Annotated in this window: 111 protein-coding genes (2 of these 111 only partly in view); 93 read left to right on the plus strand and 18 right to left on the minus strand. The window is 67.1% G+C overall.

Going from position 1 to position 113516, the window contains the following annotated elements:
* Nucleotides 1-758, plus strand: partial view of a cation acetate symporter gene (locus tag NNX35_RS14225; protein ID WP_255863564.1) — the end only. 799 nt of this gene lie to the left of the window's left edge; 758 of the gene's 1557 nt are visible here — the last part of the coding sequence; the start codon falls outside the window, past its left edge; it ends in the stop codon at nucleotides 756-758.
* 33 nt (nucleotides 759-791) lie between these two features.
* On the opposite strand, the gene NNX35_RS14230 is transcribed toward NNX35_RS14225, so the two are convergent.
* Entirely contained in the window at nucleotides 792-1331 is a 540-nt protein-coding gene (locus NNX35_RS14230) for an Lrp/AsnC family transcriptional regulator (protein WP_255863377.1), read from the minus strand.
* A 166-nt stretch (nucleotides 1332-1497) separates the two neighbouring features.
* On the opposite strand from NNX35_RS14230, the gene pdhA reads away from it, so the two are divergent.
* The 3 genes from pdhA to NNX35_RS14245 are packed head-to-tail and all read left to right on the plus strand — an operon-like array spanning nucleotide 1498 to nucleotide 5011.
* Nucleotides 1498-2640: a pyruvate dehydrogenase (acetyl-transferring) E1 component subunit alpha gene (pdhA, locus tag NNX35_RS14235; RefSeq protein ID WP_370647077.1), complete on the plus strand. Its 1143-nt coding sequence runs from the start codon at nucleotides 1498-1500 to the stop codon at nucleotides 2638-2640.
* On the plus strand, nucleotides 2640-3659 hold the full coding sequence (locus NNX35_RS14240) for an alpha-ketoacid dehydrogenase subunit beta (RefSeq protein WP_255767153.1): 1020 nt from the start codon (nucleotides 2640-2642) through the stop codon (nucleotides 3657-3659). Before pdhA ends, NNX35_RS14240 begins: the two co-directional genes overlap by 1 nt.
* Nucleotides 3659-5011, plus strand: a complete 1353-nt coding sequence (locus NNX35_RS14245; protein ID WP_255767154.1) for a dihydrolipoamide acetyltransferase family protein — start codon at nucleotides 3659-3661, stop codon at nucleotides 5009-5011. Before NNX35_RS14240 ends, NNX35_RS14245 begins: the two co-directional genes overlap by 1 nt.
* 295 nt (nucleotides 5012-5306) lie before the next feature.
* Here the strand turns inward: NNX35_RS14245 and NNX35_RS14250 are convergent, their stop codons facing one another.
* Both NNX35_RS14250 and NNX35_RS14255 read right to left on the minus strand, forming a co-directional pair.
* Nucleotides 5307-5774, minus strand: coding sequence for a GNAT family N-acetyltransferase (locus NNX35_RS14250; RefSeq protein ID WP_255868097.1), 468 nt, complete (start codon nucleotides 5772-5774; stop codon nucleotides 5307-5309).
* Between the two features lie 62 nt (nucleotides 5775-5836).
* Nucleotides 5837-6463, minus strand: a complete 627-nt coding sequence (locus NNX35_RS14255; RefSeq protein ID WP_255767155.1) for a TetR/AcrR family transcriptional regulator — start codon at nucleotides 6461-6463, stop codon at nucleotides 5837-5839.
* A 142-nt stretch (nucleotides 6464-6605) separates the two neighbouring features.
* Here NNX35_RS14255 and NNX35_RS14260 point away from each other — a divergent pair, with 142 nt between their 5' ends.
* The 21 genes from NNX35_RS14260 (at nucleotide 6606) to NNX35_RS14360 (ending at nucleotide 27888) form a co-directional block, all read left to right on the plus strand.
* A complete protein-coding gene (locus NNX35_RS14260) occupies nucleotides 6606-8210 on the plus strand; it encodes a carboxyl transferase domain-containing protein (RefSeq protein WP_255868098.1) in 1605 nt (534 codons plus the stop codon).
* A 6-nt stretch (nucleotides 8211-8216) separates the two neighbouring features.
* On the plus strand, nucleotides 8217-10379 hold the full coding sequence (locus NNX35_RS14265) for a biotin carboxylase N-terminal domain-containing protein (protein WP_255868099.1): 2163 nt from the start codon (nucleotides 8217-8219) through the stop codon (nucleotides 10377-10379).
* A complete protein-coding gene (locus NNX35_RS14270) occupies nucleotides 10366-11529 on the plus strand; it encodes an acyl-CoA dehydrogenase family protein (protein WP_229953186.1) in 1164 nt (387 codons plus the stop codon). Before NNX35_RS14265 ends, NNX35_RS14270 begins: the two co-directional genes overlap by 14 nt.
* A gap of 44 nt (nucleotides 11530-11573) precedes the next feature.
* Nucleotides 11574-12356 (plus strand): CoA transferase subunit A, encoded by a 783-nt coding sequence (locus tag NNX35_RS14275; protein ID WP_255767158.1) that lies wholly within the window; start codon nucleotides 11574-11576, stop codon nucleotides 12354-12356.
* A gap of 1 nt (nucleotide 12357) precedes the next feature.
* Complete coding sequence (locus NNX35_RS14280; RefSeq protein WP_255868101.1) at nucleotides 12358-12999, plus strand: CoA transferase subunit B; 642 nt, start codon at nucleotides 12358-12360, stop codon at nucleotides 12997-12999.
* A gap of 31 nt (nucleotides 13000-13030) precedes the next feature.
* The gene (locus NNX35_RS14285; protein ID WP_229953275.1) at nucleotides 13031-13537 is read left to right on the plus strand and encodes a MaoC family dehydratase; all 507 of its coding nucleotides are present in this window, start codon (nucleotides 13031-13033) and stop codon (nucleotides 13535-13537) included.
* Nucleotides 13538-13580: 43 nt separating this feature from the next.
* The gene (locus tag NNX35_RS14290) at nucleotides 13581-14393 is read left to right on the plus strand and encodes a CoA ester lyase (RefSeq protein ID WP_255863374.1); all 813 of its coding nucleotides are present in this window, start codon (nucleotides 13581-13583) and stop codon (nucleotides 14391-14393) included.
* A gap of 31 nt (nucleotides 14394-14424) precedes the next feature.
* A complete protein-coding gene (locus NNX35_RS14295) occupies nucleotides 14425-15102 on the plus strand; it encodes an NAD(P)-binding oxidoreductase (protein ID WP_255767161.1) in 678 nt (225 codons plus the stop codon).
* A gap of 96 nt (nucleotides 15103-15198) precedes the next feature.
* On the plus strand, nucleotides 15199-16443 hold the full coding sequence (dxr, locus tag NNX35_RS14300) for a 1-deoxy-D-xylulose-5-phosphate reductoisomerase (RefSeq protein ID WP_255767162.1): 1245 nt from the start codon (nucleotides 15199-15201) through the stop codon (nucleotides 16441-16443).
* 31 nt (nucleotides 16444-16474) lie between these two features.
* Complete coding sequence (locus NNX35_RS14305; protein ID WP_255868102.1) at nucleotides 16475-17818, plus strand: RIP metalloprotease; 1344 nt, start codon at nucleotides 16475-16477, stop codon at nucleotides 17816-17818.
* Between the two features lie 394 nt (nucleotides 17819-18212).
* Nucleotides 18213-18680: a hypothetical protein gene (locus NNX35_RS14310; protein WP_255868103.1), complete on the plus strand. Its 468-nt coding sequence runs from the start codon at nucleotides 18213-18215 to the stop codon at nucleotides 18678-18680.
* Between the two features lie 261 nt (nucleotides 18681-18941).
* Entirely contained in the window at nucleotides 18942-19571 is a 630-nt protein-coding gene (locus NNX35_RS14315; protein ID WP_255767165.1) for a helix-turn-helix domain-containing protein, read from the plus strand.
* Nucleotides 19568-19921 (plus strand): hypothetical protein, encoded by a 354-nt coding sequence (locus tag NNX35_RS14320; RefSeq protein ID WP_255767166.1) that lies wholly within the window; start codon nucleotides 19568-19570, stop codon nucleotides 19919-19921. The genes NNX35_RS14315 and NNX35_RS14320 overlap by 4 nt, the downstream gene beginning before the upstream one ends.
* Nucleotides 19922-19980: 59 nt before the next feature.
* Entirely contained in the window at nucleotides 19981-20271 is a 291-nt protein-coding gene (locus tag NNX35_RS14325) for a YciI family protein (RefSeq protein ID WP_227924459.1), read from the plus strand.
* Nucleotides 20272-20411: 140 nt separating this feature from the next.
* A complete protein-coding gene (gene ispG, locus NNX35_RS14330) occupies nucleotides 20412-21578 on the plus strand; it encodes a flavodoxin-dependent (E)-4-hydroxy-3-methylbut-2-enyl-diphosphate synthase (RefSeq protein ID WP_230026182.1) in 1167 nt (388 codons plus the stop codon).
* Nucleotides 21553-22437: a GNAT family N-acetyltransferase gene (locus NNX35_RS14335; RefSeq protein ID WP_308219741.1), complete on the plus strand. Its 885-nt coding sequence runs from the start codon at nucleotides 21553-21555 to the stop codon at nucleotides 22435-22437. The genes ispG and NNX35_RS14335 overlap by 26 nt, the downstream gene beginning before the upstream one ends.
* Before the next feature lie 197 nt (nucleotides 22438-22634).
* The gene (locus NNX35_RS14340; protein WP_255868104.1) at nucleotides 22635-23480 is read left to right on the plus strand and encodes a hypothetical protein; all 846 of its coding nucleotides are present in this window, start codon (nucleotides 22635-22637) and stop codon (nucleotides 23478-23480) included.
* A 139-nt stretch (nucleotides 23481-23619) separates the two neighbouring features.
* Nucleotides 23620-24327: a hypothetical protein gene (locus NNX35_RS14345; protein ID WP_255767168.1), complete on the plus strand. Its 708-nt coding sequence runs from the start codon at nucleotides 23620-23622 to the stop codon at nucleotides 24325-24327.
* Between the two features lie 70 nt (nucleotides 24328-24397).
* On the plus strand, nucleotides 24398-25114 hold the full coding sequence (locus NNX35_RS14350) for a hypothetical protein (RefSeq protein ID WP_255868105.1): 717 nt from the start codon (nucleotides 24398-24400) through the stop codon (nucleotides 25112-25114).
* 170 nt (nucleotides 25115-25284) lie between these two features.
* Complete coding sequence (locus tag NNX35_RS14355) at nucleotides 25285-27084, plus strand: proline--tRNA ligase (RefSeq protein ID WP_255868167.1); 1800 nt, start codon at nucleotides 25285-25287, stop codon at nucleotides 27082-27084.
* Nucleotides 27085-27090: 6 nt separating this feature from the next.
* Nucleotides 27091-27888, plus strand: coding sequence for a TSUP family transporter (locus NNX35_RS14360; protein ID WP_227924473.1), 798 nt, complete (start codon nucleotides 27091-27093; stop codon nucleotides 27886-27888).
* On the opposite strand, the gene NNX35_RS14365 is transcribed toward NNX35_RS14360, so the two are convergent.
* Nucleotides 27885-28871 (minus strand): aminoglycoside phosphotransferase family protein, encoded by a 987-nt coding sequence (locus tag NNX35_RS14365; RefSeq protein ID WP_255868106.1) that lies wholly within the window; start codon nucleotides 28869-28871, stop codon nucleotides 27885-27887. The genes NNX35_RS14360 and NNX35_RS14365 overlap by 4 nt on opposite strands.
* Before the next feature lie 78 nt (nucleotides 28872-28949).
* Nucleotides 28950-30170: a DUF4439 domain-containing protein gene (locus NNX35_RS16235; protein ID WP_255868107.1), complete on the minus strand. Its 1221-nt coding sequence runs from the start codon at nucleotides 30168-30170 to the stop codon at nucleotides 28950-28952.
* Nucleotides 30171-30256: 86 nt separating this feature from the next.
* Here NNX35_RS16235 and rimP point away from each other — a divergent pair, with 86 nt between their 5' ends.
* The 5 genes from rimP to rbfA all read left to right on the plus strand — a co-directional run bounded on the left by rimP (nucleotide 30257) and on the right by rbfA (nucleotide 35887).
* Nucleotides 30257-30883 carry a ribosome maturation factor RimP gene (gene rimP, locus NNX35_RS14375; protein WP_370647078.1) on the plus strand — a complete coding sequence of 209 codons (627 nt, stop codon included), beginning with the start codon at nucleotides 30257-30259 and terminating at the stop codon, nucleotides 30881-30883.
* Nucleotides 30884-31855 (plus strand): transcription termination factor NusA, encoded by a 972-nt coding sequence (gene nusA / locus NNX35_RS14380; protein ID WP_227924477.1) that lies wholly within the window; start codon nucleotides 30884-30886, stop codon nucleotides 31853-31855.
* Between the two features lie 48 nt (nucleotides 31856-31903).
* On the plus strand, nucleotides 31904-32299 hold the full coding sequence (locus NNX35_RS14385; RefSeq protein WP_227924581.1) for a YlxR family protein: 396 nt from the start codon (nucleotides 31904-31906) through the stop codon (nucleotides 32297-32299).
* A 132-nt stretch (nucleotides 32300-32431) separates the two neighbouring features.
* Nucleotides 32432-35341 carry a translation initiation factor IF-2 gene (gene infB, locus NNX35_RS14390; RefSeq protein WP_255868108.1) on the plus strand — a complete coding sequence of 970 codons (2910 nt, stop codon included), beginning with the start codon at nucleotides 32432-32434 and terminating at the stop codon, nucleotides 35339-35341.
* 72 nt (nucleotides 35342-35413) lie between these two features.
* Nucleotides 35414-35887 (plus strand): 30S ribosome-binding factor RbfA, encoded by a 474-nt coding sequence (rbfA, locus tag NNX35_RS14395; protein ID WP_255767174.1) that lies wholly within the window; start codon nucleotides 35414-35416, stop codon nucleotides 35885-35887.
* Between the two features lie 79 nt (nucleotides 35888-35966).
* Here the strand turns inward: rbfA and NNX35_RS14400 are convergent, their stop codons facing one another.
* Nucleotides 35967-37112: a pyridoxal phosphate-dependent aminotransferase gene (locus tag NNX35_RS14400; protein ID WP_255868109.1), complete on the minus strand. Its 1146-nt coding sequence runs from the start codon at nucleotides 37110-37112 to the stop codon at nucleotides 35967-35969.
* 76 nt (nucleotides 37113-37188) lie between these two features.
* Between NNX35_RS14400 and truB the strand changes: the two genes are divergently transcribed.
* The 8 genes from truB (at nucleotide 37189) to NNX35_RS14440 (ending at nucleotide 45129) form a co-directional block, all read left to right on the plus strand.
* On the plus strand, nucleotides 37189-38097 hold the full coding sequence (gene truB / locus NNX35_RS14405) for a tRNA pseudouridine(55) synthase TruB (RefSeq protein ID WP_255863361.1): 909 nt from the start codon (nucleotides 37189-37191) through the stop codon (nucleotides 38095-38097).
* Nucleotides 38098-38466 carry a hypothetical protein gene (locus NNX35_RS14410; protein ID WP_227924482.1) on the plus strand — a complete coding sequence of 123 codons (369 nt, stop codon included), beginning with the start codon at nucleotides 38098-38100 and terminating at the stop codon, nucleotides 38464-38466.
* Nucleotides 38463-38912 (plus strand): hypothetical protein, encoded by a 450-nt coding sequence (locus NNX35_RS14415; protein WP_255868110.1) that lies wholly within the window; start codon nucleotides 38463-38465, stop codon nucleotides 38910-38912. The genes NNX35_RS14410 and NNX35_RS14415 overlap by 4 nt, the downstream gene beginning before the upstream one ends.
* 83 nt (nucleotides 38913-38995) lie before the next feature.
* Entirely contained in the window at nucleotides 38996-39673 is a 678-nt protein-coding gene (locus tag NNX35_RS14420) for a DUF4345 domain-containing protein (RefSeq protein WP_255868111.1), read from the plus strand.
* Between the two features lie 106 nt (nucleotides 39674-39779).
* Nucleotides 39780-40763, plus strand: coding sequence for a bifunctional riboflavin kinase/FAD synthetase (locus NNX35_RS14425; RefSeq protein WP_255863359.1), 984 nt, complete (start codon nucleotides 39780-39782; stop codon nucleotides 40761-40763).
* Nucleotides 40764-40895: 132 nt separating this feature from the next.
* The gene (gene rpsO, locus NNX35_RS14430) at nucleotides 40896-41165 is read left to right on the plus strand and encodes a 30S ribosomal protein S15 (protein WP_146363312.1); all 270 of its coding nucleotides are present in this window, start codon (nucleotides 40896-40898) and stop codon (nucleotides 41163-41165) included.
* A gap of 337 nt (nucleotides 41166-41502) precedes the next feature.
* Entirely contained in the window at nucleotides 41503-43728 is a 2226-nt protein-coding gene (locus NNX35_RS14435; protein ID WP_227924486.1) for a polyribonucleotide nucleotidyltransferase, read from the plus strand.
* Entirely contained in the window at nucleotides 43729-45129 is a 1401-nt protein-coding gene (locus NNX35_RS14440; protein ID WP_370647079.1) for a M16 family metallopeptidase, read from the plus strand. It begins immediately after the preceding gene.
* A gap of 80 nt (nucleotides 45130-45209) precedes the next feature.
* On the opposite strand, the gene NNX35_RS14445 is transcribed toward NNX35_RS14440, so the two are convergent.
* Nucleotides 45210-45470 (minus strand): MoaD/ThiS family protein, encoded by a 261-nt coding sequence (locus tag NNX35_RS14445; RefSeq protein ID WP_227924487.1) that lies wholly within the window; start codon nucleotides 45468-45470, stop codon nucleotides 45210-45212.
* On the minus strand, nucleotides 45471-46643 hold the full coding sequence (gene moaA / locus NNX35_RS14450; RefSeq protein ID WP_370647081.1) for a GTP 3',8-cyclase MoaA: 1173 nt from the start codon (nucleotides 46641-46643) through the stop codon (nucleotides 45471-45473).
* 38 nt (nucleotides 46644-46681) lie between these two features.
* On the opposite strand from moaA, the gene modA reads away from it, so the two are divergent.
* Genes modA through NNX35_RS14495 form a run of 9 tightly spaced genes read left to right on the plus strand, consistent with a single transcriptional unit; the run spans nucleotide 46682 to nucleotide 53971 of the window.
* Complete coding sequence (gene modA, locus NNX35_RS14455) at nucleotides 46682-47473, plus strand: molybdate ABC transporter substrate-binding protein (RefSeq protein WP_255767184.1); 792 nt, start codon at nucleotides 46682-46684, stop codon at nucleotides 47471-47473.
* Entirely contained in the window at nucleotides 47463-48314 is an 852-nt protein-coding gene (gene modB / locus NNX35_RS14460; protein WP_255863355.1) for a molybdate ABC transporter permease subunit, read from the plus strand. The genes modA and modB overlap by 11 nt, the downstream gene beginning before the upstream one ends.
* Nucleotides 48311-49882 carry a molybdopterin-dependent oxidoreductase gene (locus NNX35_RS14465; protein ID WP_255868112.1) on the plus strand — a complete coding sequence of 524 codons (1572 nt, stop codon included), beginning with the start codon at nucleotides 48311-48313 and terminating at the stop codon, nucleotides 49880-49882. The genes modB and NNX35_RS14465 overlap by 4 nt, the downstream gene beginning before the upstream one ends.
* Nucleotides 49883-49931: 49 nt before the next feature.
* Nucleotides 49932-51245, plus strand: coding sequence for a gephyrin-like molybdotransferase Glp (gene glp, locus NNX35_RS14470; RefSeq protein ID WP_255868113.1), 1314 nt, complete (start codon nucleotides 49932-49934; stop codon nucleotides 51243-51245).
* 46 nt (nucleotides 51246-51291) lie between these two features.
* Entirely contained in the window at nucleotides 51292-51786 is a 495-nt protein-coding gene (moaC, locus tag NNX35_RS14475) for a cyclic pyranopterin monophosphate synthase MoaC (protein WP_255868114.1), read from the plus strand.
* On the plus strand, nucleotides 51783-52274 hold the full coding sequence (locus NNX35_RS14480) for a MogA/MoaB family molybdenum cofactor biosynthesis protein (protein WP_255868116.1): 492 nt from the start codon (nucleotides 51783-51785) through the stop codon (nucleotides 52272-52274). The genes moaC and NNX35_RS14480 overlap by 4 nt, the downstream gene beginning before the upstream one ends.
* Entirely contained in the window at nucleotides 52264-52701 is a 438-nt protein-coding gene (locus tag NNX35_RS14485) for a molybdenum cofactor biosynthesis protein MoaE (protein ID WP_255767189.1), read from the plus strand. The genes NNX35_RS14480 and NNX35_RS14485 overlap by 11 nt, the downstream gene beginning before the upstream one ends.
* A 17-nt stretch (nucleotides 52702-52718) precedes the next feature.
* Nucleotides 52719-53477 carry a 4-hydroxy-tetrahydrodipicolinate reductase gene (gene dapB / locus NNX35_RS14490; protein WP_255868117.1) on the plus strand — a complete coding sequence of 253 codons (759 nt, stop codon included), beginning with the start codon at nucleotides 52719-52721 and terminating at the stop codon, nucleotides 53475-53477.
* A gap of 8 nt (nucleotides 53478-53485) precedes the next feature.
* On the plus strand, nucleotides 53486-53971 hold the full coding sequence (locus tag NNX35_RS14495; RefSeq protein ID WP_255767191.1) for a hypothetical protein: 486 nt from the start codon (nucleotides 53486-53488) through the stop codon (nucleotides 53969-53971).
* On the opposite strand, the gene NNX35_RS14500 is transcribed toward NNX35_RS14495, so the two are convergent.
* Entirely contained in the window at nucleotides 53968-55155 is a 1188-nt protein-coding gene (locus NNX35_RS14500) for a heparan-alpha-glucosaminide N-acetyltransferase domain-containing protein (RefSeq protein WP_255868118.1), read from the minus strand. The two genes, NNX35_RS14495 and NNX35_RS14500, sit on opposite strands and share 4 nt — an antisense overlap.
* Nucleotides 55156-55244: 89 nt before the next feature.
* Between NNX35_RS14500 and dapA the strand changes: the two genes are divergently transcribed.
* From dapA to NNX35_RS14530, 6 genes are all read left to right on the plus strand, one after another.
* Nucleotides 55245-56162, plus strand: a complete 918-nt coding sequence (gene dapA, locus NNX35_RS14505; RefSeq protein WP_255868119.1) for a 4-hydroxy-tetrahydrodipicolinate synthase — start codon at nucleotides 55245-55247, stop codon at nucleotides 56160-56162.
* Between the two features lie 6 nt (nucleotides 56163-56168).
* Nucleotides 56169-57878 (plus strand): ribonuclease J, encoded by a 1710-nt coding sequence (locus NNX35_RS14510; RefSeq protein ID WP_255868120.1) that lies wholly within the window; start codon nucleotides 56169-56171, stop codon nucleotides 57876-57878.
* A gap of 96 nt (nucleotides 57879-57974) precedes the next feature.
* Nucleotides 57975-60866: a DNA translocase FtsK gene (locus tag NNX35_RS14515; protein WP_255868121.1), complete on the plus strand. Its 2892-nt coding sequence runs from the start codon at nucleotides 57975-57977 to the stop codon at nucleotides 60864-60866.
* A gap of 20 nt (nucleotides 60867-60886) precedes the next feature.
* The gene (pgsA, locus tag NNX35_RS14520; protein WP_227934579.1) at nucleotides 60887-61477 is read left to right on the plus strand and encodes a CDP-diacylglycerol--glycerol-3-phosphate 3-phosphatidyltransferase; all 591 of its coding nucleotides are present in this window, start codon (nucleotides 60887-60889) and stop codon (nucleotides 61475-61477) included.
* Complete coding sequence (locus NNX35_RS14525; protein WP_255767197.1) at nucleotides 61474-61962, plus strand: CinA family protein; 489 nt, start codon at nucleotides 61474-61476, stop codon at nucleotides 61960-61962. Before pgsA ends, NNX35_RS14525 begins: the two co-directional genes overlap by 4 nt.
* 152 nt (nucleotides 61963-62114) lie before the next feature.
* Nucleotides 62115-62540 (plus strand): helix-turn-helix domain-containing protein, encoded by a 426-nt coding sequence (locus tag NNX35_RS14530; RefSeq protein WP_269436632.1) that lies wholly within the window; start codon nucleotides 62115-62117, stop codon nucleotides 62538-62540.
* 178 nt (nucleotides 62541-62718) lie between these two features.
* Here the strand turns inward: NNX35_RS14530 and NNX35_RS14535 are convergent, their stop codons facing one another.
* Nucleotides 62719-63261: a MarR family winged helix-turn-helix transcriptional regulator gene (locus NNX35_RS14535; RefSeq protein ID WP_255767198.1), complete on the minus strand. Its 543-nt coding sequence runs from the start codon at nucleotides 63259-63261 to the stop codon at nucleotides 62719-62721.
* 105 nt (nucleotides 63262-63366) lie between these two features.
* On the opposite strand from NNX35_RS14535, the gene NNX35_RS14540 reads away from it, so the two are divergent.
* The 8 genes from NNX35_RS14540 to dapF all read left to right on the plus strand — a co-directional run bounded on the left by NNX35_RS14540 (nucleotide 63367) and on the right by dapF (nucleotide 71838).
* Nucleotides 63367-63591 (plus strand): DUF3046 domain-containing protein, encoded by a 225-nt coding sequence (locus NNX35_RS14540; RefSeq protein WP_227924506.1) that lies wholly within the window; start codon nucleotides 63367-63369, stop codon nucleotides 63589-63591.
* 234 nt (nucleotides 63592-63825) lie between these two features.
* A complete protein-coding gene (gene recA / locus NNX35_RS14545) occupies nucleotides 63826-64878 on the plus strand; it encodes a recombinase RecA (protein WP_227924507.1) in 1053 nt (350 codons plus the stop codon).
* A gap of 203 nt (nucleotides 64879-65081) precedes the next feature.
* The gene (locus tag NNX35_RS16240) at nucleotides 65082-65966 is read left to right on the plus strand and encodes a regulatory protein RecX (protein ID WP_370647082.1); all 885 of its coding nucleotides are present in this window, start codon (nucleotides 65082-65084) and stop codon (nucleotides 65964-65966) included.
* Nucleotides 65967-66131: 165 nt separating this feature from the next.
* Nucleotides 66132-67412, plus strand: coding sequence for a lytic transglycosylase domain-containing protein (locus tag NNX35_RS14555; protein WP_255868122.1), 1281 nt, complete (start codon nucleotides 66132-66134; stop codon nucleotides 67410-67412).
* A 100-nt stretch (nucleotides 67413-67512) separates the two neighbouring features.
* Nucleotides 67513-68289, plus strand: a complete 777-nt coding sequence (locus NNX35_RS14560) for a hypothetical protein (RefSeq protein ID WP_255868123.1) — start codon at nucleotides 67513-67515, stop codon at nucleotides 68287-68289.
* 58 nt (nucleotides 68290-68347) lie between these two features.
* The gene (gene miaB, locus NNX35_RS14565; protein ID WP_255868124.1) at nucleotides 68348-69868 is read left to right on the plus strand and encodes a tRNA (N6-isopentenyl adenosine(37)-C2)-methylthiotransferase MiaB; all 1521 of its coding nucleotides are present in this window, start codon (nucleotides 68348-68350) and stop codon (nucleotides 69866-69868) included.
* A 63-nt stretch (nucleotides 69869-69931) separates the two neighbouring features.
* Nucleotides 69932-70882 carry a tRNA (adenosine(37)-N6)-dimethylallyltransferase MiaA gene (gene miaA, locus NNX35_RS14570; protein WP_370647090.1) on the plus strand — a complete coding sequence of 317 codons (951 nt, stop codon included), beginning with the start codon at nucleotides 69932-69934 and terminating at the stop codon, nucleotides 70880-70882.
* Nucleotides 70879-71838, plus strand: coding sequence for a diaminopimelate epimerase (gene dapF / locus NNX35_RS14575; RefSeq protein WP_255868125.1), 960 nt, complete (start codon nucleotides 70879-70881; stop codon nucleotides 71836-71838). Before miaA ends, dapF begins: the two co-directional genes overlap by 4 nt.
* Here the strand turns inward: dapF and NNX35_RS14580 are convergent.
* The gene (locus tag NNX35_RS14580) at nucleotides 71835-72446 is read right to left on the minus strand and encodes a class I SAM-dependent methyltransferase (RefSeq protein ID WP_255868126.1); all 612 of its coding nucleotides are present in this window, start codon (nucleotides 72444-72446) and stop codon (nucleotides 71835-71837) included. The genes dapF and NNX35_RS14580 overlap by 4 nt on opposite strands.
* Before the next feature lie 168 nt (nucleotides 72447-72614).
* On the opposite strand from NNX35_RS14580, the gene hflX reads away from it, so the two are divergent.
* Both hflX and NNX35_RS14590 read left to right on the plus strand, forming a co-directional pair.
* Nucleotides 72615-74192 carry a GTPase HflX gene (hflX, locus tag NNX35_RS14585; protein WP_255868127.1) on the plus strand — a complete coding sequence of 526 codons (1578 nt, stop codon included), beginning with the start codon at nucleotides 72615-72617 and terminating at the stop codon, nucleotides 74190-74192.
* The gene (locus NNX35_RS14590; protein ID WP_255767208.1) at nucleotides 74185-76230 is read left to right on the plus strand and encodes an ATP-dependent DNA helicase; all 2046 of its coding nucleotides are present in this window, start codon (nucleotides 74185-74187) and stop codon (nucleotides 76228-76230) included. The genes hflX and NNX35_RS14590 overlap by 8 nt, the downstream gene beginning before the upstream one ends.
* A 109-nt stretch (nucleotides 76231-76339) precedes the next feature.
* Here the strand turns inward: NNX35_RS14590 and lexA are convergent, their stop codons facing one another.
* Nucleotides 76340-77146, minus strand: coding sequence for a transcriptional repressor LexA (lexA, locus tag NNX35_RS14595; RefSeq protein WP_255863337.1), 807 nt, complete (start codon nucleotides 77144-77146; stop codon nucleotides 76340-76342).
* Nucleotides 77147-77599: 453 nt separating this feature from the next.
* On the opposite strand from lexA, the gene NNX35_RS14600 reads away from it, so the two are divergent.
* The 8 genes from NNX35_RS14600 to NNX35_RS14635 all read left to right on the plus strand — a co-directional run bounded on the left by NNX35_RS14600 (nucleotide 77600) and on the right by NNX35_RS14635 (nucleotide 83761).
* Complete coding sequence (locus tag NNX35_RS14600; protein WP_255868128.1) at nucleotides 77600-78046, plus strand: LysM peptidoglycan-binding domain-containing protein; 447 nt, start codon at nucleotides 77600-77602, stop codon at nucleotides 78044-78046.
* A gap of 107 nt (nucleotides 78047-78153) precedes the next feature.
* Complete coding sequence (locus NNX35_RS14605; RefSeq protein ID WP_255868129.1) at nucleotides 78154-79254, plus strand: histidinol-phosphate transaminase; 1101 nt, start codon at nucleotides 78154-78156, stop codon at nucleotides 79252-79254.
* Between the two features lie 120 nt (nucleotides 79255-79374).
* Complete coding sequence (gene hisB, locus NNX35_RS14610) at nucleotides 79375-79992, plus strand: imidazoleglycerol-phosphate dehydratase HisB (RefSeq protein WP_227924520.1); 618 nt, start codon at nucleotides 79375-79377, stop codon at nucleotides 79990-79992.
* The gene (gene hisH, locus NNX35_RS14615; protein ID WP_255767213.1) at nucleotides 79989-80627 is read left to right on the plus strand and encodes an imidazole glycerol phosphate synthase subunit HisH; all 639 of its coding nucleotides are present in this window, start codon (nucleotides 79989-79991) and stop codon (nucleotides 80625-80627) included. The genes hisB and hisH overlap by 4 nt, the downstream gene beginning before the upstream one ends.
* A gap of 8 nt (nucleotides 80628-80635) precedes the next feature.
* Entirely contained in the window at nucleotides 80636-80794 is a 159-nt protein-coding gene (locus tag NNX35_RS14620; protein WP_227924525.1) for a hypothetical protein, read from the plus strand.
* Between the two features lie 22 nt (nucleotides 80795-80816).
* Nucleotides 80817-81566: a bifunctional 1-(5-phosphoribosyl)-5-((5-phosphoribosylamino)methylideneamino)imidazole-4-carboxamide isomerase/phosphoribosylanthranilate isomerase PriA gene (gene priA / locus NNX35_RS14625; RefSeq protein WP_227924528.1), complete on the plus strand. Its 750-nt coding sequence runs from the start codon at nucleotides 80817-80819 to the stop codon at nucleotides 81564-81566.
* Between the two features lie 2 nt (nucleotides 81567-81568).
* Nucleotides 81569-82417, plus strand: a complete 849-nt coding sequence (locus NNX35_RS14630) for an SseB family protein (protein ID WP_255767214.1) — start codon at nucleotides 81569-81571, stop codon at nucleotides 82415-82417.
* A 33-nt stretch (nucleotides 82418-82450) separates the two neighbouring features.
* The gene (locus NNX35_RS14635) at nucleotides 82451-83761 is read left to right on the plus strand and encodes an MFS transporter (protein ID WP_255868130.1); all 1311 of its coding nucleotides are present in this window, start codon (nucleotides 82451-82453) and stop codon (nucleotides 83759-83761) included.
* 108 nt (nucleotides 83762-83869) lie between these two features.
* On the opposite strand, the gene NNX35_RS14640 is transcribed toward NNX35_RS14635, so the two are convergent.
* Nucleotides 83870-84298 carry a DUF1844 domain-containing protein gene (locus NNX35_RS14640; protein WP_255767216.1) on the minus strand — a complete coding sequence of 143 codons (429 nt, stop codon included), beginning with the start codon at nucleotides 84296-84298 and terminating at the stop codon, nucleotides 83870-83872.
* 390 nt (nucleotides 84299-84688) lie between these two features.
* On the opposite strand from NNX35_RS14640, the gene infC reads away from it, so the two are divergent.
* The 4 genes from infC to NNX35_RS14660 all read left to right on the plus strand — a co-directional run bounded on the left by infC (nucleotide 84689) and on the right by NNX35_RS14660 (nucleotide 87742).
* Nucleotides 84689-85711 (plus strand): translation initiation factor IF-3, encoded by a 1023-nt coding sequence (gene infC / locus NNX35_RS14645; protein WP_370647083.1) that lies wholly within the window; start codon nucleotides 84689-84691, stop codon nucleotides 85709-85711.
* A 109-nt stretch (nucleotides 85712-85820) separates the two neighbouring features.
* The gene (gene rpmI, locus NNX35_RS14650) at nucleotides 85821-86015 is read left to right on the plus strand and encodes a 50S ribosomal protein L35 (RefSeq protein WP_146363238.1); all 195 of its coding nucleotides are present in this window, start codon (nucleotides 85821-85823) and stop codon (nucleotides 86013-86015) included.
* Between the two features lie 119 nt (nucleotides 86016-86134).
* Entirely contained in the window at nucleotides 86135-86788 is a 654-nt protein-coding gene (gene rplT, locus NNX35_RS14655) for a 50S ribosomal protein L20 (RefSeq protein ID WP_255767217.1), read from the plus strand.
* A gap of 18 nt (nucleotides 86789-86806) precedes the next feature.
* Nucleotides 86807-87742: an RNA methyltransferase gene (locus tag NNX35_RS14660; protein ID WP_255868131.1), complete on the plus strand. Its 936-nt coding sequence runs from the start codon at nucleotides 86807-86809 to the stop codon at nucleotides 87740-87742.
* 109 nt (nucleotides 87743-87851) lie between these two features.
* Here NNX35_RS14660 and NNX35_RS14670 read toward each other — a convergent pair whose 3' ends face one another.
* A complete protein-coding gene (locus tag NNX35_RS14670) occupies nucleotides 87852-89105 on the minus strand; it encodes an MFS transporter (RefSeq protein WP_255868132.1) in 1254 nt (417 codons plus the stop codon).
* Between the two features lie 209 nt (nucleotides 89106-89314).
* On the opposite strand from NNX35_RS14670, the gene NNX35_RS14675 reads away from it, so the two are divergent.
* On the plus strand, nucleotides 89315-89758 hold the full coding sequence (locus NNX35_RS14675; protein ID WP_370647084.1) for a (deoxy)nucleoside triphosphate pyrophosphohydrolase: 444 nt from the start codon (nucleotides 89315-89317) through the stop codon (nucleotides 89756-89758).
* A 36-nt stretch (nucleotides 89759-89794) separates the two neighbouring features.
* On the opposite strand, the gene NNX35_RS14680 is transcribed toward NNX35_RS14675, so the two are convergent.
* A complete protein-coding gene (locus NNX35_RS14680) occupies nucleotides 89795-90952 on the minus strand; it encodes an Rv2578c family radical SAM protein (RefSeq protein ID WP_370647085.1) in 1158 nt (385 codons plus the stop codon).
* Nucleotides 90953-90977: 25 nt separating this feature from the next.
* Entirely contained in the window at nucleotides 90978-91487 is a 510-nt protein-coding gene (locus NNX35_RS14685; RefSeq protein ID WP_255868134.1) for a hypothetical protein, read from the minus strand.
* Nucleotides 91488-91591: 104 nt separating this feature from the next.
* Between NNX35_RS14685 and pheS the strand changes: the two genes are divergently transcribed.
* The 3 genes from pheS to NNX35_RS14700 all read left to right on the plus strand — a co-directional run bounded on the left by pheS (nucleotide 91592) and on the right by NNX35_RS14700 (nucleotide 95979).
* Nucleotides 91592-92689, plus strand: a complete 1098-nt coding sequence (pheS, locus tag NNX35_RS14690; RefSeq protein WP_255868135.1) for a phenylalanine--tRNA ligase subunit alpha — start codon at nucleotides 91592-91594, stop codon at nucleotides 92687-92689.
* A complete protein-coding gene (gene pheT, locus NNX35_RS14695) occupies nucleotides 92690-95230 on the plus strand; it encodes a phenylalanine--tRNA ligase subunit beta (RefSeq protein WP_255868136.1) in 2541 nt (846 codons plus the stop codon).
* A gap of 137 nt (nucleotides 95231-95367) precedes the next feature.
* Complete coding sequence (locus NNX35_RS14700) at nucleotides 95368-95979, plus strand: HAD family phosphatase (RefSeq protein ID WP_255868137.1); 612 nt, start codon at nucleotides 95368-95370, stop codon at nucleotides 95977-95979.
* A 65-nt stretch (nucleotides 95980-96044) separates the two neighbouring features.
* On the opposite strand, the gene NNX35_RS14705 is transcribed toward NNX35_RS14700, so the two are convergent.
* Nucleotides 96045-97007 (minus strand): quinone oxidoreductase, encoded by a 963-nt coding sequence (locus NNX35_RS14705; protein ID WP_255868138.1) that lies wholly within the window; start codon nucleotides 97005-97007, stop codon nucleotides 96045-96047.
* A gap of 107 nt (nucleotides 97008-97114) precedes the next feature.
* Between NNX35_RS14705 and argC the strand changes: the two genes are divergently transcribed.
* The 11 genes from argC (at nucleotide 97115) to NNX35_RS14760 (ending at nucleotide 108202) form a co-directional block, all read left to right on the plus strand.
* On the plus strand, nucleotides 97115-98146 hold the full coding sequence (gene argC / locus NNX35_RS14710; protein WP_255868139.1) for an N-acetyl-gamma-glutamyl-phosphate reductase: 1032 nt from the start codon (nucleotides 97115-97117) through the stop codon (nucleotides 98144-98146).
* On the plus strand, nucleotides 98146-99357 hold the full coding sequence (gene argJ, locus NNX35_RS14715) for a bifunctional glutamate N-acetyltransferase/amino-acid acetyltransferase ArgJ (RefSeq protein WP_255868141.1): 1212 nt from the start codon (nucleotides 98146-98148) through the stop codon (nucleotides 99355-99357). The genes argC and argJ overlap by 1 nt, the downstream gene beginning before the upstream one ends.
* A gap of 13 nt (nucleotides 99358-99370) precedes the next feature.
* A complete protein-coding gene (gene argB / locus NNX35_RS14720; RefSeq protein ID WP_255767227.1) occupies nucleotides 99371-100297 on the plus strand; it encodes an acetylglutamate kinase in 927 nt (308 codons plus the stop codon).
* Nucleotides 100298-100325: 28 nt separating this feature from the next.
* Nucleotides 100326-101627 carry an acetylornithine transaminase gene (locus NNX35_RS14725; RefSeq protein ID WP_255868142.1) on the plus strand — a complete coding sequence of 434 codons (1302 nt, stop codon included), beginning with the start codon at nucleotides 100326-100328 and terminating at the stop codon, nucleotides 101625-101627.
* Complete coding sequence (argF, locus tag NNX35_RS14730) at nucleotides 101624-102589, plus strand: ornithine carbamoyltransferase (RefSeq protein ID WP_255868143.1); 966 nt, start codon at nucleotides 101624-101626, stop codon at nucleotides 102587-102589. The genes NNX35_RS14725 and argF overlap by 4 nt, the downstream gene beginning before the upstream one ends.
* Nucleotides 102586-103122, plus strand: coding sequence for an arginine repressor (locus NNX35_RS14735; RefSeq protein ID WP_227924562.1), 537 nt, complete (start codon nucleotides 102586-102588; stop codon nucleotides 103120-103122). Before argF ends, NNX35_RS14735 begins: the two co-directional genes overlap by 4 nt.
* Before the next feature lie 97 nt (nucleotides 103123-103219).
* On the plus strand, nucleotides 103220-104428 hold the full coding sequence (locus tag NNX35_RS14740) for an argininosuccinate synthase (protein ID WP_255767230.1): 1209 nt from the start codon (nucleotides 103220-103222) through the stop codon (nucleotides 104426-104428).
* 4 nt (nucleotides 104429-104432) lie between these two features.
* Nucleotides 104433-105890 carry an argininosuccinate lyase gene (gene argH, locus NNX35_RS14745; RefSeq protein WP_255868144.1) on the plus strand — a complete coding sequence of 486 codons (1458 nt, stop codon included), beginning with the start codon at nucleotides 104433-104435 and terminating at the stop codon, nucleotides 105888-105890.
* Nucleotides 105891-105999: 109 nt separating this feature from the next.
* Nucleotides 106000-106521 (plus strand): pyridoxal 5'-phosphate synthase, encoded by a 522-nt coding sequence (locus NNX35_RS14750; protein WP_255868146.1) that lies wholly within the window; start codon nucleotides 106000-106002, stop codon nucleotides 106519-106521.
* 122 nt (nucleotides 106522-106643) lie between these two features.
* A complete protein-coding gene (locus tag NNX35_RS14755) occupies nucleotides 106644-107501 on the plus strand; it encodes an SRPBCC domain-containing protein (protein WP_255868147.1) in 858 nt (285 codons plus the stop codon).
* Between the two features lie 47 nt (nucleotides 107502-107548).
* Entirely contained in the window at nucleotides 107549-108202 is a 654-nt protein-coding gene (locus NNX35_RS14760) for a DNA-3-methyladenine glycosylase (protein WP_255767234.1), read from the plus strand.
* Nucleotides 108203-108260: 58 nt separating this feature from the next.
* Here NNX35_RS14760 and NNX35_RS14765 read toward each other — a convergent pair whose 3' ends face one another.
* The gene (locus NNX35_RS14765) at nucleotides 108261-109253 is read right to left on the minus strand and encodes an aldo/keto reductase (protein WP_255868148.1); all 993 of its coding nucleotides are present in this window, start codon (nucleotides 109251-109253) and stop codon (nucleotides 108261-108263) included.
* Between the two features lie 194 nt (nucleotides 109254-109447).
* On the opposite strand from NNX35_RS14765, the gene NNX35_RS14770 reads away from it, so the two are divergent.
* The 3 genes from NNX35_RS14770 to tyrS form a co-directional block, all read left to right on the plus strand.
* Nucleotides 109448-110002, plus strand: coding sequence for an adenine phosphoribosyltransferase (locus NNX35_RS14770; RefSeq protein WP_255863318.1), 555 nt, complete (start codon nucleotides 109448-109450; stop codon nucleotides 110000-110002).
* 148 nt (nucleotides 110003-110150) lie between these two features.
* On the plus strand, nucleotides 110151-112412 hold the full coding sequence (locus tag NNX35_RS14775) for a UvrD-helicase domain-containing protein (RefSeq protein ID WP_255767236.1): 2262 nt from the start codon (nucleotides 110151-110153) through the stop codon (nucleotides 112410-112412).
* Between the two features lie 13 nt (nucleotides 112413-112425).
* Nucleotides 112426-113516, plus strand: partial view of a tyrosine--tRNA ligase gene (tyrS, locus tag NNX35_RS14780; RefSeq protein ID WP_255863317.1) — the 5' portion only. Its footprint extends 235 nt past the window's final position; the window shows 1091 of its 1326 coding nt (coding positions 1-1091); the start codon lies at nucleotides 112426-112428; its stop codon lies off the right edge, out of view.

Consider the following 113516-nt stretch of genomic DNA (forward strand, 5'->3'; position numbering starts at 1 on the left):
GCCGGTCCGTTGTCTGGGCCATCTGGCTGATCGGCATCTTCTACCTCTTCACCCTGGTCCTGGGCTACGGCGCCGCGGCGCTGATCGGTTCAGACGCCATCAAGAGCGCTCCGGGCGGCGTGAACTCCGCAGCACCCCTGCTGGCCTTCGCGCTCGGCGGGCCGGTACTGCTGGGACTGATTTCCGCCGTCGCCTTCGCCACCATCCTCGCGGTGGTCGCGGGGCTGACCATCACGGCAGCTGCTTCGTTCGCCCATGACATCTACGCCAACGTCATCCGCAAGGGAGAGGTGGACGCAGACGGCGAGGTCAAGGTAGCCCGCACCACGGTAGTGGTGATCGGTATCATCTCGATCCTCGGCGGCATCGGCGCCCAGGGGCAGAACGTGGCCTTCCTGGTGGCCCTCGCCTTCGCGGTGGCGGCCAGTGCCAACCTGCCCACGATTATCTACTCGCTCTACTGGCGGAAGTTCTCCACCCAGGGCGCGCTGTGGAGCATGTACGGCGGCCTCGGCTCCGCGATTGTGCTCATTGCCTTCTCGCCGGTCGTCTCCGGCGCGGAAACTTCAATGATCGCCGGCGCGGACTTTGCCTGGTTCCCGCTGAACAACCCGGGCATCGTGTCCATCCCGCTGGCCTTCTTCCTTGGCTGGCTGGGCACCGTGCTGGACAAGAACACCGAATCCGCCGTCAAGCAGGCGGAGATGGAAGTCCGGTCCCTGACCGGCGTCGGCGCCGAGAAGGCCGTCGACCACTAGGGGGCAACAGCCTCGGCAAAAGGCAGGTTCCGCTCAGGCGGGGCCTGCCTTTGCCGTTGCCGGGGCCTGGTCCCGCCGTTCGGGGGCCGACGACGGCGGCTGCGGCAGCCCTGCTCCGCGGCGCAGCAGGGGAGCGGCGCGCAGGGGAATGAGTTCACCCATGGCCAGATTGGTGTCGCAGCGCTGGACGCCGTCCACGGCGAGGATCTGCTTGTTGATGCGGAACAGGTCTTCGGCGTCTGCAGCTACGACGCGCAGCAGGATGTCCGCGTCCCCGGTGAGGCCGTGCGCTTCGACAACCTCGGGCAGCCCGGCCAGGTCTTCGGTGATCCGCGCCAGGCTCGGCTGGTGGACATGGACATGCACAAACGCCATCAGCGGGTAGCCGAGCGCGGCAGTGCTGATCCGGCGTTCAAACGGCAGGAACGCTCCTTTGCGTTCCAGTCCGGCCAGCCGGGCCTGGACGGTGTTGCGGGAGAGGCCGAGGACCGCCGCCAGGGCCACGGCCGTACGTGTTGAATCCTCCGCCAGGGCAAGGAGGAGGCGTAGGTCCGTGGTGTCGAGGGGCTGCATAGTGCGCAACGCTAGCACGGTGTTTTGGCCGTTTACAGGGCAGGATGCTCGGTCTTTGCCGGAATGGTTGTGCCGGGTGCTGAGTGTGAGTAGGGTCACATGTACCCGGGCAATGGAGCCCGGGGTCGGTTTGGCCCCGCCACCCCAGAGGCCCAAACACGGAAGGATGCGTATCCAAGTGTCCCTGCATACCCCGGTGCGGCACCCGGAAAACTCCGGCAGCTCACCCACCGACCCATACGTACAGCTTGTCACCCCCGACGGCGTCCGTACCCCGGACCCCCTGTATGACCGCTGGGTCGAGGATATCGACGGCGCCCGGCTGCAGGAGCTCTACATCGACATGGCGGTCATCCGCCGGATAGATACCGAAGCCACCGCCCTGCAGCGGCAGGGCGAGCTGGGGCTGTGGCCTCCGCTGCTCGGCCAGGAAGCCGCACAGATCGGCTCCGTACGGTCCCTGCGCTCCTCCGACTTCGTTTTCCCCAGCTACCGGGAGAACGGCGTGGCTTTCTGCCGCGGTGTGGAAGTGGGTGACCTGATGCGGGTCTGGCGCGGCAATGCCGGCGCCGGCTGGGATCCGTATCAAGTGAACATGGCGCCCACCCAGGTCATTATCGGCGCCCAGGCACTGCACGCCGCCGGTTATGCCATGGGCATCACCCGCGACGGTACCGATGACGCGGTGATCAGCTACTTCGGCGACGGCGCCACCAGCCAGGGGGACGTCCACGAGGCGATGGTCTTCGCCGCGAGCTTCAACTCGCCGGTCGTTTTCTTCTGCTCAAACAACCAGTGGGCCATCTCCGAACCGGTCACGCTGCAGGCACAGGTACCCATCGCCAACCGCGCCCCGGGCCTCGGCATCCCGTCCATCCGGGTGGACGGCAACGATGTCCTTGCGGTTATGGCCGCAACCCGGGAGGCACTGGACCGGGCCCGCTCCGGCAACGGACCGACCTTCATTGAAGCGGTCACCTACCGGATGGGTCCGCACACCACGGCAGACGACCCCACGCGCTACCGGGACCAGGCCGAACTGGAACGGTGGCGGCGAAAGGATCCGCTGTCCCGGCTGCAGGCATTGCTGGCCTCCATGGGCCTGTTCACCGACGGGTTCGCCGCCGAAGCCGGCCGCCGGGCCGACGACGTGGCTGCCGAGCTGCGCGCCGCGTGCCTCGGGATGCCGGATCCGGTGCCCGCGGATGTTTTTGCCCATGTCTATTCCGAGCCCAACTCCTGGCTGGACCGCCAGCAGGAGCAGTACTCGCGCTATCTCAGCGGTTTCGCTGGCGAGGAGAACCGTTAATGACCAGCATGACTTTCGGGCGGGCGATCAACGCCGGCCTGCGCCGGGCAATGGAACAGGATCCCCGCGTCCTTATTATGGGCGAGGACGTCGGCAAACTCGGCGGCGTCTTCCGGATCACCGACGGACTCCAGAAGGACTTCGGTCCGCTGCGCGTCGTGGACACCCCGCTCGCCGAGTCCGGGATCATGGGCACAGCCGTGGGGCTGGCGTTCCGCGGCTACCGCCCCGTAGTGGAGATCCAGTTCGACGGCTTCATCTACCCGGCGTTCGACCAGATAGTTTCCCAGGTGGCCAAGATGCACTACCGGACCCGCGGAGCTGTGAAGCTGCCGCTGACCATCCGGGTGCCGTTCGGCGGGGGCATCGGCTCACCCGAACACCATTCCGAATCACCCGAGGCCTATTTCACCCATACCTCGGGGCTGCGCGTCATCAGCGTGTCCAACCCGCAGGACGCGTACACAATGATCCAGCAGGCCATCGCTTCCGACGATCCGGTGCTCTACTTCGAGCCGAAGCGGCGCTACCACGTCAAGGGGGAGGTGGACGAGGCAGCGGCACCGCAGCTGCCCATGGGTTCCGCCCGGGTCCTGAACGAGGGGAGCGACGTGACACTGGTCGCCTACGGCCCTCTTGTCCCCACCGCCCGTGACGCCGCAGTCGCGGCCTCGGATGAGGGCGTCTCGGTGGAGGTCATCGACCTGCGCTCGCTCGCACCCGTCGACTTCGCCACCGTGGAGGCCTCCGTGCGCAAGACCGGACGGCTGGTGATCACCCACGAGGCGGCCCAGTCCGGCGGCCTGGGCGCGGAAATCGCGGCCAGCATCACCGAGCGCTGCTTCGAGTACCTCGAGCATGCTCCGGTGCGGGTCACGGGCTTTGACATCCCGTATCCGCCCTCCCGGCTCGAGTCCCACCACCTGCCGGACCTCGACCGCATCCTCGACGGAGTGGACTGCGCCATGGACCGGCCCAGTTCCCTGGCCGGCGCCGTTTCCGGATCGGCGGCGAGCTGATGCTGCGCGAATTCCGCCTCCCCGATCTGGGGGAGGGGCTCACCGAGTCCGAGATCCTGAACTGGCACGTCAGCGTGGGGGACATAGTCCAGCTGAACCAGGTAATTGCCGATGTGGAAACCGCCAAGGCGGTGGTGGAGCTGCCATCCCCGTATGCCGGGACAGTGGCGCACCTGCACGAACAGGCCGGAACGGTGGTCGAGGTCGGATCCCCGATCGTTTCATTCGAGGTAGCGGTGCCTGCGGGTGCCGATGCAGAAGCGGCCGGTGAGCCGGTGCAGGCCAAGCGGGAGCCGAACCTGGTGGGGTACGGTGCGGTGCCGGATGCCACCGGCCGCCCCGCCCGACGACGCCGCGGGGCGGCTCCTGCCCCGGGACCCGTATCTGCCGCGGTGCCTGCACCTGTGGCTGCAGCTGCACCCGTGCCTACACCCGCGCCTGATCCCGAGCAGGAGCGTCCGCGCTCCACCCCGCCGGTCCGCAAGCTGGCCCGGGATATGGGAGTGGATCTCACCCAGGTACAGGGCTCCGGCCCGGGCGGGCTCGTGGTGCGTACCGACGTCGTCCGTGCTGCTTCACCCGCCGCCGAAACGGAGCCAACGTCCGTATTTGACTCCGCCGCTGCCGTGCCTGCCCCGCCGGTGCCGGAGGGACGGGAGGAACGGATCGCCATCTCCGGCATGCGGAAGCACACTGCTGCCGCCATGGTGGCCAGCGCCTTCACTGCTCCCCATGCCACGGTGTTCCTCACGGTGGACGTCACTCCCACCATGGAACTGCTGGAACGGCTCCGGCAGCAGCCGGCCTTCAACGGCTTGAAGCTGTCTCCGCTGACGATGGCAGCCAAGGCGGTTTGTCTGGGGCTGAAGCGTTTCCCGTCGCTGAATTCACGGTGGGATGAGTCCGCGAGGGAAATCATCCGCTACAACTATGTGAACCTCGGCATTGCCGCGGCCACGCCGCGCGGGCTGATGGTTCCCAACATCAAGGATGCCCAGACAATGAGCCTGCATGGCCTGGCCGCTGCGGTGACATCCCTGGCACAGACCGCACGGGAGGGCAGGACGCAGCCCGCGGACCTGGCAGGCGGGACCATCTCCATCTCCAACGTGGGCGTGTTCGGCGTCGACACCGGAACGCCCATCCTGAATCCGGGAGAGGCAGCCATCCTGGCGCTGGGGGCCGTCCGCCGGCAGCCGTGGGAGTACAACGGAGCCATTGCCCTGCGCTCGGTAATGACCCTGAGCCTCTCCTTTGACCACCGGCTCGTCGACGGCGAGCAGGGGGCAGGGTTCCTGAGCGAAGTGGGAGCCGTTCTGGCCGAGCCCGCACTGGCACTGGCCATGGCGTAGAAGCGTTTAGACGCATCAAGGGCCGCCTGCGGAGAAATCCGCAGGCGGCCCTTGGCCCTGCCGCACCCGGTGCCCGGCGACGGCGCCTACGTCGGACCCGTACCGTTCCCGGGGCGGACGCTGCCCCGCCTTTCCTTTGTTTTGTCCAGATCCCTCCGGATTGTCCGGATCCCTGCGCAGCGCGGCGCAGGGATGGTCACAAACCGTAGGGATTCCGACAATCCGAAGGGAATCCGGGCCCGGTGCCCTGAAATCACGCGCTTCCCGGTCCTGCTTGGCAGGAAAGGCGTGGGAGCTAGGCCAGCTCGAGCTCGAGTTCCTTTACCACGGCGCCGCGGGCATTGGCGAAGCCCTGCGTTTCACCGATGACGGTGAAACCGTATTTCTCCAGGATGCGGATGGAACTGACGTTGTCCGCAACGGCACGTGCCCGGATCGGGCGTTCGGCGAATTCCTCCAGGAACAACCCCACCGCCGCGGTGGTGATGCCCTGCCCCCAGTGTGCCTTGTCGATCCAGTAGCTGATCTCGGGAATCTCACCGTCACGGTAGGCAAGGATGCTGCCGACCACTTCGCCGTCGGCCACAATGGTGCGCACGGTGACGGTCGGATCGTTCAGGATGCTCTGCCAATGGTGGTCAAAGACGCCGCGGTCCGCCGGGTTCTTGGCGCTGAACGCGGCCATATGGTTGGCACTCGGGTCCAGCTGGTGGGAGAAAAACTCCTCCAGGTCGGCGGGAACTACGGCACGAAGCTCAATCACGGCAGGTCTTTCTGCTCGGGGGGTGGAGTTCTGCCTGCCGGGAAGGCCGGCAGGCCTGACAGCTATCGGACGTTCAAGGCCGCCCACGCCATTCTATCGAGCAGCGTACGCAGCCTTGCCGTCTCGCGGGCGCTGATCCGGCCGCGGACAGTATGGGAGGTGGAATTGATCAGGCCGAAGACACCCTGGGCCCGGTGGCGCAGCAACGGCAGGTCGGAACCGGGGTGCAGCGCGGAAAGCGCGTCCACCCAGACCTCGACGTACTGGCGCTGCAGGGAGCGTACCCGCCGCTCGTCGCTTTCCGGCAGGCTGCCCAGATCCCGGTCCTGGACCCGGATCACGTCCGCCTGGCGCAGCGCGAAATCAACCTGGAATTCCACCAGGCCGCGCAGGGCGATTTCCGGGGTCGAAGATTCGGCGACCACAGCCTTCCCGCCCTCCAGCAGGTCCTCGCTGACACCGATCAGCAGGGCGGAGAGCACTGCAGGTTTGCCACTGAAATGCCGGTAGACCGCCGGTCCGCTGACCCCTGCGGCGGCACCGAGCTCCTCAATGGAGACACCGTTGTAGCCGCGTTCGGCAAACAGGGATGCGGCGGCGTCGAGCATTACTGCCCGACGGGAGGCCTTCGCCTGGCTGCGCCCGGTCATTCGGGCCTCCGCTGTTGCTTCGTCTTTTGCTACGTCCATTCCCACCCCTTCTGATTGGACTGCGCATTTATTCCTATTGTGGTGGACAGGTGAGTTAATAACCAATAACCTGACTTGGGTTAGGGGTTATTAACTCAGCTTAGTGCTGGTTTTCCCTCGCCACTGTTGCAGGAAGACGTCAATGGAGACACTGAAATCCGGCTTGGACACGGCTTCGGCCGCGTTTGCCGCCAATGCCGCGGCGCAGCAGGCGCTGGTACAGGAGCTGCGCGGACGGCTGGCGGACGCCGCCGCCGGCGGACCGCAGCGTTCCCGCGAGCGGCACACCGCACGCGGAAAGCTGCTGCCCCGCGAGCGGGTCATCCGTCTCCTGGACGAGGGCAGCCCCTTCCTTGAAGTGGCACCGCTGGCCGCCGCGGACATGTACGACGGCGAGTGCCCCTGTGCGGGACTGATCGCCGGCATCGGCCTGGTGCAGGGCCGGCAGGTGATGATCCTGTCCAATGACGCCACGGTCAAGGGCGGAACGTACTACCCGATGACGGTCAAAAAGCATCTGCGGGCACAGGAAATCGCCCTGGAAAACCGGCTGCCGTGCATTTACCTGGTGGACTCGGGTGGGGCTTTCCTTCCCCGGCAGGACGAGGTTTTTCCCGACCGTGAGCATTTCGGCAGGATTTTCTTCAACCAGGCGCAGATGTCCGCGCGGAAGATCCCGCAGATCGCCGCCGTCCTGGGCTCCTGCACCGCCGGCGGCGCCTATGTGCCGGCAATGAGCGACGAAACGGTGATCGTGCGCAACCAGGGGACGATCTTCCTGGGCGGCCCGCCGCTGGTGAAGGCCGCCATCGGTGAGATCGTCACCGCGGAGGAACTCGGCGGCGGAGACGTGCACTCCCGCACCAGCGGCGTCACCGACCATCTGGCCGAAAACGACGCCCACGCCCTGGAGATAGTGCGCAGCATCGTGGAGACCTTCCCACAGCAGGAACCCGTGTGGGACATTGCGGAGTCCCGGCCGCCCGCCGAGGACCCCGCGGAAATCTACGGCACCGTTCCCACCGACCTGCAGACCCCCTATGACGTACGCGAACTGATCGCCCGCCTGGTGGACGCCAGCGAGTTCCACGAGTTCAAGAAGGAGTACGGCACCACCCTGGTCACGGGGTTCGCCCGGCTGCACGGCCACCGGATCGGCATCGTCGCCAACAACGGCGTGCTGTTCAGCGAATCCGCGCTCAAGGGAGCCCACTTCATTGAGCTGTGCGACCAGCGCGGCATCCCGCTGGTGTTCCTGCAGAACATTTCCGGGTTCATGGTCGGCCGGGATTACGAAGCGGGCGGAATCGCCAAGAACGGCGCCAAAATGGTGACCGCGGTGGCCACCTGCCGGGTTCCCAAACTGACGGTGGTGGTGGGCGGTTCCTTCGGGGCCGGGAACTACTCCATGTGCGGGCGGGCGTACTCGCCGCGCTTTATGTGGATGTGGCCGGCGGCCCGGATTTCCGTCATGGGCGGAGCCCAGGCATCGTCGGTCCTGGCCACCGTCAAGCGGGACCAGCTCGAGGGCCGCGGCGAGGAATGGCCGGCGGAGGACGAGGAAGCCTTCAAGGCCCCGATCCGCGAAACCTACGAAACCCAGGGCAGCCCCTATTACTCCACGGCACGGCTGTGGGACGACGGCATCATCGACCCACTCGACACCCGCACCGTTCTGGGCCTGGCCCTGGACGTCTGCGCCAACGCACCCCTGCCGGAGACCTCCTTCGGCCTGTTCCGGATGTGAGCGACTATGACCCCGCAGCCCTATAACGCCGCACCGCTTTTCGACACCGTCCTGGTCGCCAACCGCGGCGAAATCGCCTGCCGCGTGATCCGCACCCTGAAGACGCTGGGGATCCGGTCGGTGGCCGTCTACAGCGACGACGACGCCGGTGCCCGCCATGTGCGCGAAGCCGACCTCGCGGTCCGGCTCGGGCCGGCACCCGCCCGGCAGAGCTACCTCTCCGTAGACGCAGTGCTCGCCGCCTGCCGCAGCACCGGGGCGCAGGCAGTGCATCCCGGCTACGGTTTCCTGAGCGAAAACGCGGACTTCGCCTCCGCCCTGGCAGATGCCGGAATCACCTTCATCGGCCCGCCGGTCCGGTCCCTTGATCTGATGGGGGACAAGATCCGCGCCAAGAACCATGTGCAGGCGCACGGCGTGCCGGTGGTTCCAGGGATCGCCGAACCGGGCCTGGACGATGCCCGCCTGCTGGCCGCCGCGTCCGACGTCGGCTATCCCCTCCTGATCAAGCCCTCCGCCGGCGGCGGAGGCAAAGGCATGCAGGCCGTGCAGAACCCCGCCGACCTGCCGGCGGCGCTGCAGACGGCCCGGCGGGTGGCCGCGTCGGCCTTCGGCGACGACACCCTGTTCCTGGAACGGCTGGTCTCCTCACCCCGGCACATCGAGGTGCAGATCCTCGCGGACACGCACGGGAACGTCGTCCATCTTGGGGAGCGGGAATGCTCCCTGCAGCGGCGGCACCAGAAAGTCATTGAGGAAGCACCCTCCGTGCTGCTGGATGCGGCCACCCGGGAACGCATCGGCGAGGCGGCGTGCAATGCCGCCCGGTCCGTGGATTACACCGGCGCGGGAACCGTGGAGTTCCTGGTGTCCGACGCCGCTCCGGACGAGTTCTTCTTCATGGAAATGAACACCCGCCTGCAGGTGGAACATCCGGTGACCGAAATGGTCACCGGCGTGGACCTGGTGGCCGAGCAGATCCGCATTGCCGCCGGTCATCCGCTGTCCCTCAAACAGGAAGAGGTCACCCTCACGGGGCATGCGGTGGAAGCCCGGATCTACGCGGAGGACCCGGAGCGGGACTTCCTGCCGACGTCGGGCTCGGTGCAGTGGCTGCGCGAACCCGCCGGCGACGGCGTCCGGGTGGATTCCTCCCTGCTGCCCGGACTGGCCGTTTCCTCCAGCTATGACCCCATGCTGGCCAAGGTCATCGCCTGGGGGCCGGACCGTGCTGCCGCACTGGCCCGCCTGGACACGGCGCTTGCGGGTACCGCAGTGCTGGGCATCGGCACCAACGTGGAATACCTCCGGTTGCTGCTGGCCGATCCCGATGTCCGCGCCGGACGGCTGGACACCACCCTGATCGAGCGGCGCCTGCCCGGACTGAAGTTCCGGACCCCGCAGGTTCCCGAACTCGCCGCAGCCGCCCTGCTGTACGCGCAGGAGCTGGCGGACACGGCGTCGGGTTCTCCCTGGCGGCGGGCGGACGGCTGGCGGATCGCCGGCAGCGGTGCGGGCGGCGGGAACGGCAACGCCGGAGGCACGCCCCTGCACCTGGTCTTTGCCGCCCCCGTTCCCGGCGGTGACGACGTCGAAGTGGGCGTTACCGGCACCGCACGGGACGCTACGGTGCGGATCGGCGGGACCACGCACACCGCCTCCCTGCCGGCAGGCAGCGGGACCCGGGACGGGGGACGCGTGGGCGTTTCCCTGGACGGGGTCCTGCACAGCTTCACTGTTGCCGCCGAACCGGAAACCGGGGCGTTCTGGCTGGCCGGAGGAACGGCCGGCGAGCTGTTCACGGTCCGGCTGCGACTGCGCAGCCGGCGCGAGCAGCTGGACCGGCACATGGCGGCAGCCGGACGCGTTGCCGGCGAGGCGGACCCGGTGGTGCGCTCGCCGATGCCGGGCACCGTCGTCGCGGTAGCCGTGGCTGACGGTGACCGGGTACCCGCCGGGGCGCCGCTGCTCAGCGTCGAAGCCATGAAGATGGAACACCAGCTGCGGGCACCCATGGCCGGCATCGTCTCCCTCAGCCTGAAGCCCGGAGACCTGGTGAAGGCCGATCAGGTCCTGGCCACACTCACGCCGGAAACGGAAACGGATTCCGTCACCGACGCCGCAACAGAGCCGCACAACGAACAAGGAGCAGACCATGCCCGACTTTGAACTCAGCGAGGAATACCAGGACCTCTCCGACACGGTGCGCGACTTCGCTGACGAAGTCATCGCCCCCGTGTCCGCCCAGCACGACGCGGAGCACAGCTTCCCGTACAAGGTCATCGCCCAGATGGGGGAGATGGGACTGTTCGGGCTGCCCTTCCCGGAGGAATACGGCGGCATGGGCGGAGACTACTTCGCCCTGGCCCTGGCGCTGGAACAGATCGCCCGGGTGGACCAGTCCGTGGCCATCACCCTGGAGGCCGGTGTCTCGCTCGGTGCCATGCCCGTGTACCGGTTCGGCAATGAGGAGCAGAAGCAGCAGTGGCTGCCCCTGCTCGCCAGCGGCGAAGCGCTCGCAGGATTCGGCCTCACCGAACGCGAGGCAGGCTCCGACGCCGGCGGCACCAAGACCACCGCCCGGCTCGAGGACGGACAGTGGGTCATCAACGGCAGCAAGGAGTTCATCACCAACTCCGGCACCGACATCACCCGCCTGGTGACCGTCACGGCCGTGACCGACACCGTCACCGAGCCGGACGGTTCCGTCCGGAAGCTCATCTCCACCATCCTCGTGCCGACCGAAACCCCCGGCTTCACGGCTGAAAAGCCGTACAACAAGGTGGGTTGGAATGCCTCGGACACGCATCCGCTGACCCTCACCGACGTCCGGGTGCCCGAGGCGAACCTGCTGGGTGCCCGGGGGCGGGGCTTCGCGAACTTCCTGCAGATCCTGGACGAAGGCCGCATCGCCATCGCGGCGCTGGCCACCGGTGCCGCGCAGGGATGCGTGGATGAATCCCTGCGGTACGCCAAGGAACGCGAGGCGTTCGGCGCGGCCATCGGCACCTACCAGTCCATTTCCTTCAAGATCGCACGCATGCAGGCACGGGCCCACACGGCCCGCCTGGCCTACTACGATGCCGCCGCCCGCATGCTTGCCGGACGCCCGTTCAAGACGCAGGCGGCGATCGCCAAGATGGTGGCCGGAGAAGCGGCCATGGACAACGCCCGCGACGCCACCCAGATCTTCGGCGGCTACGGTTTCATCAACGAGTTCCCGGTGGCCCGGCATTACCGCGATTCCAAGATCCTGGAAATCGGTGAGGGAACTACTGAGGTGCAGTTGATGCTGATTGCCCGCAGTATGGGCCTGTGACAACCGACGGTGACTTTGCCAACTGAGAACGAACGGACACTGCCATGATCAACAAGGTGTACCCCGGTGCGGCCGAAGCCGTCGCCGACATTCCGGACGGCGCTTCCCTCGCCGTGGGCGGCTTCGGCCTCTGCGGTATTCCGGTCGCGTTGATCGACGCCCTGCATGCGGCAGGCACTACGGACCTGGAAACCGTCAGCAACAACTGCGGCGTGGATGACTGGGGGCTGGGCAGGCTGCTTGCCGACCACCGGATCCGGCGTACGGTCAGCTCCTATGTGGGGGAGAACAAGGAATTTGCCCGCCAGTTCCTCTCCGGCGAACTGGAAGTGGAACTGACCCCGCAGGGCACCCTCGCCGAGAAACTGCGCGCCGGCGGTGCCGGCATTCCGGCCTTCTACACCCCGGCCGGGGTAGGCACGCAGGTGTCCGAGGGCGGCCTGCCGCAGAAGTACGACGCCGAGGGCGGCGTGGCGCTGGCATCCGATCCTAAGGAGGTCCGCAGCTTTCACGGCGCGGACTATGTGCTGGAGGAATCACTGACCCCCGACTTCGCCCTGGTCCATGCAGCGAAGGGAGACCGGCACGGAAACCTGGTCTTCCATGCCACGGCCATGAACTTCAACCCGCTTTGCGCCATGGCCGGGCGCATCACCATCGCCGAGGTGGAAGAGCTGGTGGAGCCCGGGGAACTGGACCCCGAACACGTCCACGTCCCGGGGATCTTTGTCCAGCGGGTGGTCCTGGCACCCGAACCGGAGAAACGCATAGAGAAGCGGACGGTCACGGCCGGCGCAGGCAGCACCAACGGAAGCAAGGAGTCCTGAGATGGCACTGAGCCGGCAGCAGCTGGCCGCCCGGGTAGCCCGCGAGCTGCACGACGGCGAATACGTGAACCTCGGCATCGGCATGCCCACGCTGATTCCGAACTACATCCCCGAAGGCGTGGAAGTGGTGCTGCACTCCGAGAACGGAATCCTCGGCGTCGGGCCGTACCCCACCGAAGACCAGCTGGACCCGGACCTGATCAATGCCGGGAAGGAAACCGTCACCGTGAACAGCGGTGCGTCCTTCTTTGATTCCGGCGCTTCCTTCGGCATGGTGCGCGGCGGGCATGTGGACGTCGCGGTACTGGGTGCCATGGAAGTGGCAGCGAACGGCGACCTGGCCAACTGGATGGTGCCCGGAAAGATGGTCAAGGGCATGGGCGGGGCAATGGACCTGGTGTTCGGCGCCAAGCGGGTGATCGTCATGATGGAGCACCTGGACCGGGCGGGACGGCCCAAGATCGTGCGCGAATGCTCCTTGCCGCTGACCGGAAAGGGCTGCGTGGACCTGATCGTCACCGACCTGGCCGTGATCGAGGTTGGCCCCCAGGGGCTGGTGCTGCGCGAGACCGCGCCCGGCGTCAGCATCGAGGAAGTGGTTGCGGGCACGGATGCACCGTTGGAGGTTTCCCTTGACGTATGAGGAGCCCGACGCCGGCACCGAGGAGGTCGCGATGGCGCCCCGGGTCATTGAGCAGCGCGGCCTCTGGTACGAGGAGTTCGAGCCGGGAGCCGTTTACCGCCACCGGCCCGGCCGCACAGTCACCGAGGCGGACAACGTCCTGTTCACCACCCTGACCATGAACACCCAGGGCCTGCATCTGGATGCCGCCTACAGCGAGGTCCAGCCGTTCGGGCAGCGGCTGGTGAACTCCATGTTCACCCTGGCCACGATGGTGGGCCAGTCGGTGGCGCAACTGACGCAGGGCACCCTGGTGGCGCAGCTGGGGCTGGGGGAGATCAGCTTCCCGCACCCGCTCTTCCACGGCGACACCCTGTATACCGAAACCGAAGTCGCGGACAAACGGCTCTCCTCTTCCCGGCCCGGGCAGGGGATCGTCACGCTGACCCATACCGGCAGGAACCAAAACGGTGACATTGTCGGGCGGTGCACCCGGACCGCCCTGATGTGGACGGAGGAGGGCTACGCCGCACGGGAGGCCGGCGCCGGTACGCGATAGGTTGGATCGGCAAGCACAACAGGAAAGACCTAGGAGTACAGCGATGACGACCTTCCCCATGGGACCAGCACTGCTTTTCTGCCCGGGGGACCGGCCCGAACGCTTCGGCAAGGCTGCCGAGCGGGCGGATGCCGTCATCCTGGACCTCGAGGACGCCGTCGCTCCCCGGGACAAGGAAGCGGCCCGGAAGAACATCATCGCCGCGGAGCTGGACCCCGAACGCACCATTGTCCGCGTCAATCCGCTCGGGACGGAGGACTTCGAGCGGGACCTCGCCGCCCTGTACCAGACCCCGTACCGCACCGTGATGCTGGCCAAGACGGAGGACGGAAGCGCCGTCGCCCGGGCGCTCGCCGGTTTCACCGTCGTCGCCCTGCTGGAAACGGCGCTCGGCGTGGTACGGGCCGCGGACATTGCCGCTGCGGAGAACGTGGCGGCCCTGATGTGGGGCGCCGAGGACCTGCTGGCTTCGCTCGGCGGGGAATCCAGCCGCCACCAGGACGGCACCTACCGCAGCGTCGCCGTGCAGGCCCGCTCCACGGTGCTGCTCGCCGCCGGCGCCTTCGGCAAGGGGGCCATCGACTCGATCTACGGCAACATCCCGGATACCGAGGGACTGGAGGTCGAAGCGCGCGACGCCGTCGCCTCGGGGTTCGCGGCCAAGGCCTGCATCCATCCCGGCCAGGTCGCTGCCGTGCGCGCCGCCTACGCACCCGACCCCGCAGACGTCACCTACGCCGAGCAGGTGCTGGCCGAGGCCGGGAACCACGGGGGAGTGTTTAACTTCCGCGGACAAATGATCGACGGTCCGCTGCTGAAGCAGGCCGAGCAGACGCTGCGGCGCGCGCAGGGCTGATTCCGGCCGTGACGGCCGCTACTCTTTCATCATGCGCATAGTCATAGCGGGAGCCCACGGAAGAATCGCACGCGAACTGGGACGACTCATGGCGGCGGACGGACACGATGTTGCCGGCCTGATCCGTAACCCGGACCAGGCAACGGACCTGGAAGCGGACGGCGTCGCACCGGTGGTGCTGGACCTGGAGAACAGCACCCTGGAGGACGTAGTACAGGTCCTCACCGGTGCGGATGCGGCCGTCTTTGCCGCCGGCGCCGGACCCGGAAGCGGTGCCGCCCGCAAGGACACCGTGGACCGTGCCGCCGCCGTACTGCTGGCCGACGCCGCCGAGCAGGCAGGAGCCGGCCGGTTCCTCCAGGTCTCCTCCGGCGGCCTCGACGCCGTCCGAGGCGGCGCCCGCCCGGAGTCGATGGACGAGGTGATGTACGCCTACCTGGTGGCCAAGCTCGCCGCCGAAGAAGACCTGATGGCACGCAGCCAGCTGGACTGGACAATTGTCCGGCCGGGCATCCTGACCAACGACGCCCCCATCGGCCTGGTGGAACTCGCCCCGGAGGTAGACCGGGAGTCCATCCCGCGGCAGGACGTCGCCGCCGTCCTCGCCGAGCTGCTGAAGACCGGCAACGGCGTCCACCAGGCGCTGGGCCTGGTCTCCGGGACCACGCCTGTTCCCGACGCCGTGCAGGCACTGCAGCCGGCCCGCTAGTTCCGGGTACCGGCTTCCCCGGCTTCACTGGCTTGCCCCCGGCTTCCCCGGCGCGCGGCAATGCGGAAGGCCGCCGGGCTGCGGGATACTGGAGGCATGCAGCCTTCCGACTCGATCTCCTCTGAATCCGACTACGTCCGTTCCCGCCGGCCCGGATCGGACCATCTGCCCCGGCGGGTGGTCCTGCTCGGTTCCACCGGGTCGATTGGAACGCAGGCCATCGACGTGGCCGACGGCGCACCGGAGCGGTTCCGCATTGTGGCGCTGGCCGCCGGCGGGTCCAACCCGGAGCTCCTGGCCCGGCAGGCCGTGCACACCCGGGCGGAGGCGGTAGGCTGCGCCGCCGTCGACCTGCCCACCCTGCACCGGCACATCTCCGACGCTGCCGCCGCCGCCGGCATCACCGGATATACACCTGAACTGTTTGTCGGAAAGTCCGCGGCCACCGCAATCGCCGCCTGGACCGAAGCCGACGTCGTGCTCAACGGCATCACCGGGTCGATTGGACTGGAACCCACGCTGGCGGCCCTGGCCGCCGGGCACCTGCTGGCCCTGGCGAACAAGGAATCCCTCATCGTGGGCGGAGAGCTGGTCAAGCGTGCCGCTGCTCCCGGGCAGCTGGTTCCGGTGGACTCCGAGCATTCGGCACTCGCCCAGGCCCTGCGCTCGGGCACCCACGGCGAAGTGGACCGGCTGGTGGTGACGGCCTCGGGCGGTCCGTTCCGCGGGCGCAAGCGCGCCGAACTTGCGGACGTCACGCCGGAACAGGCACTGGCCCACCCGACCTGGAACATGGGCCGGGTGATCACCACCAACTCGGCCAGCATGGTCAACAAGGCGCTGGAAGTCATCGAGGCGCACCTGCTGTTCGACATCCCGCTGGACCGGATCGACGTCGTCGTCCATCCGCAGTCCATGGTGCATTCCATGGTGCAGTTCGTGGACGGCTCCACCATTGCCCAGGTCTCGCCGCCGGATATGCGGCTGCCGATCGCGCTGGGCATGGGCTGGCCGCACCGGGTGCCCGGCGCCGCACAGCCCTGCGACTGGACCCAGGCCACCGAATGGACCTTCGAACCCCTGGATGAGGAAGCCTTCCCCGCCGTCGCGCTGGCCAAGCAGGCGGCCGCCGCCGGGGGAACGCGCATGGCCGTCTACAACGCTGCCAACGAGGAAGCCGTGGACGCCTTCCATGACGGATTGATCGGGTTCACAGACATCGTTGATACGATCGCCGCCGTACTTGACGACGCCCCGGACTCGGGGCCGCTCACCCTCCAGTCGCTGCTGGCGGCGGAGGAATGGGCACGTGCCGCCGCGCGGAAGCGTTGTGGAAGATGACAAGAGCCGCAGTTGAACTGAAGGAAGCCCGTTGACCATTCTGCTTTTCATCCTTGGCGTGCTGTTCGTGGCGACCGGCATTGCTGCCTCCATCGCCCTGCACGAGGTAGGCCACCTCCTGCCGGCCAAGGCCTTCAAGGTGCGGGTCACCCAGTACATGATCGGGTTCGGACCCACCGTTTTCTCCCGGACCCGCGGCGAAACCGAATACGGTGTCAAGGCACTGCCCTTGGGCGGTTACGTTTCCATGGTCGGAATGTTCCCGCCCAACAAGGAACACGACGGCGAGGTGCGGCGTTCCAGCACCGGCATGTTCCAGCAGCTCGCCACCGAAGCGCGGCAGGCTGAGACCGACCGCCTGGTCGAGGGCGACGAGGACCGGGTTTTCTATAAGCTTCCCGTCTACAAGCGGATCATCATCATGCTCGGCGGGCCGTTCATGAACCTGCTGATCGGCGTCGTGCTTTTTGCGGTCCTGCTGATGGGCTTCGGCACCGCGCAGACCACCACCACGCTGGCCTCGGTCAACGAGTGCGTGATTTCCGCCGAGCAGCAGGCCGCCACCGGACAGACCGACTGCACGGAAGCCGACCCGGCCGCCCCTGCCCATGAGGCGGGCCTGCTTCCCGGGGACACCATCACGAAGTTCGACGGCCGGGACGTTACGTCCTGGGAAGAGCTCACGGGCTGGATCCGCGAGGCTGCCGGACGCACGGTTCCGCTGACCTATGAGCGGGACGGCGTCGAAACCCAGACCAGCATCACGCCGCTGCTCACGGAACGTCCGGTGGTGGGCGACGACGGAGCCGCCAAGACCGACGACGCCGGCAACTACCTCACGGAGGAAGTGGGCTTCATCGGAGTCGGCGCGGAGCAGGAACTGGTGAACCAGCCGGCCACGGCTGTGCTGCCTGCGGTGGGGGACAACCTGGTCAACATCGCCGGCGTGGTGGTCAACCTTCCCCAGCGTCTGGTGGACGTTGCCCAGGCCGCGTTCTCCTCCGAACCCCGGGACCCGAACGGACCCATGAGCGTGGTGGGCGTCGGCCGCATTGCCGGGGAAATCTCCGCCGAGGAAGCCATTCCGCTAACGGACCGGGTGGCAACGCTCATCGGACTTGTTGCCAGCGTGAACCTGGCGCTGTTCGTCTTCAACCTCATTCCGCTGCTGCCCCTGGACGGCGGCCACGTTGCCGGGGCGCTGTGGGAGGGACTGCGGCGCCGCGTGGCGAAACTGTTCCGCCGTCCGGATCCGGGGCCCTTCGACATGGCGAAGCTGCTTCCGCTGACGTACGCCGTGGCGGTGCTGCTGATGGGGATGGGCGCGCTGCTGATCTACGCGGACATCGTGAAGCCGGTCAGCCTGTTCAACTAGGTTTCCCCGGTCCCGCTCCGGCGGCCGGAACGGCGGCAACGAAATCCCTTGCTCGCAGAGCTCGCCGGGATATTAAAGCCGCCTTAGCCGGGCGCCTGCGCGGGTGCTGCGCGGGCACTGAGCCGGTGGTTCCCGCTGGTCCGGTGAACCGCTTTATCCGGGCGCCTGCGCGGGCACTGAGCCGGTGGTTCCCGCTGGTCCGGTGACCCCGCCTTATCCGGGCGCCTGCGCGGGTGCTGTGCCGGTGGTTCCCGCTGCCTGCGGTTTGTCCAGATCCCTGCGGTTTGTCCGGATCCCTGCGCTGCGCGGCGCAGGGATTGCGACAAAACGCAGGGAATCTGAGTCGGGCCTCGGATCCACGTGTTTCAAGGCACGGGGTGGCAAGATGGCAGGCATGAGTTCCGGGGGAGAAGCAGAAACAACCACCTTCCGTACGGGTTTGCCGGCACAGTACCGGCTGATCGTGGGTCTGCTGGGCTTGGCGGCTGCAGGCGGGAGCATCCTTGCCGCACTCGAAGCCGGGCCGTTGCCGCTCGTGCTGGGCGTGCTGATAACCGTGGTGTTCGTCGCCGTCGTGATGATGACAGCTCGGATCCAGGTAGGCCCGGAAAGTGTGCAGATCCGGGTGGCGGTGGTGTTTGCCACCGAGATTCCGTATCGGGACATCACGCGGGCCTCAGCAGGACCGGTTACCGGGCTGACGGAGGGTATGGGGCTCCGGAGCCTTCCGGGGGCCAAAGGCTACCTGGTTGGCGGACCGTCAGTTCGGATCGAATGCGGGCCGAGCGTCGTGCTGGTGTCCTGCCGTGAACCGGCGCGGCTCCTGTCCTGCCTGGCCCGTCAGAACGTGCCTACGGCGTAGGCCTTCGGGCTTCCAATTCCGGCCACGCTGCCGCAGAGGGTCCCACTGTCTGGGACAGGTGGGTGCTGCTGGGGTCCCATCCGCCACAAGTACCACCGGGTGGGACGCTGTGCCCGCCGCCCGCCGCCCGCCGCCCGTGCCTCGGCACCCCGCGACCCAGGCCCCGCCGTCGCCTCAGCAGCTACCCCTCCCGCCGAGTTGCAAAAGAGAATGAACCCATAAACGGTTGCAATCTGATTTGCATACGCTTACGGTTGCAACATGTTCGTCCTCACGATCGACCAGCGCAACAGCCAGGGCAGCGAAGACAAGGTGCCGCAGCTCCTGGCTGCCCTCGCAGACCTGCCGATGCTGCTGGCCTTCGAACGGTCGGTGGGGGATGAGATCCAGGGCGTCTGCGACTCGGCCCGGACCGCTACCGACGCCGTTCTACGCGTCCTGCGGGACGGGGACTGGTACGTGGGTGTCGGCGTCGGAGGGGTCCATGAACCCCTGCCGGCCAGCCCCCGCGCAGCAGGAGGACCGGCCTTTGTCGCGGCCCGCCGGGCGGTGGACCGGGCCAAGAAAAGCGGCGACCGGCCGCCCGTTGCGGTGGAGGGATCGCCGGGCGCCCCCGAGGCAGAGGCGGTCCTGGTCCTGCTCGGCCGCTTGATCGCCGAACGCACGGACGCCGAATGGCGGATCCTGCAGCACGTGGACCCCGGTAAATGGGGTTCGCAGACTGCTGCTGCCCGTAAGCTCGGCATCAGTTCCCAGGCGGTGAGTAAGGCTGCCAGACGGGGTGGCTGGCAGGAGGAATGGGCTGCACGGCCCGCAGCGGCAGTGTTGCTGGAGCGTGCCGATGACCTCGCCGGCGGAACGGGACCAGCTCAACGAAGGACGGATCAATGACGATTGTGTGGGTTGTGACCGGGCTCCTGGCCGCCGCGCTGCTCGGCTGGCCCGTGACGGCCGGCGTGCTGCGCCTGGCCAGCGCAGTCCAGAACCCGCCGCCTCCGCCGCCGGCTGCCATCCTCCGCGGCGGGCTGGCGATCGGCGTGCTGGAACGCCTCGCGGTGGCCGCAGCGGTCCTGGCCGACGAGCCGGTGGCGATCGCCTACGTCGTCGCAGTGAAGGGGCTCGGACGGTACGCCGAGCTCAAGGAGACCCCGGCGGCGGCGGAGCGCTTCATCATCGGCACGCTGGCCTCCATGCTGTGGGCCGTGGCAGTAGCCGTTCCCATCCGCTTGTTCCTGCTGTAACCGTGCGCTGCCGGGCCCCCTGACCCGCTGCAGTCCGGGCATCCCGTAGGCTTTAGGGCATGAGTATTTTTGCAGTTGAGTATGTCTACGACGCCGATTCGGCCGAACTCCGCGACCAGCACCGTCCCGCACACCGCCAGTGGCTGCAGCAGCTTGTGGATGAGGGGCATGTCCTGTCTGCGGGCGCGTTCGTGGACGGCGCCGGAGCGCTGCTGTTGGTTGTTGCAGAGGATGAAACCGGCCTGCTTGCCCTGCTGAAGCAGGATCCGTTCGCCGTTGTCGGCGCTATTTCCGGCATGAAGACCACTGCCTGGAAACCTGCCCTCGGCGCATTCTCCGACCTCGCATAGCCCTGACGTTCTAAGCCCACAGTGATATTCGCCCGCCCCCAGCAGTCTCTGTCCGGGGCGGGGTGATAATAGGAAGGGCGCGTTTCATTAGCGCGCGCTTCACAGCCTAATACCTGCCGTTTCGGCACATGGAGGACGTTTTGACCTCGGTCAACCTTGGAATGCCAGCTGCACCGCCGCCCACGCTTGCGCCCCGCCGCAAGACCCGCCAGATCAAAGTGGGCTCCGTTGGAGTCGGCTCGGACTCGCCGATCAGCGTTCAGTCCATGACCACCACCCCCACCACGGACATCAACGCGACGCTGCAGCAGATCGCCGAACTGACGGCGTCCGGCTGCGACATCGTCCGCGTTGCCTGCCCCAGCGCCGATGATGCAGCCGCGCTGCCGATCATTGCGAAGAAGTCCCAGATCCCGGTGATCGCTGACATCCACTTCCAGCCGAAGTATGTCTTCGCGGCGATCGACGCCGGCTGTGCGGCGGTGCGTGTGAACCCCGGAAACATCCGAAAGTTCGACGACCAGGTCAAGCAGATCGCCAATGCCGCGAAGGACGCGGGCGTCTCCATCCGCATCGGCGTCAACGCCGGTTCCCTCGACCCGCGGCTGCTGGCCAAGTACGGCAAGGCAACGCCGGAGGCGCTGGTTGAATCCGCCGTCTGGGAAGCATCCCTCTTCGAGGAACACGACTTCCACGACTTCAAGATTTCCGTAAAGCACAATGACCCCGTGGTCATGGTGCGTGCCTACGAACTGCTGGCCGAACGCGGCGACTGGCCGCTGCACCTGGGCGTGACCGAAGCCGGTCCCGCTTTCCAGGGCACCATCAAGTCCGCCACTGCTTTCGGGGCGTTGCTGTCCAAGGGCATCGGCGACACCATCCGCGTTTCCCTCTCCGCTCCTCCGGTGGAGGAGATCAAGGTTGGAAACCAGATCCTGCAGTCGCTGAACCTGCGGCCCCGCAAGCTCGAAATCGTTTCCTGCCCGTCCTGCGGCCGCGCCCAGGTGGACGTCTACACGCTGGCCGAGCAGGTCACCGCGGGCCTCGAAGGCATGACCATCCCGCTGCGCGTTGCCGTGATGGGCTGCGTAGTAAATGGACCCGGTGAAGCGCGCGAAGCGGACCTGGGTGTAGCCTCCGGTAACGGCAAGGGCCAGATCTTTGTCAAGGGTGAAGTTATCAAGACCGTCCCCGAAGACCAGATTGTGGAAACCCTCATCGAAGAAGCGATGAGGATCGCGGAAGATATGGGAGAACCCGATGGCGAGGATGCTGGGACGGGTGGCCCCATGGTTACCGTCAGCTAAGTCCGATATCCGCAGCGCCTCCTCGAGTGCGGCGCTGCGGATCCTGCGCGACGACGACACCGTTGCACTGTGGGATCTGGCCGCCGCCGACCCGGTCGCCAACATTTTCATGCTTTCCCACTTGGAGACGGCCCGGACGGCAGCCCCCACCTCGGCGGGTGGACGGATTGTGGGAGTGTTCGACGGCGGCACGCTGATCGGTGCGTGCTGGTCCGGTGTGAACGTGGTTCCAGTCGGTCTCGATGCCGATACCGGCCCGGAGGTCGGACAGTATCTGGCCAAGTCGCGGAACCGGTTCTCGTCCATCTTCGGTCCCTCAGAGGCGGTGCTCTCCCTCTGGTCCGAGCTTCGGAATGTTTCCCCGCAGCCGTTCGATGTCCGTCCGGAGCAGCCCCTGCTGCAGATCGCCGAGCCCTCCGCCGTCGTTGCGGCGCCGGGGCTGCGTCCTGCCCGCCTTGAAGAGCTCGATGTGCTGCTGCCCGCCTGCACGGCCATGTTCGAGGAAGAAGTGGGTTACTCGCCGGTCTCCAACGGAGACCGGCACTACCGGCAGCGGGTCAAGGGCCTGATCGAACGCCGTCAGTCGCTGGTGGATTTCGACGCCGCCGGCCGGGTGGTGTTCAAGGCCGAGCTCGGTACGGTCTCCCGGCAGGCCGTGCAGGTGCAGGGTGTCTGGATGAATCCGGAATACCGCGGACAGGGGCTGAGCCGGTCCTACATGTCCGCCGTCGTTGGCGCCGCCCTGGACGTTGCCCCGGTTGTCAGCCTGTATGTGAACTCCTATAACGCGCCGGCCCGTGCCACGTATGAGGCCGTCGGCTTCAATCAGGTGGGTACCTTCGCAACCATCCTCTTCTAGCCTGCCCCTGCCCCCGCGCCAGCCCCAGCCCCGGCCGGTCTGTTCGGCGCGGTGTCCGGGATGCCGTAGGCTCTGGGCACGCACTCGGCACGGGGGAGCAGGTGCAATGCGCCGGCGGCACGCCCGCAGCCCCGTTCCGAGGTGCAGGCGCGGCCAGGCACCCTGTCCGCCGACAACGACGTTGGGGGATCAGGAAGATGAGTGCTTTCACCACAAAAACAACAAGTTCCGCATTGCGGGCCGGATCCCGGCGGGCAGGAGCCGCAAGCGCGGGTCTGGCGCTGGCCCTGGTCCTCACCGGCTGCGGAGGAGGCGATGAGCCTGCTGCCCGGGACGGCGAAGCGGCCGCGACCGCAACCGGGAAACCGTCGCCGTCGAAGCCCGCCAAGTCCACCAAGTCCGCAAAGCCGTCCCCGTCGGCAACGTCCTCCGCGTCCAAAGGGGCCGGCGGAACCGGCGCAGGAGCACTCAGCGGTGCGGAGCTGGCCGCCGTCCTGAGCGAGGTTAACACCGATCTGGACATCGGCGGCACGGTGCTGGAAGAGGCCCAGCTGAAGCAGAACACGGCCCGGAGCGTGGAGGCCATGAAGGGTGTCGAGTACAGCCCCTGCAACCCGACCGAGGGCATCGATCCGACGAAGGCTCTCCGCGAGGCCAGTATGGGTGCCTTGGCTATCGAGGGCAACGCCCCGGGCATGCCGGACACCATCTCCGTTATCAGCTGGTCCAGTGAAGAGGCCGTTGCGGAAGAATCCAAGATGAGTAAGCGGCAGCTCGCGTCCTGCCCCGAGTACAGCTTGACCGCCAACGGGCGGACAGTTTCCCTGGCTGGTGAAGCGCTTGACATGCCTACCGTCGGCGACGCATCGCAGGCATACGTCACCCGCCAGACCGCCAACGGCACCACGCAGACGTCAGTGGTACTGACCGCTTGGTCCGGGACGAATTCGGTACAGATCACGCTCCACGAGGCAGATCCCCAGGAAAGCATCCGCTACGTCGCGCCGCTCCTCGAGGAGGTACTGGACCGCATTGAGGGCTAGCACCGATTTAGGGTGAGCCGGATCACGTGGTTAGGATTCTCAGCGGGCTTCCTATCCGGAAGCCATGGCCCAATGCCGACGGCAAAACAAAGAAATGTTGCCGGATTGCGGCCGGAGAAACATCCAAAATGGGGGAATAGTGAAGAAAACCATCAAGGCCGGCGCCTTGCTCTTAGCCGGCGTCTTTGTACTTTCGGGCTGCGGCAGCTCCGACGGCGATTCGGGATCCGCGGAGGCAGAGTCCTCACCCGCGCCCACGCTGGCAGTCGGCCAGGACCAGTATTCCGCAGATGAGCTGGAAGACGCGTTGGTGGCCGTCACGGAGGACGGGATCCTGACAGGCGACGTTGAAAACGATGCGATGCTGCGGCCCCAGTTCGAGGACGCGTCCTACACGGACATTTCAATTGAGCCGGAAAAATGCGCTGCCCTGCTTTCGTCCACCTTCGACAGGAAAATCCAGGAAGGCAACCTTGCCTTCGGCGGTGTCAACGACTCGGATGTGCTGACACTGGTCAGCTACGACGACGCATCGGTCCTTGAAGAGCAGGTTGAAGGCAGCGAAACGGCAGTCGCCGACTGTGCGCAAATCCAGATGGCCAACGGGGAAGCGGAGCTCGCCGCATCTTTGGAGAAGATTGAGGCCTCAACGGAGGCGCCCACCACCCAGGCATACCGGACGACGATTGACCGAATCGGTTCCGAGGGAACGGCCATCCACGTCATAGGGATCTCGGGCACCGTCCAAGTCAGCGTTTCCCTGTTCGATCCGGCCGACGAGGACGCAGCCATCGCCGACGCGGAGGAAGCCATCGACGCGGTGTACGCAGAGCTCGAATCGAAGTAGCGGCGTGAACGCACACACAACATCAACCGCGGCCGGATCGGCCCGCGGAGCATTTCAAACTGGGGGAAAAGTGAAGAAAACCATTAAGGCCGGCGCCCTGCTCATAGCCGGCGTCTTTGTACTTTCGGGCTGCGGCAGCTCCGACGGCGATTCGGGATCCGCGTCGGCAGAGTCTTCGCCCACGCCCGCCACGCAGGCGGTCGGGGAGAAGCAGTACACGGCGGATGAGCTGGAAGACGCACTCGCTGCGGTCATGAAGGACAAGAATCTGGACGGCCCGCTCGGCAACGATGAGACGGTGCGCCCGGACATGATGAACGCCGTCGATCCCCTGGAAAACATCACCATAGCGCCGGCGGCCTGCGACGTGCTGGCCTCGACGAACGTCAACAAGGTGCTGGACAACGCCTATATTGCAGTCCTGCTGCTCAACGAGACCGATTCACTGACAGTCGTCAGCCACTCAGACCCGGCTGTCCTGGAAAAGCAGGTCGAGGACAACGACACACTGTTGGACGAATGCGCCCAATACACCATGGAAGGTCCGGGAGGGCAGGCGACGGTGGTCAATGAAGGCATTGACGCGTCGACAGACGCGGATACCACCCAGGCCTTCCACTCGATCACGTCCAACGGAACCATCGAGGAAGGCATCACCCAGGTTGCAGCCGCCAGCGGCACCACGAACATCGCAGCCCGGTTCGTGAACGCTTCCGATCCCGAGGCTTCCGTAGCCGAGGCCGAGGAACTCATCAACGCGGTGTACGCCGAGCTGGAAAAGAAGTAACCGGCACCTAACCCGGCGTTACCCGATTCGGGCGGGGCCGGACCTGCGCTGCAGGTCCGGCCCCGCCGTCGTCGTACGCCTGTCCGGCATCGACAGCCGGGCGCGTTAGATTAGTAGGGCATACATTCTTGAGAGATGCAGCCGACTGGCTGCAGAAACGGATTCCCAGCGTGGTCCTTCGACTTTCCACCCTTTTCCTGCGCACCCTGCGCGAAGACCCGGCCGACGCCGACGTCGCCAGCCACCGGCTCCTTGTCCGTGCCGGCTACATCCGCCGGGCGGCGCCGGGCATCTACTCCTGGCTGCCGCTGGGCCTGCGGGTGCTGGGCAAGGTGGAGAACATCATCCGTGAGGAAATGGCCGCCATCGGCGCCCAGGAAGTGCACTTCCCGGCGCTGCTGCCGCGTGAGCCGTACGAAACCTCCAACCGCTGGACCGAGTACGGAGAGAACCTGTTCCGCCTGCAGGACCGCAAGGGCGCGGACTACCTGCTGGCACCGACCCACGAGGAAATGTTCACCCTCCTGGTCAAGGACCTCTACAACTCCTACAAGGACCTCCCGGTGTCCCTGTTCCAGATCCAGACCAAGTACCGCGACGAGGCACGGCCGCGCGCCGGCCTGCTTCGCGGCCGCGAGTTCATTATGAAGGACTCCTACTCCTTCGACATGGATGACGAAGGCCTGGACGCCAGCTACCAGGCGCACCGCGGGGCCTACCTGCGGATCTTCGAGCGCCTGGGCCTGGAAATCGTCGTCGTCTCGGCTGTCTCCGGCGCCATGGGCGGGTCTAAGAGCGAGGAGTTCCTGCACCCGATGGCCGTGGGTGAAGACACCTACGTGCGCTCGGCAGGCGGTTACGCTGCCAACGTCGAAGCCGTCACCACCGTGGTGCCCGCGGACATCGATTACACCGGCGCGCCGGCGGCCCGTGTGGTGGACACTCCCGACACCCCCACCATCGAAACCCTCGTAAACGACGTCAACGCCCGCTTCCCGCGCGAAGCAGGCGAATGGTCTGCCGCAGACACCCTGAAGAACGTGGTCCTGGCCGTCACCCTGCCAACCGGGGAACGCCGCATTGTGGTTGTCGGCGTGCCCGGCGACCGCGCCGTCGACCTCAAGCGCATTGAAGCCAACATCAGCTCCCATGTAGGGATGGGCGGCGAGCTGGCCGTTGACGCCGCCACGGACGAAGACCTCAAGAAGCACCCCGGCCTGGTCAAGGGGTACATCGGCCCGGGCCTGAGCACCGACGAGCCCGTCCTGGGCACCGAATCCGCCACCGGCCTGCTGTACCTCGTGGATCCCCGCGTGGTCACCGGCACCAGCTGGATCACCGGCGCCAACGAGTCCGGCAAGCACGTCATCGGCCTGGTCGCAGGGCGCGATTTCACCTGGGACGGCACCATTGAGGCCGTTGAAGTCCGCGAAGGCGACGAGGCTCCGGACGGCTCCGGCCCGCTCGAAGCAGCCCGCGGCATCGAAATGGGCCACATCTTCCAGCTCGGCCGCAAGTACGCCGATGCCCTGGGCCTGAAGGTCCTGGACCGCAACGGCAAGCTGGCCACGGTCACCATGGGTTCCTACGGCGTCGGCGTGACCCGCGCGGTCGCTGCCCTTGCCGAATCCCACCATGACGACAAGGGGATCATCTGGCCCCGCGCGGTGGCACCGGCCGATGTGCACGTGGTGGCCACGGGCCGCGGCTCCGAGATTTTCGACGCCGCCGCCCAGCTGTCCGAAGAGCTCGAGGCTGCGGGACTGGAAGTCATCTACGACGACCGTCCCAAGGTATCCCCGGGCGTGAAGTTCGGCGACGCGGAACTGATCGGCGTCCCGACCATCCTGGTGGTCGGCCGCGGGCTGGCGGACGGCGTCGTGGAAATCAAGGACCGTGCCACCGGGAACGCCGAGAACGTTCCTGTTGCCGAAGCGGTGGAGTACGTGCGCCGCGCCGCAGCGCAGTAGCCCTTCGTGGTCTCCGGTCTCGAGGAGGTCACGCTTGCCACCATCGCGCTTGTGGTGGTGGCAGGCCTGGCTGCCGGCTGGGTGGATGCAGTGGTGGGCGGCGGCGGGCTGATCCAGCTTCCCGCGCTCCTCCTCGTACCGGGGATCAGCCCGGTCCAGGCCCTGGCGACCAACAAGATGGGCTCCATTTTCGGCACTACCACCAGTGCCGTGACCTATTACCGGCGGGCCCATCCGGACCTCCGGACGGCGCTGCCGATGGCGGGCATTGCCTTGGCCGGGAGCTTCGGCGGAGCCATCCTGGCCGCCTCGCTCCCGTCGTCGGTCTTCAAACCCATCATCGTGGTGGCGCTTGTGGCGGTGGCGGTGTTCACTGCAACCAAGCCCACCGTCGGCGAGTTGACGAAACTGCGCCACACCGGGCGCCGGCACTACGGCACCGCAGCCGGTATCGGCCTGGTGATCGGCTTCTATGACGGACTGATCGGCCCGGGGACCGGTTCCTTCCTGATCATCGCCATGGTGACCCTGCTCGGGTACAACTTCCTCGCAGCCAGCGCCAAGGCCAAGATCGTGAACATGGCGACCAACCTCGGGGCCCTGGCGTTTTTCCTTCCGAACGGATCGCTGCTCTGGGGGCTGGGACTGGTGCTCGGCTTCGCGAATATGATCGGCGGCTATCTCGGTGCCCGGATGGCGGTCAAGCAGGGCAGCAAGTTCATCCGGATAGTTTTCCTGGTGGTCGTTGCCGCCCTGATCGTCAAGCTTGGCCACGACGTCTGGGTGGAGAACATCCGCGCCTAGGCGGCCGGCAGCTCCTGCACCGGCGGAATGCCCGGATGCCGCCGGCCGGTCAGTGCCGATGCCACCCAGACGGACCGCTGCGCGTCGCCGTGCTGCCCTTCGCGCACGTAATCCAGCGCGTTGGTGACCTCACGCAGGACGCTCCAGTCCAGCGCCGCGTTCCGGTCCAGGCCCGCGGCGGCGCACAGGCCGTCCAGCCGTGCCAGCAGAGCCTCCTCCGGCGCCGAGGCATCCAGATCATGCAGGCGGTTCCACAGCATCGGAGCCACGGCGTACTCGGCCTCGCCGAAGACCGCCTGCGGGTCGATGGCGGCGTAGTCGCCGGGGTGTCCGGGACGGGCCAGGACATTGGCATAGTGCAGGTCCGCGTGGACCAGGACGTCCCGGCCGGACCGCCGTCCCACCGCGCCGCGGGTCTGGCAGACCTCCAGCGCGGCCTCCAGCAGCCAGCGTTCAAACGGACGCCCCAGGGCGTCCCACTCCGCGGGCAGCTCGTCCGAGAGCTGTTCGGCGTGCTGGGCCAGGGAGGGGACGGCGGCCCAGTGGGGCGAATCGGATTCCGGCAGGCTCAGCCGGCGTACGAGCGAACCCCAGATCCGCACGGCAGCGTCCATGTCCACGGACAACAGTGTGCGGTCGGGGTCGAGGCGTTCCAGGACAAGGCAGGTTCCGGCCGCGTCCCTGTCCAGCAGCCGTACGGCCCCTCTGCCGTCCCAGAGGGCCAGGGCAGCCGTCTCGGCGGCTGCTTCCGGATGCGGAAACGGGAACTTCAACACTGCGGGGTTCCCGTCGGCGGAACGCACGGGCAGCACCAGTGCTCCGTGCCCGTGCCAGGGCGCGGCCCCGGGCGGATCCGGAACGAGCCGGAAAGCAGCCAGGCTGGTCTCCACCAGTCCCGGCAGGCCAGCCAGCCAGGTACGGCCGTCCCGGGTGCCAAGGTAGCGTCGGCGCAGGGCCTCAGGTACGACGACGGCGGGTGCCATGCAGTTCTCCTCGGAGGTGGCGGCTACGGCTGCGGCGGGGATGGCGGCCGCCGGAACGGGGGAGCGGGCGGCGAAGGATCAGTTCCACGGCAGATCCTCCGGGACGGCGTCGAGGCCGGGAGATGCGGGGACGATTTCGGTCTGCAGATACAGTTCCGCTGAGACAGCGGCGAGCCGGTCGATCGCCCAGCCGCGGAGTTCTCCTTCGCTCAACGCCACCAGGTCAGCGTAGACCGCCGGGAACTGCTGTTCCAGTGGGGGCAGGGCGTCGGCAGGATTGCGCAGGAAACCTGCATCCAGGCGGTAGGCGGCCACCGGAGGCACCGCCGGCAGGCACAGGCCGGGCAGGTAGGCCACCGCGTCCGTGCCACGGGATTGATGCGCGGCCATGCGCGTCTGCCACTGCCCGCCGCGGGTTGCGGCGGAAGGATCCTGCGCGAGGGCCACCTCATAGGCATAGGCGGCGCCGAATTCCGCGTCAATGGCGGCCTTCAGGGCAGCGGCTGCGTCGGGGGCCGCGGAACCGGCTGCCGCCCTGCCGGAGGGAGTTCCCGCTGCCGTGTCGGCGGTCTTTTCTCCGGTGCCGGCATCCGCGCAGTTGGACAACTTCTTCTCCGCTGCCGGCGCCTCGGTCGCTTCGCTTGCGGCAGCCGGATCTCCGGTGTGCGGGCCGTTGGTCTCCGGCAAGGCCAGGCCGTATAGGCCCGCGGTACGAGTGGCCCAGACCTGCTGGGCGGCCCCGGTCGCGGCGAGCAGGCGCGCCGTGCCGGCGTCCGCCCGCCACGCAGCCTGCAGGTTGGCCTTTGCAGACGCCGCCAGTGCCCGCACATAGGGCTCGAGGTCCTTGGCATCCGGTGCCTCGGGAACTGCGGGCGAGCCCGCCCGGTCCTTTCCCGCCGAGCCGGAAACAACGAGCGGTTCCTCGAAGGTGTTCCGGGCAGCGGCCGGTTCCCGGCCGGTGCTGGTCAGAAGGGCAGCCTGAGTGCGCAGCCCCTCGGCCTGGGCCAGGAGTTCGACTGCTTCGGGGTTTTTCCCTGCAGCGGCCAGTGCCCCCGCCTCGGCGGAAAGGGCCCGGGCGCTGGTTCGCGCCTCGGCCAGGGCAATTTCCGAGAAGGAACGGGTGCGCTCCCGGCCGTCCCCGGTACCGGCCACCAGGCCGAAGCTGAGGATCACCGCCCCGAGTGCGAGGAACAACACAAGACGCAGCGTCCCGGCACCCAAACGGCGGAACCGGCGGGCAGGCGCGGGCTCGGGTCCGGGGTTTTCCAGGGGCTCATCCACAACAGTCGATGATGTCACGAACGCGCTCTCATCTGCATCGATGCCTCAAGGACACAGGAATGTCGGTAGTCTAGGACTACAACAACATCTAGTGGGAGGCAGCTATGGCGGTTCGGCCCAACCCCAAAAAAGACACGTCGTCGGATTACCGCAGGAATGCGATGCGTGCAGAAGTAGCCGCGGAGACGCAGCGGCTCAAGAATTATCTGGCCCCCACGGTAGAGATGCAGGATTTGTTCCTCGAGGACATCGAGATCAAGCTGGCAGGTGCCCACCGCACTGTCCACGTCATCGTGGACCTTCCCGAGGACCAGCCCGGAGGCGTCAGCCTGGACAGGATTTCGTCCGCAGCCCAAGTGATTTCCGAAGCCATGGACAACGATCCGGGCGATGACGGACGTCCCTACAACCTCGAGGTTTCGTCCCCCGGGGTTTCCCGTCCCCTCACCGAGCCGCGCCACTGGCGCCGCAACGCAGGCCGGATGGTGTCCGTTTCCGTTGAGCGCGGCGACGACGTGATGGGGCGGCTGATCTCCGTCGAAGACGACGGCATTACGTTGATACCGGAACTCCCGGTCAAGAAAGGGATGAAGGCCAAACAGGGGGACCCGGTCCGCCTGGCATTCGCCGACATCCGCAAGGGGCGCGTTGAAGTCGAATTCGCCCACCTTGAAGACGACCCGGTAGGCGAGGACGCCCCGGATGATGAAACCACAGCTGAGGAGGCCTAGATGGAAATAGATATGAGTGCGCTGAGGCTGCTGGAACGCGAACGGGAGATCCCCCTGGATCTGCTGGTGCCGACCATTGAGCAGGCTCTGCTGGTTGCCTACCACAAGACCAACGGCGCCCAGGAGCAGGCGCGGGCGGAACTGGACCGGAAGACCGGTCACGTAACCATCTGGGCTGCTGAGCTCGACGACGACGGATCCACGGTGGGGGAGTTCGACGACACCCCGGCCGGCTTCGGCCGGATCGCCGCCAGCACGGCCCGGCAGATCATCCTGCAGCGCCTGCGCGATGTCGAGGATGACAACATCCTGGGCGAGTTCAAGGGCCGCGAAGGCGAACTGGTCTCCGGCCAGATCCAGCAGGGCAACAACCCGCACATGATCCAGGTGAACCTCGGTTCGGTGGAGGCACTGCTGCCCCCGCCCGAGCAGGTTCCGGGGGAGAAGTACCTCCACGGTTCCCGCCTGCGCGCGTTCGTCGTTGACGTGCGCCGCGGCTTCAAGGGTCCGTCCATCACGCTGTCCCGCTCCCACCCCGGCCTGGTCCGCAAGCTTTTCGAACTCGAAGTTCCGGAAATTGCCGACGGCAGCGTGGAAATCGTGGCGCTGGCACGCGAAGCAGGACACCGTTCCAAGATTGCCGTCAAGGCCAATGTCCCCGGCATCAACGCCAAGGGCGCCTGCATCGGCGAGATGGGCTCCCGCGTGCGTGCGGTCATGAACGAACTGCATGACGAGAAGATCGACATTGTCGACTTCAGCGAGGATCCGGCGACGTTCATCGCCAACTCCCTCTCGCCGTCGCGCGTGAACTCCGTGACCATTACGGACGAGGACCTGAGGTCCGCACGCGTTGTGGTTCCCGACTACCAGCTCTCCCTGGCGATCGGCAAGGAAGGCCAGAATGCCCGCCTCGCGGCCAAGCTGACCGGCTGGCGGATCGATATCGTTTCCGACGCGAAGGCCTCCTAGGCTCCGGTGCCGGAAGCGGATGCAGCGCCGGACAAGAAAGGCGCTAGAATGTATAAGGCCGGGTCACCCTCCGCGTCCCATTCATCGGCAGCCGCTTCCGGCGCTGCCGCGGGAAATCGGGTATCCAGGCACGTTCCATTGCGAACGTGCATAGGGTGCAGGAAAAAGGATGACCAAGCTGTTCTGCTGCGGTTGGTCCGTGTCAGCATGGAAGGCGGCAACGCCGTCCGTGTCGACGAGGACCACCGAATGCCTGGAAGGGGTGCCTGGTTGCACCCCGACACGGCATGCCTGAGATTGGCAGTGAAACGTTCGGGCTTTCCGCGGGCCTTTAGGGGTTCCGTGGAAATATCGGACGTTGAACGTTGGTTCAAGGCCCTTGAGGACGTTCCGACCGGGAACGGACTCAAAACCGTCCAACCTGAAAGCGGGTCAGAAATCTGATGGAAACCCGATGAGTACCCAGCGATGAGTACTTTGTTGTGCTCTGCGATGGGCCCCGCTGCAACTGCAGTGGAAGCCCACAGTAAATAGACGGTTCGTACCTGGCTCGGTGCGGACCGAGACAGGAGAAATGTGGCCAAGGTCCGCGTACACGAGCTTGCTAAAGAGCTCGGCATTACCTCGAAGGATGCAGTTGCAAAACTGCAGGAACTGGGCGAATTCGTCCGTTCCGCCTCATCAACTATTGAGGCCCCGGTAGTCAAGAAACTTCGAGGCGCCTTCCCGGCGTCTGAAAACAAGGCTGCTGCTTCCCCGGCAGCCCCCGCCAAGGCTGACGCTTCCGCGTCCAAGCCTTCGGCCCCGTCCCCCAAGCCCGGCTCCGCGAAGCCTGCCCCGGCAGCTCCCGCAGCAGAGCAGCCCGCCGCTCCGGCACCGGCAGCTCCCGCTGAGGCCGCTCCGGCACCGGCAGCTCCGGCTGCACCCGCAGCCGAGGCTCCGGCAGCACCGGCTCCCGCCGCGGAACCCGCTGCACCCGAAGCCGGCAAGGAAGACGCCGCCAAGGCATCCGCCTCTTCGGCACCCCGCCCCGGCGCACCCCGCCCGGGCGGTGGCGGACCCCGCCCCGGCAACAACCCGTTTGCGCCTTCCCAGGGCATGCCGCGTCCGCGTGGCCGCGGCGACGGCGAACGGGGTACCGGGGCACCGCGTCCGGGCAACAACCCCTTCGCTACCTCGCAGGGCATGCCGCGTCCGGGTGGACGCCGCGATGAGGCCGAACGTCCCGGTACGCCGGGTGCCGCAGGCCCCCGTCCCGCAGCCGGTGCAGGTGGACCCCGTCCCGGCGCACCGCGTCCGGGTGCTCCGCGCCCCGGCACTCCCCGTCCCGGCGCACCGCGTCCGGGCACTCCCCGTCCGGCAGGAGCAGGCGCCGGCGGCGCACGCCCCACACCGGGCATGATGCCCAACCGCACTGAACGTCCCGCAGCTCCGGGCCGTCCCGGTGCAGGCGGCGGACCCCGCCGCGGACCGGGCGGAGCCCCGGGTACCGGCGGCGGCGGCGCCCCGGTTGGCGGCGGCTTCGGCAAGGGCGGCCGCGGACGCGGCGGCACTGCCGGTGCTTTCGGCAAGGGCGGCGCAGGACGCGGCAAGCAGCGCAAGTCGAAGCGGGCCAAGCGGCAGGAACTGGAGCAGATGTCTGCTCCGTCGCTGGGTGGCGTTTCGGTACCCCGCGGCGACGGCAACACCGTTGTCCGTCTGCGCCGCGGTGCGTCCATCACGGACTTCGCCGACAAGATTGAGGCCAACCCCGCAGCACTGGTGACCGTACTGTTCCACCTCGGTGAAATGGCAACGGCCACGCAGTCCCTGGACGAAGAGACGTTCGGCGTACTGGGTACGGAGCTGGGCTACAAGATCCAGGTTGTCTCGCCGGAAGACGAAGAGCGCGAACTGCTGAGCACGTTCGACATCGACTTCGAGGCAGAACTGGAAGCCGAAGGCGACGACCAGCTTGAGGCACGTCCTCCGGTAGTCACCGTCATGGGTCACGTTGATCACGGTAAGACCCGCCTGCTGGACGCCATCCGCAACTCGAACGTTGTGGAAGGCGAACACGGCGGTATCACCCAGCACATCGGTGCCTACCAGATCGCCTTCGATCACGAGGGCATCGAGCGGGCCGTCACCTTCATTGATACTCCGGGCCACGAGGCGTTTACCGCCATGCGTGCCCGTGGTGCCAAGGTCACCGACATTGCTGTCCTGGTTGTTGCAGCCGACGACGGCGTTATGCCGCAGACGGTGGAAGCACTCAACCACGCACAGGCAGCCAACGTGCCGATCGTGGTCGCAGTGAACAAGATCGACAAGGAAGGCGCCAACCCGGAGAAGGTCCGCGGCCAGCTGACCGAATACGGACTGGTTCCCGAAGAATACGGTGGCGACACCATGTTCGTGGAGGTCTCTGCCCGCCAGAACCTCAACATCGACGCCCTGCTCGAGGCCGTTCTGCTTACCGCAGATGCTGCCCTGGACATGCGCGCCAACCCGAACAAGGACGCCCGCGGTATCGCGATCGAAGCCAACCTGGACAAGGGCCGCGGTGCAGTAGCAACTGTGCTGGTCCAGTCCGGAACGCTGAAGGTCGGCGACACCATCGTGGCGGGTACGGCCCACGGCCGTGTCCGTGCCATGTTCGACGAGAACGGCGACAACGTCACCGAAGCCGGACCCTCGCGTCCGGTCCAGGTGCTCGGCCTGTCCAACGTTCCCCGCGCCGGCGACACGTTCTTCGTTACCGACGACGAGCGCACCGCCCGCCAGATCGCTGAAAAGCGTGAGGCTGCGGACCGCAACGCCGCACTGGCCAAGCGCCGCAAGCGCATCAGCCTCGAGGACTTCGACCAGGCCGTTGCTGACGGCAAGGTCGACACCCTCAACCTCATCCTCAAGGGTGACGTTTCCGGTGCAGTCGAAGCCCTGGAAGACTCGCTGCTCAAGATCGACGTCGGCGAAGGCGTGCAGCTGCGCGTCATCCACCGCGGCGTCGGTGCCATCACGCAGAACGACGTCAACCTGGCGACGGTGGACAACGCCGTCATCATCGGCTTCAACGTCAAGCCGGCCGAGCGCGTTGCCGACCTGGCAGAGCGCGAAGGCGTGGACATGCGCTTCTACTCCGTCATCTACGCAGCAATCGATGACATTGAGCTCGCACTCAAGGGCATGCTCAAGCCCGAGTACGAGGAAGTCCAGCTCGGCACCGCCGAGGTCCGCGAAGTCTTCCGTTCTTCCAAGTTCGGAAACATCGCCGGCTCGATCGTCCGCTCCGGTGTTATCCGCCGCAACGCCAAGGCACGGGTCACCCGCGACGGCAAGCTCATCGGTGACAACCTCACCGTGGACTCGCTCAAGCGGTTCAAGGACGACGCCACTGAGGTCCGGACGGACTTCGAATGTGGTATCGGCCTGGGCTCGTTCAACGACGTGCGCGAAGGCGACATCATCGAGACCTTCGAGATGCGCGAGAAGCCGCGCGTCTAATCCGTGGCCGCAGGCCGCCGGGTCTCCCGGCGGCCTGCGGATACATGTTTCCAGTCTTAGTAAGGAGAGGTAATGGCAGATCCAGCACGCGCTGCGAAACTCGCTGACCGTATCAAGGTAGTAGTTGCCCAGGCGCTCGAGCGGCGGATCAAGGATCCCCGGCTGGGATTCGTGACCATCACCGATGCACGGGTCACCAATGATCTGCAGCACGCCACTTTGTACTACACGGTCTTCGGCGACGAAGAGCAGCAGGCAGATACCAAGGCAGCCCTGGAATCCGCACGCGGAATCCTGCGCGCCGAGGTGGGCAAGAACATCACTGTCCGCCTGACCCCCACGCTTGAATTCGTTGCCGACGAGATCCCGGTTAACGCCGGCCACCTCGAGGAACTGATCCGGGCAGCCAAGCAGCGCGACGCCGAACTGGCAGCGCTCAAGGAAGGTGCCAGCTACGCAGGCGACGCCGATCCGTACCGCAAGGACGAAGAGGACTTCGACGAAGACCTCGAATCCGATGCTCCGGTCGACTCGGACGCGAAGTAGGTCCTAGACCCTCAAAAAGGGAGCGGTTCCGTTTTACGGGGCCGCTCCCTTTTTGCTGCCCAACCTGCCTTACGCAGCCTCAGGGCTCCGGCAGCCGGCTCACGCCTTCCAGCAGCTCCGCGCGGTCCCCGCACAGCGCAATCCTGATCCAGCCCTCGCCGATGGATCCGAACGCAGTACCCGGGGCTACGGCGACGCCGTGCTCGTGCAGGAAGCGGAGGGCCCAGTCCCGGACGTTTCCTCCGGTCGCATGGGAGACGTCCGCCCAGAGGTAGAAGGCGCCGTGTGCCTCGAGATACCGGATTCCCTTCCCGGCAAGGACGGAGCAGGCGGCATCCCGGTTGGCCCGGTAATGCGCGGAGGCCATGTCTACGTAGTCCTGCGGCCCGGTGAGTGCGGCCAGGGCCGCATACTGCGAGGGGGATGCCACACAGGACACGATGGACTCCATGACCGTGCTCAGGACCGGTTCCAGTCCCTCGGGCAGCACCAGCGCACCGATGCGCAGGCCGGTCAGGCCGTAGGTCTTGGACAGGGTGAGGGAAGTGATCACGCGTTCCCCGGCGTCGCCGTCGAACGCCAGGGGGCTCACATGCGGCACATCGAAGGTGAACGCCTCGTAACACTCGTCCGAAAGAATCCACAGGTCGTGCCGCCGCGCCAGCTCCACCAGCGCACGGGTCAGTTCCCCGCTGAACACGGCCCCCAGCGGGTTGGACGGGGAATTCAGCAGCAGCACCCGCGTGCGCGGCGTGAGCAGGGCTTCGATGTCTTCGATCCTCGGCTGGAACCCGTGCTCCGGATACAGGGGATACGCCACCGGCACTGCGTGCAGGAGTTCGGCGGTCATCGCGAACGTCGGGTATCCCGGGTTCGGCACCAGGATCTCGTCTCCGGCGTCCAGGAGCAGGCTCATGGCCAAATGCAGGCCCTGCTGCGCCCCCGACGTAACGAAGACGCGCTCAGCGCTGATCTCTTTCCCGCAGGCGGCACCCGCATGCCGGGCGAAGGCAGAGCGCAGGGGAGCGATCCCCGCATTGGGGGTGTAACCGGTTTCATCCCGGTCCAGCGTGGCCCGGGCGGCGTCGAGGATATGCCCCGGGGTGGGGAAGCCGGGCTCGCCGATGCTCAGGACAATCGCATCCGGCTTCGCCCAGGCGGCCTGGGTGATTTGGCGGATCTGGTTGGCCGGGACTTTCCGGACATGGGGTGAGAGCTGTGCCATATCCGAATGCTATCGCCGCCTGCGGGCGGCAGCGGTGCGGAACGGACGCCGGTCGCCGCAACATATACTGAAAGGCGTGAATTCAGGGCAGGTCCGTTCAGGACTGATTATTGTGGACAAGCCGCAGGGATGGACGAGCCATGACGTGGTCGGACGCCTGCGGAGGCTGGCGGGCACCCGGAAGGTCGGACACGCGGGCACCCTGGATCCGATGGCCACCGGCGTGCTGGTGGTCGGCATCAACAAGGCCACGCGCCTGCTGACCTACATTGTCGGCACCACCAAGACCTACGAAGCGACCATCCGGCTCGGCCAGTCGACCGTCACGGACGACGCCGAGGGCGAAGTCACGGCCGAAACCATTGCCGCCGCCGTGACGGACGAGGAAATCCGGGCTGCGGTGGCGAACCTGACGGGTGACATCCAGCAGGTCCCCAGCAGCGTCAGCGCGATCAAGGTCAACGGGGAACGTTCCTACGCAAAGGTCCGCGCCGGCGGCGAAGTGAACCTGCCCGCGCGGCCGGTTACCGTCTCCCGGTTCGAGGTCCACGCCATCCGGCGCGAGAACGGCGGGCGGCTGCGTGACGTCGACGTCACCGTCGACTGCTCCTCCGGCACCTACATCCGCGCCCTCGCCCGTGACCTCGGTGCCGCGCTCGGCGTCGGCGGGCACCTGACCGCGCTGCGCCGCACGTGCGTGGGACCGTTCAGCCTGGACCAGGCCTCCACCCTCGAGGAACTGGCCGAGGACCTGCGGGTCCTGGACCTCGACGACGCCGCCGCCGACCTCTTCCCGGTACGCCGCCTGTCCGCGGCCGAAGCCGAGGACCTCTCGCACGGCCGCCGGATCAGCGCCACCGGCACCGGACAGCCGGGACCGGTCGCGGCCATCGATCCGGACGGCCGGGCGGTGGGACTGCTCGAGGACAAGGGTGAGCAGGCGAAGGCACTGCTGGTCTTCACACCCGGAAACGAGAAGGCGTAAATGGACCCGCTGTTCCTCGTCGGTTCCCTCGTCTGCCTGGTGTCCGTGGTGCTGTGCATCGGTGCCGCCGTCCTGAAGCAGGGACCAAACGACCTCACCATCCTGTCTGCGGCCGCCGTCGAACTCTTCCTGCTGGTCTACGGCGCCGCTTCCCTGATCCGCCTCGCCGGAGGGGAAGGGATCGCCGGCGAAGCCTGGGAGTTCTGGGGCTATCTGCTGACCGCGCTGGTCATCCCGGTCGGTGCGGTCTGGTGGTCGCTCCTGGACCGCAGCCGCTGGAGCAACATCGTGCTTTCCGCCGTGGGAATCACCGTATTTGTCATGCTGTTCCGGATGGAACAGATCTGGGACGGAGCAACACTTCTATGAACCGCAGCATAAATCCCGACGACGCCGAGTCGGCGGACATGTCCGCTCCGGCGGCCCGCAACGCTGGACCCGGCCGCCTGCTGGTAGCCGTTTACGCGATTTTCGCGCTGGCGGCGTCGGCCCGCGCTGCGTTCCAGATCCTCACCAAGTTCGAGCATGCGCCGCTGGCCTACCTGCTGTCCGCTTTTGCCGCCGTGGTCTACATCGTGGCGACCGTCGGCCTGGCCCGCTCCGGCGCCACGGCCTATCGGATCTCAGTGGCGGCAGTGGGCGTGGAAATGCTCGGGGTGCTGGCCGTCGGCGTCTTCGGCCTGATCGATCCGGCCGCACTGCCCGAGGACACGGTCTGGTCCGGCTTCGGCAGCGGTTACGGGTATGTGCCGCTGATCCTGCCGATGATCGGGTTGTGGTGGCTTTACCGGCACCGCGCAGACGCGCGCCGATGAAATAAGTATGCTTACCTAATTCGCGCGGGTGCGTGAGACGATGGCAGGAACAACTTCAGTTCCAACTCCGTCAAAGGGGAGCCATGAGCAACGCAGCGCCGACACCGGGCGACCGGAACAGCCCCACGGGCACGGACGGCCCGGGAAACCAGGCACCGAAGGCGCCGGGGACATCGACGCCGGGGACATCGACGCCGGGGACATCAACACCGGGCGTGCCCGCGTCTGACGCCTCGACCCGCCGGGAGCGGTCCGGCAAGCCGGGCAGGGCAGCAAAGCAGCCCAAGGCTGCCAAGCCCTACAAGAGCAGTGATGACTGGGGTGTTTTCCGCGCCGTCGTCATCGGGGTGGGCATTCTCGTGGCCGGCTTCGGCCTCTATAACCTCATCACCGGCACGGCAGGCCTGCCGGACAGTTCCGGGGGAGAGGTCGATCCGACCCTCGAGAGCCAGTACCGGTTCTTCGCCGCCATGATGGTGGGCGTAGGTGCGGCGTTCGTGGCCATTGCCGTGAAATTCCAGTGGGCGAACATGCTCTGGCTCGTCTGCCTGATGGTGTTCCTGGGCGGCATCGGCCGGGTGCTTTCCTGGGCCTTCTCCGGAACCCCGCATTTCACCTTCATTGTGTTGATGATCGTTGAGCTGGCCTTCCCGCCGGCGCTGCTGGTCTGGCACCGGTTCATCGCCAAGACCTCCGACCTGCGCCGCGAATACAGCCAGCAGGCCGGAGGAGATGCCGGGATTGCGGGCGGTTCCCGGTAATCGGCGCAGATCGGACATAATGGATAGGTCCCGGCGCGGCGAAAGCCGCCCGGAAACCTGGACCAGCCGTTCGACCGGCGCTGGAAAATGCTGTTAAGGAGCCTGTGTGTACTACTGGAATGACCTGGCGGAAATACCCGCCGATATTGGTCCGACAGTAATCACCATCGGCAACTTCGACGGGGTGCACCTGGGCCACCAGCATGTGCTCAACCGCCTGGTCAAGGTGGCCCGCGCCCAGGATGCCGCCGCCGTCGCCATCTCCTTTGATCCCCATCCGGCGCAGGTGCACCGGCCCGAGAGCGCACCCGAACTGATCATGGGCCTCGTGGACCGGGTGCAGGCGCTGGCGGATACCGGGCTGGACGGCCTGCTGATGATGCATTACACGCTGGATCTGGCGTCCCTGACCGCCGAGGAATTTGTCCGCACGGTTCTGGTCGAGGCGCTCCATGTCAAGACAGTCGTCATCGGCCACGACGTCCGCTTCGGACGGGGCAATGCAGGAGACCTGGACACCATGCGCGGACTCGGCCGCGAGCTTGGGTTCGACGTGGAAGCGGTGGAGGATTTCGGTGCCCTTCCGGACGGACCGGACTCCGGCCGGCGCTGTTCCTCCACCTGGATCCGCGAGGCACTGCGGGAAGGTGATGTCCGCACCGCTGCCCGCCTGCTGGGACGCACCCACCGGATGCGCGGCGAAGTGGTGCACGGGGCGGCACGCGGCCGTGAACTGGGTTTCCCCACCGCCAACCTCGCCCCGGAATCCTCAGGCCTTATCCCCGCCGACGGCATCTACGCCGGCTGGCTGGTGGACGAGGCCGGCGCCCGGTGGCCCGCCGCCGTGTCGGTGGGATCCAATCCCACCTTCGAGGGTGTGAGCCGCCAGGTGGAAGCCCACGTCATCGACCGTCCGGCCGAAGAGGTGGAGGACTTCAACCTGTACGGCCAGCACGTGGTGGTGGAATTCGTGGACCGGCTGCGGGGCATGGTGGCATACACCGGGCCCGACGCGCTGGTCGCCCAGATGCGACTCGACGTCGAACGCACCCGCGAGGTCCTTTCGACAGAAAGCGGCCCGGGCAGGTAAACTGGTTTCAAATTCGGCTGCGGTCCGTGGCGGCTGAATTTCTTTATGTTCCGGGGCTGACGCCCCAGGGCAGGAAGATTCCCGGCAGCGAAGTGCTGACTCGGGCCTCACGGCACAACTCTAGGAGTTACATTGGCACTCGATCCCGCCGTCAAGCAGGAGATCATTCGGGAATTCGCTCGCGCTGAAGGGGACACCGGTTCCCCCGAGGTTCAGGTTGCTGTGCTTTCACGGCGCATCCTCGACCTGACCGAGCACCTGAAGACCCACAAGCATGACCACCACACCCGCCGCGGCCTGATGGCCCTGGTTGGTCGTCGTCGTCGCATGCTTAGCTACCTGCGCGAGACCGACATCGCCCGCTACCGTGCGCTCATTGAGCGTCTCGGCCTGCGTCGATAGTCTTTGTGAAAGGCGGCACCTGTGCACTGCACGGGGAGCCGCCTTTTGCGCAGGCAGGCATGGACACCGGGAAAGCCGGAAGCGCACCTGTCTGATTCCGGTCCCCCTCGAAGGGGACCGGCGAAGGTAGTTCAGCTGTAAAAGAAGCACCAGCAAACATCACAGGAGTCAGCCAGCATCGCAGCATTCGCGGTCCTCGGTAGTGGTCTCCGGGAGAATCTGCCCGAGGACCTCGATCGAAGACCGGGTGTTGAACGTGCGGCCCGTGCCGCGCGGAAAGAAGTTCGATACGGTGCTGGGTGCCTCCGCCCACAGAAGAAACGGAGGTGACTCTCATATGGAGGGTCCCGAAATTCAGTTCTCAGAAGCCGTTATTGACAACGGCAAGTACGGCAAGCGCGTCATCCGGTTCGAAACCGGGCGCCTTGCCCAGCAGGCAGCCGGTTCGGCGATGGTCTACATTGACGAAGACACCGCCCTGCTCTCGGCCACGTCCGCCGGCAAGTCCCCGCGTGAAGGTTTCGACTTCTTCCCGCTGACCGTGGACGTCGAGGAGCGTATGTACGCTGCCGGCCGCATCCCGGGCTCGTTCTTCCGCCGCGAAGGCCGTCCGTCCACCGAAGCCATCCTGGCCTGCCGCCTGATGGACCGCCCGCTGCGCCCCGCATTCGTCAAGGGCCTGCGCAACGAGGTCCAGATTGTGGTCACCGTCCTGGCGATCAACCCGGACGTTCTCTACGACGTGGTTGCGATCAACGCTTCCTCCATGTCCACCCAGCTGAGCGGCCTGCCGTTCTCCGGTCCGATCGGCGGCGTCCGCGTTGCCCTGGTCGACGGCCAGTGGGTTGCCTTCCCGAAGCACTCCGAGCTGGAGCGCGCCGTGTTCTCCATGGTGGTAGCCGGCCGCATTGCCGGTGACGACGTCGCCATCATGATGGTGGAAGCCGAAGCCACCGACAACGCCTGGAACCTCATCAAGGAAGAGGGCGCCACCGCCCCGACCGAAGAGGTTGTTGCAGAAGGCCTAGAAGCGGCGAAGCCGTTCATCAAGGTCCTGTGCGATGCCCAGTCGGACCTGGCTGCCCGCGCCGCCAAGCCCACTGTCGAGTTCCCGATCTTCCTGGATTACCAGGATGACGTGTACGAGGCCGTTGAAGCCGCTGCCGGCGAGAAGCTGGCCAAGGTCTTCTCGATCGCCGACAAGCAGGAGCGCGACGCTGCCGCCGACGAGCTGAAGAACGAAGTCAAGGCCGCACTGGCTGAGAAGTTCGAAGGCCGCGAAGGCGAAGTCTCCGCTGCTTTCCGTTCCGTCACCAAGCAGGTTGTGCGCCAGCGCATCCTCAAGGAGCAGGTCCGCATCGACGGCCGCGGCCTGACGGACATCCGCCAGCTCACCGCCGAGGTAGAGGTTCTGCCCCGCGTGCACGGTTCGGCCATCTTCGAGCGCGGCGAAACCCAGATCATGGGTGTCACCACGCTGAACATGCTGAAGATGGAACAGCAGATCGACTCGCTGTCGCCGGTAACGCGCAAGCGCTACATGCACAACTACAACTTCCCGCCGTACTCCACCGGTGAGACCGGCCGCGTGGGTTCGCCCAAGCGCCGCGAAATCGGCCACGGCGCACTTGCAGAGCGCGCCCTGATGCCGGTGCTGCCCACGCGTGAAGAATTCCCGTACGCCATCCGCCAGGTCTCCGAAGCCCTGAGCTCGAACGGTTCCACCTCCATGGGTTCGGTCTGCGCCTCGACGCTGTCCATGCTCAACGCCGGTGTGCCGCTGCGCGCTCCGGTGGCAGGCATCGCCATGGGCCTGGTCTCCGACCAGGTTGACGGCGAAACCCGCTACGCAGCCCTGACCGATATCCTCGGCGCCGAAGATGCCTTCGGCGACATGGACTTCAAGGTTGCCGGTACCTCCGAGTTCGTCACGGCCATCCAGCTGGACACCAAGCTCGACGGTATCCCCGCCTCCGTGCTGGCAGCAGCACTGAAGCAGGCCCGCGAAGCCCGCCTGCACATCCTCGACGTGATGCAGGCTGCGATCGACGCGCCGGACGAGCTCTCCGAGTTCGCCCCGCGCATCATCTCGGTCAAAATCCCCGTGGATAAGATCGGCGAGGTCATCGGCCCGAAGGGCAAGATGATCAACCAGATCCAGGAGGACACCGGCGCTGACATCTCCATTGAAGATGACGGCACCGTCCTCATCGGCGCAACCGACGGCGGCTCCGCCGAGGCTGCCCGCTCGGCGATTAACGCGATCGCCAACCCGCAGGTCCCCGAGATCGGCGAGCGTTACCTCGGCACGGTAGTCAAGACCACCACCTTCGGTGCTTTTGTCTCCCTGACCCCGGGCAAGGACGGCCTGCTGCACATCTCCGAGCTGCGTAAGCTGGCCGGCGGCAAGCGCGTGGACAACGTCGACGACGTCGTCTCCGTGGGCCAGAAGGTCCAGGTGGAAATCACCAAGATCGATGACCGCGGAAAGCTTTCGCTCTCCCCGGTGGTTGCCGAAGACGCCGAAGGCGAAGAAGCAGCAGAAACCGAGTCTGCAGAGTAAATGCCGGACTACTCCGATGGAAACCGTCCCGTGTCCCCTTCCTCACCGAAGGGGCACGGGACGGTTGTCCAGCTTCCGCTGACCACTCTTTCCTCCGACCCGACCCTGGTTGTCGGCACCCCGGGAGGCGCCGTCGTGCGCCGTTCGGTATTGCCCGGCGGCGTCCGGGTCCTGACGGAGGAAATGCCGGGCCAGCGCAGCACGGCCATCGGATTCTGGGTTGGTGTCGGCTCGCGGGATGAAGCCGCGGGCCGGCACGGCTCCACACACTTCCTTGAGCACCTGCTGTTCAAGGGCACCAGCCGCCGTTCGGCGCTGGATATCGCCTCGGCGTTTGACGAGGTGGGCGGCGAGTCCAATGCGGCCACCGCCAAGGAAAGCACCTGCTACTACGCACGGGTGCTGGATACCGATCTTCCGATGGCCATTGACGTCATTACCGACATGGTCACATCCGCCGTCCTGGATCCGGAGGAACTGGAACAGGAACGCGACGTCATCCTCGAAGAGATCGCCATGGACAATGACGATCCGGCCGATCTCTGCCACGAAAAGTTCTCCGAAGCGGTCCTCGGCGACCATGCCCTCGGCCGGCCCATCGGCGGCACGCCCGACGCTATCCGGAGCGTGTCCCGCGAAGCGGTCCTTGACCACTACCGGCGGTACTACCGTCCGGAGGAACTGGTGGTCACCGCTGCCGGGGGACTGGACCACGAGCAGGTCTGCGCACTCGTGCTGCAGGCGCTGCAGACCGCCGGCTGGGACCTGGACCCGGCGGCAACGCCCGCGCCGCGCCGGGACACCGCGCCGGCGTCGATCTCCGGCACCGCCGGAGTCCACGTCATCAACCGTCCGGTGGAGCAGGCCAACATCGTGATGGGCTGCCCCTCACTGACCGCCACGGATGACCGCCGCTTTGCCATGAGCGTGCTGAACACCATCCTCGGCGGGGGCATGTCCTCCCGTCTGTTCCAGGAGATCCGCGAGAAGCGCGGACTGGTGTACTCCACCTACTCCTTCTCTGCGTCGTACGCCGACGCCGGCTACTTCGGCATGTATGCGGGCTGCTCGCCTGCCAAAACCCGTCAGGTCATCGATTTGCTCGGCAGCGAGCTCGAGCGGCTGGCCGCCGACGGCGTTGAGCCGGCCGAGCTGGCCAAGGCACTAGGCCAGATCTCCGGCGGCATGGTGCTGGGCCTGGAGGACTCCGGCTCGCGCATGTCCCGCCTGGGCAGGGCCGAGCTGGTCAGCGGCGAGTTCATCGACATTGATGAGTCCCTGCGCCGGATCCATTCAGTCACCGCGGAACAGGTCCAGGAACTGGCCGTCGAACTGGCCGCCGCACCCCGCACCATCACCGTGGTGGGTCCGTTCGAATCAGCGGCCGAACTGGGCTTCTAGCCGTTATACGAAAGGCACACCCGAACCGCACCAAGCGGATCGGGTGTGCCTTTGCCGGTTAACCGCCGCGGGTGCTGCCTTTACCCGCCCGCGAAGGGCGGGAGGATGTCCACGACGTCCCCCGGCTGCAGCAGCAGGTCCGGGTTCCGGGCAGCCGTTTCATTGACCAGGAACGTGCTGCGCGCAATCACCGTACCGAGAGCGGGGATGCCTGCACCCGGTGACGGGTACCGGGCGGCAAGCTTTTCCGCCAGCTCGGCCAGCGTCAGCGGCCCTTCATCCAGGTGTTCTTCTTCCGTGCCGGCTGCTGCCTTCGCAGCGCCGAAGTATCTGATCAGCACTTAGCCGCCTATCGCACTCATGGTTCGTTCGGGCTGGACATAGTCGGAGTCGCCGAGCCCGGCATGGCCCATGCCGTGTGCCCTGGGCTTGCCCCACATGGCTTCCTGCCAGCGGCGGACGACGGCGTCGTCGTCCACACCGCTGCGCAGCAGCGCCAGCAGGTCCGTCTCATCGTGGGAAAACAGGCAGCTGCGGACCTTGCCCTCGGCCGTGATCCGGGTGCGGACACACTCGGCGCAGAAGGGTTCGGTGACGGAGGCAATGATGCCGACCGTCCCGACAACCGTTGCCGGGTCCGCGTGCCGGCGGACCTCCCAGCGCTGGGCCGGTGCGCCGTTGCGCTCCCGGGGGTCGGGCGTCAGGACGAAGTCACGTTCCAGCAGGGACCGCATCTCGGCGGCGGTGATCATTCCGTCCCGCGTCCAGCCGTGGTCCGCATCCAGGGGCATCTGCTCAATGAACCGCAGTTCGAAGCCGCGGCTGACCGCCCACTCCAGCAGGTCCGGTGCCTCGGCGTCGTTGATTCCCCGCATCAGCACGGCATTGATCTTGACCAGGCCCAGGCCCACCCGGGCGGCTTCCTCCACCCCGCGCAGCACCCGGTCCAGGAACGGGCGGCGGGTGAGCTGGGCAAAGGTATCCGGGTGGAGGGAATCCAGGGACACGTTGATACGGGTCAGGCCGGCGTCCTTGAGTGCCTGGGCTTTCTTGTCCAGGCCGAGCCCGTTGGTGGTCAGGGAAATCGGCAGCTCCGGGTGGTTGGCCCGGATACCGGCAACAATGTCCACCAGATCCGCACGCACCAGCGGTTCACCGCCGGTCAGGCGAAGCTCGCGCACGCCCAGCCGGTCGACGCCGAGCCGGACGAGGCGCACGATTTCGTCCCGGGCAAGTACCTTGTCCCGGGCCAGCCAGTCGAGCCCTTCGGCGGGCATGCAGTACGTGCAGCGCAGGTTGCATTTGTCCGTCAGCGACAGCCGCATGTCCGTGGCCCGGCGGCCGTGCCGGTCCAGCAGTCCGTCTGCCGGGGAAAGCGCCAGGGCAGACGCGGGGGAGGGCAGCGCCGACGCGGCAGCGGAGGAACCGCTGCCCGGTGCCGCGGCTTCCGCCGGGCTGATTTCTGGTGTACTGGGGGAAGGGCGTACTGCAGGCATTCCCAGCTGTGTTCCCATTCCTCGAGGTTACGCCCTTTGACAGTTAGGCTCTATAAATGCGCTTTGTTCCCCGGGGCCGCCGGACCCTGGCAGCGTGCGCCGTGACGGTTCTTGCAGCTTCCACAGCCGCGTGCACGTCCCCGGACTCCACCGGCGCCGCCGCGCGCAGCGGAGCCGGCATCACGGTTTTTGCGGCGTCCTCGCTCACCGACGTGGTCGGGCAGCTGAATGCGGCGTACGACGGCGGCGGGCGCCTGCGCGTCAACATCGGCTCCAGCAGCCAGCTTGTGGCGCAGCTGCAGTCCGGCGCCGAAGCGGACGTGGTGATTACGGCCGACCTCGAGGCACTCGACCCCCTGCGGACCGGGCTGGACCGGGAGACGGTGCTGGCCAGCAACAACCTGGTGCTGGCCCTGGCCGCGGACAACCCGGCCGGGATCCGAGTGTTACGCGATGTTGCGGGCGACGGCGTCCGGGCCGCCCTGTGTGCACCCTCGGTTCCGTGCGGGCGGGCAACCTCACGGGTCCTGGAGGCAGCCGGCGTAGCCGTTCCCGCACCGAGCCTGGAGGACAGCGTCCGCTCGGTGCTGACCAAGGTCGCCACCGGCCAGGCCGACGCCGGGTTTGTCTACCGGACCGATGCCCTGGCCGCAGCCGGGTCCGGCGTGACCTACCTGCCGCTGGAGGATCCCGCCCCTAACCGGTATCCGGCCGGACTGACCGCTGAAGGGGCCGGCAACGCCGATGCGGCAGCATTCTACGAATGGCTTACGGGCCCGGAAGCGGCAGCCATCCTCGCCGAGGCAGGGTTCGGCCCGGCGGACCCGGGGAGCAACGATGCCCCTTAGGACGCAGGAATTCCAAGCGGCACCGGGCTCCGCATCCGCCATGAGCCGGGAGGCACGCGCCACGACGCCCGCCTGGCTCTGGGTGCCGGCCGGCGTCGCGCTGCTCCTGTGCGCCGGACCGGTCGCGGCGCTGCTGCTGAATGTCCCCTGGACATCGCTGCCGGAACTGCTGGGCTCCGACGCGGCCCGCACCGCGCTGGGGCTCTCCCTGGCCACCTCGGCCTGCTCCACGCTGCTCTGCGTCCTGCTGGGCCTGCCGCTGGCCGTGCTGCTCAGCAAACTGGAGGGGCCATGGATCCAGCTGATGCGCGGAATCCTGCTGATCCCGCTGGTGCTCTCACCCGTTGTCTCCGGCATCGCCCTGCTGTATTTCTGGGGCCGGCAGGGGATAGCCGGGAAGCTGCTCGGCACCGTGGGACTGGACGTGGGGTACTCGCCGGCCGCCGTCGTTATTGTCCAGGTATTTGTTTCCCTGCCCTTCTTCGTGGTCGCGTCGCTGAACAGCCTGTCCGGCGTTGACCGGGACCTGGAAATGGCCGCCGCCACGTCCGGAGCAGGTCCCACCGCGATCCTGCGCCACATCACCTTGCCGCTGGCGCTGCCGGGCATCGTGGCGGGCACGTTGCTGGCCTTCGCCCGGTCACTGGGCGAATACGGAGCCACCATCACCTTCGCGGGAAGCATTGAAGGGAGCACCCGGACCCTGCCGCTGCAGATCGAACTGAGCCTGAACTCCAACCAGCCGCAGGCGGCCCTGGGCATCTGCCTGATGCTTATTGCCCTGTACCTGCTGGTCCTGCTGCTGGCCCGAATCGCCACCGGACGGCTGCTGCCGCGATGAGCACCCGGGGACGGCCCGCCCGGGGGTCCGCCGGAGGTCCGGAGCGGGCAAACCGGTGGTGGGCGGCGGCTGCAGGACTGGTCGCCGCGGGACTCGGCGTGGCTGCCGGGGAGCTGCTCGCCGCCATTGCCAGTCCGTCGCTGTCCCCGGTTTCCGCCGTCGGTTCGGTGGTCATCGATGCCGTCCCCGGCCCGGTCAAGGACGCCGCGATCAACCTCTTCGGGACGGCTGACAAGGCCGCGCTGCTGGTGGGGATGGGGCTGATCATCGGGCTTGCCGCCGTCGCTGCCGGGGTTCTGGAGCTGCGCCGTCCGCCGACGGGCGCCGCGGTGCTGGGGCTCTTCGGGGCAGCCGGGCTGGCGGCAGTACTTACCCGGCAGCAGTTCTCGCTGCTGGCCCTCCTGCCGCCGATAGCCGCTGCCGGCGTGGCCGTCCTGGTCCTGCGGGCGCTTACGGCGCGGATCCGGGACCTCGCCGCGGCGCAGACGAACGACGACGCCGCGGTGCGCCGCCGTACGGTGCTCACCTCGGTGGGCGGGGGCGCGGCGGTGGCCCTGCTCGGTGCCGCGCTGGCCGGGATAGCCCGCGGGGGACAGGTGGGCGTCACGGCCCTGCGCGAAACGGTCCGGCTGCCGGTGCCGTCCCGGCGTGCGGCAGCGATACCCGCCGGAGCCGAGCTCGCCGTCGACGGCCTGGCGCCGCTGGTGACACCCGCCGCCGATTTTTACCGGATAGACACGGCCCTGAGCGTGCCGCTGATCGACCCGGCGGACTGGCGGCTGCGGATCACCGGCATGGTGGACCGCGAAGTGGAACTGGGCTACGCGGAACTCCTCGCGGCGCCGCTGCAGGAAAGCTACGTCACCCTCGCCTGTGTTTCCAACGAGGTGGGCGGGAACCTGATCGGCAACGCCCGGTGGCTGGGGCTGCCGGTCCGGGACCTTTTGGCCCGGGCCGGGGTGCAGCCGGGCGCGGACATGGTGCTCTCCACCAGCCGGGATGGGTGGAGCGCTTCCACCCCTTTGGAGGCACTGACCGATGACCGGGACGCGCTGCTGGCCGTAGGCATGAACGGGGAACCGCTGCCGCTGGAACACGGTTTCCCCGTCCGGCTGGTTGTGCCCGGACTGTACGGATACGTGTCGGCGACCAAGTGGGTCACCGAGCTGCGGGTCACCCGGTTCGCGGATGAGACCGCCTACTGGACGGACCGGGGCTGGGGCGAGCGCGGCCCGGTCAAGCTCTCCTCCCGCATCGACGTTCCCGGCCGTACGCCGGTCTCCGCCGGCACGGTCACCGTGGCCGGCGTGGCGTGGGCGCAGCACACCGGCATCAGTGCCGTACAGGTGCGCGTGGACGACGGCGGCTGGCAGGACGCGGAGCTGGCTCCCGGGATCTCCGCGGATACGTGGCGGCAGTACCGGATCGCAGTGGAGCTGGCCCCGGGCGGGCACGACATCGCGGTCCGGGCCGTGGACGCGAACGGCGTCCGGCAGGCGGAAGAAAAACGGCCAGTGCTTCCCGACGGAGCCACCGGCCTGCATACAATTCGGGTGACGGTGCGCTGAGGCCTTTCCAGCCCTCGACTTCCTGCCCACCCATCTCCCAAGGAGGAACATGTCGGTAGAACCGGCTCCACAAGGTGTCCCGGCACCGGCATCCGCTGCACCGTCCGACGCCGCCGGACCCCGGCAGGCAGCGGCCCACCGGCAAGCCGTGGAGGACCTCCTGCGGACCTGGTTCCAGGCGCATCCGCCCGCCCACGAAACCGTGGCACTGAACGCCGCGGCCGGGCGGCTCCTTGCCGCCGAAGTGCGTGCACCGGGGAACCTGCCGCCCTTTACGAACTCGCAGATGGACGGTTACGCCGTCCGGGTTGCCGACCTCGCTGCCGCCGGGGACCTGCCGCCGGCCCCCGGCAGGGTCCACCTGGCCACGGCCGCACCCATCCCGGCCGGCTCGGCACCGCCGCCGCTGCTCCCCGGCACCGCCGCACCCGTGATGACCGGTGCCATGCTGCCCGAGGGTGCCGATGCCGTCGTTCCGATCGAGGCCTGCACGCCCGACACCTTCGTGCCCGCCGCGGAGCCCCCTGGCACTGTGGCGGTCCCCGCAGAGGTGCCCGCCGGGCAGTTTGTCCGCAGGGCAGGCAGCGATATTGCCGCAGGAACCCCGGCGCTGCCCGCCGGTGCCGTGCTGGGTCCGCTGCAGCTGGGCCTGCTCGCGGCACTCGGCCTGGACCGCGTCACCGTCCGGGCCCGGCCGCGGGTGCTGCTGCTGACCACCGGAGACGAAGTCATCGAACCGGGCCGGCCGCTCGGGCCGGGCCAGATCCACGACGCCAACACCACCCTGCTCCGCAGCTCGCTCGAGGAGGCGGGCGCGGAGGTACTCCGGTCCCGGATCCTGGCCGACTCCCCGCAGGAGTTCACCGACCGGCTCCGTGCCGACGTCGCCGCAGACGCCCCGGACCTGGTCCTCACCTCGGGCGGCATCAGCAAGGGAGCCTACGAGGTGGTGCGCCAGGGCCTCGCCTCGCAGGACGTGGCGTTCCTGTCCGTGGCCATGCAGCCCGGCGGTCCGCAGGGCATCGGCACGGTCGACGGCGTCCCGTTCCTCGGGTTCCCGGGCAACCCGGTCAGCTCGCTGGTCTCCTTCGAGATGTTCCTGCGTCCGGCCCTGACGGCCGTCACCGGCGCGCCGCGGCCTCGGGCGGAAGTGCCCGCCCGCCTCACCGCCCCGCTCGGCAGCCCCGCCGGCAAGCACCAGGTGCGCCGCGGCCGGTACACGGCCGGAACGGTGGAACCGGTGGGCGGACCCGGGTCCCACCTGGTCCATGCCCTGGCCTCCTCCAACGCCCTGATCTCCGTCCCCGTGGGGACGGAGCACCTCGAAGCCGGCGCAGAAGTGACAGTATTGCTACTGGAATAACCGCAACTGTGTCCCGCCCGGACGCCGTGCCCGAAAGGACCCTGCCGTGAGCGCCGAACCCGAAGACCTCCACCCCGCCGGCCTGACCCACGTCCGCGAGGACGGCTCCGCGCACATGGTGGATGTCTCCGCCAAGACCGAAACCACGCGCCAGGCCACGGCACAGGCCGTGCTGTGCAGCACCGCCGAGGTGGTACGCCTGATTGCCGACGGCGGGCTGCCGAAGGGCGACGCGCTGGCCGTGGCCCGGGTGGCCGGCATCATGGCCGCCAAGCAGACGTCCAACCTCATTCCGCTGTGCCATCCGCTGCCCCTGACGAAGGTCACCGTGGACTTCACCCCGCGGGAGGGCGACGTCGTCGTGGAAGCCACCGTGAAGACCAAGGCACTCACCGGCGTCGAAATGGAAGCGCTGACCGCCGCCTCCGTGGCCGCACTGACGCTCTACGACATGATCAAGGCCGTCGACAAACATGCCCGCATCACCGACATCATGGTGCGGGCCAAGTCCGGCGGCAAAAGCGGAGACTGGGCGTTGTGAGCACTCCGTCATCCCGCCGCACCGCAGGGGTACTGATTGCCTCCACCCGCGCCGCCGCCGGCACCTACCAGGATGAATGCGGCCCGCTGATTGCCGACTGGCTGTATGCCCTGGGCTATGACATTGTGCTGGCCGAAGTGGTGCCCGACGGCGTGGAGGTCGCCGCGTCGCTGCAGTGCATCCTCGCCCTCGAACCTTCGGTCCTGCTCACCAGCGGAGGCACCGGGCTCAGCCCGGACGACGTCACCCCCGAGTCCACCGAGCCCCTGCTGGACCGGCACGTGCCCGGAGTCATGGAAGCCATCCGTGCCAAGGGGCTGGCCTCGACGCCGATGGCCGCCATCAGCCGCGGGTTCGCCGGCACCGCCGGCCGCACCTTTGTGGTCAACCTGCCCGGTTCCCCGGCCGCGGTGGCGGACGGGCTGGCCGTACTGGAACCGATCATCGGCCATATCTGCGGCCAGTTGGAAGGAAAGCGTGAACACTAGCGAAGTTGTCCGTGCCACCGTCTCCGCCGAGCCGCTGAGCAGCACCGAGGCCGAACAGAACGCGTGGTCGCCGGACTGCGGCGCCGTGGTCCTCTTCAGCGGCATCGTCCGCAACCACGACGACGGCAAGTCCGTCACGGCACTTGCCTACAGCGCGCACCCCACGGCACAGTCCGTGCTGGGCGAGGTGGCCGCCGGAATTGCGGCGAAGTACGACGGCGTCCGGATCTGGGTGGCCCACCGCACCGGGGACCTGGACATCGGTGACGCCGCCCTGGTGGCTGCCGTCGCCTCGGCCCATCGAGGCACCGCGTTTGCGGCCTGCTCCGAGCTCGTGGACACGGTCAAGGCGAACGTGCCCATCTGGAAGGAGCAGGGCTTCACGGACGGCAGCACCGAGTGGGTGGGCGTCAGCGACCGGCCCTGACCGGTAATCTGGAGCCTATGAGCGAAAAACTTGCCGTAGCGGTCCTCGGGGCCGCAGGCCGCATGGGGTCCGAGGCCGTTGCCGCCGTCGAGGCCGCCGAAGACATGGAACTCGTTGCAGCGCTGGGCCGTACCGACCCGCTGGAAACCCTCGTCTCGGCCGGTGCCCGGTACGTAGTGGACCTGACCGTGCCGGACAGCACCGAGGCCAACGTCCGCTTCGCCGTCGAGCACGGCATGCACGCCGTGGTCGGCACCACCGGATGGGATGCCGAGCGGCTGGGCCGCCTGGCGGAGCTGCTGGAAACGTCCCCCGCTACCGGTGTGCTCATCGCGCCGAACTTCGCCCTCGGCTCCGTGCTGGCCTCGGCCTTCGCCGCCAAGGCCGCCCGCTACTTCGAATCGGTGGAACTGATTGAGCTGCACCACCCGGACAAGGTGGACGCCCCCTCGGGAACGGCCGTACGCACCGCGCAGCTGATCGCCGCCGCACGCGCCGAGGCCGCTGCGGCTCCCTCTCCGGATGCCACAACCAAGGCACTGCCGGGAGCGCGCGGCGCGGAGGTGGACGGAGTGCACGTGCATTCCGTGCGGCTGCGCGGGCTGGTGGCCCACCAGGAAGTGCTCCTGGGCGGGCCGGGCGAGCAGCTGACCATCCGGCATGATTCCTTCGACCGCGCCTCCTTCATGCCCGGTGTCCTGCTGGGCCTGCGGCAGGTCGCCGGCCATCCCGGACTGACCGTCGGACTTGACGGCTACCTCAACCTGAACGACTAAGGAACACGTTGTCTTTCTTCACCGGCCTTTTCTCCAACCGCGCCAAGCTCGGCGTGGCCCTGGTGACCCTGCTGCTCTTCTTCTACCTGTGGGTCTCGGCGCAGCGCGGCTGGCTGCTGCTCACTTCTGACGAAATTTCGGCCAAACTGATGGGCCTTGCCTACCTGGTGCTGCCGGTGGTCGGCGCGTGGGCGCTCATCCGCGAGCTGATGTTCGGCAACCGGACGGAGCAGATGGCCCGGATCCTGGCCGAGGAAGGCCGGCTGCCGGTGGATGACCTGCCGCGTACGCCTGCCGGACGGATTGTGCGGGAAGCCGCGGACGCCCAGTTCCCCGTGTACAAGGCCGAGACCGAGGCCGCGCCGGAGGATTGGCGCAGCTGGTTCCGGCTGTCCTGCGCCTACGACGCCGCCGGGGACCGCACGCGCGCCCGGCGCACCATGCGGCAGGCCGGCAGGCTCTATGCGGGAACCCGGAACCAGCCCGGAGCCTAGCGCTTCTGCCGGGCCGGGGCCGCGGTCCGGCCGCCCTTGCCGCGGGCCAGCCGGGAGGCGCCCGAGGTGACCAGTTCCAGCGGGCCGCGTGCGTCGATGCGTTGGAACAGGACGGCCAACACCACCAGGATCGCCGCTTGGATCCAGTACACCGGCATCGGTTCCAGGGGCGGGCTCTGCTGGTCCACCATGGTCATCACCCACACGTGCAGGCTGTACAGGGTGAGGGTCATGGCGCCGGCCGCGGAGAGGGGCAGCAGGAGGTTCGGCCGGGCACGCGTCAGGAGCAGGCAGGCGCCCAGCACGGCGGCTGCGGTGCCGGCGGTGTGCAGCATGTCCAGGCTGGTGTTGGAATGCGGTCCTGCCAACGCGAGCCACCACCAGGAACCGGTCTGCTCCACCGAACTGAGATTGACCTCCAGCATCCGTGCCAGCGGCCACTGCTGCCCGGACTCGGTGGCCCGGAGGGCATCAAAACCGCCCAGCTCACCAAGCAGGTAATAGGAGGTCAACTTTGCGGTCACGGCGGCAAACACCCCGCCCGTGAGCAGTCCCACCTGAACCGGCAGGCTGGTCAACGCCAGCCGCCCGATCACCAGCCCCAGCAGGATATAGCTCAGCCACTGCAGCACCGGGTAGAACCCCGTGACGAAGACATCCGCTGCCAGCGCGGCGGGGGAGAGGAACGCCTCCCAGGTGATGTTTCCACCGATATCCGACGGCGAGAGGTTCCGCAGCAGCCAGTCCCGCGCCACGTAGGCAAGCACCGGGGACAGGAGCAGCCAGGCCCCGGCCCAGACGGCCAGCCGGCGAAGCGGCATACCCAGGAACGGCAGCGCCAGCAGGAACAGGACGGCGTAATGGAAGAGGATGACGGCGATGGTGGTTTCCAGTCCGCCCAGGGTCAGGCCCACTAGGGCGATGATGAGTGCCCGCACCGCAATCCCGCGCCGGTCCCGGTTCACTGCCTTCGCCTCATGGGGTTCGCTGCCGCCGGTCAGCAGCGCCAGCCCGACGCCGGCAACCACCGCGAACAAGGCCGAGGAACGTCCGGAGAACACCAGCCCGGTCAGGCTGGGATCGCCGGTTTCCTGGTTGTAGAGCGGCAGCACGTGCGTGGCGATCATGCCCAGCAGGGCGATACCGCGGGCAGCATCGATGCCGGTCAGGCGGCGTTGGTTCATGCACAGAATCGTCTCACAGGCCGCCGGGCCGGCTGCCGCTTCCACATACTGTTGCCCCATTGCGGTGCGTAACGGGTAACGTTTCACCCATGGATTTCCAAAACAGCACGCTTCCTTTCGGCACCCTCGTCACCGCCATGGTGACCCCGTTCACCGAGGACGGGGAAGTGGACTTCGACGCCACTGCCTACCTGGCGAACAAGCTCGTCGAAGACGGCTGCGACGGCCTGGTGGTATCCGGCACCACCGGTGAAACCTCCACGCTGGAAGACAGCGAGAAGGAAGACCTGTTCCGCGTGGTCGCCCAGACCGTGGGCGGCCGTGCCAAGGTCATTGCCGGCACCGGCACCAACCACACGTCCCACTCGGTGGAGATGGCCCGCCGTGCCGAGCGTGCCGGCGTCGACGGCCAGCTGGTGGTCACCCCGTACTACAACAAGCCCACGCAGGCCGGCGTGGTGGCGCACTTCGACGCCGTCACCGCAGCCACCGACCTGCCGGTCATGGTGTACGACATTCCCGGCCGCGCCGGCATTGCCCTGAGCACCTCCACTATCTTCCGGCTGGCCGAGAACCCCCGGATCCTGGCGCTGAAGGACGCGAAGGCGGACTTCGCCGGCATCACCCGCGTGCTGGCCAACACCACGCTGGACGTTTACGCCGGCGACGACGGGCTGACCCTGCCGTGGATGGCCGCCGGTGCCGTCGGCGTCGTCAGCGTGTCCGCGCACGTGGCCACCGCGCAGTTCCGCGCCCTGGTCGACGCCGCCGCAGCCGGGGATTTCGCCACTGCCCGCCGCATCCACTTCGAACTGGATCCGGTGGTCCGTGCCGTAATGACCCACATTCCGGGCACCGTTTCGACGAAGCAGATCCTGGCGATGCAGAAGGTCATTCCCACTGCAGCGGTCCGGTTGCCGCTGGTGGCCCCCGACGCCGTCGAGATGGAAGCCATCCTGACCGACCTGGCAGAAGCCGGCATGGACTTCTCCCGGACCGAGGCGTAAGCAATCATGAGCGAAACTGCCGAAACTGCCGAAACCGCCGGACCCGGCCTGTTGACCCCGCCGCCGCTGGAGGCGGAAACCCTGAGGATCGTCGCGCTGGGCGGCCTGGGGGAGATCGGCCGGAACATGGCCGTCTTCGAAATCGACGGCAAGCTGCTCATCGTGGACTGCGGTGTCCTCTTCCCCGAGGAAACCCAGCCCGGTGTGGACCTCATCCTGCCGGACTTCTCCTACATCGAGGACCGCCTGGATGACGTGGTCGGCGTGGTGCTCACCCACGGCCACGAGGACCACATCGGCGCGGTGCCGTACCTGCTGCGGCTGAAGAACGATATTCCCCTGATCGGTTCGCAGCTGACGCTGGCGCTGGTGGAAGCGAAGCTGCAGGAACACCGCATCAAGCCGTTCTCCCTGACGGTCACCGAGGGGCAGATCGAGCAGCTCGGCCCGTTCGAATGCGAATTCGTGGCGGTCAACCACTCCATCCCCGACGCGCTGGCTGTGTTCATCCGCACCGCTGCCGGCACGGTGCTGCACACCGGCGACTTCAAAATGGACCAGCTGCCCCTGGACGGCCGGATCACGGACCTGCGCGCCTTCGCCCGGCTGGGTGAAGAGGGCGTGGACCTGTTCATGGCTGACTCCACCAACGCCGACGTCCCCGGGTTCACCACCGCCGAACGCGAAATCGGCCCGGTCCTGCAGGAACTGTTCGGCAAAGTGGACAAGCGCATCATTGTCGCTTCCTTCTCCTCCCACATCCACCGCGTCCAGCAGGTCCTCGACGCTGCCGCCGCGGACAACCGCTTCGTCTGCTTTGTCGGACGGTCCATGGTGCGCAATATGGCGATCGCCGAGAAACTCGGTTACCTCCACGTGCCCGAAGGCATCCTGGTCGACCTGAAGAACGTCGACGAGCTGCCGGACAACAAGGTGGTGCTGATGTCCACCGGATCCCAGGGCGAGCCCATGGCGGCCCTGTCCCGGATGGCGAACGGCGACCACCGGATCCGCATCGGCAAGGGCGACACCGTCATCCTCGCCTCATCCCTGATTCCCGGCAACGAAAACGCCGTGTTCCGCGTGATCAACGGGCTTATGCGGCTGGGTGCCGACGTCGTACACAAGGGCAACGCGAAAATCCACGTCTCCGGGCACGCAGCCGCCGGTGAACTGCTCTACTGCTACAACATCCTGCGGCCGAAGAACGCCATGCCGGTGCACGGCGAGACCCGGCACCTCATCGCCAACGGACGCCTGGCCGCTGCCACCGGTGTCCCGGAGCAGAACATCATCCTGGCCGACGACGGCACGGTGGTGGACCTGCGCGACGGCAAGGCCCGCGTGGTGGGGGAAGTGGAGTGCGGCTTCGTCTACGTGGACGGGTCCAGCGTCGGAGCGATCACCGACACCGACCTGAAGGACCGGCGGATCCTCAGCGAGGAAGGCTTCATCTCCATCATTTCCGTGGTGAACCGCAGTACCGGCACCATCGTCTCCGGCCCGGAAATCCACGCGCGCGGCTTTGCCGAGGGTGACGCGGTCTTCGACGAGATCATTCCCAAGATCAGTGCGGCCCTGGAAGAAGCGGTGCGCTCCAACACCGACCACACCACCTACCAGCTGCAGCAGGTGGTCCGGCGGGTCGTGGGGACCTGGGTCAACCGCCGGCTGCGGCGCCGTCCCATGATCGTGCCGGTAGTGGTCGAGGCCTAGTCCGGGCCGTGGTACAGGGTGGGCAAGTAGCCCGAAAACCGTTCCCGGCCGCGTAAATTCAGGGTATCCGGGGCCCCATCGGGTAGCGTGGCTCGTATGGCGACTCGTACTTCCCCTGCCGCACGCAGCGGTGCCTCCGGCCGGACCACGGCCCGGAGCGCCGGCGGCAGCTCAAGCAAGACATCAGGCAAGTCCAGCGCGCGCGGCGGATCCGGAGGCCGGGGGACCTCTGCGTCGCGCCAGGCGCCCCCGGACCAGCTGCCGCTGCCGCTGCGCGCGGTGGAGAGCGCCTGGATGGGCATCTCCCGCATCGCAGGGGCCGGCGTCCGCAAGCTCGGCGCCGATGTATCTCCCGAGCGCGAAATCCGCCGCGACGGGACCGGATTCTTCCTGATCCTGCTTGCCCTCGCCGTCGCCACCGTCGAGTGGTGGGCCCTGCGCGGTCCCGTTGCCGACGTGATCCACGCCGGCGCGGCCGGAACATTCGGCTGGATGGCCGTGGTGCTGCCCTTTATGCTCACCGCCGGCGCAGTCCGCCTGTTCCGCTACCCGGAGCGGCACCGAGCCAACAGCAGGATCAGTATCGGCCTCGTGATCATGCTGCTCGCCGGCTCCGGCATCACGCACATTGCGGGCGGCCTGCCCGCACTGTCGGACGGGTTCGACCGGCTCTGGGCCTCCGGCGGCATCGTCGGCTTCCTCGTCGCCGGGCCGTTGTCCGCCGCCCTGACTCAATGGCCGGTGCTGGTCCTCCTTTCGCTGCTGGTGTTCGTGAGTGTCCTGATCATCACGGCCACGCCGTTCCGCCATATTCCGCTGCGCCTGCGGGCAATGTATGAACACCTCATGGGCCAGGACCTGGACCCCGATGATCCTGAAGCGCACGACCAGAGCTACCTCTACGGCACGCCTAAGCCGGAAAAGGTCCGCAAGCCGCGCAAGAGCCGCCGCGAAAAGGAAGCCGAGGCCGCTGCCGCGCAGGACGGTTTCGCCGGCGACGAAGCATTTGAACGCGCGCTGCTGCAGGACGAGGAAGATGAAGCAGCAGCCGCTGCCGCGGCCGCGCCGGCAGTACCCCCGGGAGTCCGGCGTCCCACGCAGTCCGAACTGGCCACGCAGAAGATCCGCCGCAACCAGGGCCTGCCCGTCGACGGCGGCATGGACACCGCCGAGCCGCCCACCGAGGCCATCAGCACCGTTCCCGGCGCCACCGAAGTCCTGAACCTGGCCGCCGTTCCGCCCGTAGCACCCGTGCCGTCCCGGCCGGTCCAGCCGGTCCCGCCGAACACACCCATCCCGCAGCGCACCGAGCAGCTGCAGCTCTCCGGCGACATCACCTATACGCTGCCGCCGTCGGACTTCCTGCCCCCGGGACCGCCGGCGAAGGAGCGCTCCGAAGCCAACGACGCCGTCGTTGCCGCACTGACGCACACGCTCGAGCAGTTCAACGTGGACGCGAAGGTCACCGGATTCTCCCGCGGCCCGACAGTCACCCGCTACGAGATCGAACTCGGCGAAGGCACCAAGGTGGAACGCGTCACCGCGCTGTCCAAGAACATTGCCTACGCCGTGGCGAGCTCCGACGTACGCATCCTGTCGCCCATTCCGGGTAAATCCGCCATCGGCATCGAAATCCCCAATGCGGACAAGGAAGTTGTTGCCCTGGGCGATGTCCTGCGGTCCAACTCCGCCCGGAAGACCGAGCACCCCATGGTCATGGGTGTGGGCAAGGACGTCGAAGGCGGCTTCGTAGTGGCCAACCTGGCCAAGATGCCCCACCTGCTGGTGGCCGGAGCCACCGGTGCCGGTAAGTCCTCCTTCGTGAACTCGATGATCACGTCCATCCTGATGCGCTCCACGCCGGATGAAGTCCGCATGGTGATGGTGGACCCCAAGCGTGTGGAGCTGACTGCCTACGAAGGCGTGCCGCACCTGATCACCCCGATCATTACCAACCCGAAGAAAGCCGCTGAAGCGCTGCAGTGGGTGGTCCGCGAAATGGACACCCGCTACGACGACCTCGCAAACTTCGGCTTCAAGCACATCGACGATTTCAACAAGGCCGTCCGCAACGGCAAGGTGGTGCCCCCGGCCGGATCCAAGCGGGTCATCCGGGCCTACCCGTACCTGCTGGTGATCGTGGACGAGCTCGCCGACCTCATGATGGTCGCCCCGCGGGACGTCGAAGACTCCATCGTGCGCATCACCCAGCTTGCCCGCGCCGCCGGCATCCACCTGGTGCTGGCCACGCAGCGGCCGTCCGTCGACGTCGTGACCGGCCTGATCAAGGCGAACGTCCCCTCCCGCATGGCGTTCGCCACCTCCTCGGTCACCGACTCCCGCGTGGTGCTGGACCAGCCCGGCGCGGAAAAGCTCCTGGGCCAGGGCGATGCCCTGTTCCTGCCGATGGGATCCAACAAACCCATCCGTGTGCAGGGAGCCTGGGTTACCGAGTCCGAGATCCACCGGGTCGTTGAGCACGTCAAGGGCCAGCTGCAGGCCGTCTACCGCGAAGACGTCGCCGTCACGGCACCGAAGAAGCAGATCGACGACGACATCGGAGACGACCTCGACGTCCTGCTGCAGGCGACCGAACTGGTGGTGACCACGCAGTTCGGTTCCACCTCCATGCTCCAGCGCAAGCTGCGCGTGGGCTTCGCGAAGGCCGGCCGGCTCATGGACCTGCTGGAGTCCCGCGGCGTGGTGGGACCGTCCGAGGGTTCCAAGGCCCGCGACGTGCTGGTGAAGCCCGATGACCTGGCCGCCACCCTCGCTGCCATCAGCGGCGGCGAAGCTCCGGCGCCGTCCGGGGGAGCCGGAGCCGCGGCGCTGGCGGAGAACGCCAATGCCAACCACGGCTTCGACCCTGCCGGGCCGGTGGACCTGGTTGCCGCGGACCTGGAGGGCAGGCCGCAGGCGAGCGACTACCACGACGACGCGGAGGACCCGGACGGTTCCGAAGATGCCTGGAACCTCACCGGCCGGTGAATCTTCGCTACGCTGAAGGCGTGAGCAATTCTCCTACCGATAGGGTTCCGACCCTCAATATCGCCAATGCCCTGACGGTGGCGCGGATCCTGATGGTTCCGCTCTTTATCTGGTTCCTGGCGTCCGACGACGGCCGTGACGGCCTGTTCCGTTGGCTCGCCGTGGCAACCTTCGCCGTCGCCATTTACACCGACAAGCTCGACGGCGATATTGCCCGCAGCCGCGGGCTGATCACCGACTTCGGCAAGATTGCCGATCCGATTGCCGACAAGCTGCTGATCGGTTCGGCGCTGGTGATGCTTTCCCTGCTGGGCGAGCTGTGGTGGTGGGTCACCATCGTTATCCTCGTCCGCGAACTGGGCATCACGCTGATGCGCTTCGTTGTGATCCGGTACGGCGTTATGGCCGCCTCCCGGGGCGGCAAGCTCAAGACCGTGGTCCAGACCTTCGCCATCTTCGTGTTCCTGCTTCCGCTGACCGCGTGGCTGGGTGCCTGGGCCTGGTGGATCGGAGCCGTCTTCATGGCTGCCGCGCTCGTCATAACAGTCGTTACCGGCGTCGATTACGTCCTGCAGGCCGTCAAGCTGCGCCGCGCCGGCAAGCGCGCATGAGCGACGCGCCTGCCGCCGTCCTGGCGGGCGAGGTTGTGGCCGTCGCCCGGGACACGGGGCGGACCGTCGCCACTGCAGAGTCGCTCACCGCGGGCATGCTCTGCGCCGAGCTGGGGTCGGTCCCCGGTGCCTCGGCGGTTTTGCAGGGCGGCGTGGTTGCGTATCAAAATGGAATCAAGCTGTCCGTCCTCGGGGTTCCGGCCGAGCTCCTGGCCCAAGCCGGATCCGTCGACGGTAGGGTGGCGGAGCACATGGCGGCCGGGGCGCGGCGGGTTCTTGGCGCCGACGTCGGGGTATCCACCACCGGCGTCGCCGGACCTGATACACACGACGGCAAGCCGGTTGGTACCGTGTTCCTGGGGATCGCTACTTCCGAAGGGACCTCCTTCCGGGAGTTTCTGTTCGCGGGGGACCGTACGGCCATCCGAACGGCGGCATGCAGGGAAGCACTCGCCATGCTGGCGTCAGTGCTGGAAGACCGCTAGCGGGGCGGAAATCGGGAAGCTGCGCAGGCGGGAACAAAACCGGCAGGGCGTCAGTTGTTAGTATCAGGAACCGCCAAGGTTCCTTTATTACGATCTTTGGACAGTCTGCGGTACCGCCGCAGTCCGTACTCACAGGGAGCAGGACGATACACATGGTTAAGCAACCCGTATCCGTGAACGGCGTGATCCGCTGGCGGGATGTAGGGTTGGCGGAAGACGCACACCGGGAGCCTAAGGAGCGCAAGATGGTAGTTCTTCGTCACGAGATTGGTGATGTACTCCGCGACGTGCGCCAGCGCCAGGGCCGGACCCTGCGCGAGGTGTCGCATAGCGCCCGCGTTTCTCTCGGCTACCTCAGCGAGGTTGAGCGCGGACAGAAGGAAGCATCATCCGAACTTCTGTCTTCAATCTGCAGTGCCCTCGATGTGCCCCTGTCCCTGATGCTCCGAGAGGTCAGCGACCGGGTGGCAAACGCCGAAGGCGTTGCCATTCCAGACACCGTGCCATCTGAGTTTTCGCGGGAGTTCGCCCGCGAATTCCCCGAAGACCTGGCACGGGATCTGGCCCGCACATCCTAAAAACCGCACACCGCAGCGCGTCACGCAGGCCGAACGGAATCGGCCGTAGTGACCGTGTTGCCCCATAGACATACCCCTTGACGCTGTTGCATCAGGGCGAAGAAATCTCCAGAGGAAACCCCCGCAGGCGCGGTGCCTGCGGGGGTTTGTTCTGTCCGGTGCCTGAACTGTCCGGGGCCTAGCGGCCTTCCTCCACGGGAGGCTCGTCCTCCAACTGATCCCCGACGGGCCGGACGGAAGCATTCAGTTTGTGCAGCAGCCGGACCAGGGTATGCAGTTCCTCCGACTCCCACCCCGTCCAGGTACGCCGGAAGTGCTCCTTGCGCGCAGTGGCCGTTCCTTCCAGGCGGGCAGCACCAACCTCGGTGAGATTGATCGGCTGTGCCCGTCCGTCCTCCGGGTCCGCATGCTTTTCCACCAGCCCCAGCGACTGCAGCATTGCTACCTGACGGCTCAGGGAGGGCTTGCCCACGCCGACCGCTGCGGCCAGATCCGTCAGGCGCATGGGCCCCTGCTGATGGAGTAGGACCATCAGGCCGTAGGCCGAAGGTTCCATATCCGGGTGCACCTCCCGGGCGATCCGGTGGGAGCTGGCCCGGGCGCGGCGCCACAGCACGCTGAGTTCCTGCTCAAGGTCCTCTATGGCCGTGTCCTTGTCCGGTTCGGCGCCGGAGGGAGGGTTGCCGTCGGGTAAAGCGGCGGGACCGGATGTTTCGGTCATCCTTCCATTGTAGGATCGCCGCCCTTCCACGGCACTGGAATACCTCGGGCTTTTGGAGCCGCGGGCCGGTTCGCTGCCGTGTTTCGTGCGTGAGAGGATTAATCGATGCGTATCAGCGATTTCTGGCGGCTTATGGATGACGAGTTCGGTGCGGCCTACTCCAGGGTCCTGGCCGCGGACCTGGTGCTCGGGCAACTCGGAGGGGTCACGGCTGCACAGGCCTTGGACAAGGGCATGGAACCCAAATCCGTATGGCTGGCGGTATGCGACATCCAGGACGTTCCACCCGAACGCCGGCTGGGCCGCGACGTCAAGCCCAAGGCAAACTAGGGCTGCCGCCGCTCCCGGCCAACGGACACGCCGGGGTCCGCTGTTCGAATATTTGTTCGGATAAAGATATGCTCCTACACAGGGGCCCGTCCTAGCCGATGCGGCCCGGGATATCCACAAGACAACGAGTTATACGTTCCGGTCAGCCGTTTTGTCAGTGCCGCCGGATAGGGTCGTAGATAAGAAATGACGACCGGCCTACGGGCCGCCCACAACCACAACACGAGGTGAAGAATGGCTGCTCCAGCCGACCGCGCAAAAGCCCTAGAGGCAGCGCTGGCCCAGATTGACAAGCAATACGGCAAGGGCTCGATCATGCGCCTGGGCGACGAAGTGCGCGCCCCTGCCGAAACCATTTCCACCAGCTCCGTGGCGTTGGATGTTGCGCTGGGTATCGGTGGCCTGCCGCGCGGCCGCGTGGTGGAGATCTACGGACCTGAATCTTCCGGTAAGACCACCCTCGCGCTCCACGTTGTCGCCAACGCGCAGAAGAACGGCGGCATTGCCGCGTTCATTGACGCCGAGCACGCACTGGACCCCATCTATGCGGCCAAGCTGGGCGTGGATACGGACTCGCTGCTCGTTTCGCAGCCGGACACCGGCGAGCAGGCCCTGGAAATCATGGACATGCTGATCGGCTCCGGCTCGGTCGACGTCGTGGTTATTGACTCCGTTGCCGCACTGGTTCCGCGTGCCGAAATCGAAGGCGACATGGGCGACAGCCACGTGGGCCTGCAGGCCCGCCTGATGAGCCAGGCACTCCGTAAGATCGCCGGCCGCCTGAGCCACACCAATACCACCGCAATCTTCATCAACCAGCTGCGTGAAAAGATCGGTGTCTTCTTCGGCAGCCCGGAAACCACCACCGGTGGCAAGGCGCTGAAGTTCTATGCTTCGGTCCGCATCGACGTCCGCCGCATCGAGACGCTGAAGGAAGGCACCAACCCGGTGGGTAACCGTACGCGTGCCAAGATCGTCAAGAACAAGATGGCTCCGCCCTTCAAGCAGGCCGAGTTCGACATCATGTACGGCGTCGGCATTTCCCGCGAGGGTGGACTGATTGACATGGGCGTGGAACACGGCCTGGTCAAGAAGTCCGGTGCCTGGTTCACCTATGACGGTGACCAGCTGGGCCAGGGCAAGGAAAACTCGCGCAACTTCCTGAAGGACAATCCCGATCTGGCGGACGAGCTGGAGCGCCGTATCCGCGAAAAGCTCGGAATCGGTGTTCCTGCCGCTGAAGAGCCGGCAGCACCCAAGCTGAAGGCAGTCGGAAAGGACTCCTAGCAGCGGCCCGCGGACCCGGGGACACCGGTCCCGGGACAGCAGGATCAGGGAAGCCGCTCCCGCATGGGGGCGGCTTCCCGTCCGGTCGGTCCGGTCGGTCCAGTCCGCACGGAACGGCGCTACGACGCAGCTACTCTCCGCGGCGGTCCGGGGGAGTGGAAGTCCGGGGAGGAAAAGGGAACAAGGCCCTGGAGCGGATGGTTATGGATACCTCGCAGGAAGAGACGCTGGCAGAGCTGAAGCGACGGCTTGCCGAAATCAGCGCTGCGGCGGCGGCAACTGCGCCCGCCGGTGACGGGGACGCTCGGGGCGGCGCGAAGGGAACGCGCACCGCACCCGAGCCGGTGGACGCCAAACCTGGCGCTTCCAGGCCTGCCCGCCGCCGCAAGACGCCCGCGAAGACGCCCGATACCTTCAAGGAAGACGGTTTCGGTGAGGAAGCTCCCGCCGACGAGCCCTGGGCGGAACCCGGTACAGGCGGCTCCGGGTCGAAGCGGGGAGGGAAAAAGTCCGGCCGCGGGCGGCAGGGCTGGGGGCAGCAGGGTGCAGACGCGGACCAGCCGGAGGAAGCCGTCCCGCTGACGCCGGAGGAAGCTTACGCCGAGGCAAAAGCCATCGTCCTGCGCCAGCTGACTGCCTCTCCCAAGAGCCGCAAACAGCTTGAAACCAAGCTTGCGGAAAAGGAAATCCCGCCGGAAGCCGCAGCTGCGGTCCTTGACCGTTTCGAAGAAGTGCAACTCGTGGATGATGCCGAGTTTGCGCGGCTGTGGGTCCGCAGCAGGTCCCAGAGCAAGTCCCTTGCCCGCGGGGCCCTGCGGCGCGAACTGACGGAAAAGGGCATTGCACCGGATCTCGCCGCCGAAGCGCTTGAACAGGTCAGTGCCGACGACGAACTCGAAGCGGCGCGCGCCCTGGCGAGGAAAAAGCTCCAGGCGTCCGCCGATCTTTCCGACCGCAGCGTGCGCGATAAACAGACCCGCCGACTGGTGGGGATGCTGGCCCGGAAGGGTTATTCCCCGTCGCTCGGCTTTCGGGTAGCGGCTGAAGTCATCGGTGAAGTCCGGGATGCCAGGGGGGACTCCGTCTAACCGGCGGACTGCGGGCCGGCGCCCGGCCGGCCTGGGGAACGCGGCGAAACAGCGGCGCTATTAGTCGTGGTGTCAATCCGACGCGCCGTATCGTATGCTGTGCCAACTATGTTAAAGATGAGGTTGGCGGGGCCCATGTTGCATCCAGTAGGTCGATTCTCTCCGTTGCGTGCCCGGAGGACCCCGTTCTATGCCCTGGTCCTTACGGGCGTGCTGGCCTCGGCGGTCCTCACGGCCGCCCCTGGTTCCGCCGCGGATCCCTACCCTTCCTGGGATGATATCCAGCAGGCAAAATCCTCTGAGTCGGCCAAAGCCGCTGAAGCAGAGAAGCTGGAGGGTCTGCTTACGGACCTGCGCGAGGACGCCGGATCCCTGGGCGACGCGGCAGTGGAGGCAGCGAATCGCCACAACGAAGCCAGGGATGCCCTTGCCGCCAGCGACAAGGAGCTTGCTGCCCTGGCCGCGCAGAGGGAAGCCGCCGCGCAGCAGTCCGACGAGTTGATGCGGCAAGTCGCCGGGCTTGCGGCCGAGACCTACAAGTCCGGCGGGTCCGCCGCCGACAGCATGACTTTGATGCTGCTCGACACGGATGCCTCGGCAGATGCCCTGCACGGCGCAGACCTTATGGACAGGGTCTCATCGCGGGCGGGCAACCTGTATGCCGGTGCAGTGGCGTCTGAAAAAGTCGCTGACGGATTCCGGGAGCAGGAACAGGAAGCAAGGAATGCCCGGGCCAAGCTTGCCGCCGAAGCGGAAAAGGCACTCCAGGAGGCAGGAGCCTCGGCTGCGGCCGCAGGCAAGGCAGTGCAGGACGAGGAGGCCCGCAAAGCCGTCCTGCTTGCACAGTTGGCGGATCTGCACGGCAGCACAGCCGCGGCGGAGGAGGCCCGGCTCCGCGGGATAGCCGCCGAGAAGGCGTTTCAGGAACAGCACAATGCCGCGGAACGGGCGGCTGCAGGAGGAACCGTACCGAAGGGGCAGCAGCCGGCAAATCCGCCGGTCGGCACAGCACCCAACCCGCCGGGAACGCAGCCCCCGGAAGTCGCGGTGCCTGCCCCGGTCCAGCCTGCACCTGCCCCCGCACCTGCCCCGGTCCAGCCTGCCCCGCCGCCCGCGCCCGCACCGGGACAGCCGGTGAACGATCCGGCGGGTGCACAGAACTACGCATCCGGGCGCATGGGCGACTACGGCTGGGACGGGAACGAGTTCCGCTGCCTGGTCATCCTCTGGAATCACGAGTCCAACTGGCTAACCACTGCCGACAACCCCTACAGCGACGCCTACGGCATCCCGCAGTCCCTGCCGGGGAGCAATATGTCGAGCCACGGTGCCGACTGGCAGACCAACTACCGGACCCAGGTCAGCTGGGGCCTGGACTACATCAAGTCCCGGTATGGCTCACCGTGTGCGGCCTACGCCTTCTGGCAGCGCAACAACTGGTACTGAGCGGGTACCTGTAGCGACAGGCAGGCTACCTGGTCGACGTCAATAGCAGCGTTACCGTTTTGAGACTTTTCCCAGAAAACTCCGATACGGTCCTGCGCTTGTGACTTCAACTAACTTGACGCGACGCGAAGAGACCCGCATCCGACGAGCCCTGCGACGCCGTCGGCGGCTCCACCTCGGTGCCGCAACCGCGCTGGGTTCCCTGGCAGCGGTAGGTGTTTCCGGCGCTGCCCTTGGCACTGCCGGAGCGAACCTCCGGGCCACGGCCGGCATCCAGCTGGTGAACCTGGCCGAGCCGCTCCTTGCCGCTGCCGACACCGCAGAGGACGCCGACGACGGCAGGGACGGCGCAGCAGGACCGGACGAACGTCCAGCGACTGACAGCGTGCCCGATCGGCAGGCGGCGGAGAATCCCCTGACGGTCGAAGCGGGGACGGGAACAGAGGTCGAGGCGCCGGAACCCCTGGAGCCCCCGGCGGAGCCCGCGGCCGACGAGGCCGCACGTGCTGCAGCGGAGACAGCCGCGCAATCGGCTGCGGACGACGCGGCCCGAGCCGCCGTACCGCTGGACGATCCCGCCGCGGCCAAGGCCTACGCTGCCTCGGCCCTGCCCGCCCGCGGTTGGGACGCGGGCCAGCTGGCCTGCCTCGACACGCTCTGGACGAAGGAATCGGAATGGCTGACCAGTGCCCTCAACCCCGGCAGCGGGGCCTACGGAATTGCGCAGTCCCTCCCGGCGGAAAAGATGCAAGTGGCCGGAGCCGACTGGAAAGTCAGCTATTCCACGCAGATCAACTGGGGCCTGGATTACATTGCGTCCCGCTACGGCAGCCCCTGTGGTGCACTCAGTTTCCATTACGCCAACAACTGGTATTAGGAAAAAGTCTGCCGCGGGGCATACCGGACGGTACCGCCGATGGACGTACCCTAGGAGGGTGAGTTTGACTGTTTCTTCTCCCGCCCCCGAGTCCGCTGCGGCCCAGCCCCGCACCTACGAGGTGCGCACCTTCGGCTGCCAGATGAATGTGCATGATTCCGAGCGGATTTCGGGCCTGCTGGAAGGCGCGGGTTATGTGCCGTCCGACGGCGGCCTGGCGGACATCGTCGTGTTCAATACCTGTGCCGTGCGGGAGAACGCGGACAACAAGCTGTACGGCAACCTCGGGCAGCTGGCGCCGGTCAAAGAAAAGCGGCCCGGGATGCAGATCGCCGTGGGCGGCTGCCTGGCCCAGAAGGACCGGGATACGATCCTGCGCAAGGCACCCTGGGTGGACGCCGTCTTCGGCACGCACAACATCGGTTCGCTGCCGGCACTGCTGGAACGGGCCCGCCACAATGCCAAGGCCGAGCTGGAGATCCTGGAGTCGCTGGACGTCTTTCCCTCCACGCTGCCCACCAAACGAGATTCCGTGTATTCGGGCTGGGTCTCGATCTCCGTGGGCTGCAACAACACCTGCACTTTCTGCATCGTCCCGTCGCTGCGCGGCAAGGAACGCGACCGCCGGCCGGGGGAGATCCTGGCGGAAATCCGGGCCCTGGTGGACGACGGCGCCATCGAGGTAACGCTGCTCGGACAAAACGTAAACTCCTACGGGGTGGAGTTCGGCGACCGCGGGGCCTTCGCCAAGCTGCTGCGGGCCTGCGGCGACATCGAGGGCCTGGAACGGGTGCGGTTCACCAGCCCGCACCCTGCGGCCTTCACCGACGATGTCATTGAGGCCATGGCCGAGACGCCCAACGTGATGCCGCAGCTGCATATGCCACTGCAGTCGGGCTCGGACAAGGTCCTCAAGGACATGCGCCGCTCCTACCGGTCAAAGAAGTTCCTGGGCATCCTGGACAAGGTCCGCGAGCGGATGCCGCACGCGGCCATTTCCACGGACATCATTGTCGGTTTCCCGGGGGAGACCGAAGAGGACTTCGCCGCCACCCTCGACGTCGTGGAGCAGTCCCGCTTCGCCACCGCCTTCACCTTCCAGTATTCGAAGCGTCCGGGCACCCCGGCGGCAGAGCTGGCTGACCAGCTGCCCAAGGCCGTGGTGCAGGAGCGCTATGAACGCCTCACCGCGCTGCAGGACCGGATTGCCGCCGAGGAAAACGCCAAGCAGGTGGGCACCACCGTCGAGGTCATGGTCACCGCCGCTTCGGGCCGTAAATCCGGCGAGACCGGGCGTCTGTCCGGACGTTCCCGGGACCAGCGCCTGGTGCACTTCTCGGTGCCCGACGGCGCGCCGGTACCGCGCCCGGGCGACCTCGTAACCGTGCCGGTCACGGCGGCCGCTGCGTTCCACCTGATCTCCGACCCCGCCGGACCCGCGGACTACTCGCTGCGGCGTTCGCGCGCAGGCGATGCCTGGGACCGCTCGCAGGCCGAGTCCTGCGGGGTGCCGGCCGGACCTGCAGGTACCCGCACCGGTGTGTCCCTGGGCATGCCCGCGCTGCCGCCGCGTTCCTGAGCGCCCGTGAACCCTTCCCCAAGTCTCCCCGATTCCCCGGCGGTAACCCCCTTGAGCGCTTCCATGCCGTCCCCTTCCATGCCGTCCGCCGACGAACGGCCGGTGATCGCCGTCGTCGGTCCCACCGGGTCCGGAAAGTCCGACCTCGGCGTTGCCCTGGCCCTGGAACTCGGCGGGGAAGTGATCAATGCCGATTCCATGCAGTTCTACCGGGGGATGGACATCGGCACGGCGAAGATTTCCGTAGCCGAACGCCGCGGCGTGCCGCACCACCTGCTGGACATCATGGACGTGACCGAAGAGGCAAGCGTCTCGGCCTTCCAGGCGCAGGCACGGGAGCTGATTTCTGAGATCCGGGCGCGGGGCAGGTACCCCATCCTGGTCGGGGGTTCCGGCCTGTACGTCCGGGCCGCACTGGACGTCCTTGACTTCCCGGGTACCGACCCGGCGGTCCGCGCCGGGATCGAAGCCGAACTGGAAACCCGGGGCCTGCCCGCGCTGCAGGACCGGCTGCGGGAAGTGGACCCCGTCTCAGCCGAACGGATCTCCGACGCGCGCCGGGTGGTACGCGCGCTGGAGGTCTTCGAGTTGACCGGACGCCCCTTCAGTTCCTTCATGCCGGTGCGCCAGTACGTCTCGCCGGCCGTGCAGATCGGCCTGGGCGTGGAACGTCCGGTGCTGCACGAACGCCTGGCCCGTCGGGTGGACAGGATGGTGGAACAGGGGCTGCTCGAAGAAGTCCGGCGGCTTGAGCCGGCAGGACTGCGGACCGGCCGGACCGCCTCGCGCGCCCTGGGATACGCACAGTTCCTGGCCGTCCTGGACGGGAAATCGTCCGTGGCGGAAGCCTCGGCTGCAACAGTGGTGGCTACCCGCCAGTTCGCCCGCCGGCAGCTGACCTGGTTCCGTGCGGATCCCCGGATCACCTGGCTGGAGCACAACGACCCCCGGCTGGTGGCCCGGGCGGCCGCGGCCGTCCGGGAAGGGCACCCGCCCAGTATCCTTGGTAAGTGACCAATACCCCTGCCTCCTCCGCCGCATCCCTGTCCGCCTCCGGCCTGCCCTCCTCCGTTGCGGGACTGCCCTTCGCGAAGGGCCACGGCACCGGCAACGACTTTGTGCTGGTGGCCGATCCCGACGCTGCGCATGATCTTGCCGCCGACGAAGTAGCCGCTGTCTGCGACCGGCACCGCGGAGTAGGCGGCGACGGTTTCATCCGGGCCGTCCGGTCCGGGCATCTCCCTGAAGGCCGTGCCCTGCTGCAGACGGCTCCGGACGCCGAATGGTTCATGGACTACCGGAACTCGGACGGCAGCGTCTCGGAAATGTGCGGGAACGGGGTGCGCGTCTTCGTGCACTTCCTGCTGGAAGAGCGGCTGGTGGAACTGGCCGAAGGCGCGTCCCTGGTGATCGGTACCCGCGCCGGGGTCAAGACCGTAACCCGGATGGCCGGCGGCTATGCGGTGGACATGGGGCCCTGGGAGTTCATTTACCCCGACCACGCGGCTGCCAAGTCCATGGACACGGTGGTCAACGCAGACGGACTGGAGGTGCCCCGCCCGGGCCTGTCCGTCAGCATGGGCAACCCGCACACCGTCGTGGCCCTCGCGGAACTGGATGAACTGGCCGCGACCAACCTGACGGCAGCTCCGTCCGTGCAGCCGGAGCCGGAGCACGGCACCAACGTGGAGTTCGTGGTCCCGGCCGAGCCGCTCGTAGAAGACGGGGTGGGGCTTCTCACCATGCGCGTCCACGAGCGCGGCGTCGGCGAAACCCTCTCCTGCGGTACCGGCGCCTGTGCGGCCGCCGTAGCCACCCGGTTCTGGGCCGGAGCCGACGCACCCGATGACTGGGCGGTGACTGTGCCGGGCGGCGTCGTCGGCGTCCGTTTCCTGACCGGACCCGACGGCCGCGAACATGTGGAGCTCAGCGGACCGGCCGTCCTGGTGGCACGCGGCACCCTGCTCTAGGCGCTGCGTTCCACCTTGAGGGTCCGGAAGGACTTCGCGGTGCTGTGGCGGGAGACGGTGAATCCGGACGGCAGCGTCTCCGCCAGCCAGCGCTGCAGGGAATCCGAGCCCAGGTTTTTCTGCACCACCAGCCAGGCAGTGCCGCCCGGCGCCAGGCGCGGCAGCCAGAGCAGCAACAGGGCATGCAGTTCCTCTTTGCCGATCCGGATGGGCGGGTTGGACCAGATGGTGTCGAAGCGTACTTCCGGGTCCACCTCCTCCGGCAGCGAGGCCGTGACGTTGCCGCAGCCCAACGCCGCTGCGTTGTCCCGGGTCAGCGCGATGCAGCGTTCGTTGACGTCGACGGCGTAGACCCGGGCCGCGGGGGATTTCAGCGCCAGGGTGAGGGCGATGGGTCCCCAGCCGCAGCCGATGTCCAACAGGTTGCCGGTTTCCGGCGGCGCGGGAACTTCCTCCAGCAGAACCATCGTGCCCTTGTCGATCCCGTCGGGGCTGAAGATCCCGCCCGCTGTCTGCAGGGTCCGTTCGGTCCCGTTGAGGCGGACGCGCAGCGGTTTGCGGACCTCGGGCCCGGACGGTGTGGAGGAGAAGTAGTGGTCTGAACCCATAACAGTCCAGATTAGTCGCTGCAGGCGTGTGGCATGGAATTTATGGGTGGCCGTACGGGTTGTAAGGGACAGCTGGCGCGGTAGGGATCCATTGCGGAGAAGGTTGTTTTCCCGAGGATTTGTCGGTTCACTGGCCTACCATGGAAAGTACGTTCCAATAAGGAGATTATGACGATCAACAACTCCCGTCCTGTGAATTCGACAGACAGTTCCACGGACAGTTCCACACCCGAACTGAGTCCTTCGGATATCCAGGGTGTCATCGACAGGATTCTCGCCAAGGACAGCGCGGTCGAAGCGAAGGCCCCCGGCGACAAGCAGCGAGGCCGCGCCCTCGCGCTCTCCGACAGCGATAGCGGGCATTCCGTCCACGACGGCGAGCAGCAGGACCTGGAGGAACGCCGCGCACTGCGCCGCGTTGCCGGGCTTTCCACCGAACTCGAGGACGTTACCGAGGTCGAATACCGCCAGCTGCGGCTGGAACGGGTTGTCCTTGCCGGGCTCTGGAGCGAGGGCACTGCCGCCGACGCCGAAAACTCGTTGAAGGAACTGGCCGCACTGGCTGAGACTGCGGGATCCGAAGTCCTGGACGGCATCATCCAGCGCCGGCTCAAGCCGGACCCCGGCACCTTCCTCGGGTCCGGCAAGGCCCAGGAACTCAAGGACATTGTGACGGCCACCGGTGCAGACACGGTCATCGTGGACAGTGAGCTGGCTCCGTCCCAGCGCCGCGGGCTGGAAGACATCGTCAAGGTCAAGGTCATCGACCGGACAGCTCTGATCCTGGACATCTTCGCCCAGCATGCCAAGTCCCGCGAGGGCAAGGCCCAGGTGGAACTGGCGCAGCTGGAATACCTGCTGCCGCGCCTGCGTGGCTGGGGCGAATCGATGTCCCGGCAGGCAGGCGGCCAGGTCGGCAGCGCCAGCGCGGGCATGGGTTCGCGCGGCCCCGGTGAAACCAAGATCGAATTGGACCGCCGGAAGATCCGCACGCGGATGGCCAAGCTCCGCCGCGAAATCGCGGGCATGAAGCCGGCGCGCGAAACCAAGCGGGCCAACCGGCACCGCAACTCCGTGCCCTCCGTCGCCATTGCCGGCTACACCAATGCAGGAAAGTCCTCGCTGCTGAACCGGCTCACCGATGCCGGGGTGCTGGTGGAGAACGCACTGTTCGCCACCCTGGATCCCACCATCCGCAAGGCCCAGACCGAAGACGGAATCGGCTACACGCTCGCTGACACCGTAGGGTTTGTCCGGTCGCTGCCCACCCAGCTGGTGGAAGCCTTCCGCTCCACCCTGGAGGAAGTAGCCGACGCAGACCTGATCCTGCACGTGGTTGACGCTTCGCACCCGGACCCGGAGGGCCAGATCGCGGCCGTCCGGACCGTCCTCACCGAAGTCGACGCCCGCAAGGTGCCCGAAATCATCGTGCTGAACAAGGCCGACGCAGCGGATCCGTTCGTGCTTGAGCGGCTGCGCCAGCGCGAGCCCCGGCACGTGGTCGTCTCGGCCCGCACGGGCGAGGGCATCCCCGAGCTGCTGCAGGCGATTTCCGAGGGCATTCCGCGCCCCGGCGTGGACCTGGAACTCCTGGTGCCCTACGAGCGCGGCGACATCGTCTCGCGCCTGCACCAGGAAGACGCCGAGATCCTCTCCGTGGAGCACGGCGAAGCCGGCACCCAGCTGCATGTGAAGGTTCGTGAAGGGCTGGCAGCAGAGCTGGAGCAGTTCGTGACCCATGGGTAGGAAAGCGCCACAGGGACCGGACCAGGTCCTGGATCTGCTTGATACTGCGGTGGCGGCCATGGGCGGGCAGAACCGGCCCGGCCAGCACGAGATGGCCCGGCAGGTGGCCGAGGCCATCGAGTCCGGTGACCACCTGCTGGTGCAGGCGGGAACGGGTACGGGCAAGTCGCTTGCCTACCTGGTCCCGCTGATTGCGCACGCCTTGGAAAGCAGCAAGCCCGCGCTGGTCTCCACTGCCACGTTGGCCCTGCAGTCCCAGATCGTCGGGCGTGACCTCCCGCGCCTGCTGAAGACCCTGGAACCGAAGCTTCCGCGGGAGGTGGATGTTGCCCTGCTCAAGGGCCGCAGCAACTACGTCTGCGTCCACAAGACCGGCGGCGGATTCCCCGAGGAAGACGAAGCCGGAACACTGTTCCTGCTTGGCGACGAGCAGGCTGTCTCCCATCCCGCTCCCGCCGGCGGGCCCACCTCCGCCCTGGGGCGCGACGTCGTCCGCCTGCAGGAATGGGCGCAGGAAACGGAAACCGGTGACCGGGATGAGTTGCTTCCCGGCGTCAGCGACCGTGCCTGGCGTCAGGTGTCCGTCACCTCCATGGAGTGCCTGGGGGCGCAGAAGTGCCCGGTGGCGGAGGCCTGTTTCAGCGAACGGGCACGGGCCAAGGCCGCCGTCGCCGATCTGGTGATCACCAACCACGCGATGCTGGCCATCAGTGCGTTCGAGGGACTGGCCGTCCTGCCGGACTATGACGTAGTGGTGATCGATGAGGCCCACGAGCTGCAGGACAGGGTTACCGGAGCGGTTACCGGACAACTCTCCGGAACAGTCATTGCCGCGGCGGTCTCCGCAGCACGCAAACACACGTCCGCCACCATGGAGCCGCTTGCCGCTGCCGGCCGGGCCTTCGACTCGGTGTTTGCCCCGGTGCCCTCCGGCCTGCTGGCCGCGGGGCTGTCCGAAGACCAGGAGCTGGTCCTGGGATCCGTGCGTGAAGCCTGCCGCACAGCGCTGTCCGACTCCAAGCCCGAAGGCTCCGACGCCGTCGACGGCGGCCGCCAGATGGCACGCTCGCGCCTGATGGCTGTCCTGGAACTGTGCGAACGCATCCTTGACGCAGTGAATTCAGGGGAGGTGCTGTGGGCGTCGCGTGCCAGCACCTTCTCGCCGGGCACCGGCTACACCGCCCCGGAAGAAGACGCACCACCCACCATCAACGTCGCACCGCTGTCCGTGGCCGGCCGGCTGCGCGAAGGCCTGTTCGACGGGCACACCGTGGTGCTGACCTCGGCCACCCTCGCCATCGGGGCGGAGTTCGGCCCGGTGGCCGGGGCCCTGGGGCTGCTGGGTGCCGGTGCACCGAAGTGGACGGGGACCGACGTCGGCAGCCCCTTCGACTACCCGCGGCAGGGTGTCCTGTACGTAGCCAAGGACCTGCCGAAACCGGGACGCGGCACCTCCCCGGAGCAGCTGGATGAACTGGAGGCGCTGATCAAGGCCTCCGGCGGCGGCGCCCTGGGGCTTTTCTCCTCCCGCCGTGCAGCGGAGGAAGCCGCGGAAGCCCTGCGGAAGCGGGTGGACTTTCCGATCCTCTGCCAAGGCGAATCCACCATGTCCGCCCTGGTCCAGCAGTTTGCCGACGAGGACGAGACCTGCCTGTTCGGCACCATGTCCCTCTGGCAGGGCGTGGACGTCCCCGGCGCCTCCTGCCGGCTGGTCATCATTGACCGGATTCCGTTCCCGCGCCCGGACGATCCGTTGATGACCGCCCGCACCCGGGCGGTTGCCAAGGCCGGGGGCAACGGCTTCATGAGCGTCTCGGCCACCCACGCAGCCGTCCGGCTCGCCCAGGGTGCCGGCCGGCTGATCCGCGCCTCCGGGGATAAGGGAGTGGTGGCTGTGCTTGACTCCCGCCTGGCAACCGCACGCTACGGCAGTTTCCTGCGGGCCGCCCTGCCGCCGTTCTGGTCCACCACCGACCGTTCCGTGGTGCTTCAGGCCCTGAAGCGGCTCGCCGCGGAACCCGCGGGCGCGAAGAAGTAAACCCCGCCCGGGAAAGGTGATCCCGGAAAGCAAAAAGCAGCGCCGCCGTGTACCGGCGGCGCTGCTTTTGCATGGTCCTTTACGTCCGGCCAGGACGGTCAGCTTGTGCCTAGAGCGAACGCATCACTGAGACGACTTTGCCCATAATGGTGGCTTCGTCACCGAGGATCGGCTCGTAGCGGGTGTTCTGGGGCAGCAGCCAGGTATGTCCGTTGCGCTGCCGGAAGGTCTTCACGGTTGCCTCGTCTTCGAGCAGGGCCGCGACAATGTCACCGTTTTCGGCGGTGGGCTGGCGGCGGACAACCACCCAGTCACCGTCGCAGATGGCCGCATCCACCATGGAATCGCCCGCCACCCGAAGCATAAACAGGTCGCCGTGCCCTACGAGTTGGCGCGGAAGGGGGACCATCTCTTCGACCTGCTGGTCGGCCAGGATGGGTCCGCCTGCGGCGATCCGCCCGACCAGCGGAACCATCGCGGTGTCGATTGCGGTGGTGAGGTCGGAGACGCTGCCGGAACGTTGCGTGCGTGGGCTGCCGCCGCCGGAGCCGCCCTTTGCTGCACCCTCAGCAGCCTCCACGGTGTTCCCGTCGTCGCCCGCGTTGCCTTTGCCCCGGCGCACAGGAGCATCGCGGAGCAGGAGCGGAACCAGTATCTCCATGGCGCGCGGGCGCTTGGGGTCCCGGCGGATGTAGCCCAGCTTCTCCAACTGGCTCAGCTGGTGCGTAACGCTGGAAAGGCTGGCCAGCCCCACTATGTCGCCGATCTCCCGCATGGACGGGGGATAGCCGTTCGCGTTCACCGAACGCTGGATGGTCTCCAGGATCTTCGTCTGCCGGGCGGTAAGGCCCTTGGTACGTCCTGCCGGCGCGGGCGCGGCAGGGGAGGGGGTGCTGCCATTGGTAACACGGGCCACGTCGGCTTCCCTTCACAGTCGGCCCGTGGATGCGGGCCGGATGGTTCTAGCGGTGTATCTGGTTGGTGCTGCGGTGCTGCGTTGCTGAGGTACTGCGGTGCGTTGATTCGATGCAGTGGTTCGATGCGGTGGTCTATCCCGCCAAGCCGTTTTGTCAGTGCCGGATGGTTAGTTGGTCCCAGCCGCTTCCAACAGGTTCAACGCTAGGGGAGCGCAGGCATATTTTCAAACATATATTCGAGCGAGTCTCGACAATGTTCGTAGATAAGTGCTAGAAATGTTCGAGTACAGCTTCGAACATATGTTCGACCCTGAGTAGAAAACGGTCCACCGACACCTCGGCGGACCCACCAGATGTTCGAATGCAGTTTCGAGCCACACTGTTTTCCCGGTGCTTTTTACGGGAGGCGGGGGAATCGGCGGAGCTGCTCTTCGGACCGGAAAGGTATTGACATGTCAGTACACGTACTTCCCCTCACTGCACAGAGCATCACTGCACAGAGCATCACCGCGCAGAGCCTCACCGGATCTTCCCCCGACCGGGCGGCCGGCCCCGCCCGCATGGCCACCACCGCGGACGCCCAGGCATCTGTCCCGCTGCGCCTGACTCGCCGCGGCCGGCTCGTCCTGGTCGGCGCCCCGCTGATGATCGTGGCCGCCGCACTGCTGGCCTTCATCGGATTCTTCACCGCACCGGCCATGGCCTCGGGGGACTCCCCGGAACAGACACGCACCATCCAGGTGGGTGTATCCGCCGGGGATTCACTGTGGTCGCTCGCCACCGAGTTCGCTCCGGACCGGGATCCCCGCACCGTGGTCGCCGACATCGTGGAACTCAACAACCTGGCGGACGCCACCGTCCCTGCCGGCAGCCAGATTTACATCCCGGTCTCACGCTGATCCACCGGCCAGCGCGCTCCGGTGATCCTTACCTGCGTGCCCGTAACAGAGGGGTGCTGGAAGTCCCTCAAATACAACGTCACCGCAGTCCGTCCTAAGCTGTAGAAGTGAACGAACAGCTGGAAAACCTGAACAGACTTCCCCTGCGCGATGATCTGCGGGGCCTGACCCCGTACGGCGCCCCTCAGCTGGATGTGCCCATCCTGCTGAACGTCAACGAAAATACCCACGGACTTCCAGAGCATGTGCGCCGGGCCATTCTGGCCGAGATTGAATCAGTGGTCGCCGGCCTGAACCGATATCCCGACCGCGAATTCACCCTGCTGCGGGAAAACCTGGCCAAATATCTCGGCCACGGACTGGCTGCGGAGAATATCTGGGCCGGGAACGGTTCCAACGAGGTTCTCCAGCAGATCCTGCAGGCGTTCGGCGGACCCGGGCGGACGGCCATGAGCTTCCCGCCCACCTACTCCATGTACCCGCTGCTCGCCAGCGGCACCGGCACCGCGTACGTCACCGGCTCGCGGGAGCGGGACTTCTCCCTGACCCCCGAATCGGCTGCGGAGCAGATCCGGGCGCAGGCACCCAATATCGTGATCCTGTGCACCCCGAACAATCCCACGGGTACCGCCCTGGAACTGGACGTGATCGAAGCCGCCTATGAAGCGGGAGAAGCTTCGAACGCCATCGTCGTCGTTGATGAGGCGTATGCAGAGTTTTCCCACGTCGATACCCCCAGTGCGCTGCAGCTGCTCCCTGGCCGGGAGCGGCTGATTATCTCCCGGACCATGTCGAAGGCCTTCGCACTCGCCGGGGCCCGGATCGGCTACCTTGCCGCAGCGCCGCAGATTGCGGACGCCCTGCGGCTGGTCCGCCTGCCCTACCACCTCTCCGCCATCACCCAGGCGACGGCGAATGCTGCCCTCACGCACGCCGATGCGCTCCTCTCCAATGTGGAAGACATCAAGGGCCAGCGGGACCGCATCGTGAAAGAACTGCGTGCGCTCGGACTGGAACCGGCGCCGTCGGACGCCAATTTCGTGCTGTTCAGCGGTATGGAGAATCCCCGGGCGGTATGGGAAGGCCTGCTCGAAGCCGGGGTCCTCGTCCGTGACATCGGCATCGAGGGCCACCTGAGGGTCACAGCCGGCACCGAAGCCGAAACCACTGCGTTCCTGACGCGGCTGCGGGAACTGCTCGCTGCCTGAGCGGAAGCCGGGTGCCCAGGATGACCCCGGTTTCAGTGAGTCGGGGCGTTCGGGACTAAACTGATGACCTGCCGGGGCTTTGCCTATTGACCCCGCTTCCAATTTTCGTGAAGGAACCCCATGACTGTGGAGACCGCCACCGGACGCACCGCCCGCCTTGAGCGGACCACCAGCGAATCGTCTGTCTTCGTCGAGCTGGACCTGGACGGCACCGGCCGCGCCGATATCAGCACCTCGGTGCCGTTCTATGACCACATGCTGACGGCGCTGGCCAAGCACTCGCTGATGGACCTCACCGTCCGGGCCACCGGCGACACCCACATCGACGTCCACCACACGGTCGAGGACATCGCGATCAGCATCGGCGAGGCGCTGAAGACTGCCCTGGGCACCAAGGCCGGCATCCGCCGCTTCGGCGAAGCCACGGTACCCCTGGACGAGGCGCTGGCAAACGCCGTCGTCGATATTTCCGGGCGTCCCTACCTGGTGCACTCCGGGGAACCCGCCGGCCAGGAATACCACCTGATCGGCGGACACTTCACCGGATCCCTGACCCGCCACGTGTTCGAAGCCATCACCCTGCACGCCCAGATCTGCCTTCACATGCGGGTCCTTGGCGGACGCGATCCGCACCACATCGTCGAGGCCCAGTTCAAGGCCTTCGCCCGCGCCCTGCGTGCAGCCGTCGAATCCGATCCGCGCGTCGAGGGCATCCCCTCCACAAAGGGAGCACTGTGAGTCCCCGCAACGTCACTGTCCTGGACTACGGATCCGGCAACATCCGGTCGGCTGTCCGCGCCCTGGAGCACGCCGGCGCCAACGTCACACTCAGCGCCAAGCCTGACGATGTGCTGAACGCCGATGGGTTGGTGGTGCCCGGTGTTGGAGCCTTCGCGGCGGTAATGCAGGGCCTCAAGGACGTGGACGCGATCCGCATGATCGGGCGCCGCGTAGCCGGCGGCCGGCCGGTTCTGGGTATCTGCGTAGGCCTGCAGGTCCTCTTTGACGAAGGCGTGGAACACGGTGTCCGGACCAAGGGGATGGGCGAATGGCCCGGCGTGGTCGAGCGGCTGGCCGCCGACGTCGTACCCCACATGGGCTGGAACACCGTGACTCCGCCCGAAGGATCGGCACTGTTTGAGGGCATCGAGAACGAGCGGTTCTACTTTGTACACAGCTACGGGGTGCAGAAATGGGACTTCGACGTCACCCAGCCGGCCATGCGCCCGCCGCAGGTGACGTGGGCGGACCACGGCGGCCCGTTCATCGCCGCGGTGGAGAACGGCGCCCTGTCGGCCACCCAGTTCCATCCGGAAAAGTCCGGTGACGCCGGTGCGGCGCTGCTGAACAACTGGCTGAAGACCCTGGGCTAGGCACCGATATGTGGAGCGTTATCCTCATGGGCCTGGCCGGACTGCTCATCGGCGGTGCGGTCTCCTTCCGCAGCCAGGGCATGTCCAAAATCATCGTTATCAGTTTCTGGGTCCTGGCCGGAATGGCCCTGCTGGGCGCGTACCTGCTGACCCTCGACCTCTCCTGACCCCACCACCGAAAGCATCCAAATGCCCTTCAGCGAAACCCCTGTCCTTGAACTGCTGCCCGCCGTAGACGTAGCGGACGGCCAAGCCGTGCGACTGGTGCAGGGCGAGGCGGGCAGCGAGACCAGCTACGGCGATCCGCTGGACGCAGCCCTGGCCTGGCAGAACGACGGCGCCGAATGGGTCCATCTCGTGGACCTCGACGCGGCGTTCGGGCGCGGCTCGAATCTCGACCTCCTCAGCCGTGTGGTGAAGTCCCTGGACATCAAGGTGGAACTGTCCGGCGGGATCCGGGACGACGAGTCGCTGGAAAAGGCACTGGAGCTCGGTGCCGCCCGGGTCAATCTGGGAACCGCGGCACTGGAGAACCCGGGGTGGACCGCCAGTGCCATTGCCCGCTACGGCCAGGCCATCGCCGTCGGCCTTGACGTGCGCGGCACCACCCTCGCCGCACGCGGCTGGACCCAGGAAGGCGGGGACCTCTGGGAGGTCCTGGCCCGGCTGGAAGAGGCCGGCTGTGCCCGCTACGTGGTTACCGACGTGACGAAGGACGGCACGCTGCGCGGACCCAACCTGGAACTGCTCCGCGAGGTACTGAAACGCACCGACCGTCCGGTGGTCGCCTCCGGCGGCATCTCCAGCCTCGATGACCTGGCTGCGCTCCGGGAACTGGTTCCGCTGGGGCTCGAGGGCACCATTGTGGGCAAGGCGCTCTACGCCGGCGCGTTCACGTTGCCCCAGGCCTTCGACGTCGCCGGGCACCCGGAACGCTAGGTATGGCAGCACGCGAACTACCGGGCCACATTGCGGCGGCCCTTGCCGGCGCCGGCGGCCCCACCGATTCGGCGGGCCGGCCGTGGTCCGGACGGGACCTGGCCGGCGAGGGAAACCCGCTGCACAACTTCGACTCAGACAACGGGCAGACCGACGCAGGGTACGCGGCGGCCCTGGCGAAACTGATTGCCGGGAGCGGAAGCGAAGCGGAAGTCGTAGCCTCCCTGGCCACGGCCCGCGTCTTCGTGCCGATCATCGCCGTGCTGGGGGAGGAAGCCGAGTCCGACCACGGGCTGACCGCGGACAAGCAGGCCGATATGGCGCTTGTGACGCTCAACGCCCCGGACGGCCGCAAGGCGCTGCCGGTGTTCACCTCGGTGGACGCCTTGGAACACTGGCATCCCGAAGCCCGGCCGGTTGCGGTCTACGCCAACCGTGCCGCACTCTCCGCCGTCGCCGAAGACGCCCAGCTGCTGGTTATCGACCCGGGAGCCGAGTTCACCTTCGTGGTGCGGCGCCCGGCCATGTGGGCCCTGGCCCGGCAACAGGAGTGGGTGCCCTCCTATGCCGACGCCGGCCTCGTCGCGGCGGCTGAAGCCGCCGCCGGGCCGGATCCGCGGATCCTGGCCGTCACCCTCCAACAGGGGCCGGGGACCGCGTCGCGGACCGCCGCCGGTACTCCGGTGGCCGGGGGAGGGGCCGGTCCTGAGCTTAGAATGGTGCTTCAGCTAGCGCCCGGACTTGATCCGCAGGACGTTTCTGCCCTGGCGGCCGGACTGCAGCAGCGCCTGACTGCCAACCCCGAGTTTGTTGAGCGCGTGGATTCACTTGACCTGAAGATCACGCGCTGACCCGTCCGGCGTAGCCGCCAGAAGAGAACTGCCGTGAATTTTGGCCTGTACCGCGAGATGCTGCGGATAGCTCCTATCCGCCGTGTCCTGCTCATCGGGATGATCGCCCGTTTCCCGCATTCCGCCGCCGGCGTGCTGCTGACCCTGCACGTGGTCAACACCATGGACAAGGGCTACGCGGCCGCCGGCGCGGTAGCCGCCGTCGTCACCATCGGCATCGCAGTGGGTGCCCCCTGGCGAGGCCGCCGCGTGGACACCGTGGGCCTGAGGCGTGCCCTGATTCCCTCGGTTATTGCCGAGGCTGTCATCTGGAGCCTTGCTCCGCACGCCAGCTTCGAATGGCTGCTGGTCCTGGCGCTGATCGGCGGCGTGTTCACGCTTCCGGTCTTCAGCGTGGTGCGGCAGTCGCTGGGCGTCCTGGCCACCGGCGAACAGCGGCGCACCGCCTTTGCCCTGGATTCCATCGCCACCGAGCTTATTTTCATGATGGGCCCTGCCCTGGGCGCGGTAATAGCAACGCGCTCGTCCGTCATCGGACTGACCGCAGTCGGGGTCTCCGCCGCCGTAGCGGGACTGCTGCTGATCTGGTTCAACCCGCCCACCCGGACCGCGGAACCCCGGAATGCCGTGACCGCCGCAGACGAGCAGGATGCCGCCGCGGCCGCCGCGGTCGCCGTGGCCCCGGCAAACGTGCAGGAAGCACCGATGGAGCTCACCGGTGCGGGGCTGCCGGACGGGCCGCAGAACCTGTTCGGCAGGCTGCGAAACGGCCTCGCGGGGAACTTCGGCTGGTTCACCCCGAGCGTGGCCGTGGTCTTTGCCGTCGCCGTCGGCGCCGGCCTGCTGCTGTCGAGCACCGACGTCGGCATGGTGGCGCTGGTGGAAGCAGGCGGAAACCCGTCAGAGGTCGGCATCGTGTTCGTGGCGTGGTGCGCAGCCTCCGCTGTCGGCGGGATTCTCTACGGTGCCATGAACCGGCGGATCTCACCGATGCTGCTTCTGCTGGCCATGGCTGTCCTGACCATGCCGATGACTTTCGCCACCAGCACCCTCAGCCTGGCGCTGCTTTCCATCCCCGCGGGCCTGCTCTGCGCGCCGGTGCTGTCCTCGGCATCCGAGCGGGTTGCCGACCTCGTGTCGGAGGAACGGCGGGGTGAAGCGATGGGCTGGTACGGCTCGTCAATGACCGCCGGCACCGCACTGGGCGCGCCGGTGGCAGGCCTGGCCATCGACGTCATAGGCCCCTGGTCCGGCTTCCTGATGGCCGGCGGCGCCGCATCGGTGCTGGTGCTGGTGACGCTTACGGTCCGATGGTTCGCCCGGCGCACGGCTCCGGTCAGCTAGCTTCCGGGCACGAAAAAGCCCGAAGAGCCTGCCGCGGATTCCGCGGTACCGGCAGCTGCCGGCATCAGGCCCTTCGGGCATTCAATGGTGTGGGGGAGGAGGGGAGTCCTAGCTGACGGGACCGGTGAACTTTTCGCCCGGACCCTTGCCCGGGGCATCCTGGATAACGGAGGCTTCCCGGAAGGCCAGCTGCAGGGAACGCAGTCCATCGCGCAACGGACCGGCATGCTGGCTGCCGATCTCCGGAGCGGCGGCGGTGACGAAACCGGCAAGGGCGGTAATCAGCTTGCGGGCCTCGTCCAGGTCCTTGAGCTCCTCGGCGTCATCGCCTTCGGCCAGGCCGCACTTCACGGCTGCTGCGCTCATCAGGTGCACGGCCGCCGTCGTAATGACTTCGATGGCCGGCACCTCGGCGATGTCGCGCATCTGCTCGACGACTTCCTGCTGTGCTGCTGCCGCAGATTCGGACTCTGCTGATGTTCCCGGGAAGGAGTGGCGGGTTGCCTCGCCTGCCGGATTGCTCTGTGGGGTACTCATACTGGTAAGCTTGTCACAGACCGACTGGTTGTCGTTACTTTCAATGCCCATCACGGGCAGGATGAAAATCACACTTTCCTCCTGGAAGCCTACGGCGCCGGTATGCAAGCGGAGACCCCTCCCACCCGCGTCAGCCTGACCGCCCTCGTTGGCGGCAGAGTTGCCGGGTTCAGGTCGGCCCCGGACGGGCTGCAGTATTACTGCGGTTTATTCCGGGAGCTAACTGCCTTCGAACTGGCTTCGGAGCAGTTGCTGCCGACCCCCTACAGGGCCTTCGATTGCGCTTGCAATTGGAGGCCTTCTTCATTTGCAGGCGGTAGCCGTTTTGAAGAGCACAGGAGCTGCAACATTAGCGAGCCAAGAATCAATGATCGGATCCGCGTCCCCGAGGTGCGGCTGGTAGGTCCGGCAGGTGAGCAGGTCGGAGTGGTCCGGATTGAGGACGCGCTTCGTCTGGCTGCCGAGTCTGACCTGGATCTTGTTGAGGTAGCACCGCAGGCCAAGCCTCCGGTGTGCAAACTAATGGACTTCGGCAAGTACAAGTACGAAGCCGCCGTCAAGGCACGCGAAGCCCGGAAGAACCAGACGAACACCGTTCTGAAGGAAATCCGCTTCCGCCTGAAAATCGACACCCACGACTACGAAACCAAGCGCGGACACGCCATGCGCTTCCTGGCCGCCGGTGACAAGGTCAAGGCCATGATCCAGTTCCGTGGACGTGAACAGCAGCGCCCGGAAATGGGCATGAAGCTGCTGAACAAGTTCGCTGAGGATGTTGCCGAGGTGGGTGTGGTTGAGTCCACCCCGCGTATTGACGGCCGCAACATGGTTATGGTCATTGGACCGGTGAAGAACAAGGCCGAGGCCAAGGCCGAAGCGCGACGGGCTACCCAGCGCGCCGACGCCAAGGCAGCGAACGAGGCAGTTCGAAACGGGGAGGCACCCGAACGGGTGAACACCTCGGAGAAGGCTGCTCCCATGACGCAGAGCCTCGCGGACCTGCTTCCGGACGGACTGCGTTTGGGTTCCTCCGCTGAAGCTGCCGACAAGGCCCGCGCCGAGCAGGAGCAGGCTGAAAAGGAACAGGCCGCAAAGCGGGCCAGGGCTGCAGCTGCCGAAAAGGCTGCAACCGAGGCACGCCGTGTGGCTGCAGCCAGCAAGCCGGCCGCAGCGCCTGCCGCTGAAGCTGCCGCTCCCGCCGCTCCCGCCGCTCCGGCGGAGCCCGCGAAGCCGGCAGAAGCAGCGAAGCCTGCCGCAGCGCCTAAGCCTGCAGCGGTTCCGAAGCCGACGGCGGCAAAGCCTGCGCCCAAGCCTGCAGCCCGGCCCAAGCCTGCCGCAGCACCGAAGCCTGCCGGCAAGCCGTCCTCCTCGCGGGGGACCACCGGCCAGAACAAGCCCGGAACTGCAGAGTAGTTTCACTGCACTGCGCCTCGTTCCGGCGTCCAGTAATAAGCCCTGGCACCCGCAAGGTGTCCGAAGCCCCGCGGGCCTGCCCGCGGAAACCTAAAGGAGATCGGTAGACATGCCGAAGATGAAGACCCACAGTGGCGCCAAGAAGCGCTTCAAGCTGACCGGTACCGGCAAGCTCAAGCGCCAGCAGGCTAACCGCCGCCACTACCTGGAGCACAAGCCCTCCACGCTGACCCGCCGCCTCGCCAACGACAAGCTCGTGGCACCGGCGGACGCCAAGGTCATCAAGAAGATGCTCGGCATCTAGCCAGTCCCCGATAGCCGTCCCGTCCGGGCCGGCATCACCCATCAAGCTTTCCCCGCCTGGGATCAACAGGTGCAGAGACTTTTTTGAAGTCGGGGAGATTTACCAAAAGGAGTACGCACGTGGCACGTGTGAAGCGGGCGCTTAACGCCCACAAGAAGCGTCGGGTTATTCTCGAGCGCGCCAAGGGTTACCGCGGACAGCGTTCGCGCCTGGTCCGTAAGGCCAAAGAGCAGCTGCTGCACTCGTTTGTGTACAGCTACGGTGACCGCCGCAAGCGTAAGGGCGACTTCCGCCGCCTGTGGATCCAGCGCATCAACGCTGCTTCCCGCGCCAACGGCCTGACCTACAACCGCCTGATCCAGGGCCTGAAGCTGGCCGAGATCCAGGTTGACCGCCGCATGCTGGCCGAACTGGCCGTCAATGACGCTGCTGCCTTCGCCGCACTGGTCCAGCTCGCCAAGGACGCACTGCCGTCCGACACCTCCGCTCCGGCCGTCGCGGCCGCTCCGGTTGCCAAGGCTGCCGCTCCCGCCGCCGCCGAAAAGCCGGCTGCTGCCGTTGCCTCCGCTCAGGGCGGCTTCAAGGCTTCCGAGGGCGACGCCCCGGAAGGCTTCGTTATCAAGGGCAACCTGGGTTCGGGCAAGTACCACGTCCCGGGTTCCACCTGGTACGAGCAGACCGTTGCCGAGTACTGGTTCAACTCCGTTGAAGCAGCCAAGGCTGCAGGCCTGGAGCCCGCTGGCGGAGAATCCCGCCAGAAGTTCCAGGGCTAAGTCGGTTCCTAAAAGCCGATGAACCTTGAAGGGCGCCCGCAGGCACCGCTTATGTCCAACCCCCGAGCCGATCGGGTCCGTGATGTAGCGAAGCTTGCCGGGCGCTCTTCGCGCTTAAAATCCGGCCGTTTCCTGGCCGAAGGGCCGCAGGCCGTGCGGGAGGCGCTTTCCGCGCACCGTGCGGCCGCGGTCGACGGCGGCCCCGCCGTCGTCCACGAGGTCTATGCCACCGAGGCCTGCCTGGACCGGCTGCCCGATCTGGCCGATCTGGCCTCCGGCGTGACGCTCCGCCTGGCCACCGATGAAGTCCTGGCCGCCATGGCCGACACCGTTTCCCCGCAGGGCATCGTGGCGGTCTGCCACACCTCCACCGCCACTCTCGAGGAAGTCCTCGCCTCAGGGGCGAAGCTCGTCGCCGTGTTGTGCGAGGTGCGGGATCCGGGCAATGCGGGCACCGTGCTGCGCGCAGCGGATTCCGCCGGCGCCGACGCCGTAGTGCTCACGGCGTCCAGCGTGGACATCTACAACCCCAAAGCGGTGCGTTCCACCGCCGGGTCGCTCTTCCACCTGCCGGTGGTTACCGGCGCCGACTTCGCCGATGTCATGCACGCCCTGCATACCGCAGGCGTCACGGTCCTGGCGGCCGACGGCTACGGCAACGTCAACCTGGACCGGCTGCAGGACCTCAGCGCTGTGCGCCGCTTCGGCGGTGCCTCGGAGACCGGCAGTTCCCGCCCCGACGGGGCGGACGGATCCGCAGAGGCCGCCCTTCCGCAGCTCGAGCTGCCCACAGCGTGGCTGTTCGGTAACGAAGCCCAGGGCCTGTCCGATGCAGAGTTGGCCGCAGCCGACCACCGCGTGGCCGTCCCGCTTTACGGCCGGGCCGAGAGCCTGAACGTCGGCACGGCCGCAACTGTGTGCCTTTACGCCTCCGCACGCGCCCAGAACGGGTAACCCGCAGGTTCTGCCCGCAGACCGCGCTGACAGCAAACCGGCCAGGAAATCGCCGACGGCATCAACGCAGCGGAAGCACGGATCCGTGCCGCTGTACCGATCGCTACCGCTATTTACCTGGAGCCGGATGTATTCGCTTCGAAGAACGCGCAGGACGCCGGTCAAGTGACCCGCTGATCAGCGCAATAGCCAAACCAAGCAGGGCGAGTACCGCTCCCACCACAGCGGGGGAGCGGTACCCCCAGCCCCAGGCGATTACGACGCCGCCGAGCAGCGCACCCAGCGCATTGGCCAGGTTCAGGGCCGCATGGTTCAGTGACGAAGCCAGTGACTCGGCACCCGGCGAAACATCCAGCAGCCTGGTCTGCAGCGGAGGCGTCAGCATTGAGCCGATCACGCCCACCAGGAAAACCAGCACCATGGCGGTCGCCGCGTACTGCACCGCCCACGCGTAGGCCAGCAGGATTACCACTGTGCCGCCCAGGATCGCGTAGATGCTGCCCATGACATTGATGTCGGCCAGCCGTCCGCCGGCCACGTTGCCGATCACCTGGCCCACGCCGTAGAGCCCGACGACGACGGGCAGCACGTTCTCGGAGATGCCCGCCACCTCGGTCATGGTGGGCGCGATGTAGGAATACACGGCAAAGAATCCGCCGAAACCGACAGTTCCCACCAGCAAGGCCAGCCAGACCTGGGCCCGCCCGAGGGCGCTAAGCTCGCCCTTGATGCTGGCACCGGCCAGGGGTGCCTGGTACGGGACGAAACGGGCCACCATGGCAACGCTCAGGAGGCCGATGGCCGCCACCAGGACGAACATCCACCGCCACCCGGCCTGCTGTCCCAGCCAGGTCGCAAAGGGGACTCCTACGACGTTGGCGATGCTTAGTCCCAGCATGACCATTGAGATGGCCCAGGCCCGGCGCGTCGGTGCCACCAGCGACGCGGCAATGACCGCTGCAACGCCGAAGAAGGCACCGTGCGGAAGCCCCGACAGGAACCGGGTGAAGAGCAGCCAGGAGTAATCCCCGGCAAAGAACGAAGACAAGTTGCTCAGGGCGAAGAAGAGCATCAGGCCCAGTACCAGGGTCTTGCGGGGCATCCGGGCTCCGAGAGCCGCAAGCACGGGAGCCCCCACCACAACGCCCATTGCGTAGGCAGAGATCACATGGCCGCCTGCGGGGACGGAGATGCCCAGGTCTTCGACCATTTCCTGCAGCAGGCCCATAATGCTGAACTCAGTGGTGCCGATTGCGAAACTGCCCACGGCCAAGGCGACTATGGCCTTGGCGGCGGTGGTATGGCGCGTGTCGGGTGTGCGCTTGCCGGACAATGAAATGGGCGCGGTGGTGCTCCGGGACATGTTCGCTTTCCGAGTGGGGGTGCGGCTGTGCCGCTGCGGACGGCGTTCACGGTCAACGAGCAGGAAATGCTCCTGCCGGACGCCGGGACGGCTTCGTCCCCTCCAGCCTAGTCCAGAGGCACCCCCGGCGCCGACCTGTGCGACGGAACATTCCGGTACGGGCAGGCACGGGCGGCCTGCCCTACGGAACGTCCGCATAGACTTCTTTCGTGGCCATTGAATCAACGCAAATCACCAAACAGGTTGTGGGCGGTGCGCTGGTGGACAGCCTCCGGCAGCCTTCCCGGATATTGGCGGCGCGCCGGAGCGCCCCGGAAGCGCTTGCCGGGTTGTGGGAATTTCCGGGCGGAAAAGTGGAACCCGGAGAAAGCTGCACGCAGGCCCTGCACCGCGAGCTCGCCGAAGAGCTGGGTGTCCGGGTGCAGCTGGGGGCTGAAATCACGGGGCCCCTGGACGAAGGGTGGAGACTGAACGACGTCGCTGCCATGCGGGTCTGGCTAGCGGAGATCACCGAAGGCACAGCCGAGCCGCTCGAAGACCACAGCGAGCTCCGCTGGGTTGATCTCAACGCAGATGCACTGATGGACCTCGCCTGGATACCGGCGGACCTGCCGATTGTCACTGCGCTGCTGGAGGCTGTCGAGGCGGTTTAGCCACGGTGGTGCGCCAAGGGATTGTCCGGGAACGTGCTAGAACAGAGCGTCCTGGGCAGCCGCAGTGACGGTCTCCTTCCCGTTCGCGGCGCGGGCGGCCTGGGTGCCGGCGGGCCGCAGGAACCGTGCGCCGCCGGTGAAGCCGTACTTGGCCTTGAAGAACCGGATCCGCCCGGCGAGCCAGTCCCGGTATTCCTTCGACGCATACGTTCCCTTGCCGTACAGGTCGGCGTATTTGCCGGAGAGCTGCGGGTAGTGCCGGGCAATGAACTCGAGGTACCACTCGCGGGCACCGGGTCGCAGATGCAGTGCACCCGCCGTGACCCCCGTGGCGCCGGCCGATGCGAGCGCGGAGAACAGGGCATCGAGGGATTCGTCGCCGTCGGTAAGCCAGGGCAGGATCGGCATGGCCATGACCGAACAGGGGAGTCCGGCATCCCGCAGCCGGCTGATCAGCTCCAGCCGTGCACGGGGTGTAGGCGTTCCCGGTTCTGCCCGCTTAGCCAGTTCGGGGTCCACCAGTGCCAGCGAAATACCCATGCCGATGTCGGTCTGCGCGGAGGCTTCCTTCAGGAGCGGGATATCGCGGGCCAGCAGGGTGCCCTTCGTCAGGATGGAGAAAGGCGTGCCGCTGTCTGCCAGCGCACGGATGATGCCGGGCATCAGCTGGTAGCGGCCCTCGGCCCGCTGGTACGGGTCCGTATTGGTGCCCATGGCCACATGGTGGTGCTGCCAGGAGGGCCGGGCGAGTTCCCGCCGCAGGACCTCGGCAGCGTTGACCTTGACCACCAGCTGGCTGTCGAAATCGGCGCCGCTGTCCATATCCAGGTAGGTGTGGGTCTTGCGGGCGAAGCAGTAAACACAGGCATGGCTGCAGCCGCGGTATGGATTGACGGTCCATTCGAAGGGCATGTTTGAGCCGCCGCCCACCTTGTTCAGCACCGATTTGGCCACGACTTCGTGGAAGGTCACCCCGGCAAAGTCCGGCGTACGCACGGAGCGGACCAGGCCCTGCAGCGGGATCAGCGGATCCGTGGTGCCCGACACTGCGGTAAGGGGTAGTGCTGCAGGGCGCGCTGCCGAAGGGGCCTGGAGCGAACCGTGTGCCGTAGCAGGGCCGGGCTCCCCCTGGGCGGTTCCGGGTTCGTTGCCCTTCGCGGGTGATGCCTTCAGTTCCTGACCTTGCCACCTCATCCCATCATTAGAACATATGTTCGAATCACGGGGTAGTGCCGCGGGGCGGGCGGCGAGGCCGGACTGCCGGCGAAACGCGGGCCCGGGGGCGCCGCCGCGGCCTTCCGGGGTGCGGCCGGTACCCGCCGTCACGGAGGCCGGCCAGCCGCTCGAACGGATTCGCCGACGCCGGATCGCCGGCAATCACGCGCGAAAGAGCCGCCGCCGCAGAGTACGCGGGCAGGAAGAGCGGACCCAGGAGTGCGTACTGCGTGCTGTGGCGCGTCTCGTGGCGCAGCAGCGGGCTGTCCGGCGCGTGGATGCGGCGGGCCGAGGAGGAACGGTAGAGGACCACGTTGCCGACGGTGAACGCGGCCGCACGGGGGAACGGCAGCGGATAGCCCTCGGCGAGGGTGATCTTCTGCGGCCCCGGGGTGATGCTGCACCCGGTGGCATGCGCCAGCAGCATCCCCGCAGGGGTGGAGAGATTCAGCAGATTGATCCAGCGGCGGATGGAGGCTGCACGCGGTCGGAGAACGATCGGTACGGACGGCATGGAACCTCCCAGCGGCAGTATGACGGCCCGGTCGGGGGCGTCTACTAGACTTGCAAATGATAAGCCAGAACCCAACTAGGGCCGGAAACAGGTAAGAACAGTACATGTCTAACTCCACACCGGGGACCGGTTCCCCAGATACTTCCCCTGAGGGCACCCAGCCCGAGCCGCCGAATCCGCTGGATGAAGCCGCCATAGCCGCCGCCGTCGAGCAGGCGCTCGCCGCAATTGCCGCTGCCGCGGACCTGGGTGAGCTCAAGGAAGTCCGGATCGCCGTCACCGGCGAGAAGTCGCCGCTGAGCGGAGCGAACCGGATCATCGGCAAGCTCCCCAAGGACCAGAAGGCCGCCGCCGGCAAGCTCGTGGGCCCCGCCCGCGGCCGGATCAACTCCGCGCTCGCCGCCCGCACCGTTGAGCTCGAAGCGGAGCGCGACGCCCGGATCCTTGTCGAAGAGGCCGTGGACGTCACCGCAGCTCCCCGCCGCCGGCACATCGGCGGCCGGCATCCCATCTCCACCCTGCAGGACCGGGTGGCGGATGTGTTCGTCGGCATGGGCTGGGAAATCGCGGAAGGCCCCGAAGTGGAATCCGAGTGGTTCAACTTCGACGCGCTGAACTTCAAGCCGGACCACCCGGCCCGCGAAATGCAGGACACCTTCTTCGTGGAACCGCCCGAGGCGCACCTGGTCATGCGGACGCACACCTCCCCGGTGCAGGTCCGCTCCATGCTTGAGCGCGACCTGCCGATCTACGTGCTCTGCCCCGGCAAGGTGTTCCGCACCGACGAGCTGGACGCCACGCACACCCCGGTCTTCCACCAGTTCGAGGGCCTGGCCATCGACAAGGGCCTGACCATGGCAGACCTGGTCGGCACCCTGGAGCACTTCACCCGTGTTCTTTTCGGCGATGAGGCGAAGGTCCGGCTGCGGCCGAACTACTTCCCCTTCACCGAACCCAGCGCCGAGCTGGACATCTGGCACCCGGGTGCCAAGGGCGGCCCGCGCTGGATCGAATGGGGCGGCTGCGGCATGGTCAACCCCAACGTGCTCCGCGCCGCCGGGATCGACCCCGAGGTCTATTCAGGTTTTGCCTTCGGCATGGGCATTGACCGTGCCCTCATGTTCCGCAACGAGGTTTCGGACATGCACGAAATGATTGAAGGCGACGTACGTTTCAGCGAACACTTCGGGATGGAGATCTAAGTGAGAATCCCACTTTCCTGGCTGCGCGAGTATGCCCAGGTACCGGCGGAAGCAACCGCCGAAGACGTGATGGAAGACCTCGTGCGCGTTGGTCTGGAAGAAGAAGACGTCCACCGTCCCACCGATGACCTGCAGGGTCCGATCGTGGTGGGCCAGGTGCTCAGCATGGAACCGGAGCCGCAGAGCAACGGCAAGACCATCAACTGGTGCACGGTCCGCGTGGTGCCGGAAGGTGCTGAGCAGACCCTGACTGGCAAGGGCATCGAGCCCTCCGGCGTGCAGGGCATCGTCTGCGGCGCGCACAACTTCAAGGTAGGGGACAAGGTCGTAGTCACGCTGCCCGGTGCCGTGCTGCCCGGAGACTTCCGCATCAGCCCGCGCAAGACCTACGGCCACGTCTCGGCCGGCATGATTGCCTCCGTGCGTGAACTCGGCATCGGCGAGGACCATGACGGCATCCTGGTGCTCTCCACCCTGGGGCTGGACCCCGAGGTGGGCACCGATGCGATGGAGCTCCTGGGGCTGTACGACCAGGCGGCGGAAATCAACGTCACCCCGGACCGCGGCTACGTTTTCTCCATCCGCGGCGCCGCCCGTGAATACGCCCACGCCACGGGCACCAAGTTCACCGACCCGGCTGCCGCCGTCGTTGTTCCACAGGCCGACGGCAAGGGCTACCCGGTGCGGCTCGACGACGCCGCGCCCATTTACGGCAAGCCCGGCTGCGACCGGTTCGTTGCCCGGACCGTCCGCGGCGTCGATACCTCCCGGCCCACCCCGCCGTGGATGTCCTCGCGCCTGCGCCTGGCCGGCATGCGGTCAATCTCGCTGGTAGTCGACATTTCCAACTACGTGATGCTCGAACTCGGCCAGCCGCTGCACTTCTACGACCTGGATAAGCTCACCGGCGAGATCGTGGTCCGCCGCGCCGCCGAGGGCGAAACCCTGAAGACCCTGGACGAGAAGGAACGCCGGCTCTCCCCGGAGGACCTGCTGATCACCGACGGAACCGGTGCCATCGGCATCGCCGGCGTGATGGGCGGAGCCGCCACCGAGGTTGCCGACGGAACGCAGAACGTCCTGGTTGAAGCCGCCCACTTCGAGGAAGTCAGCATTGCCCGCTCCCGCCGCCGGCATCGGCTGCCCTCCGAGGCATCCAAGCGCTTCGAACGCGGCGTGGACTGGAACATCGCGGACGTCGCCGCGCAGCGTGCAGTGGACCTGCTGGTGGAACTCGCCGGCGGCACGGCCGAGGAGTCCATTACCGACGTCGGCACGGCCCCCGCGCCGCGTCGGATCGAACTGCCCGCACAGTTCCCGGCCCAGCTGATCGGCCTGGATTTCACCGAGTCCCAGATCACCGGGACGCTGGAGGACCTGGGCGCTACGGTCGAGAAGACCGACGACGGCTACCTGGTGACGCCGCCGAGCTGGCGCCCGGACCTGGAGACGCGCGAGGACCTCACTGAGGAAATCATCCGCCTGGTGGGCTATGACAAGATTCCGTCCACCCTGCCGGTCGCGCCTCCCGGGCGCGGCCTGACCCGCCTGCAGCAGCAGCGCCGCCGGCTCATGCAGTCACTTGCAGCAGCCGGCCTCACGGAGGTGCTGGCCTACCCGTTCGTGACCGAGGCGGACAACAACACCTTCGGCGCTCCGGAACCGGGCACCCGCCCGGCCCTGAAGCTGGCCAATCCGCTCAGCGCCGAGTACGGCTACCTGCGGACCTCGGTGCTGCCCGGCCTGTTCGAGGTTGCCAAGCGCAACATGTCCCGCGGCTTCCGGGATCTGGCCCTGTTCGAATCGGGCACGGTCTTCCTCCCCGGCGAGCACCTGGGTACGGAGAGCATCCCGCCGCTGGGCGCCAAGCCGTCCGAGGAAGTCCTGGACGAGCTCTACGCCGGAATTCCGGACCAGCCGCTGCACGTGGGCGTCCTGCTGGCCGGCCATGAGTCCGCTCCCGGGGCCGGCAACACGCCGCGCGCCTGGGACTGGGCCGACGCCGTCGATTACGCCCGGTTGATGGGCGACGTCCTCGGCGTGGAACTCGTGGTGGAACAGGGTACCCATCAGGCGTTCCACCCCGGCCGCACCGCGCGCATCGCACTGCGCAGCGGCGAGACCGTGGGCTACGCCGGCGAACTGCACCCCAAGCTCCTGGCCGCACGGGACATGCCTGCCCGCACGGTGGCGGCGGAACTGAACGTGGATGCGGTTTTCGACGCCGCCCCCGACGTCATCGTTGCCCGTCAGATTTCCAGCTTCCCCATTTCCACGCAGGATGTGGCGCTGGTGGTGGCAGAGGACGTTCCCGCCGAGCAGGTCCGCGAGGCACTGCGCGAGGGAGCCGGGGAACTGCTCGAAGACGTGGCCCTGTTCGACGTCTACGCAGGCCAGGGCATTGAGTCCGGGCATAAGTCGCTCGCGTTCGCGCTGCGCTTCCGCGCGCCGGACCGGACCCTGACCGCGGACGAAGCCTCCGAGGCCCGTGCCGCAGCCGTCGCGCTGGCCGCCGAACGGTTCGGTGCCGTTCAGCGCTAGGTTCATCCAACAGCCAGCAGGCCCCGCCGGATGTCGTTATCCGGCGGGGCCTGCTGCGTTTAAGCCCTGTCGTGTCCGGATCCCGGCGGGAACCGAACACGGCTGCCGCGCTCCGGACCGTTCGCTAAGCTGTGGCGATGACATCCTCCGGCCCGCACTGGTACCTCTTCGATTACGGCATGGTGATTTCCACCGCTCCCGCCCCGGAGGACTGGCGGTTGCTGGAACAGGCCACCGGCCTCCGGGAGCTGGCGGGCGGAACGAGCCCGTATTGGGAAAGGCGCGAAGACTTTGACGCCGGCCGGCTAACCCCGGCGAAGTACTGGGGAAGCGTGCTTGGCCGGGATCCGGTCCCGGCAGAGGTGGAAGCCCTGGAGGAACTGGACGCCGCGCAGTGGGCGCATCTGAATCCCCGGACTCTGGAGGTTTTGGAGACGCTGCACGGCGAGGGCGCCAACCTTGCCCTGCTCTCCAACATGCCGGAGGGCATGTCGCGGAGGTATTCCACCGAATCGTCCTGGGCGCACTATTTCTCCAAGCTGTACTTCAGCGGGCAGATGGGCCTGGTGAAACCGGACCGGCGGATCTTCGACCGGGTGGTTGCCGGCCTTGGTGCTGCGCCGGAGGGCATCGTCTTCATTGACGACAACCCGCAGAACATTTCGACGGCGCGGGCACTGGGGTTCCACACGGTGCTCCACCGCAGCGGGACGGACCTTCGGGCGGAGCTTGCCGGGCGCGGGCGGTAGGAGTGGGCTCCTACCGCCGGCAGCACCGGGGCGATGCGGCGGCACTTGGCGGAGCCGCTTCCGGCTCACGGAACCAGCAGTACCTTCCCGGTGGTCTTCCGCCCTTCAAGGTCAGCGTGCGCACGGGAGGCCTCGGCCAGCGGATAGGTCTGGCCGATCCGCACGTCCAGGTTCCCGGCCAGGACCGCGTCAAACAGCTCGCGGGCCCGCCACCGGCGTTCTTCGGGTGTGAGGAGGTAATGCGCAATCGTGGGCCGGGTCAGGAACAGGGAACCGGAGGAGTTCAGCCGCTGGATGTCGAAGGGCGGGACCTGTCCGGAGGCGGCCCCGAAGAGCACCATCATGCCCCGGGTGCGCAGGCTGGCGAGCGAGCCGTCGAAGGTGGCCTGCCCGACGCCGTCGTACACCACGTCCACACCCTGCCCGCCGGTGAGGGCACGCACCTGCCCGGTGAAACCGTCATAGCGCAGCGCATGGTCGGCGCCGGCGCCGCGGGCAAGGAGCTCCTTCTCCTCGGTGGACACGGTGGTGATCACCGTCGCGCCCTTGGCCTTGAGCAACTGGATCAGCAGCAGCCCGACGCCGCCGGCACCGGCATGCACCAGCGCCGTCTGTCCTTCCTGCACCGGAAACGTGGAGTTGCACAGGTAATGCGCGGTAACCCCCTGCAGCAGCAGCGCCGCCGCGGTGTCGTCCCGGATGCCGGCGGGCACCGGCAGCGCCACGTCCGCGTCCAACAGCATGTACTGCGCATAGGCCCCGCCGCCCTCCGCCGTGGCTACCCGGTCACCCTCCCGGAAGCCGGATTCAAGTCCGGCGGTCACGACGGTCCCGGCGGCCTCCGAACCGGGTATGAAGGGATATGACATGGGATAGACGCCGGCACGCTGATAGGTGTCGATGAAGTTCACGCCGGTTGCGGCTACCTTGACCAGCACCTGCCGAGGGCCGGGCTGCGGCAGGTCAACGTCTTCATAGCGCAGGATTTCCGGTCCGCCCGGCTGCGGGACGACAATGGCTTTGTGCATGGCATGGCCTCTTTTGCTGGCTGGAACGTACTGGCTCGATATGGTCCCCATCATACGGTTTGCATAAATATTGGAGACAGTGCATAAGTGTGCTGTAGGGTGGGGGCATGACGATTTCCGTAGCAGTCTCGGGCGCCAGCGGCTATGCCGGGGGCGAAGTGCTGCGCCTGCTGGCCGGCCACCCGGAGGTATCCATCGGTGCCATCACGGCCCACAGCAACGCCGGCAGCCGGCTGGGGGAGCTGCAGCCGCACCTGCATTCCCTCGCCGACCGGGTACTGGAGGAGACCACCGTCGAGACGCTGGCGGGACACGACGTCGTTTTCCTCGCCCTGCCGCACGGCGCCAGTGCGGGGATTGCCGCGCAGCTGGATCCGGACACCCTGGTGATCGACGCCGGTGCCGACCACCGGCTCGAGGATCCCATGGCCTGGGAAAAGTTCTACGGTTCTCCGCACGCGGGAACCTGGCCCTACGGACTGCCCGAACTGCCCGGACACCGCGACCGGCTCAAGGGGGCCCGCCGGATTGCCGTTCCGGGCTGCTACCCGACAAGCTCCCTGCTCGCACTGACACCCGGCTTTGCCGCCGGCCTGCTGGAGCCGCAGGATGTCGTCATCGTGTCGGCCTCCGGCACCTCGGGCGCCGGCAAGGCCGCCAAGCCCCACCTGCTGGGCTCGGAAGTCCTGGGCGGCATGAGTCCCTACGGCGTGGGCGGCACCCACCGGCACACCCCTGAAATCGAGCAGGGCCTCTCCGCCGCCGCCGGAGAGCCCGTGGCCGTGTCCTTCACGCCCACGCTGGCTCCGATGGCCCGCGGCATCCTGACCACTGCCACCGCGAAGGTCCGCCCCGGCGTCGACCCTGCGGCCCTGCGCACAGCCTGGGAGCAGGCCTACGCTTCGGAACATTTCGTCCGGGTGCTGCCGGAAGGCCAGTGGCCCGCCACCAAGATGGTGGTCGGCTCCAACTACGCCGTGATGCAGCTGGCGTACGACGCCCACGCCAACCGGGTAATTGTCAGCTGCGTCATTGACAACCTCAACAAGGGAACAGCCGGCGGCGCCGTGCAGTCCATGAATATTGCCCTCGGCCTGGATGAAACCGCGGGACTGACCCAGCAGGGAGTGGCACCGTAATGAGCGCCGAATCACTGACCACCGACAGCACCACCGGCGCCGTCACCGGCATCACCGCCCCGGCGGGTTTCCGTGCCGCGGGTGTGGCGGCAGGCCTGAAGGATTCCGGGGGGCGCGACGTCGCCCTGGTCGTCAACGACGGTCCGTCGAAGGCTGCCGCGGCCGTCTTCACCCGGAACCGCATCGCGGCCGCTCCGGTGCTGTGGTCCCGGCAGGCAGTGTCCGATGGACGGGCAGACGCCGTCATCCTGAACTCCGGCGGCGCCAACGCCTGCACCGGCAGCGAGGGATTCCGGAACACCCACACCACCGCCGAAAAGACCGCGGAACTCCTGGGGCTCAGCGCTTCCGACGTGCTTGTCTGCTCCACCGGCCTGATCGGCGTCCAGCTGCCCATGGACAAACTGCTTCCGGGCATCGAAGCGGCAGCCGGGATCCTGTCCGCCGACGCCGGCGCGGATGCGGCGCATGCCATCATGACCACTGACAGCGTCGCCAAGCAGGCGGTCTTCACCGGCACGGACAGCGCGGGCCGGACCTACCGCATCGGCGGCATGGCCAAGGGAGCCGGAATGCTCGCCCCCGGACTGGCCACAATGCTGGTGGTTCTGACCACCGACGCGGATCTCCCGGCACCCGCCCTGGACTCGGCACTGCGGGCCGCAACCGCGGTGACGTTCGACCGGACCGATTCGGACGGCTGCATGTCCACCAACGACACCGTGATCCTGATGGCGTCCGGTGCCTCAGGGGCGGCACCCGAGGCAGGGGATTTCGCCGGCGGACTCACGGAGGTCTGCTTCTCGCTCGCCCAGCAGCTGATCACCGATGCCGAAGGCGCCAGCCACGACATCGCCATCACCACGGTCAACGCCGCCACGGTGGCCGACGCGGAAACAGCTGCCCGCGCCGTCGCCCGTTCCAATCTGTTCAAGACCGCCATTTTCGGCAACGACCCGAACTGGGGCCGGGTGCTGTCCGCGGTCGGCACCACCGACGCGGCGTTTGAACCGGACCGGATCGACGTCGTAATCAACGGCGTGCAGGTCTGCCGGAACGGCGGCATCGGAGATCCGCGGGAAGACGTGGACCTGGCGCCGCGCGCCGTGACTGTGGAAATCGACCTGCACGCGGGCACGGAAAGCGCCACCATCTGGACGAACGATCTCACCACGGATTACGTCCACGAGAACTCTGCGTACAGCAGCTGACCGGGGGACAGGCATGATCACACCAGCAGAAGCCGGCGAACGGCTGCGGGCACAGGACAAAGCGGCAACGCTGATCGAAGCGCTGCCCTGGATCCAGCGCTTTGCAGGCACCACCATGGTCATCAAGTACGGCGGCAACGCCATGGTGAACGACGACCTTCGGCGGGCGTTTGCCGAGGACATCGTGTTCCTCCATCACGCCGGGGTGCACCCGGTGGTCGTCCACGGCGGCGGCCCGCAGATCAGTGCCATGCTGGACCGGCTCGGTATTGCCTCCGAATTCCGCGGCGGACTGCGGGTGACTACACCCGAGGCGATGGACGCCGTGCGCATGGTCCTGACCGGCCAGGTGGGCCGCGAGCTCGTCGGGCTCGTTAACGCGCACGGCCCCTACGCCGTCGGCCTCTCCGGCGAGGACGGCGGCCTGCTGGAGGCCGTACGGACCGGCGTCGTGGTGGACGGAGAGGAACTGGACCTCGGCCTGGTCGGGGAAGTGACGGGGGTCAACCCCGGCGCGATCCTGGACATCATTGCCGCCGGACGGATCCCGGTGATCAGTACCGTGGCACCGGAAGTGAACGCCGACGGCGGCCCCACCGGCCAGGTGCTTAACGTCAACGCCGATACGGCCGCGTCCGCCCTGGCCGTAGCCCTGGGTGCCTCGCGGCTGGTGGTCCTCACGGATGTGGAAGGCCTTTACGGGGATTGGCCCGACAAGTCCTCGCTGATCTCCTCACTGACTGCCGGGGAACTGCGGGCCATGCTGCCCGGCCTCGAAGCGGGCATGATCCCCAAGATGCAGGCCTGCCTCGCCGCCGTAGACGGCGGTGTTGACCGTGCCGCAGTGGTTGACGGCCGGATGGCACACTCCATGCTGCTGGAAATCTTCACCGAAGCCGGAATAGGCACCCAGGTAGTACCGGAGGACGAAGATGCATAACCCGGATACCCAGGGCACCATCCCCGGCATGGCAGCTCCAGACGCGCAGGAGGACTGGCTGAACCGCTATGGCTCCTCCCTGATGGGCGTCTTCGGTGCTCCGCAGCGGGCGCTCGTCCGCGGGAACGGCTGCTATGTGGAAGACGCCGATGGAAAGCGGTACCTCGACTTGCTGGGCGGCATTGCGGTCAATGCTCTCGGCCACGCCCATCCGGCGCTCGTGGCGGCCGTGGCCGATCAGCTTGCCACCCTCGGCCACGTGTCCAACTTCTTCACCAGCCCTCCCCAGGTGGAGCTGGCCGAACGGCTGCTCGCGCTCGCCGACGCTCCGCAGGGTTCCAAGGTGTTCTTTGCGAACTCCGGTGCCGAAGCCAACGAGGCAGCCTTCAAGCTGGCCCGGCGGAACTCCGATCCCGCTGCCGGACGCACCCGGATCCTGGCGCTCGAAGGAGCATTCCACGGCAGGACCATGGGAGCGCTGGCACTCACGGCCAAACCTGCCTACCGGGAACCCTTCGAACCGTTGCCCGGGGGAGTGGAACACCTTCCGTTCGGGGACATCGATGCGCTGCTGGCCGCAGTAGATGAGACCGTAGCCGCCGTCTTCCTGGAACCGATCCAGGGCGAGGCAGGAGTGCGGATGCTTCCCGCGGGCTACCTGCAGGCCGCCCGCGAGGCCACCCGGGCCGCAGGCGCGCTGCTGGTGATTGACGAGGTGCAGACCGGCATTGGCCGGACGGGCAAGTGGTTCGCCTCCGAAGGCGTCCTTCCGGATGCCATGACCCTGGCCAAGGGACTCGGCGGCGGCTTCCCCGTCGGCGCCATGATCACCTTCGGCGAGCGGACCTCCGGGTTGCTGGCGGCCGGAATGCACGGCACCACCTTCGGCGGGAACCCCGTGGCTGCCGCCGCAGCCCTGGCGACCCTCTCCGTGCTGGAATCCTCCGATGTGCTGGCCAATGTGCGCGGCACCGGGGACTACCTGCGCCGGGAACTGGCAGCTCTGGACTTCGTGGCCGAGGTGCGCGGGGAGGGCCTCCTCATCGGCCTCGACCTGGTCGACGACGTTGCTCCCGCCGTGGTCGCAGCTGCGCTGGAGGCGGGGTACATCATCAACAGCACCGGCCCGGCAACGCTGCGGCTGGCCCCGCCGCTGATCCTCACTCCGGAACAGGCCGGCACCTTCCTGGACGCACTACCGGGTATCCTGCGAACGGCCTCCGGTGCAGCCTCAGCCCGAGGTGCAGCCTCGGCTCGAGGTTCGGCCGCCGAGACCACTCCAGACTCTGTACCCGGTGCCACCGGCACAACCACTGAAGGAAAACCATGACCCGTCATTTCCTGGTCGACACCGACCTCACGCAGGCGGAACAGGCCGAAGTCCTGGATCTGGCCGATGCGCTCAAGAAGGACCGCTACAAACACCAGCCGTTCGCGGGCGAATCCACCGGCCGCAAGACCGTGGCCGTCATCTTCGACAAGACCTCCACCCGGACCCGGGTGTCCTTTGCGGCCGGCATCTCCGACCTGGGCGGCGTTCCGCTGATCATCGGTGCGGGGGAGTCCCAGCTGGGACACAAGGAGAGCGTTGCGGACACCACCAAGGTGCTGGAGCGCATGGTTTCCACCATCGTCTGGCGGACCTACGCGCAGGCCGGCCTGGAGGAAATGGCTGCCAACTCCTCGGTTCCGGTCATCAACGCGCTGTCGGACGACTACCACCCCTGCCAGCTCCTGGCGGACCTGATGACCATCCGCGAGCACAAGGGCAGGCTCGCCGGCCTCACCCTGGCGTACCTCGGTGACTGCGCCAACAACATGGCCAACTCCTACCTGCTCGCCGGTGTGACCGCCGGAATGCACGTCCGGGTGGCCGGTCCGCTGGGCTATCTGCCCGATCCCCGGATTGTCGACGCCGCTGCGGCCCGTGCGGAAGAAACCGGCGGCTCCGTGACCATCACAACCGACGCCGCCGAAGCGCTGGCCGGAGCCGACGTCGTCGCCACCGATACCTGGGTGTCCATGGGGCAGGAAGCCGAAAAGGCCGCCCGGCAGGAGCTGTTCCGCAGCTACGCCGTGGACGCCGACGCGATGGCGCAGGCGGCGGACGACGCCGTCGTGCTCCATTGCCTGCCCGCCTACCGCGGCTACGAAATCTCCGCCGACGTGCTTGACGGACCGCAGTCAGTGGTCTGGGACGAAGCGGAGAACCGGCTGCATGCGCAGAAGGCCCTGATGGTCTGGCTCATGGCGCATTCCGGCCTCACGGGAATTCCGGAGGCACGGGCATGACCATGCCGGCAACGAAGACGGCGCGCCAGGCGCGCATCCGCACCCTGCTGACGGGTCTTTCCATCCGTTCCCAGGCCGAGCTCGCGGCACTGCTGGCCGACGACGGCGTGCAGGTTACGCAGGCGACGCTCTCCCGTGACCTGGTGGAACTCGGCGCCGTGCGCATGCGCGGCAAGGACGGTGCCCTGGTGTATGCCGTTCCGTCCGAGGGCGGGGAACGGGCGCCCAAGTCCGGCGTCACCCAGGAAGTGCTGGATGCTCGGCTGGCCCGGCTCTGCGGTGAACTGCTGGTTACCGCCGAGGCGTCAGCGAATATCGTGGTGCTGCGGACTCCGCCCGGAGCCGCGAACTTCCTGGCACTGGCCATCGACCATTCCGTGCTGCCGTCCGTACTGGGCACCATCGCCGGCGACGACACGGTGATGATGGTGACCCGGGACCCCGAGGGCGGCCCCGACCTCGCGGCCCGCTTCCTGCGGATCGCAGACGAAGCCAGCAACAACGGCTCCGCACCCGAAAGCCGGATCCTGTAACTGGTCCCCGGCCCGTTGAACCACAACCCAAGACTTTCATCCTGAACCAACCAGCGGCCCCGATCGGGCCGCAACCAATGCAAGAGGAGCGAAATCCGTGAGCGAACGTATTGTTCTGGCCTATTCCGGTGGCCTGGATACGTCAGTAGCCATCGGCTGGATTGCCGAGGCAACCGGCGCTGAAGTTATTGCCGTTGCCGTGGACGTAGGACAGGGCGGCGAGTCCCTGGAGACCGTCCGCCAGCGAGCCCTGGACTGCGGCGCCGTCGAAGCCTACGTGGCCGACGCCCGCGAGGAATTCGCCACCGAGTACTGCATGCCGGCACTGAAGGCCAATGCCCTCTACATGGACGCCTACCCGCTGGTCTCGGCACTCTCGCGTCCCGTCATCGTGAAGCACCTGGTGGCCGCTGCCCGCCAGTTCGGTGCCACCACCGTCTCCCACGGCTGCACCGGCAAGGGCAACGACCAGGTGCGCTTCGAAGTCGGCATCCAGACCCTGGGCCCGGACCTGAAGTGCATCGCACCGGTCCGCGACCTGGCCCTGACCCGCGACAAGGCCATCGCCTTCGCCGAGGAGAAGAACCTGCCGATCGTCACCACGAAGAAGAACCCCTTCTCCATTGACGCCAACGTCTGGGGACGTGCCGTGGAGACAGGCTTCCTCGAAGACATCTGGAACGGCCCCACTCCGGACGTGTACGAGTACACCTCCGATCCGGCGTCGGCTTCCGCCCCGGATGAAGTCGTCATCACCTTCAAGGAAGGCGTGCCGGTCGCGATTGACGGCAAGCCGGTCACCCCGCTGCAGGCCATCGAGGAAATGAACCGCCGCGCCGGCGCCCAGGGCATCGGCCGGATCGACATTGTCGAGGACCGCCTCGTGGGCATCAAGAGCCGCGAAATCTACGAAGCCCCCGGCGCCATGGCGCTGATGGCTGCGCACCGCGAGCTGGAAAACGTCACTGTGGAGCGCGAGCAGGCCCGCTTCAAGAAGACGGTCGGCCAGCGCTGGACCGAGCTGGTCTATGACGGCCAGTGGTTCTCTCCGCTGAAGCAGTCCCTGGACGCCTTCATCGGCGACACCCAGCGGTACGTCTCCGGCGACATCCGCATGACCCTCGACGCCGGACGCCCGGTGGTTACGGGACGCCGCTCCGAGTCATCCCTGTATGACTTCAACCTGGCCACCTATGACACCGGTGACAGCTTCGACCAGTCGATGGCCCGCGGCTTCATCGAGTTGTTCGGGATGTCCTCCAAGGTGGCCTCCGGCCGCGACCAGCGCCTAGCAGAAGGTAAGTAAGCAGATGACAGACGGCAAGTCGCCAGAAGAAGCAGCGGGTGCCGGGACCTCCGGTTCAACCGTCCAAGGTGCCCTGTGGGGCGGCCGGTTCGCCGGCGGCCCTGCGGACGCCCTTGCGGAGCTGAGCAAATCCACCCACTTCGACTGGCGGCTTGCCGGCTACGACATTGCCGGCTCGCGTGCCCACGCCCGCGTGCTGCACAAGGCCGGCCTGCTCGACGACGGCGAGTTGGAAGGAATGCTTGCGGCCCTGGACCAGCTCGACGCCGATGTGAAGTCGGGTGCCTACGTGCCCGCGGCGTCCGACGAGGACGTGCACGGTTCACTGGAACGCGGATTGATTGAACGGGCCGGCACCCAGCTGGGCGGAAAGCTCCGGGCCGGCCGGTCCCGCAATGACCAGATCGCCACGTTGGGCCGGATGTACCTGCGGGACCACGCCCGCATCATCGGCTCCGGCGTGCTGTCGGTCATCGACGCCCTGGTGGGCCAGGCCCAGGCACACCTCGGAGTGGCGATGCCCGGACGCACCCACCTGCAGCATGCCCAGCCCATCCTGCTCAGCCACCACCTGCTGGCGCACGCCTGGTCCCTGCTGCGCGATGTGCAGCGGCTGGCCGACTGGGATAAGCGTGCGGCAGTGTCTCCCTACGGTTCCGGTGCCCTGGCCGGCTCCTCGCTGGGCCTTGACCCGAATGCCGTGGCGAAGGACCTGGGGTTCGATTCGGCTGTCTGGAACTCCCTGGACGGGACTGCCGCGCGTGACGTGTACGCCGAATTCTCCTGGGTGGCCGCCATGATCGGCGTCGACCTGTCCCGCGTCAGCGAAGACATCATCCTGTGGGCCACGAAGGAGTTCTCCTTCGTGACGCTCGACGACGCGTACTCCACCGGGTCCTCGATCATGCCGCAGAAGAAGAATCCCGATGTTGCCGAACTTGCCCGGGGCAAGGCCGGACGGCTGATCGGCGACCTTGCCGGGCTGCTGGCCACACTGAAGGGCCTTCCGCTGGCCTACAACCGTGACCTGCAGGAGGACAAGGAACCGGTCTTCGATGCTGCCGACACCCTCGAGGTACTGCTTCCGGCGGTGTCCGGGATGATCGCGACCCTGAAGTTCAATACCGAGCGGATGCAGTCCCTGGCACCGCAGGGCTTTGCCCTGGCCACCGACATTGCCGAGTGGCTGGTCCGCCAGGGTGTGCCCTTCCGTGAGGCGCATGAGCTCTCCGGAGCCGCGGTGCAGCTGGCCGAGGGGCGCGGCGTCGAACTCTGGGACCTGACCGATGAAGACTATGCCGGAATCTCGCCGCACCTGACGCCCGAGGTACGCACCGTGCTCAGCACCGAAGGCTCCCTGGACAGCCGCAGCTCCCAGGGCGGCACCGCCCGGTCCGCTGTCGAGCTGCAGCTGGCGGAGCTGATCCGCCAGGTCGGCGACGTGCGCGGCTACGTAGGCTGAATCTGCCCGACCTGAGACGGACCCCGATGGAGTGCACCTCCCCGGGGTCCGTTCTTTTTGGTGCCGGGCTGCGGGGCAGCGGCACCGGCACACAGCTACGCTGGGCGGCATGAGTGATTCCTTCCGGGCCCGGCTGCGTGCCCTTCCGGACTTTCCCGAGAATCTGCCCGACTTCGATCCGGCCGCAGCGCCTCAGGACCCCGCGGAGCTTTTCCGCCAGTGGCTTTCCGATGCGCTGGCCGCCGGGGTAAGGCAGCCGCATGCATTTTCCCTTGCCACGGCCGACGGAGGCGGGCACGTCTCCTCCCGGATGCTCATCCTCAAGGACATTGACGACGACGGCGGCTGGCAGTTTGCCACGTCCCGTACCTCGCGCAAAGGCGGAGAGCTGGCCGAGAACCCGAATGCGGCAATGAACTTCTACTGGCCGGAACTTGGCCGCCAGATTCGAGTGGCCGGAGCCGTAGTGGAACTCTCCCGGCAGGCTTCGGCCGCCGACTGGGATGCCAGGCCGGCATCGGACGGGAGCGCGAACCCGCAGTGGCAGCTGTATGCGCTGAAGCCGAGGGAGATCGAATTCTGGCAGGCACGTGCCGACCGGCATCACATCCGGCACCGGATGGTCTTCTGAGGCTCGCTCGGCTCCAAGCCGGACACCCCGGATACCCGTCTTTTCGGTTCGACTACCTGTCCGCCCCTCCCGGCGGCGCCCCCGCCGAAGCTACCCTTGGAAGAACCCCAGGAGGACGCGCCATGACCGAGTCCAGCCCCCTCGAAACCCCGGTTCCCGCCGGAAGAATCGAGCGCCGCCCCGACGGCTACACCCTGGTCTTTGAGCGCCTGTTCGATTTTCCCGCAGGCTACATCTGGGAGGTGCTGACCAACGGGGACAAGGTGGCCCAGTGGCTCGGTACGGTGACTCCCGGCTGGCAGCTCGGCAAGGAATACCGGCTGGACATGGGCAACGCGGAGGTCACCGGAACCGTACTGCAGATGAGTCCCGGTCTAAGCCTGCAGTTCACCTGGGAGGACCCGTTGGGGGATGAATCCGTCCTCGACTGGCAGGTGCTGGAAACCCCCGACGGTTCCCTGCTGCAGTTCCGCACGCATGAGCCCAGTGCGGATTTCCTCACCGAAGGCGCCGCAGGGTGGCAGGGGATCCTGGACGTGTTCGACGACGTCGCCGCGGGCCGGGAACCTTCCCGCGCGTCCATGGACCAGTGGCAGGCCCTCCGCGACGCGTACGCGGAGGAATTCGACGTCTCACCCACGATGGGGCAAACGGATGCCGCCGGGATCGTCTTCCAACGCTGGTTCAACGCAGCCGCCGGCGACGTCGGCAGCGCACTGGACCGTGCGACGTCGGAACTCGGCATCGGTGCGGAGGCCTCGGTCGACATCACGGACGACGGCGGCCGGACCCGCGTCGTCGTCCGGCAACCGCTGAGCGGCGGGAACGGCGGATCAGACGAGGCGGCCGGCCTGCTCGCCGCGTGGCACCAGGCACTGGACGCCGCCGGCGACCACGTTGCCGGAAACCCCTGGCATCCCAGCTCCCGCAGGCTGGCGGCCCTGAAGGAGTTCTACGGAGCCTCTGCCGGGAGCAGCTGAACGGCAGCACGGAAAATCTCCCCAATGAACCTTGCTACCGTCGGAGTATGGCTTTTGCGAGTGAACGAGAACGTCTTGCCGTCCCGGCCACCTCCGCCGCACCCCAGCTGTTGGGTGCGGTCCTGACGCACGACGTCGACGGCGAACGCGTCAGCGTGCGGATCACCGAGGTGGAGGCCTACATGGGCGACGCCGATCCCGGCTCCCACGCGTTCCGCGGCCAGACGGCACGAAACGCCACCATGTTCGGGCCGGCGGGACACCTCTATGTGTACTTCACCTACGGCATGCACTACTGCGCCAACATTGTCTGCGGAACGGAAGGCGATGCCACCGGGCTGCTGCTGCGCGCCGGCGAGATCGTCGAGGGGGCCGACATCGCCGCCGTGCGGCGTGGAAACCCGCGCAACCCGCTGGACCTGGCGCGCGGTCCGGCACGCCTTGCCCAGGCGCTGGGCATTTCCCGGCCGCTGGACGGGGCGGATGTGTTCGCCCACCCCCTGCATCTGGCATTGCCCGCCGATCCGGTGGGCGGGGAACTCCTGTCAACCGGACCGAGGGTGGGAGTCAGCGGCCCCGGCGGCTCGGACGAATATCCGTGGCGGTACTGGCTCACCGGGGACCCGACAGTGTCCAAGTACCGTCCCGCCCAGCCGCGCAGGCAGCCGGCGTCCGCGGCAGCTGCGGCCCTGCGGCAGTGAAACGCAGAACGGCGTTCCGGGTAACTGTTACCCGGAACGCCGTTCTGCGAAGCTGCTGCTAGGAGCGAGGAAGCGGTGCCTGCGCGGAAATGAGCTTCTTTTCCAGCAGCTCGTCCCAGAAGGCAGCCGGAATCTGGGCCTTCATCGCCGCAATATCCTCCGCGACGCGTTCAGGCCGGCTGGAGCCCGGGATGACCGCCGCCACGGCGGGGTGAGCAGTGGAGAACTGCAGGGCAGCGGCCTTCAGGCTCACGTCGTGCCGAGAGGCAACCGAGGTCAGCTCGGCGATCCGTGCCTTAACCTGCGGAGGGATCTCGGCGTAATCGAAGTAGTCGCCGCCCAGCAGGGCGCCGGAGTTGAAGGGGCCGCCGACGACGATGCCCACTCCCTTTTCCTGCGCCATGGGCATCATGCGCTGCAGCGCACGCTCGTGCTGCAGCAGGGTGTACTGGGTGGCGGAGAGGCTCATGGTCGGCGCCGCCTCGTCCATGTCCATGGCCAGCTCGATGGGCTCGGTGGTGTTGACGCCCAGCCCCCAGCCGTTGATGACGCCCTCGTCCTGCAGGCGGGCGAGTACCCGGAACGCGCCGGTCCGCGCCTCGTCGAACTTGGAGATCCACTCATCACCGAGGAAGTCCCGGGACGTGTCGTGGATGAACACAAAGTCCAGGCGGTCCGTCTTGAGCCGGTTCAGGCTCTCCTCGATGGACCGCAGCGTGGCGTCCGTGCTGTAATCCGTGGCGATCTTGTTTGAACGCCCGTGGGTGAAGAGGCCGGAGCCCTTTTCTTCTTCCTCATCCAGGATCAGCCGTCCTACTTTGGTGCTAAGCACATATTCATCGCGGTTGTGCTGCGAGAGGACCTCGCCCAGGCGGGATTCCGCCAGGCCGGCTCCGTAGAAGGGAGCGGTGTCGAAGTAGCGGATGCCTGCGTTCCAGGCCGCTTCAACCGTTGCCAGCGCCTCTTCCTGGGGAATGTCGCGGAACATGTTTCCCAGGGGAGCTGTGCCGAAGCCGATCTTGTTCTTGAGCACGTCGTGCAGGTTAGCCATATGTGGTGCAGTCCTTGACTGTTGTGCGGGTAGGTTCCGGTCCCGTGCGAAGGGGCCGAGAGATGGCAACCGCAGCCGGCGACCCTTTATTCCTCCGCCGGCCCGGACCGACAGCGCCGGATAGCCCGGGAGAGAAGTGCCACAGGAGCCCGTGCGGCTCCGGTCAAACCGGGTGGAACGGGTAAGGTAGACGGGTGAAAGATGCCCCGGCAGAACCGGATAACCACGAGTCCATTGATCAAACCATCGAACGCCTGGGCGCTGTAATCCCTGATTACCCCAAGCCCGGGATCGTTTTCCGGGATCTGACCCCGGTCTTTGCTGACGGGCCCGCCCTCCGGCGCGTAGTAGATGCCCTCATTGCCCCCTTCGAGGGACAGTTCGATTTCGTGGCAGGGGTGGAAGCACGCGGCTTCCTGCTTGCCGCCGCCGCTGCCTACGCTTCCGGCAAGGGAGTCATCACCGTGCGCAAGCCCGGTAAGCTGCCCCGCGAAGTGTTCTCCGAAAGCTACTCGATGGAGTACGGCGAGAGCACCCTGGAACTGCACCGCGACGACATGCCCGTGGGCTCGCGCGTCCTGATCCTTGACGACGTGCTGGCCACCGGTGGAACCCTCGGTGCCGCAGCGCGCCTGATCCGCAAGGCAGGCGCGGAAGTGGCCGGATTCGGCGTCGTGCTGGAACTGGGCGACCTCGGCGGCAGGGACCGCCTCGGCGACACCCCGGTTACCGCTCTGATCCGCTACTAGGCCGGTCCCCTCAACGAGGGGAAGGGCCCGCACGACACGCGTTCCTCGCAGGCAGCAGCTGAGAGAGAAACCGCATACATTAGGGACCTGCAAAAGTCCAAATGCACTGTAAGATTGACGCTCTGCCTTTGCGAGAGGGAACGCGAACATGCCTGAAACACCTTCAGCTTCGAACGAGCTGGAACACGAGCGTCAGTACGTCGCCGGACTGTACTCACGCCTCGATGAGCTGCGTGAGGAAAAGCGGGAACAGCTGGCCGCCATCCGGCGCAGCCACGCCTCGGGTTCGCACCAGAACCGTTCCGAGCGGGACGCCTTTGCCACCATGTACGAGGACCGCCTGGCGCAGCTGAACGCCGTCGACGACCGGCTCGTTTTCGGCCGGCTGGACCTTGACGACGGCGAGGAACGCTACATCGGGCGAATCGGCCTTTCGACGGCGGAGCTGCAGCGCCTGATGGTCGATTGGCGCGCCCCCGAAGCCGGTACGTTCTACCAGGCAACCGCTTTCGAGCGCCAGGGCGTACGACGCCGCCGGCACCTGATCCTGAAGGGCCGCGACGTGCAGGCCATCGAGGATGACGTGCTGGACTACTCCATGCTGGAAGAAGGCGAAGCCCTCCAGGGCGAAGGTGCGCTGCTCGCGGCGCTGAACTCCAAGCGGACCGGGCAGATGTCCGACATCGTCGGCACCATCCAGGCGGAACAGGACCGCATCATCCGGGCTCCGCTGTCCGGCACCCTGGTGGTCCAGGGCGGCCCCGGTACCGGCAAGACCGCCGTAGCGCTGCACCGCGCCGCATACCTGCTCTACACCCACCGGGAACGGCTGAAGTCCGCCGGTGTGCTGCTGGTGGGGCCGTCCAATGCCTTCATCCGGTACATCGAACGCGTGCTGCCCTCCCTGGGCGAGACCGGCGTCGTGATGTCCAGCCTGGGCCAGTTGATGCCCGGCATCACCGCCGCGCATGAAGAGGACCCGGCCACGGCCGAGGTCAAGGGGCGGCTGTACATGGCCGACGTCGTCGCGCGTGCGGTTGCCAACCGGCAGCGGCTGCCCGCCGGTCCGCGGAAGCTGAACGTCGAAGGCACCATCCTCACGCTGACCCCCAAGCAGGTGCAGCGCGCCCGTGACAAGGCCCGCGCCACCGGCAAGCCGCACAACGAAGCCCGCGTCACCTTCGTGAAGATCCTGCTGCGCGAACTGACCGAGCAGTTGACCGAACAGCTTGAGGAATCGGCCGGAGCCGGGAACAGCACCGACCGGGCCTACCTCGCGGAGGACGTCCGCAGTGCCCGCGACGTGCGCGTGGCGCTGAACCTGTGCTGGATGCCGCTGACCCCGGAAAAACTCATCAGCGAGCTGTACAGCAAGCCCGGACACCTGGAAGCGGCCGCCCCGGACCTCTCCGACGCGGAACTGGACCTGCTGCGCCGCAGCCCCGATGCACCGTGGACCGAATCCGATGTGCCGCTGCTGGACGAAGCCGCCGAACTCCTCGGCGAGCTTGACGCCTCCGCCGGCCGCGAGAACGCACTCCGTGAGGAACAGCGCAAGCGCGACCTCGCTAATGCCGAAAGCGCCATTGCCAATACGGAGGGCTTCCTCGAGGACTCCGGCGCCCACGGCATCCTGTCCGCGGAAGACCTGGCAGACCACAACGCGGTGGGGGAGCAGCGCCTGACCGCTGCCGACCGTGCCGCCGTCGACCGCACCTGGGCCTTCGGGCACATCGTGGTCGATGAAGCGCAGGAGCTGTCCGCCATGCAGTGGCGGCTGCTGATGCGCCGCTGCCCGCTGAAGTCCTTCACCGTGGTGGGCGACATTGCCCAGACCAGCTCGGCTGCCGGGGCAACGTCATGGCAGGCGGCACTGGATCCGTTCGTGGGGGAGCGCTGGACGCTCGAAGAGCTCACCGTGAATTACCGCACCCCGGCGCAGATCGCCGAGGCAGCGGTGCGCATGGCCAACGCCGCCGGCCTCGTGGTGTCCGCGCCGAAGGCCGTGCGGGAAGGCCGCTGGGCGCCGTTCATTGACGAAGTGCCCGAGGGCGGCCAGATCCAGCGCCTGCTGGACACCTTGCCCGAGGACCTGGACGCGCTAGACGGCGGCCTGCTCGCCGTCATCGCCGAGGACCACCGGCTCTCCGCGGTCCGCCGCGCGCTGGCCGGGGTGTACGGAGCCCGCGTGGGATCCGGCGCCGGCGGCCTGGAGCAGGACATCGTGGTGACCTCGCCGCGGGAGGCGAAGGGCCTGGAATTCGACGGCGTCGTCATCCTGGAACCGTCCGAACTGCTCACCGCAGCAGCCGGCAAGGTCGGGGACCTGTACGTTGCCATGACCCGCCCTACGCAGCGGCTGCGCCTGATCGCTGCAAACGGGATCCCGGCAGGCATTCCCGAAGACTGATAATTTAGAAGGCGTGTCAGACAATATCGTGAACCCCGAGGGCCTCGGCGCCCAGCAGAATGATTCCTCCTTCGCCAACATCTGGCAGGAACTCCAGTGGCGAGGCCTTGTGCACGTCTCCACCGATGAGGCGGAACTGGAAAAACTCCTCGCCGGGGGACCGATCACGTATTACTGCGGCTTCGACCCGACGGCACCGAGCCTGCACCTTGGCAACCTGGTGCAGCTGCTCACCATGCGGCGCCTGCAGCTTGCCGGCCACCGGCCGCTGGCCCTGGTCGGCGGTTCCACCGGACTGGTCGGAGATCCGCGCCCGACGGCGGAACGCACCATGAATACCAAGGAAACCGTTGGCGAGTGGGTCGGGTACCTCCAGGGACAGGTGCAGCGCTTCCTTAGCTTCGAGGGCGACAACGCCGCCCGTATGGTGAACAACCTCGACTGGACCGCTCCGATGAGCGCCATCGATTTCCTGCGCGACGTCGGCAAGCACTTCCGGGTGGGCACCATGATCAAGAAGGAAATCGTCTCCTCGCGCCTGAACTCCGACGAAGGCATCAGCTACGCGGAGTTCAGCTACCAGGTCCTGCAGGGCATGGACTACCTCGAGCTCTTCCGCCAGTACAACTGCGTGCTCGAGACCGGCGGGTCCGACCAGTGGGGCAACCTCACCAGCGGCACCGAACTGGTGCGCAAGGTGGAGGGCAAGACGGTCCACGCACTGGGCACCCCGCTGATCACCAACAGTGACGGCACCAAGTTCGGCAAGAGCGAAGGTAATGCGGTCTGGCTGGACGGCAACATGACCAGCCCGTACGCCATGTACCAGTTCTGGCTCAACACCTCCGATACCGACGTGGTTGACCGGCTCAAGGTCTTTACCTTCATGAGCCGGGCACGGATCGAAGAGCTGGCGCGTGCCGTGAAGGAAGCGCCGCATAAGCGGGAAGCGCAGCGGGCCCTGGCCTACGACGTGACTTCACTGATTCACGGAACCGAGGCAACCGACAAGGCCATCGCTGCTTCTGCCGCACTGTTCGGGCAGGGGGACCTGACCGAGCTCGACGAAGCCACCTTGAAGGCTGCGACGGAACAGCTGCCGAC

The organism is Arthrobacter sp. zg-Y844, from assembly GCF_024385465.1.
Taxonomy (GTDB): Bacteria; Actinomycetota; Actinomycetes; order Actinomycetales; family Micrococcaceae; genus Arthrobacter_B.

Excerpts from the sequence above, each read along its gene's own strand:
- NNX35_RS14230 (WP_255863377.1), bottom strand. The coding sequence starts at position 1,331 with ATGCAGCCCCTCGACACCACGGACCTACGCCTCCTCCTTGCCCTGGCG.
- pdhA (WP_370647077.1), top strand. The coding sequence starts at position 1,498 with ATGCGTATCCAAGTGTCCCTGCATACCCCGGTGCGGCACCCGGAAAAC.
- NNX35_RS14240 (WP_255767153.1), top strand. The coding sequence starts at position 2,640 with ATGACCAGCATGACTTTCGGGCGGGCGATCAACGCCGGCCTGCGCCGG.
- NNX35_RS14245 (WP_255767154.1), top strand. The coding sequence starts at position 3,659 with ATGCTGCGCGAATTCCGCCTCCCCGATCTGGGGGAGGGGCTCACCGAG.
- NNX35_RS14255 (WP_255767155.1), bottom strand. The coding sequence starts at position 6,463 with ATGGACGTAGCAAAAGACGAAGCAACAGCGGAGGCCCGAATGACCGGG.
- NNX35_RS14260 (WP_255868098.1), top strand. The coding sequence starts at position 6,606 with ATGGAGACACTGAAATCCGGCTTGGACACGGCTTCGGCCGCGTTTGCC.
- NNX35_RS14265 (WP_255868099.1), top strand. The coding sequence starts at position 8,217 with ATGACCCCGCAGCCCTATAACGCCGCACCGCTTTTCGACACCGTCCTG.
- NNX35_RS14270 (WP_229953186.1), top strand. The coding sequence starts at position 10,366 with ATGCCCGACTTTGAACTCAGCGAGGAATACCAGGACCTCTCCGACACG.
- NNX35_RS14275 (WP_255767158.1), top strand. The coding sequence starts at position 11,574 with ATGATCAACAAGGTGTACCCCGGTGCGGCCGAAGCCGTCGCCGACATT.
- NNX35_RS14280 (WP_255868101.1), top strand. The coding sequence starts at position 12,358 with ATGGCACTGAGCCGGCAGCAGCTGGCCGCCCGGGTAGCCCGCGAGCTG.
- NNX35_RS14285 (WP_229953275.1), top strand. The coding sequence starts at position 13,031 with ATGGCGCCCCGGGTCATTGAGCAGCGCGGCCTCTGGTACGAGGAGTTC.
- NNX35_RS14290 (WP_255863374.1), top strand. The coding sequence starts at position 13,581 with ATGACGACCTTCCCCATGGGACCAGCACTGCTTTTCTGCCCGGGGGAC.
- NNX35_RS14295 (WP_255767161.1), top strand. The coding sequence starts at position 14,425 with ATGCGCATAGTCATAGCGGGAGCCCACGGAAGAATCGCACGCGAACTG.
- dxr (WP_255767162.1), top strand. The coding sequence starts at position 15,199 with ATGCAGCCTTCCGACTCGATCTCCTCTGAATCCGACTACGTCCGTTCC.
- NNX35_RS14310 (WP_255868103.1), top strand. The coding sequence starts at position 18,213 with ATGAGTTCCGGGGGAGAAGCAGAAACAACCACCTTCCGTACGGGTTTG.
- NNX35_RS14315 (WP_255767165.1), top strand. The coding sequence starts at position 18,942 with ATGTTCGTCCTCACGATCGACCAGCGCAACAGCCAGGGCAGCGAAGAC.
- NNX35_RS14320 (WP_255767166.1), top strand. The coding sequence starts at position 19,568 with ATGACGATTGTGTGGGTTGTGACCGGGCTCCTGGCCGCCGCGCTGCTC.
- NNX35_RS14325 (WP_227924459.1), top strand. The coding sequence starts at position 19,981 with ATGAGTATTTTTGCAGTTGAGTATGTCTACGACGCCGATTCGGCCGAA.
- NNX35_RS14340 (WP_255868104.1), top strand. The coding sequence starts at position 22,635 with ATGAGTGCTTTCACCACAAAAACAACAAGTTCCGCATTGCGGGCCGGA.
- NNX35_RS14365 (WP_255868106.1), bottom strand. The coding sequence starts at position 28,871 with ATGGCACCCGCCGTCGTCGTACCTGAGGCCCTGCGCCGACGCTACCTT.
- rimP (WP_370647078.1), top strand. The coding sequence starts at position 30,257 with ATGGCGGTTCGGCCCAACCCCAAAAAAGACACGTCGTCGGATTACCGC.
- nusA (WP_227924477.1), top strand. The coding sequence starts at position 30,884 with ATGGAAATAGATATGAGTGCGCTGAGGCTGCTGGAACGCGAACGGGAG.
- NNX35_RS14385 (WP_227924581.1), top strand. The coding sequence starts at position 31,904 with ATGTATAAGGCCGGGTCACCCTCCGCGTCCCATTCATCGGCAGCCGCT.
- rbfA (WP_255767174.1), top strand. The coding sequence starts at position 35,414 with ATGGCAGATCCAGCACGCGCTGCGAAACTCGCTGACCGTATCAAGGTA.
- NNX35_RS14400 (WP_255868109.1), bottom strand. The coding sequence starts at position 37,112 with ATGGCACAGCTCTCACCCCATGTCCGGAAAGTCCCGGCCAACCAGATC.
- NNX35_RS14410 (WP_227924482.1), top strand. The coding sequence starts at position 38,098 with ATGGACCCGCTGTTCCTCGTCGGTTCCCTCGTCTGCCTGGTGTCCGTG.
- NNX35_RS14415 (WP_255868110.1), top strand. The coding sequence starts at position 38,463 with ATGAACCGCAGCATAAATCCCGACGACGCCGAGTCGGCGGACATGTCC.
- NNX35_RS14420 (WP_255868111.1), top strand. The coding sequence starts at position 38,996 with ATGAGCAACGCAGCGCCGACACCGGGCGACCGGAACAGCCCCACGGGC.
- NNX35_RS14435 (WP_227924486.1), top strand. The coding sequence starts at position 41,503 with ATGGAGGGTCCCGAAATTCAGTTCTCAGAAGCCGTTATTGACAACGGC.
- NNX35_RS14440 (WP_370647079.1), top strand. The coding sequence starts at position 43,729 with ATGCCGGACTACTCCGATGGAAACCGTCCCGTGTCCCCTTCCTCACCG.
- moaA (WP_370647081.1), bottom strand. The coding sequence starts at position 46,643 with ATGGGAACACAGCTGGGAATGCCTGCAGTACGCCCTTCCCCCAGTACA.
- modA (WP_255767184.1), top strand. The coding sequence starts at position 46,682 with ATGCGCTTTGTTCCCCGGGGCCGCCGGACCCTGGCAGCGTGCGCCGTG.
- modB (WP_255863355.1), top strand. The coding sequence starts at position 47,463 with ATGCCCCTTAGGACGCAGGAATTCCAAGCGGCACCGGGCTCCGCATCC.
- NNX35_RS14465 (WP_255868112.1), top strand. The coding sequence starts at position 48,311 with ATGAGCACCCGGGGACGGCCCGCCCGGGGGTCCGCCGGAGGTCCGGAG.
- glp (WP_255868113.1), top strand. The coding sequence starts at position 49,932 with ATGTCGGTAGAACCGGCTCCACAAGGTGTCCCGGCACCGGCATCCGCT.
- dapB (WP_255868117.1), top strand. The coding sequence starts at position 52,719 with ATGAGCGAAAAACTTGCCGTAGCGGTCCTCGGGGCCGCAGGCCGCATG.
- NNX35_RS14500 (WP_255868118.1), bottom strand. The coding sequence starts at position 55,155 with ATGAACCAACGCCGCCTGACCGGCATCGATGCTGCCCGCGGTATCGCC.
- dapA (WP_255868119.1), top strand. The coding sequence starts at position 55,245 with ATGGATTTCCAAAACAGCACGCTTCCTTTCGGCACCCTCGTCACCGCC.
- NNX35_RS14510 (WP_255868120.1), top strand. The coding sequence starts at position 56,169 with ATGAGCGAAACTGCCGAAACTGCCGAAACCGCCGGACCCGGCCTGTTG.
- NNX35_RS14515 (WP_255868121.1), top strand. The coding sequence starts at position 57,975 with ATGGCGACTCGTACTTCCCCTGCCGCACGCAGCGGTGCCTCCGGCCGG.
- NNX35_RS14525 (WP_255767197.1), top strand. The coding sequence starts at position 61,474 with ATGAGCGACGCGCCTGCCGCCGTCCTGGCGGGCGAGGTTGTGGCCGTC.
- NNX35_RS14530 (WP_269436632.1), top strand. The coding sequence starts at position 62,115 with ATGGTTAAGCAACCCGTATCCGTGAACGGCGTGATCCGCTGGCGGGAT.
- NNX35_RS14535 (WP_255767198.1), bottom strand. The coding sequence starts at position 63,261 with ATGACCGAAACATCCGGTCCCGCCGCTTTACCCGACGGCAACCCTCCC.
- NNX35_RS14540 (WP_227924506.1), top strand. The coding sequence starts at position 63,367 with ATGCGTATCAGCGATTTCTGGCGGCTTATGGATGACGAGTTCGGTGCG.
- recA (WP_227924507.1), top strand. The coding sequence starts at position 63,826 with ATGGCTGCTCCAGCCGACCGCGCAAAAGCCCTAGAGGCAGCGCTGGCC.
- NNX35_RS16240 (WP_370647082.1), top strand. The coding sequence starts at position 65,082 with ATGGATACCTCGCAGGAAGAGACGCTGGCAGAGCTGAAGCGACGGCTT.
- miaA (WP_370647090.1), top strand. The coding sequence starts at position 69,932 with ATGCCGTCCCCTTCCATGCCGTCCGCCGACGAACGGCCGGTGATCGCC.
- NNX35_RS14580 (WP_255868126.1), bottom strand. The coding sequence starts at position 72,446 with ATGGGTTCAGACCACTACTTCTCCTCCACACCGTCCGGGCCCGAGGTC.
- hflX (WP_255868127.1), top strand. The coding sequence starts at position 72,615 with ATGACGATCAACAACTCCCGTCCTGTGAATTCGACAGACAGTTCCACG.
- NNX35_RS14590 (WP_255767208.1), top strand. The coding sequence starts at position 74,185 with ATGGGTAGGAAAGCGCCACAGGGACCGGACCAGGTCCTGGATCTGCTT.
- NNX35_RS14600 (WP_255868128.1), top strand. The coding sequence starts at position 77,600 with ATGTCAGTACACGTACTTCCCCTCACTGCACAGAGCATCACTGCACAG.
- hisB (WP_227924520.1), top strand. The coding sequence starts at position 79,375 with ATGACTGTGGAGACCGCCACCGGACGCACCGCCCGCCTTGAGCGGACC.
- NNX35_RS14620 (WP_227924525.1), top strand. The coding sequence starts at position 80,636 with ATGTGGAGCGTTATCCTCATGGGCCTGGCCGGACTGCTCATCGGCGGT.
- priA (WP_227924528.1), top strand. The coding sequence starts at position 80,817 with ATGCCCTTCAGCGAAACCCCTGTCCTTGAACTGCTGCCCGCCGTAGAC.
- NNX35_RS14630 (WP_255767214.1), top strand. The coding sequence starts at position 81,569 with ATGGCAGCACGCGAACTACCGGGCCACATTGCGGCGGCCCTTGCCGGC.
- NNX35_RS14640 (WP_255767216.1), bottom strand. The coding sequence starts at position 84,298 with ATGAGTACCCCACAGAGCAATCCGGCAGGCGAGGCAACCCGCCACTCC.
- rpmI (WP_146363238.1), top strand. The coding sequence starts at position 85,821 with ATGCCGAAGATGAAGACCCACAGTGGCGCCAAGAAGCGCTTCAAGCTG.
- NNX35_RS14660 (WP_255868131.1), top strand. The coding sequence starts at position 86,807 with ATGAACCTTGAAGGGCGCCCGCAGGCACCGCTTATGTCCAACCCCCGA.
- NNX35_RS14670 (WP_255868132.1), bottom strand. The coding sequence starts at position 89,105 with ATGTCCCGGAGCACCACCGCGCCCATTTCATTGTCCGGCAAGCGCACA.
- NNX35_RS14680 (WP_370647085.1), bottom strand. The coding sequence starts at position 90,952 with ATGAGGTGGCAAGGTCAGGAACTGAAGGCATCACCCGCGAAGGGCAAC.
- NNX35_RS14685 (WP_255868134.1), bottom strand. The coding sequence starts at position 91,487 with ATGCCGTCCGTACCGATCGTTCTCCGACCGCGTGCAGCCTCCATCCGC.
- pheS (WP_255868135.1), top strand. The coding sequence starts at position 91,592 with ATGTCTAACTCCACACCGGGGACCGGTTCCCCAGATACTTCCCCTGAG.
- NNX35_RS14700 (WP_255868137.1), top strand. The coding sequence starts at position 95,368 with ATGACATCCTCCGGCCCGCACTGGTACCTCTTCGATTACGGCATGGTG.
- NNX35_RS14705 (WP_255868138.1), bottom strand. The coding sequence starts at position 97,007 with ATGCACAAAGCCATTGTCGTCCCGCAGCCGGGCGGACCGGAAATCCTG.
- argC (WP_255868139.1), top strand. The coding sequence starts at position 97,115 with ATGACGATTTCCGTAGCAGTCTCGGGCGCCAGCGGCTATGCCGGGGGC.
- argJ (WP_255868141.1), top strand. The coding sequence starts at position 98,146 with ATGAGCGCCGAATCACTGACCACCGACAGCACCACCGGCGCCGTCACC.
- argB (WP_255767227.1), top strand. The coding sequence starts at position 99,371 with ATGATCACACCAGCAGAAGCCGGCGAACGGCTGCGGGCACAGGACAAA.
- NNX35_RS14725 (WP_255868142.1), top strand. The coding sequence starts at position 100,326 with ATGGCAGCTCCAGACGCGCAGGAGGACTGGCTGAACCGCTATGGCTCC.
- argF (WP_255868143.1), top strand. The coding sequence starts at position 101,624 with ATGACCCGTCATTTCCTGGTCGACACCGACCTCACGCAGGCGGAACAG.
- NNX35_RS14735 (WP_227924562.1), top strand. The coding sequence starts at position 102,586 with ATGACCATGCCGGCAACGAAGACGGCGCGCCAGGCGCGCATCCGCACC.
- argH (WP_255868144.1), top strand. The coding sequence starts at position 104,433 with ATGACAGACGGCAAGTCGCCAGAAGAAGCAGCGGGTGCCGGGACCTCC.
- NNX35_RS14750 (WP_255868146.1), top strand. The coding sequence starts at position 106,000 with ATGAGTGATTCCTTCCGGGCCCGGCTGCGTGCCCTTCCGGACTTTCCC.
- NNX35_RS14755 (WP_255868147.1), top strand. The coding sequence starts at position 106,644 with ATGACCGAGTCCAGCCCCCTCGAAACCCCGGTTCCCGCCGGAAGAATC.
- NNX35_RS14760 (WP_255767234.1), top strand. The coding sequence starts at position 107,549 with ATGGCTTTTGCGAGTGAACGAGAACGTCTTGCCGTCCCGGCCACCTCC.
- NNX35_RS14765 (WP_255868148.1), bottom strand. The coding sequence starts at position 109,253 with ATGGCTAACCTGCACGACGTGCTCAAGAACAAGATCGGCTTCGGCACA.
- NNX35_RS14775 (WP_255767236.1), top strand. The coding sequence starts at position 110,151 with ATGCCTGAAACACCTTCAGCTTCGAACGAGCTGGAACACGAGCGTCAG.